Source organism: Geodermatophilus sp. SYSU D01106, from assembly GCF_054049995.1.
In genome coordinates this window covers 113,112-226,288 of sequence record NZ_JBJGYM010000006.1, presented here as the reverse complement: position 1 = coordinate 226,288, position 113,177 = coordinate 113,112, and the positions used below count along the sequence as shown (strand labels likewise).

At 77.0% G+C, this 113,177-nt stretch carries 111 protein-coding genes and 1 pseudogene (1 of these 112 only partly in view); 59 read left to right on the top strand and 53 right to left on the bottom strand.

All coding sequences use genetic code 11. The features are described 5' to 3' along the window. The 3 genes from ACI78R_RS09355 to ACI78R_RS09345 all read right to left on the bottom strand — a co-directional run. Window positions 1-180: the beginning of a DUF3237 domain-containing protein gene (locus ACI78R_RS09355; RefSeq protein ID WP_457040495.1), read on the bottom strand. It extends 282 nt beyond the left edge of the window; only the first 180 of its 462 coding nucleotides appear in the window; its start codon is at window positions 178-180; its stop codon lies off the left edge, out of view. Window positions 181-280: 100 nt separating this feature from the next. Further along, window positions 281-1,654, bottom strand: a complete 1,374-nt coding sequence (locus ACI78R_RS09350) for an FAD-dependent oxidoreductase (RefSeq protein WP_457040494.1) — start codon at window positions 1,652-1,654, stop codon at window positions 281-283. A gap of 16 nt (window positions 1,655-1,670) precedes the next feature. Next, window positions 1,671-2,120, bottom strand: a complete 450-nt coding sequence (locus tag ACI78R_RS09345) for a flavodoxin family protein (RefSeq protein ID WP_073420709.1) — start codon at window positions 2,118-2,120, stop codon at window positions 1,671-1,673. 58 nt (window positions 2,121-2,178) lie between these two features. Between ACI78R_RS09345 and ACI78R_RS09340 the strand changes: the two genes are divergently transcribed. The 5 genes from ACI78R_RS09340 to ACI78R_RS09320 all read left to right on the top strand — a co-directional run bounded on the left by ACI78R_RS09340 (window position 2,179) and on the right by ACI78R_RS09320 (window position 4,264). Beyond that, window positions 2,179-2,526, top strand: coding sequence for a VOC family protein (locus ACI78R_RS09340; protein WP_073420068.1), 348 nt, complete (start codon window positions 2,179-2,181; stop codon window positions 2,524-2,526). 112 nt (window positions 2,527-2,638) lie between these two features. Further along, window positions 2,639-3,208, top strand: a complete 570-nt coding sequence (locus ACI78R_RS09335; protein ID WP_457040493.1) for a hypothetical protein — start codon at window positions 2,639-2,641, stop codon at window positions 3,206-3,208. A 15-nt stretch (window positions 3,209-3,223) separates the two neighbouring features. Continuing rightward, entirely contained in the window at window positions 3,224-3,376 is a 153-nt protein-coding gene (locus ACI78R_RS09330; protein WP_457040492.1) for a hypothetical protein, read from the top strand. A 54-nt stretch (window positions 3,377-3,430) separates the two neighbouring features. Then, on the top strand, window positions 3,431-3,676 hold the full coding sequence (locus ACI78R_RS09325; protein WP_457040491.1) for a hypothetical protein: 246 nt from the start codon (window positions 3,431-3,433) through the stop codon (window positions 3,674-3,676). Window positions 3,677-3,685: 9 nt separating this feature from the next. Next, window positions 3,686-4,264 (top strand): N-acetyltransferase family protein, encoded by a 579-nt coding sequence (locus ACI78R_RS09320; protein WP_457040490.1) that lies wholly within the window; start codon window positions 3,686-3,688, stop codon window positions 4,262-4,264. A 184-nt stretch (window positions 4,265-4,448) separates the two neighbouring features. Here the strand turns inward: ACI78R_RS09320 and ACI78R_RS09315 are convergent, their stop codons facing one another. After that, the gene (locus tag ACI78R_RS09315) at window positions 4,449-5,204 is read right to left on the bottom strand and encodes a helical backbone metal receptor (RefSeq protein ID WP_457040489.1); all 756 of its coding nucleotides are present in this window, start codon (window positions 5,202-5,204) and stop codon (window positions 4,449-4,451) included. 28 nt (window positions 5,205-5,232) lie between these two features. Further along, window positions 5,233-8,469: a fused isobutyryl-CoA mutase/GTPase IcmF gene (gene icmF / locus ACI78R_RS09310; RefSeq protein ID WP_457040488.1), complete on the bottom strand. Its 3,237-nt coding sequence runs from the start codon at window positions 8,467-8,469 to the stop codon at window positions 5,233-5,235. 153 nt (window positions 8,470-8,622) lie between these two features. Here icmF and ACI78R_RS09305 point away from each other — a divergent pair, with 153 nt between their 5' ends. Further along, entirely contained in the window at window positions 8,623-9,402 is a 780-nt protein-coding gene (locus ACI78R_RS09305; RefSeq protein ID WP_073420075.1) for a sporulation protein, read from the top strand. Window positions 9,403-9,416: 14 nt separating this feature from the next. Then, complete coding sequence (locus tag ACI78R_RS09300) at window positions 9,417-10,013, top strand: NUDIX hydrolase (RefSeq protein ID WP_457040487.1); 597 nt, start codon at window positions 9,417-9,419, stop codon at window positions 10,011-10,013. Between the two features lie 19 nt (window positions 10,014-10,032). Here the strand turns inward: ACI78R_RS09300 and ACI78R_RS09295 are convergent, their stop codons facing one another. Genes ACI78R_RS09295 through ACI78R_RS09275 form a run of 5 tightly spaced genes read right to left on the bottom strand, consistent with a single transcriptional unit; the run spans window position 10,033 to window position 13,101 of the window. After that, complete coding sequence (locus ACI78R_RS09295; protein ID WP_457040486.1) at window positions 10,033-10,422, bottom strand: DUF4267 domain-containing protein; 390 nt, start codon at window positions 10,420-10,422, stop codon at window positions 10,033-10,035. After that, on the bottom strand, window positions 10,419-10,976 hold the full coding sequence (locus tag ACI78R_RS09290; protein ID WP_457040485.1) for a hypothetical protein: 558 nt from the start codon (window positions 10,974-10,976) through the stop codon (window positions 10,419-10,421). Before ACI78R_RS09290 ends, ACI78R_RS09295 begins: the two co-directional genes overlap by 4 nt. Next, window positions 10,973-11,599, bottom strand: a complete 627-nt coding sequence (locus tag ACI78R_RS09285) for a class I SAM-dependent methyltransferase (RefSeq protein WP_457040484.1) — start codon at window positions 11,597-11,599, stop codon at window positions 10,973-10,975. Before ACI78R_RS09285 ends, ACI78R_RS09290 begins: the two co-directional genes overlap by 4 nt. Window positions 11,600-11,608: 9 nt before the next feature. After that, a complete protein-coding gene (locus ACI78R_RS09280; protein ID WP_457040483.1) occupies window positions 11,609-12,514 on the bottom strand; it encodes an alpha/beta fold hydrolase in 906 nt (301 codons plus the stop codon). Window positions 12,515-12,543: 29 nt separating this feature from the next. Beyond that, a complete protein-coding gene (locus ACI78R_RS09275; RefSeq protein WP_457040482.1) occupies window positions 12,544-13,101 on the bottom strand; it encodes a TIGR03086 family metal-binding protein in 558 nt (185 codons plus the stop codon). 36 nt (window positions 13,102-13,137) lie between these two features. On the opposite strand from ACI78R_RS09275, the gene ACI78R_RS09270 reads away from it, so the two are divergent. Further along, window positions 13,138-13,983: a helix-turn-helix domain-containing protein gene (locus ACI78R_RS09270; RefSeq protein WP_457040481.1), complete on the top strand. Its 846-nt coding sequence runs from the start codon at window positions 13,138-13,140 to the stop codon at window positions 13,981-13,983. Between the two features lie 15 nt (window positions 13,984-13,998). Here ACI78R_RS09270 and ACI78R_RS09265 read toward each other — a convergent pair whose 3' ends face one another. Beyond that, window positions 13,999-14,412, bottom strand: a complete 414-nt coding sequence (locus tag ACI78R_RS09265; protein WP_457040480.1) for a TIGR03618 family F420-dependent PPOX class oxidoreductase — start codon at window positions 14,410-14,412, stop codon at window positions 13,999-14,001. Window positions 14,413-14,602: 190 nt separating this feature from the next. Between ACI78R_RS09265 and ACI78R_RS09260 the strand changes: the two genes are divergently transcribed. Next, a complete protein-coding gene (locus ACI78R_RS09260) occupies window positions 14,603-15,319 on the top strand; it encodes a GAF and ANTAR domain-containing protein (protein ID WP_457040479.1) in 717 nt (238 codons plus the stop codon). A gap of 63 nt (window positions 15,320-15,382) precedes the next feature. On the opposite strand, the gene ACI78R_RS09255 is transcribed toward ACI78R_RS09260, so the two are convergent. Next, entirely contained in the window at window positions 15,383-16,942 is a 1,560-nt protein-coding gene (locus ACI78R_RS09255) for a phytoene desaturase family protein (RefSeq protein WP_457040478.1), read from the bottom strand. 72 nt (window positions 16,943-17,014) lie between these two features. On the opposite strand from ACI78R_RS09255, the gene ACI78R_RS09250 reads away from it, so the two are divergent. Then, complete coding sequence (locus tag ACI78R_RS09250) at window positions 17,015-18,478, top strand: dihydrolipoyl dehydrogenase family protein (protein WP_457040477.1); 1,464 nt, start codon at window positions 17,015-17,017, stop codon at window positions 18,476-18,478. Here the strand turns inward: ACI78R_RS09250 and ACI78R_RS09245 are convergent. Beyond that, a complete protein-coding gene (locus tag ACI78R_RS09245) occupies window positions 18,460-19,071 on the bottom strand; it encodes a CDP-alcohol phosphatidyltransferase family protein (protein WP_457040476.1) in 612 nt (203 codons plus the stop codon). The two genes, ACI78R_RS09250 and ACI78R_RS09245, sit on opposite strands and share 19 nt — an antisense overlap. A 156-nt stretch (window positions 19,072-19,227) precedes the next feature. On the opposite strand from ACI78R_RS09245, the gene ACI78R_RS09240 reads away from it, so the two are divergent. Genes ACI78R_RS09240 through ACI78R_RS09225 form a run of 4 tightly spaced genes read left to right on the top strand, consistent with a single transcriptional unit; the run spans window position 19,228 to window position 23,162 of the window. Further along, window positions 19,228-20,478 carry an ABC transporter substrate-binding protein gene (locus ACI78R_RS09240; RefSeq protein WP_457040475.1) on the top strand — a complete coding sequence of 417 codons (1,251 nt, stop codon included), beginning with the start codon at window positions 19,228-19,230 and terminating at the stop codon, window positions 20,476-20,478. A gap of 1 nt (window position 20,479) precedes the next feature. Then, complete coding sequence (locus ACI78R_RS09235; protein WP_457040474.1) at window positions 20,480-21,337, top strand: ABC transporter permease subunit; 858 nt, start codon at window positions 20,480-20,482, stop codon at window positions 21,335-21,337. Further along, on the top strand, window positions 21,334-22,128 hold the full coding sequence (locus ACI78R_RS09230) for an ABC transporter permease (protein WP_083628536.1): 795 nt from the start codon (window positions 21,334-21,336) through the stop codon (window positions 22,126-22,128). Before ACI78R_RS09235 ends, ACI78R_RS09230 begins: the two co-directional genes overlap by 4 nt. Continuing rightward, complete coding sequence (locus ACI78R_RS09225) at window positions 22,125-23,162, top strand: ABC transporter ATP-binding protein (protein ID WP_457040473.1); 1,038 nt, start codon at window positions 22,125-22,127, stop codon at window positions 23,160-23,162. The genes ACI78R_RS09230 and ACI78R_RS09225 overlap by 4 nt, the downstream gene beginning before the upstream one ends. Here ACI78R_RS09225 and ACI78R_RS09220 read toward each other — a convergent pair. Then, window positions 23,147-24,583 (bottom strand): radical SAM domain-containing protein, encoded by a 1,437-nt coding sequence (locus ACI78R_RS09220; RefSeq protein ID WP_457040472.1) that lies wholly within the window; start codon window positions 24,581-24,583, stop codon window positions 23,147-23,149. The genes ACI78R_RS09225 and ACI78R_RS09220 overlap by 16 nt on opposite strands. 138 nt (window positions 24,584-24,721) lie before the next feature. On the opposite strand from ACI78R_RS09220, the gene ACI78R_RS09215 reads away from it, so the two are divergent. Beyond that, complete coding sequence (locus ACI78R_RS09215) at window positions 24,722-25,297, top strand: vitamin K epoxide reductase family protein (RefSeq protein WP_217651202.1); 576 nt, start codon at window positions 24,722-24,724, stop codon at window positions 25,295-25,297. Here the strand turns inward: ACI78R_RS09215 and ACI78R_RS09210 are convergent. Genes ACI78R_RS09210 through ACI78R_RS09195 form a run of 4 tightly spaced genes read right to left on the bottom strand, consistent with a single transcriptional unit; the run spans window position 25,294 to window position 29,116 of the window. Next, complete coding sequence (locus ACI78R_RS09210; RefSeq protein WP_457040471.1) at window positions 25,294-26,157, bottom strand: NAD(P)-dependent oxidoreductase; 864 nt, start codon at window positions 26,155-26,157, stop codon at window positions 25,294-25,296. The two genes, ACI78R_RS09215 and ACI78R_RS09210, sit on opposite strands and share 4 nt — an antisense overlap. A 25-nt stretch (window positions 26,158-26,182) precedes the next feature. Then, entirely contained in the window at window positions 26,183-27,715 is a 1,533-nt protein-coding gene (locus ACI78R_RS09205; RefSeq protein ID WP_457040470.1) for an MFS transporter, read from the bottom strand. 49 nt (window positions 27,716-27,764) lie between these two features. Further along, window positions 27,765-28,253 (bottom strand): (2Fe-2S)-binding protein, encoded by a 489-nt coding sequence (locus ACI78R_RS09200; protein ID WP_457040469.1) that lies wholly within the window; start codon window positions 28,251-28,253, stop codon window positions 27,765-27,767. Next, entirely contained in the window at window positions 28,253-29,116 is an 864-nt protein-coding gene (locus ACI78R_RS09195) for an FAD binding domain-containing protein (RefSeq protein ID WP_457040468.1), read from the bottom strand. Before ACI78R_RS09195 ends, ACI78R_RS09200 begins: the two co-directional genes overlap by 1 nt. 64 nt (window positions 29,117-29,180) lie before the next feature. On the opposite strand from ACI78R_RS09195, the gene ACI78R_RS09190 reads away from it, so the two are divergent. Then, on the top strand, window positions 29,181-31,436 hold the full coding sequence (locus tag ACI78R_RS09190; RefSeq protein WP_457040467.1) for a xanthine dehydrogenase family protein molybdopterin-binding subunit: 2,256 nt from the start codon (window positions 29,181-29,183) through the stop codon (window positions 31,434-31,436). A 6-nt stretch (window positions 31,437-31,442) separates the two neighbouring features. On the opposite strand, the gene ACI78R_RS09185 is transcribed toward ACI78R_RS09190, so the two are convergent. Continuing rightward, window positions 31,443-31,850, bottom strand: a complete 408-nt coding sequence (locus ACI78R_RS09185) for a RidA family protein (protein WP_073420097.1) — start codon at window positions 31,848-31,850, stop codon at window positions 31,443-31,445. 59 nt (window positions 31,851-31,909) lie between these two features. Between ACI78R_RS09185 and ACI78R_RS09180 the strand changes: the two genes are divergently transcribed. From ACI78R_RS09180 to ACI78R_RS09165, 4 genes are all read left to right on the top strand, one after another. Further along, window positions 31,910-32,521, top strand: coding sequence for a TetR/AcrR family transcriptional regulator (locus ACI78R_RS09180; RefSeq protein ID WP_457040466.1), 612 nt, complete (start codon window positions 31,910-31,912; stop codon window positions 32,519-32,521). 55 nt (window positions 32,522-32,576) lie between these two features. Beyond that, complete coding sequence (locus ACI78R_RS09175; protein WP_457040465.1) at window positions 32,577-33,518, top strand: helix-turn-helix domain-containing protein; 942 nt, start codon at window positions 32,577-32,579, stop codon at window positions 33,516-33,518. After that, window positions 33,515-34,063, top strand: coding sequence for a dihydrofolate reductase family protein (locus ACI78R_RS09170; RefSeq protein ID WP_457040464.1), 549 nt, complete (start codon window positions 33,515-33,517; stop codon window positions 34,061-34,063). The genes ACI78R_RS09175 and ACI78R_RS09170 overlap by 4 nt, the downstream gene beginning before the upstream one ends. Before the next feature lie 69 nt (window positions 34,064-34,132). Then, on the top strand, window positions 34,133-34,645 hold the full coding sequence (locus tag ACI78R_RS09165; RefSeq protein ID WP_457040463.1) for an ANTAR domain-containing protein: 513 nt from the start codon (window positions 34,133-34,135) through the stop codon (window positions 34,643-34,645). 14 nt (window positions 34,646-34,659) lie between these two features. On the opposite strand, the gene ACI78R_RS09160 is transcribed toward ACI78R_RS09165, so the two are convergent. The 4 genes from ACI78R_RS09160 to ACI78R_RS09145 form a co-directional block, all read right to left on the bottom strand. Then, window positions 34,660-35,259 carry a YceI family protein gene (locus ACI78R_RS09160; RefSeq protein WP_336027159.1) on the bottom strand — a complete coding sequence of 200 codons (600 nt, stop codon included), beginning with the start codon at window positions 35,257-35,259 and terminating at the stop codon, window positions 34,660-34,662. 56 nt (window positions 35,260-35,315) lie between these two features. Next, complete coding sequence (locus ACI78R_RS09155) at window positions 35,316-36,125, bottom strand: acyl-CoA thioesterase (RefSeq protein WP_457040462.1); 810 nt, start codon at window positions 36,123-36,125, stop codon at window positions 35,316-35,318. A 185-nt stretch (window positions 36,126-36,310) separates the two neighbouring features. Continuing rightward, the gene (locus tag ACI78R_RS09150; protein WP_457040461.1) at window positions 36,311-37,453 is read right to left on the bottom strand and encodes a thiolase family protein; all 1,143 of its coding nucleotides are present in this window, start codon (window positions 37,451-37,453) and stop codon (window positions 36,311-36,313) included. Between the two features lie 35 nt (window positions 37,454-37,488). Beyond that, on the bottom strand, window positions 37,489-38,838 hold the full coding sequence (locus tag ACI78R_RS09145) for an MFS transporter (RefSeq protein ID WP_457040460.1): 1,350 nt from the start codon (window positions 38,836-38,838) through the stop codon (window positions 37,489-37,491). Between the two features lie 51 nt (window positions 38,839-38,889). Here ACI78R_RS09145 and ACI78R_RS09140 point away from each other — a divergent pair, with 51 nt between their 5' ends. Beyond that, window positions 38,890-39,990: a LacI family DNA-binding transcriptional regulator gene (locus tag ACI78R_RS09140; protein WP_457040459.1), complete on the top strand. Its 1,101-nt coding sequence runs from the start codon at window positions 38,890-38,892 to the stop codon at window positions 39,988-39,990. Here the strand turns inward: ACI78R_RS09140 and ACI78R_RS09135 are convergent. The 3 genes from ACI78R_RS09135 to ACI78R_RS09125 are packed head-to-tail and all read right to left on the bottom strand — an operon-like array spanning window position 39,987 to window position 42,705. Beyond that, window positions 39,987-40,751 (bottom strand): crotonase/enoyl-CoA hydratase family protein, encoded by a 765-nt coding sequence (locus ACI78R_RS09135; RefSeq protein WP_073420714.1) that lies wholly within the window; start codon window positions 40,749-40,751, stop codon window positions 39,987-39,989. The genes ACI78R_RS09140 and ACI78R_RS09135 overlap by 4 nt on opposite strands. Window positions 40,752-40,798: 47 nt before the next feature. Next, complete coding sequence (locus ACI78R_RS09130; protein ID WP_073420106.1) at window positions 40,799-41,899, bottom strand: CaiB/BaiF CoA transferase family protein; 1,101 nt, start codon at window positions 41,897-41,899, stop codon at window positions 40,799-40,801. Beyond that, window positions 41,896-42,705 (bottom strand): dienelactone hydrolase family protein, encoded by an 810-nt coding sequence (locus ACI78R_RS09125; RefSeq protein ID WP_245794490.1) that lies wholly within the window; start codon window positions 42,703-42,705, stop codon window positions 41,896-41,898. The genes ACI78R_RS09130 and ACI78R_RS09125 overlap by 4 nt, the downstream gene beginning before the upstream one ends. A 160-nt stretch (window positions 42,706-42,865) precedes the next feature. On the opposite strand from ACI78R_RS09125, the gene ACI78R_RS09120 reads away from it, so the two are divergent. From ACI78R_RS09120 to ACI78R_RS09110, 3 genes are all read left to right on the top strand, one after another. Next, entirely contained in the window at window positions 42,866-43,009 is a 144-nt protein-coding gene (locus ACI78R_RS09120; RefSeq protein ID WP_175562841.1) for a hypothetical protein, read from the top strand. Between the two features lie 172 nt (window positions 43,010-43,181). Then, window positions 43,182-44,441 (top strand): pre-mycofactocin synthase MftD, encoded by a 1,260-nt coding sequence (gene mftD, locus ACI78R_RS09115; RefSeq protein WP_457040458.1) that lies wholly within the window; start codon window positions 43,182-43,184, stop codon window positions 44,439-44,441. 85 nt (window positions 44,442-44,526) lie between these two features. Continuing rightward, a complete protein-coding gene (locus ACI78R_RS09110) occupies window positions 44,527-47,838 on the top strand; it encodes a BTAD domain-containing putative transcriptional regulator (RefSeq protein ID WP_457040457.1) in 3,312 nt (1,103 codons plus the stop codon). A 1-nt stretch (window position 47,839) separates the two neighbouring features. Here ACI78R_RS09110 and ACI78R_RS09105 read toward each other — a convergent pair whose 3' ends face one another. After that, window positions 47,840-48,541 (bottom strand): hemerythrin domain-containing protein, encoded by a 702-nt coding sequence (locus tag ACI78R_RS09105; protein WP_457040456.1) that lies wholly within the window; start codon window positions 48,539-48,541, stop codon window positions 47,840-47,842. Between the two features lie 167 nt (window positions 48,542-48,708). Here ACI78R_RS09105 and ACI78R_RS09100 point away from each other — a divergent pair, with 167 nt between their 5' ends. Continuing rightward, window positions 48,709-52,047, top strand: a complete 3,339-nt coding sequence (locus ACI78R_RS09100) for a BTAD domain-containing putative transcriptional regulator (protein ID WP_457040455.1) — start codon at window positions 48,709-48,711, stop codon at window positions 52,045-52,047. Window positions 52,048-52,110: 63 nt separating this feature from the next. Here ACI78R_RS09100 and ACI78R_RS09095 read toward each other — a convergent pair whose 3' ends face one another. Next, complete coding sequence (locus tag ACI78R_RS09095) at window positions 52,111-52,794, bottom strand: hemerythrin domain-containing protein (protein WP_457040454.1); 684 nt, start codon at window positions 52,792-52,794, stop codon at window positions 52,111-52,113. Between the two features lie 121 nt (window positions 52,795-52,915). Between ACI78R_RS09095 and ACI78R_RS09090 the strand changes: the two genes are divergently transcribed. Then, entirely contained in the window at window positions 52,916-53,905 is a 990-nt protein-coding gene (locus ACI78R_RS09090) for an LLM class flavin-dependent oxidoreductase (protein WP_457040453.1), read from the top strand. Between the two features lie 106 nt (window positions 53,906-54,011). Next, on the top strand, window positions 54,012-55,673 hold the full coding sequence (locus ACI78R_RS09085) for a Na+/H+ antiporter (RefSeq protein ID WP_457040452.1): 1,662 nt from the start codon (window positions 54,012-54,014) through the stop codon (window positions 55,671-55,673). Window positions 55,674-55,676: 3 nt separating this feature from the next. On the opposite strand, the gene ACI78R_RS09080 is transcribed toward ACI78R_RS09085, so the two are convergent. Together ACI78R_RS09080 and ACI78R_RS09075 are read right to left on the bottom strand one after the other, a co-directional pair. Continuing rightward, a complete protein-coding gene (locus ACI78R_RS09080) occupies window positions 55,677-56,522 on the bottom strand; it encodes an SDR family NAD(P)-dependent oxidoreductase (RefSeq protein ID WP_457040503.1) in 846 nt (281 codons plus the stop codon). Beyond that, window positions 56,519-57,340, bottom strand: a complete 822-nt coding sequence (locus tag ACI78R_RS09075) for an alpha/beta hydrolase (RefSeq protein ID WP_457040451.1) — start codon at window positions 57,338-57,340, stop codon at window positions 56,519-56,521. Before ACI78R_RS09075 ends, ACI78R_RS09080 begins: the two co-directional genes overlap by 4 nt. 56 nt (window positions 57,341-57,396) lie before the next feature. Here ACI78R_RS09075 and ACI78R_RS09070 point away from each other — a divergent pair, with 56 nt between their 5' ends. Then, on the top strand, window positions 57,397-58,731 hold the full coding sequence (locus ACI78R_RS09070; RefSeq protein ID WP_457040450.1) for a carboxylesterase family protein: 1,335 nt from the start codon (window positions 57,397-57,399) through the stop codon (window positions 58,729-58,731). Window positions 58,732-58,735: 4 nt separating this feature from the next. Here ACI78R_RS09070 and mscL read toward each other — a convergent pair whose 3' ends face one another. From mscL to ACI78R_RS09055, 3 genes are read right to left on the bottom strand one after another with little or no spacing between them, the layout of a single operon-like run. Then, window positions 58,736-59,146, bottom strand: a complete 411-nt coding sequence (gene mscL, locus ACI78R_RS09065) for a large conductance mechanosensitive channel protein MscL (RefSeq protein ID WP_454554813.1) — start codon at window positions 59,144-59,146, stop codon at window positions 58,736-58,738. A gap of 47 nt (window positions 59,147-59,193) precedes the next feature. Further along, the gene (locus ACI78R_RS09060) at window positions 59,194-59,736 is read right to left on the bottom strand and encodes an N-acetyltransferase family protein (protein WP_457040449.1); all 543 of its coding nucleotides are present in this window, start codon (window positions 59,734-59,736) and stop codon (window positions 59,194-59,196) included. A gap of 21 nt (window positions 59,737-59,757) precedes the next feature. Next, window positions 59,758-61,386 (bottom strand): diguanylate cyclase domain-containing protein, encoded by a 1,629-nt coding sequence (locus ACI78R_RS09055; protein WP_457040448.1) that lies wholly within the window; start codon window positions 61,384-61,386, stop codon window positions 59,758-59,760. A 199-nt stretch (window positions 61,387-61,585) separates the two neighbouring features. Here ACI78R_RS09055 and ACI78R_RS09050 point away from each other — a divergent pair, with 199 nt between their 5' ends. The 3 genes from ACI78R_RS09050 to ACI78R_RS09040 are packed head-to-tail and all read left to right on the top strand — an operon-like array spanning window position 61,586 to window position 63,983. Beyond that, window positions 61,586-62,284: a GAF and ANTAR domain-containing protein gene (locus ACI78R_RS09050; protein ID WP_457040447.1), complete on the top strand. Its 699-nt coding sequence runs from the start codon at window positions 61,586-61,588 to the stop codon at window positions 62,282-62,284. Then, window positions 62,281-63,069, top strand: coding sequence for an MEDS domain-containing protein (locus tag ACI78R_RS09045; protein ID WP_457040446.1), 789 nt, complete (start codon window positions 62,281-62,283; stop codon window positions 63,067-63,069). Before ACI78R_RS09050 ends, ACI78R_RS09045 begins: the two co-directional genes overlap by 4 nt. Then, the gene (locus ACI78R_RS09040; protein ID WP_457040445.1) at window positions 63,066-63,983 is read left to right on the top strand and encodes a hypothetical protein; all 918 of its coding nucleotides are present in this window, start codon (window positions 63,066-63,068) and stop codon (window positions 63,981-63,983) included. The genes ACI78R_RS09045 and ACI78R_RS09040 overlap by 4 nt, the downstream gene beginning before the upstream one ends. Window positions 63,984-64,020: 37 nt before the next feature. Here the strand turns inward: ACI78R_RS09040 and ACI78R_RS09035 are convergent, their stop codons facing one another. The 5 genes from ACI78R_RS09035 to ACI78R_RS09015 form a co-directional block, all read right to left on the bottom strand. Continuing rightward, window positions 64,021-64,614: a hypothetical protein gene (locus ACI78R_RS09035; protein WP_457040444.1), complete on the bottom strand. Its 594-nt coding sequence runs from the start codon at window positions 64,612-64,614 to the stop codon at window positions 64,021-64,023. A gap of 31 nt (window positions 64,615-64,645) precedes the next feature. Next, complete coding sequence (locus ACI78R_RS09030) at window positions 64,646-66,067, bottom strand: NADP-dependent succinic semialdehyde dehydrogenase (RefSeq protein WP_457040443.1); 1,422 nt, start codon at window positions 66,065-66,067, stop codon at window positions 64,646-64,648. Between the two features lie 82 nt (window positions 66,068-66,149). Beyond that, window positions 66,150-67,577: a chromate efflux transporter gene (gene chrA / locus ACI78R_RS09025; RefSeq protein ID WP_457040442.1), complete on the bottom strand. Its 1,428-nt coding sequence runs from the start codon at window positions 67,575-67,577 to the stop codon at window positions 66,150-66,152. 17 nt (window positions 67,578-67,594) lie between these two features. Further along, window positions 67,595-68,026 carry a chromate resistance protein ChrB domain-containing protein gene (locus tag ACI78R_RS09020; RefSeq protein ID WP_457040441.1) on the bottom strand — a complete coding sequence of 144 codons (432 nt, stop codon included), beginning with the start codon at window positions 68,024-68,026 and terminating at the stop codon, window positions 67,595-67,597. Beyond that, window positions 68,023-68,520, bottom strand: coding sequence for a Chromate resistance protein ChrB (locus tag ACI78R_RS09015; RefSeq protein WP_457040440.1), 498 nt, complete (start codon window positions 68,518-68,520; stop codon window positions 68,023-68,025). The genes ACI78R_RS09020 and ACI78R_RS09015 overlap by 4 nt, the downstream gene beginning before the upstream one ends. Window positions 68,521-68,621: 101 nt before the next feature. Here ACI78R_RS09015 and ACI78R_RS09010 point away from each other — a divergent pair, with 101 nt between their 5' ends. Then, on the top strand, window positions 68,622-69,188 hold the full coding sequence (locus ACI78R_RS09010) for a dihydrofolate reductase family protein (protein WP_457040439.1): 567 nt from the start codon (window positions 68,622-68,624) through the stop codon (window positions 69,186-69,188). Window positions 69,189-69,191: 3 nt separating this feature from the next. Here ACI78R_RS09010 and ACI78R_RS09005 read toward each other — a convergent pair whose 3' ends face one another. Next, window positions 69,192-70,163 (bottom strand): sulfotransferase, encoded by a 972-nt coding sequence (locus ACI78R_RS09005; RefSeq protein WP_457040438.1) that lies wholly within the window; start codon window positions 70,161-70,163, stop codon window positions 69,192-69,194. Between the two features lie 77 nt (window positions 70,164-70,240). Between ACI78R_RS09005 and ACI78R_RS09000 the strand changes: the two genes are divergently transcribed. From ACI78R_RS09000 to ACI78R_RS08985, 4 genes are all read left to right on the top strand, one after another. Then, complete coding sequence (locus ACI78R_RS09000; RefSeq protein ID WP_457040437.1) at window positions 70,241-71,152, top strand: hypothetical protein; 912 nt, start codon at window positions 70,241-70,243, stop codon at window positions 71,150-71,152. An 87-nt stretch (window positions 71,153-71,239) separates the two neighbouring features. Then, window positions 71,240-71,320, top strand: a complete 81-nt coding sequence (locus ACI78R_RS08995; protein ID WP_425283680.1) for a putative leader peptide — start codon at window positions 71,240-71,242, stop codon at window positions 71,318-71,320. A 74-nt stretch (window positions 71,321-71,394) separates the two neighbouring features. Next, window positions 71,395-71,958, top strand: coding sequence for a cysteine dioxygenase (locus ACI78R_RS08990; RefSeq protein ID WP_457040436.1), 564 nt, complete (start codon window positions 71,395-71,397; stop codon window positions 71,956-71,958). Next, window positions 71,955-72,368 carry a rhodanese-like domain-containing protein gene (locus ACI78R_RS08985; RefSeq protein WP_457040435.1) on the top strand — a complete coding sequence of 138 codons (414 nt, stop codon included), beginning with the start codon at window positions 71,955-71,957 and terminating at the stop codon, window positions 72,366-72,368. Before ACI78R_RS08990 ends, ACI78R_RS08985 begins: the two co-directional genes overlap by 4 nt. Window positions 72,369-72,422: 54 nt before the next feature. On the opposite strand, the gene ACI78R_RS08980 is transcribed toward ACI78R_RS08985, so the two are convergent. Genes ACI78R_RS08980 through ACI78R_RS08970 form a run of 3 tightly spaced genes read right to left on the bottom strand, consistent with a single transcriptional unit; the run spans window position 72,423 to window position 74,721 of the window. Further along, a complete protein-coding gene (locus tag ACI78R_RS08980; RefSeq protein ID WP_175562843.1) occupies window positions 72,423-72,599 on the bottom strand; it encodes a hypothetical protein in 177 nt (58 codons plus the stop codon). A 9-nt stretch (window positions 72,600-72,608) separates the two neighbouring features. Continuing rightward, on the bottom strand, window positions 72,609-73,649 hold the full coding sequence (locus ACI78R_RS08975; RefSeq protein WP_457040434.1) for a glycosyltransferase: 1,041 nt from the start codon (window positions 73,647-73,649) through the stop codon (window positions 72,609-72,611). Window positions 73,650-73,659: 10 nt separating this feature from the next. Then, window positions 73,660-74,721, bottom strand: coding sequence for a glycosyltransferase family 9 protein (locus ACI78R_RS08970; RefSeq protein ID WP_073420130.1), 1,062 nt, complete (start codon window positions 74,719-74,721; stop codon window positions 73,660-73,662). A 77-nt stretch (window positions 74,722-74,798) separates the two neighbouring features. Here ACI78R_RS08970 and ACI78R_RS08965 point away from each other — a divergent pair, with 77 nt between their 5' ends. From ACI78R_RS08965 to ACI78R_RS08955, 3 genes are read left to right on the top strand one after another with little or no spacing between them, the layout of a single operon-like run. Beyond that, window positions 74,799-76,055: a glycosyltransferase gene (locus ACI78R_RS08965; RefSeq protein ID WP_457040433.1), complete on the top strand. Its 1,257-nt coding sequence runs from the start codon at window positions 74,799-74,801 to the stop codon at window positions 76,053-76,055. Window positions 76,056-76,071: 16 nt separating this feature from the next. Beyond that, window positions 76,072-77,856 (top strand): glycosyltransferase, encoded by a 1,785-nt coding sequence (locus ACI78R_RS08960; RefSeq protein WP_457040432.1) that lies wholly within the window; start codon window positions 76,072-76,074, stop codon window positions 77,854-77,856. Between the two features lie 58 nt (window positions 77,857-77,914). Beyond that, complete coding sequence (locus ACI78R_RS08955) at window positions 77,915-78,703, top strand: hypothetical protein (protein WP_457040431.1); 789 nt, start codon at window positions 77,915-77,917, stop codon at window positions 78,701-78,703. Here the strand turns inward: ACI78R_RS08955 and ACI78R_RS08950 are convergent. Both ACI78R_RS08950 and ACI78R_RS08945 read right to left on the bottom strand, forming a co-directional pair. Then, window positions 78,700-79,134: a hypothetical protein gene (locus ACI78R_RS08950; protein ID WP_457040430.1), complete on the bottom strand. Its 435-nt coding sequence runs from the start codon at window positions 79,132-79,134 to the stop codon at window positions 78,700-78,702. The genes ACI78R_RS08955 and ACI78R_RS08950 overlap by 4 nt on opposite strands. A 95-nt stretch (window positions 79,135-79,229) precedes the next feature. Further along, window positions 79,230-80,312 carry a zinc-dependent alcohol dehydrogenase gene (locus tag ACI78R_RS08945; RefSeq protein WP_457040429.1) on the bottom strand — a complete coding sequence of 361 codons (1,083 nt, stop codon included), beginning with the start codon at window positions 80,310-80,312 and terminating at the stop codon, window positions 79,230-79,232. Between the two features lie 145 nt (window positions 80,313-80,457). Between ACI78R_RS08945 and ACI78R_RS08940 the strand changes: the two genes are divergently transcribed. From ACI78R_RS08940 to ACI78R_RS08920, 5 genes are all read left to right on the top strand, one after another. Then, window positions 80,458-80,865 carry a YciI family protein gene (locus ACI78R_RS08940; RefSeq protein WP_073420721.1) on the top strand — a complete coding sequence of 136 codons (408 nt, stop codon included), beginning with the start codon at window positions 80,458-80,460 and terminating at the stop codon, window positions 80,863-80,865. Beyond that, the gene (locus ACI78R_RS08935) at window positions 80,862-82,043 is read left to right on the top strand and encodes an RNA polymerase sigma factor (RefSeq protein ID WP_457040428.1); all 1,182 of its coding nucleotides are present in this window, start codon (window positions 80,862-80,864) and stop codon (window positions 82,041-82,043) included. The genes ACI78R_RS08940 and ACI78R_RS08935 overlap by 4 nt, the downstream gene beginning before the upstream one ends. Before the next feature lie 82 nt (window positions 82,044-82,125). Then, the gene (locus ACI78R_RS08930) at window positions 82,126-82,296 is read left to right on the top strand and encodes a hypothetical protein (protein WP_175562844.1); all 171 of its coding nucleotides are present in this window, start codon (window positions 82,126-82,128) and stop codon (window positions 82,294-82,296) included. 46 nt (window positions 82,297-82,342) lie between these two features. Then, entirely contained in the window at window positions 82,343-83,485 is a 1,143-nt protein-coding gene (locus tag ACI78R_RS08925) for a glutathione-independent formaldehyde dehydrogenase (RefSeq protein WP_457040427.1), read from the top strand. Between the two features lie 83 nt (window positions 83,486-83,568). Next, the gene (locus ACI78R_RS08920; RefSeq protein ID WP_457040426.1) at window positions 83,569-84,783 is read left to right on the top strand and encodes a zinc-dependent alcohol dehydrogenase; all 1,215 of its coding nucleotides are present in this window, start codon (window positions 83,569-83,571) and stop codon (window positions 84,781-84,783) included. A gap of 100 nt (window positions 84,784-84,883) precedes the next feature. Here ACI78R_RS08920 and ACI78R_RS08915 read toward each other — a convergent pair whose 3' ends face one another. Together ACI78R_RS08915 and ACI78R_RS08910 are read right to left on the bottom strand one after the other, a co-directional pair. Next, a complete protein-coding gene (locus ACI78R_RS08915) occupies window positions 84,884-85,399 on the bottom strand; it encodes a DUF421 domain-containing protein (protein ID WP_457040425.1) in 516 nt (171 codons plus the stop codon). A gap of 136 nt (window positions 85,400-85,535) precedes the next feature. Then, the gene (locus ACI78R_RS08910) at window positions 85,536-86,729 is read right to left on the bottom strand and encodes a cation:proton antiporter (RefSeq protein WP_457040424.1); all 1,194 of its coding nucleotides are present in this window, start codon (window positions 86,727-86,729) and stop codon (window positions 85,536-85,538) included. A gap of 151 nt (window positions 86,730-86,880) precedes the next feature. Between ACI78R_RS08910 and ACI78R_RS08905 the strand changes: the two genes are divergently transcribed. From ACI78R_RS08905 to ACI78R_RS08835, 15 genes are all read left to right on the top strand, one after another. Next, window positions 86,881-88,209 (top strand): DUF2254 domain-containing protein, encoded by a 1,329-nt coding sequence (locus tag ACI78R_RS08905; RefSeq protein ID WP_457040423.1) that lies wholly within the window; start codon window positions 86,881-86,883, stop codon window positions 88,207-88,209. 173 nt (window positions 88,210-88,382) lie between these two features. Further along, complete coding sequence (locus ACI78R_RS08900; protein WP_457040422.1) at window positions 88,383-89,912, top strand: BCCT family transporter; 1,530 nt, start codon at window positions 88,383-88,385, stop codon at window positions 89,910-89,912. Next, window positions 89,909-90,115 (top strand): hypothetical protein, encoded by a 207-nt coding sequence (locus tag ACI78R_RS08895; protein ID WP_457040421.1) that lies wholly within the window; start codon window positions 89,909-89,911, stop codon window positions 90,113-90,115. Before ACI78R_RS08900 ends, ACI78R_RS08895 begins: the two co-directional genes overlap by 4 nt. Before the next feature lie 43 nt (window positions 90,116-90,158). Continuing rightward, window positions 90,159-90,824 carry a hypothetical protein gene (locus tag ACI78R_RS08890; protein WP_457040420.1) on the top strand — a complete coding sequence of 222 codons (666 nt, stop codon included), beginning with the start codon at window positions 90,159-90,161 and terminating at the stop codon, window positions 90,822-90,824. A gap of 87 nt (window positions 90,825-90,911) precedes the next feature. Further along, a complete protein-coding gene (locus ACI78R_RS08885) occupies window positions 90,912-91,253 on the top strand; it encodes an NADH-quinone oxidoreductase subunit A (RefSeq protein ID WP_454553586.1) in 342 nt (113 codons plus the stop codon). Beyond that, complete coding sequence (locus ACI78R_RS08880) at window positions 91,244-92,347, top strand: hypothetical protein (protein WP_457040419.1); 1,104 nt, start codon at window positions 91,244-91,246, stop codon at window positions 92,345-92,347. Before ACI78R_RS08885 ends, ACI78R_RS08880 begins: the two co-directional genes overlap by 10 nt. Further along, window positions 92,344-93,288 carry an NADH-quinone oxidoreductase subunit H gene (locus tag ACI78R_RS08875; RefSeq protein ID WP_457040418.1) on the top strand — a complete coding sequence of 315 codons (945 nt, stop codon included), beginning with the start codon at window positions 92,344-92,346 and terminating at the stop codon, window positions 93,286-93,288. Before ACI78R_RS08880 ends, ACI78R_RS08875 begins: the two co-directional genes overlap by 4 nt. A 12-nt stretch (window positions 93,289-93,300) precedes the next feature. Beyond that, on the top strand, window positions 93,301-93,867 hold the full coding sequence (locus ACI78R_RS08870; RefSeq protein ID WP_457040417.1) for an NADH-quinone oxidoreductase subunit J: 567 nt from the start codon (window positions 93,301-93,303) through the stop codon (window positions 93,865-93,867). Next, window positions 93,864-94,166 (top strand): NADH-quinone oxidoreductase subunit NuoK, encoded by a 303-nt coding sequence (locus tag ACI78R_RS08865; protein ID WP_457040416.1) that lies wholly within the window; start codon window positions 93,864-93,866, stop codon window positions 94,164-94,166. The genes ACI78R_RS08870 and ACI78R_RS08865 overlap by 4 nt, the downstream gene beginning before the upstream one ends. A gap of 16 nt (window positions 94,167-94,182) precedes the next feature. Beyond that, the gene (locus tag ACI78R_RS08860) at window positions 94,183-96,111 is read left to right on the top strand and encodes a proton-conducting transporter transmembrane domain-containing protein (protein ID WP_457040415.1); all 1,929 of its coding nucleotides are present in this window, start codon (window positions 94,183-94,185) and stop codon (window positions 96,109-96,111) included. After that, complete coding sequence (locus ACI78R_RS08855) at window positions 96,108-97,598, top strand: complex I subunit 4 family protein (protein ID WP_457040414.1); 1,491 nt, start codon at window positions 96,108-96,110, stop codon at window positions 97,596-97,598. The genes ACI78R_RS08860 and ACI78R_RS08855 overlap by 4 nt, the downstream gene beginning before the upstream one ends. A gap of 2 nt (window positions 97,599-97,600) precedes the next feature. Further along, window positions 97,601-98,995, top strand: a complete 1,395-nt coding sequence (locus tag ACI78R_RS08850; protein WP_457040413.1) for a proton-conducting transporter transmembrane domain-containing protein — start codon at window positions 97,601-97,603, stop codon at window positions 98,993-98,995. Further along, window positions 98,992-100,383, top strand: coding sequence for a phosphatase PAP2 family protein (locus tag ACI78R_RS08845; RefSeq protein WP_457040412.1), 1,392 nt, complete (start codon window positions 98,992-98,994; stop codon window positions 100,381-100,383). Before ACI78R_RS08850 ends, ACI78R_RS08845 begins: the two co-directional genes overlap by 4 nt. 9 nt (window positions 100,384-100,392) lie before the next feature. Then, window positions 100,393-101,049: a hypothetical protein gene (locus tag ACI78R_RS08840; protein WP_457040411.1), complete on the top strand. Its 657-nt coding sequence runs from the start codon at window positions 100,393-100,395 to the stop codon at window positions 101,047-101,049. A gap of 11 nt (window positions 101,050-101,060) precedes the next feature. Next, window positions 101,061-102,086: a hypothetical protein gene (locus ACI78R_RS08835; RefSeq protein ID WP_457040410.1), complete on the top strand. Its 1,026-nt coding sequence runs from the start codon at window positions 101,061-101,063 to the stop codon at window positions 102,084-102,086. Here the strand turns inward: ACI78R_RS08835 and ACI78R_RS08830 are convergent, their stop codons facing one another. The 7 genes and pseudogenes from ACI78R_RS08830 to ctaD all read right to left on the bottom strand — a co-directional run bounded on the left by ACI78R_RS08830 (window position 102,087) and on the right by ctaD (window position 113,086). Then, a complete protein-coding gene (locus ACI78R_RS08830; protein WP_457040409.1) occupies window positions 102,087-102,728 on the bottom strand; it encodes a hypothetical protein in 642 nt (213 codons plus the stop codon). Further along, the gene (locus ACI78R_RS08825; protein ID WP_073420139.1) at window positions 102,725-103,210 is read right to left on the bottom strand and encodes a hypothetical protein; all 486 of its coding nucleotides are present in this window, start codon (window positions 103,208-103,210) and stop codon (window positions 102,725-102,727) included. The genes ACI78R_RS08830 and ACI78R_RS08825 overlap by 4 nt, the downstream gene beginning before the upstream one ends. Next, complete coding sequence (locus tag ACI78R_RS08820; RefSeq protein ID WP_457040408.1) at window positions 103,207-105,576, bottom strand: molybdopterin oxidoreductase family protein; 2,370 nt, start codon at window positions 105,574-105,576, stop codon at window positions 103,207-103,209. Before ACI78R_RS08820 ends, ACI78R_RS08825 begins: the two co-directional genes overlap by 4 nt. 410 nt (window positions 105,577-105,986) lie before the next feature. Beyond that, window positions 105,987-106,994 (bottom strand): NrfD/PsrC family molybdoenzyme membrane anchor subunit, encoded by a 1,008-nt coding sequence (gene nrfD / locus ACI78R_RS08815; RefSeq protein WP_457040407.1) that lies wholly within the window; start codon window positions 106,992-106,994, stop codon window positions 105,987-105,989. Next, complete coding sequence (locus tag ACI78R_RS08810) at window positions 106,991-108,016, bottom strand: 4Fe-4S dicluster domain-containing protein (RefSeq protein WP_457040406.1); 1,026 nt, start codon at window positions 108,014-108,016, stop codon at window positions 106,991-106,993. The genes nrfD and ACI78R_RS08810 overlap by 4 nt, the downstream gene beginning before the upstream one ends. Continuing rightward, window positions 108,013-111,309: pseudogene (gene fdh, locus ACI78R_RS08805) on the bottom strand (formate dehydrogenase). The gene ACI78R_RS08810 and the pseudogene fdh overlap by 4 nt, the downstream one beginning before the upstream one ends. A gap of 28 nt (window positions 111,310-111,337) precedes the next feature. Then, the gene (gene ctaD / locus ACI78R_RS08800; protein ID WP_457040405.1) at window positions 111,338-113,086 is read right to left on the bottom strand and encodes an aa3-type cytochrome oxidase subunit I; all 1,749 of its coding nucleotides are present in this window, start codon (window positions 113,084-113,086) and stop codon (window positions 111,338-111,340) included. Window positions 113,087-113,177 lie beyond the last annotated feature (91 nt).

Genomic DNA, 113,177 nt, shown 5'->3' with positions numbered 1-113,177 from the left:
TCCGTCGTCGCCGACCAGCAGCCAGTCAGCACCCGCGCCGACCAGCCGTCCCTTCAACCGCTCACCGCGGACGTCGCCGCCCGTGACCGTCCCCACCAGGCGGTTCCCGAACGGTCCGGGTCCGATCGTCATGGGCTCCAGGTCCGCGTGGTACTCGAACTCCGGCAGCAGGTGCAGCATGACGTCCCTCCCCCGGGACGGAGGCAGGCCGGGTGCCCGCCCGGGACCCGGACGGTCCGCGCGTCGGACCCCGCGGTCAAGGGAGACGGGCGCGTCCGGGTCAGCCGCGGGTGTCGGCCTCCACCGCCTCGAACGCCTTGCGCGCGGCGATGAGGACCGGGTCCCACACCGGCGCGAACGGCGGCGCGTAGGACAGGTCGAGGGAGAGCACCTCGTCGACGGTCATCTCGTTCCAGATGCAGATGGCCAGGGCGTCGATGCGCTTGGCCGCGCCGTTCTGCCCGACCACCTGGGCGCCGAGCAGCCGCCCGCTGCGCCGCTCGGCGATCATCTTGACCCGGATCGGCGCCGCGTTCGGCATGTACCCGGCGGTGGTGGTCGAGTCGACGGCGGCCGTGACGAACGAGTAGCCGGCCAGCTCGGCCTCCGCCTCGGCCAGCCCGGTGCGGGCGGCCTCGACGGCGCAGATCTTGGTGACCGCCGTCCCGATGACGCCGGGGAACGTGGCGTAGCCGCCGCCGATGTTGATGCCGGCCACCCGGCCCTGCTTGTTGGCGTGTGTGCCCAGCGCGACGACGACCCGCTGCCGCGAGAGCCGGTGCACCGACTCGACGCAGTCGCCGGCCGCCCAGACGCCGGGCACCTGGGTGCGCATGCGCTGGTCGACGGCGATGCCGCCGGAGGTGCCGAGCGGGATGCCCGCCTCCTCCGCCAGCCGCACGTTGGGCCGCACGCCGAGCCCGAGGACGACGAGGTCGGCGGGCAGCTCCCGGCCGCTCGCCGTCACCACCGCCCGCGCCCGCCCGTCGGGGCCGACGTCGATGCCGGAGACGCCGTCGCCGAGGACGAGCTCGATGCCCTCGCCGCGGACGGCGTCGGCGATGAACCGGCCGATGTCGGGGTCGAAGGTGCCCACCGGCTGCGGCGACCGGTCGACCACGGTGACGTCGAGGCCGCGCACCCGGCAGGCCTCGGCGATCTCCAGGCCGATGTAGCCGCCGCCGACGACGACCACCCGCTGCACCCGCCCGCTGTCCAGCTCGGCGCGCAGCGCGACGCCGTCGTCGAGCACCTGGACGCCGTAGACGCCCTTCGCGTCGATGCCCTCGACCGGCGGGCGCATCGGCACGCTGCCGGTGGCGTGGACGAGGTCGTCGTAGGGCTCGGTGCCCTCGGCGCCGCCGTCGAGCTCGCGCCAGTGCACGACGCCCTTGTCGGTGTCGATGCCGACGACCTCGGTGCGCATGCGGACGTCGAGGCCGGCGGCGCGGTGCTGCTCGGGCGTGCGCGCGATCAGCTGCGCCTCGCTGTCGACGGTGCCGGAGATCCAGTACGGGATCCCGCAGGCGGAGTAGGAGGTGGCGCGGCCGCGCTCGAACAGGACGACGTCGAGGTCGGGCCGGCGCTTCTTGGCCTGGGAGGCGGCGCTGCCGCCGGCGGCGTCGCCCCCGATGACGACGAGACGGGTGCTCACCGTCGCAGGCTAGGACTCAGCGGTCCTCCAGGCTCACCGCCACGGTGGCGGCGAGCTCGCGGACCGCCTCCAGGTCGTCCTTCGACGGGGCTCCAGTGAGGCTCAGCGGCGCGGCGACCTGCTTCCACCGCAGCGCGCCGGTGATCGTGGTGATGGCCCTGAGCGCGCCGGCGGTGTCGTCGCCGCCGTGCACCCAGACGCCGAAGGGCAGGCCGACGGTGGCGTCGAGGCACGGGTAGTAGACGGTGTCGAAGAAGTGCTTGAGCGCGCCGCTCATGTAGCCGATGTTGGCCGGGGTGCCGAGCAGCACGCCATCGGCGGCGAGCAGGTCGGCGGGCCCGGCCGACAGCGCGGGGCGCTCGACGAGCTCGGCCTCCTCGACCATCGCCGCGCCCTCCCGGGCCGCCTCCAGCACGGCCTGCAGGTTCGGCGAGGGCGTGTGGTGGACGACGAGCAGCCGCGGCATGCCGCCCATCCTGCGCCACCACCGCCCGACGGGGCCCGCGGTCGCCTAGCGTCCCGGCATGACCGTCGAGCTCTTCGCGGGCGTCCCCGTGAGCGACCTGCCGCGCGCCCTCGACTGGTACGGGCGGCTGTTCGGCGCGGAACCCTCGTTCCTGCCCAACGACGTCGAGGCGGTGTGGGAGGTGGCCGAACACCGCCACGTCTACGTGGAACTGAAGCCCGAGGACGCCGGCCACTCGATGGTCACGCTGTTCGTCGACGACCTCGACGAGCGGGTGGCCGCGATCACCGACCGCGGTCTCGAGCCGGCGCTGCGCGAGACCTACGACAACGGCGTGCGGAAGGTGACCTACCGCGACCCCGACGGCAACGAGGTCGGCCTCGGCGGCGGCCCGGTCGCCGCCTGACGCCCCCTCCGACGCGACGCGCCCGTCGTCGGCCTGTCGTCGTCCCGGTGCCCGCGAGACGGCAGCACGTCGACATGCGGCGCGCACCGCGACGTCCGGCAGGATCGCCGGCATGGCGGTCAACCCCCGCATCGGGCCGATCGAGCGGACCACCGGGCGCACCTGGAGCGAGTGGCTGGCGTTCATGGACGGCATCGGCGCGCCCGGCCTCGACCACGGGGCCATCGCGCTGCGGGTCTACGAGGAGCTCGGCGACGGGTTCGTGCAGCGCGGCTGGTGGACGCAGTCCGTGACCGTCGCCTACGAGCACCACATCGGCCGGCGGGTGCCGGGGCAGCGCTCCGACGGCACCTTCCAGACCAGCGTCAGCCGCGCGACGCCGCTGCCCATGGCCGACCTCATGGAGCGCTGGCGCGCCTTCGCCGACGCCGACGCGGCGGTGCAGGAGATCGTCGCGGGCGGCGACCTCAAGGTCAGCGGCACCGACCGGCGCATCACCTGGCGGACGCGGGCCGTCGACGGCTCGTCGGTCGTCGTCACCAGCGAGCCGAAGAGGAACGGGACGGCGTCGCTCGTGGCCACCCAGATGGGACTGGCGACGCTCGAGGACAACGACGCCGCCCGCGCGCGGTGGACGGCGATCGTCGAGCGCTTCCTGGCGGGCGTCGCGCCGGGACGCTGAGCGGGAGGAGGCGGCATGCACGAGGCGACGCCGGAGCAGCGGCTGCAGCGCCTGCGGGCGCTCACCGGGACCTGGACGACCGAGGGCACCCATCCCCTGCTGCCCGGCGAGGTCGTCCGCGGCCGCGCCGAGTTCGCGTGGCTGGACGGCGGGCACTTCCTCACCTGACGCTCCTCCTCCGAGCACCCGCAGGTCCCCGACGCCCTGGCCGTCATCGGCGTCGTGGACGGGCGGCTGGCCATGCACTACTTCGACGCCCGCGGCGTCCACCGGCGCTACGCCGTCGACGCCGACGAGCACGAGTGGCACCTCCGGCTCGACGACCCCGCCTTCGCGCAGCGGACGACCGGCTCCCTCACCGGCGACGAGCTCACGCTGCGCGGCGCCTACTCCCGCGACGGGGGCGAGTGGGAGGAGGACCTGACACTCACCCTCCGCAGGACCCGGTCACCCGACGCCGGCCGCTAGCGTGGCGCGGTGGGCATCGAGGTGCTGCCGGCGACGGCCGAACGGTTCGACGACGTCGCCACGATGCTGGGGCCGAAGAGCCCGGGCTCCAACGTCTGCTGGTGCCTCAGCCACCGGGTCGACTCGCGCACGAACCGCGAGCTCGTCGGGCCCGCCCGCCGCGAGTACGTCCGCGAGCTGACCACCCGCCCGGTCGCGCCCGGCGTGCTCGCCTACGACGGCGGCGAGGTGGTCGGCTGGGCCGCCGTCGCACCCCGGTCCGAGCTGCCGTTCCAGCGCTCCCGACTCATCCCGCACGTCGACGACCTGCCGGTGTGGTCGCTGTGGTGCGTCCGCGTGCGCCCGGGCCACCGCGGGCAGGGCATCGCCCACGCGCTGCTGCGCGGCGCCGTCGACTACGCGGCATCACAGGGCGCACCCGCGGTCGAGGGCTACCCGGCCGACAGCGGCGATCGGAAGGTCGACACGACGATGGCCTTCGTCGGCACCCGCAGGCTGTTCGAGGCGGCCGGCTTCACGAAGGCCGCCGACACCGACGCCGTCGCCGGCGGCTTCCCCCGGGTGCTCATGCGCCGGCCCCTCGGCTGACGGGCGCCCGTGACCGAACGGACCACCTGGCTGGTCGTCGGCCTGGCGCTCGGCCTCGCGGCCGGCGTCCTCGGCTCCGAGGCGTGGCACTGGCTGGACGAGAACTGAGCGACAGCGTGCGCGGAGGTGCAGCGCAGGCGCCCGGGGCTGCACGTCCGCGCACGCTGTCGGCAGGAACAGTGCGTCAGCGGTCGCCGAGGGCGCCCAGCAGGTCCGCGCGGGCGGTCGCCAGCGACGGCCCGTACCAGGTCAGCGCCCGTCCGGGCACCAGCACCGACCGCACGCCCGGGAACGCCTCCGGCCCGTCGTCGGCGGTGAACACGTAGGGCTCGTCGGGCAGCAGGACGACGTCGGGCCGCGCGGCGAGGACGTCGTCGACCGACACGTGCGGGTAGCGGTCCTCCCCCTCCCCGAACGCGTTGACCAGGCCGAGGCGGGCCAGCACGTCGCCGGTGAAGGTCCGCGGCCCCACGACCATCCACGGGTCGCGCCACACCGGCACCGCGCACCGCAGCGCTGGCGCCGGCACCGGCCGCGCCCACTCGGCCGCGGCGATCGTCAGCCACCCGGGCTCCGGCACCCGGAGTGCCTCGGCGAACAGGCGGCGCATCGACGCCAGTGCCTCGTCCACCGACTCGATCACCGTCACCCACACCGCGATGCCGGCCGCCCGCAGCCGGTCGACGTCGAGGCGCCGGTTCTCCTCCCGGTTGCAGACGACGAGGTCGGGCTCCAGCGCCGCGATCGCCGCCCGGTCGGGGTTCTTGGTGCCCCGCACCCGCGGCACGTCGAGGCCGGCCGGGTGCGTGCACCAGTCGGTGGCGCCGACGAGCCGCTCGGGCACCGTCACCGCGAACGCCTCGGTCAGCGACGGCACCAGCGACACGATCCGGCGCGCCGGCCCCGGGAGCGGGACCGGCTCGCCCAGGTCGTCGCGCACGCCGTCCGCGCGCGAACGGCTGACCAGATCAGACATTGCGCCGGTACTGGCCACCCACCTCGAAGAACGCCTCGCTGATCTGCCCGAGCGAGCACACCCGGACGGCGTCCATCAGCGCGGCGAACACGTTCCCGCCCGACGTCGCCGCCTTCTGCAGCGCGGCCAGCGCGGCCGGCGCCTCGCCGGCGTGACGGGCCTGGAACTCGGCGAGCCGGCGCAGCTGCGACTGCTTCTCGTCCTCGGTGGCCCGGGCGAGCTCCACCGGCTTCGGCGACGCGGAGTCCCGGTGCGGGTCGAGGAAGGTGTTGACGCCGACGATCGGCAGCGAGCCGTCGTGCTTGCGGTGCTCGTAGAGCATCGACTCGTCCTGGATCTTGCCGCGCTGGTAGCCGGTCTCCATGGCGCCCAGCACGCCGCCGCGCTCGGCGATCCGGTCGAACTCCGCGAGCACCGCCTCCTCCACGAGGTCGGTGAGCTCGTCGACGACGGCCGCGCCCTGCAGCGGGTTCTCGTTGCCGGCGAGGCCCCACTCCCGGTCGATGATCATCTGGATCGCCAGCGCCCGGCGCACCGAGTGCTCCGACGGCGTCGTCACGGCCTCGTCGTAGGCGTTGGTGTGCAGCGAGTTGGCGTTGTCGTAGATCGCGCACAGCGCCTGCAGCGTCGTCCGGATGTCGTTGAAGTCCATCTCCTGCGCGTGCAGCGACCGGCCCGAGGTCTGCACGTGGTACTTCAGCTGCTGGGAGCGGGCGTTGGCGCCGTAGCGGTCGCGCATCGCCACCGCCCAGATCCGCCGCGCCACCCGGCCGATCACCGTGTACTCGGCGTCCATGCCGTTGCTGAAGAAGAACGACAGGTTGGGCGCGAAGTCGTCGATCGACATGCCGCGCGCCAGGTACGCCTCGACGTAGGTGAACCCGTTCGCGAGGGTGAAGGCGAGCTGGCTGATGGGGTTCGCCCCGGCCTCGGCGATGTGGTAGCCGGAGATCGAGACCGAGTAGAAGTTCCGCACCCGGTTCTCGATGAACCAGGCCTGGATGTCGGCCATGCAGCGCAGCGCGAACTCGGTGGAGAAGATGCAGGTGTTCTGGCCCTGGTCCTCCTTGAGGATGTCGGCCTGCACCGTGCCGCGGACGTTGGCCAGCACCCACGCGCGGATCTCGTCGGCCTCGGCCGCGTCGGGCTCGCGGCCCTCCTCCTCGCGGAACCGGTCGAGGCGCTGCTCGATCGCGGTGTTGAGGAACATCGCGAGCACCGCCGGCGCCGGCCCGTTGATCGTCATCGACACCGACGTCACGGGCGCGCACAGGTCGAAGCCGTCGTAGAGCACCCGCATGTCGTCGAGCGTCGCGATCGACACGCCGGACGTGCCGACCTTGCCGTAGACGTCGGGGCGCGGGTCGGGGTCGCGGCCGTACAGGGTGACCGAGTCGAACGCCGTCGACAGCCGGGTGGCCTCGTTGCCGGCCGAGAGCACCCGGAAGCGGCGGTTGGTACGGAACGCGTCGCCCTCGCCGGCGAACATCCGCGTCGGGGCCTCGCCGGACCGCTTGAACGGGAAGACGCCGGCCGTGTACGGGAACGCGCCGGGCAGGTTCTCCCGCCGCAGGAAGCGCAGCAGCTCGGCGGAGTCCTGCGTGCGTGGCAGCGCCACCCGCGGCACCTTCGTGCCGCTCAGCGTCTCGCGGGTCAGCGGCGTGCGGATCTCCTTGCCGCGGACGGTGTAGACGTACTCGTCGCCGGAGTACTGCTCCACCCGAGAGGGCCACTCCTCGAGCAGCGTGCGCACCTCGGGCAGCAGCTCCCGGTCGGCGGCCTCGGCGGCCGCCCGGGCGGCGTCCGCGGCCTCACCCTCCAGCACCTCCGCGGCCGTGGTCAGGTGCTGGCGGCGCCGCACGACGGCGGCCTGCTCGTCGGTCACCCGGTGGTGCCCGCGCACCGCCTCGGCCACCTCGGCGAGGTACCGCGCCCGCGACGACGGCACGACGCTCGACAGCCCCGTCGAGGCCCGGACGTCGACCCGCGGCAGCACACCGGCGCCCGCGGGCAAGCCCTTGTCGACCAGCAGGCGCAGCAGCTCCTGGTACAGCGCGGTGACGCCGTCGTCGTCGAAGCGGGCGGCGCTGGTGCCGAACACCGGCATGGACTCCCACGGCTGCCCGAAGGCCTCGCGGTTGCGCACCATCTGCCGGGCGACGTCGCGGCGGGCGTCCTCCGCGCCGCGGCGCTCGAACTTGTTGATCGCGACGACGTCGGCGAGGTCGAGCATGTCGATCTTCTCGAGCTGCGACGCGGCGCCGAACTCCGGCGTCATGACGTAGAGCGAGACGTCGCTGAACGGCACGATCGCGGCGTCGCCCTGCCCGATGCCCGGCGTCTCCACGATCACCAGGTCGAACCCGGCGGCCCTCACCGCGGCGAGCACGTCGTCCAGGTGCCCGGGCACCTGCGCGCCGGCCGTGCGGGTGGCCATCGAGCGGAAGAAGGTGTGCGAGCCCTCGCCGGACTCCAGCGCGTTCATCCGGATCCGGTCGCCGAGCAGCGCGCCGCCGCCGCGCCGCCGGGTGGGGTCGACCGCCACGACCGCGACCCGCAGCTTGTCCTCCTGGTCGCGGCGCAGCCGGCGCAGCAGCTCGTCGGTCAGTGAGGACTTGCCCGAGCCGCCGGTGCCGGTGATGCCGAGGACCGGCACGGTGCGCCCCGCGGCGGCCTCGCGGACGCGGGCGGCCAGTTCGTCGTCGGCGCCGGCCTCCAGCACGGTGATCGCCCGGGCCAGCGCCCGCGGGTCGCCGGTGAGCAGCGCGTCGACGTCGGGCCGCTGCTCGGTGAGGTCGACGTCGCAGGACGCGATCAGCTCGTTGATCATCCCGGGCAGGCCCAGGCGGGCGCCGTCCTCGGGACTGAAGATCCGCACGCCCCGCTCGCGCAGCGCGGCGATCTCGTCGGGCACGATCACGCCCCCGCCGCCGCCGAACACCTGCACGTGGCCCGCGCCGGCCTCGCGCAGCCGGTCGACCAGGTAGCCGAAGTACTCGACGTGCCCGCCCTGGTAGGAGGAGATCGCGACGCCCTGCACGTCCTCCTCCAGCGCGGCCCGGACGACGGCGTCGACCGACCGGTCGTGGCCCAGGTGCACGACCTCCGCGCCCTGGCTCTGCAGCAGCCGGCGCATGACGTTGATCGCCGCGTCGTGCCCGTCGAACAGGCTCGCCGCGGTGACGAACCGGACGGGGTGGACGGGGACGTGCAGCTCCGCGGACGCCATGCCGGGCACGGTAGGCCGGATTTAGTAGGACGTCCAACTACTCGCCGGTAGGGCGCGGGAGCCTCCCCGCGGGCCGCGCGGGAACCCCTCGCCAGCCGCCGGGCGTGGTGTCAGCATCCGCGCCGTCCCCGAACCGAACGGAGCACCTCCCCCATGGCCTTCCGCAACCTGATGGCGAAGCTCGGCGCCGGCAACGCCACCGTCGACACCGTCCTCGACTCCCCCGTCACCCAGCCCGGCGGCACCGTCACCGGCACGGTGCACCTGACCGGTGGCTCCGTCGCCCAGGACATCGCCGAGTGCCGCGTCTCGCTGCAGGCCGCGGTCGAGGTGGAGAGCGGCGACCACGAGTGGCGGGAGAACGTCACCTTCGGCACCGCCGTCGTGGCCGGCGCCGGCCGGATCGAGCCGGGCGCCCGGGCCGCCGTGCCGTTCAGCTTCCCGGTGCCCTGGCAGTGCCCGTTCACCGCCGTCGACGGCTGGACGCTGCGCGGGGTCTCCATCGGCCTGCGCACCCGCGTCGACATCCCCGGCGGCAGCGACCCCGGCGACCTCGACGCGGTCACCGTGCAGCCGCTGCCCGTGCAGCGCACCGTCCTGCAGGCGCTCGGCGGCCTGGGCTTCGGCTTCCGCGGCGCCGACGTCGAGAAGGGCCGCCTGGCCGGCAGCGACCTGCCCTTCTACCAGGAGGTGGAGTTCACCCCGCCGCCCGCGCTGCGCGGCCGCGTCAACGAGCTCGAGGTCACCTTCCTGACCTCGCCGCACGGCGTCGAGGTCGTCCTCGAGGTCGACCGCCGCGGCGGGCTGTTCACCGAGGGCCGCGACGTCGGCGGCCGGCTGCACCTGTCGCATCACGACACCGACGTGTCCGCGGTGGCCGCGCAGCTCGACGCCGCCGTCCGCCAGCTCGGCTCGCGGCGCGGCTGGCTCTGACCCACCCTGACCGGGTGCTGACCCGGGACACGGTGGCCGCGCGGCTGCGGGACTTCCCCCGCCGCGCGGCCGCCCGTCCCGAGCTGCGGCAGGCCGGGGTCGCCGTCTGCGTCACCTGCGACGGCGGCGGCCCCGCCCTGCTGCTCACCCGCCGCGCTCCGGGCCTCCGGGCGCACGCCGGGCAGTGGGCGCTCCCCGGCGGCCGGCTCGACGACGGCGAGACGCCCGTGCAGGGCGCGCTGCGCGAGGTGGCCGAGGAGGTCGGGCTCGAGCGCGGGCCCGGGGACGTGCTCGGCGTCCTCGACGACTACGTGACCCGCTCCGGCTACGTGATGACGCCGGTGGTCGTGTGGGCCGGCGAGACCGGGCCGCTGGTGCCCGCCGAGGCCGAGGTGGCCGCGGCGTACCAGGTGCCGCTGGCCGACCTCGACGTCGACCCGGTGCTGGTGACCATCCCGGAGTCCGACGCCCCGGTGGTCCGGCTGCCGCTGTTCGGCGGCTGGCTGCACGCGCCCACCGCCGCGGTGGTGCTGCAGTTTTGCCGGGCCGCCTGCCGCGGCGAGGTGGAGCGGGTGGCGCACCTCGAGCAGCCGGTGTTCGCCTGGCGGTGAGTCCTCCTGGCGGTGAGCCCTACTCCCGGTGCCAGCGGGCCGCGCCGTAGCCCGACAGCGCCAGCACGATCCCCGACAGCACGGCGCTGCGGGTGCGCACGTCGCCGGTGGCGCGCGAGGTCCACACCGCGGCCGCGTCGAGCGCCGTGAGCAGCAGCGTCACCTCGGTGGTGCGGCGGGCCTGCGGCGCCGGGGTCACGAGCAGCGCGGCGCCCATCGCGATGTTGCGGGCCGCGCCCAGGCGCACCAGCAGCGGCAGCGCGACGTCGCCCTGCGCCGCGTCGGGCCGCACGCCGAGGGAGCCGGCGATCCAGCGCGGCGCGAACAGCGCCGCCGTGCCGATCCACATCGACAACGACCCGACGGTCTTGCGGGTGACGTCCCAGTCCCTGCTGCTCAGGCTGCTCACGAGCCGCCCTTGCCCGCGAACCGCCGGGCCGAACCGGCGGTGAGCACCAGCACGACGGCCAGGAAGGGCAGCGTGACCCAGCTCGCCACGACGTCGCTGACCGTGGCGACGGCGAACGCGGCCGCCGACGGCGCGCCGAGCGGGCCCAGGACGCCGTCGAGCCCGAGGGCGGCGATCGACGCCGGCAGCGTCAGGCACGCCGACACCGCGCCGCCGAGGACGACCCCGGCCAGCACCGCGGCCGGCGAGGCGCGCACCGCCCGCAGCGCGGTCGCCGTCCCCCGCCCGAGGGCGCCGCGCGGGCGCAGCCGGCCGTCGTCGGGCAGCCCGGTGAGCGCGCCGGTGAGCCACAGCTGCGCGAGCAGGCCCGTGCCGAAGCCGACGACGTCGACCAGCAGCGCGTGCGCGACGCTCGGGTCGTCGTGGACGAGCAGCTGCCGCAGCACGTCGGGCACGGTGTTGACCAGCGTGACCGCGAGCGACAGCGCGTAGACGCGGCCGGCGTGCCGGCGCAGGAGGGCCAGGGCGCCCCGGACGGCGTCGCCGGCCCTCACGCCCGGGTCGCCACGGCCTGGATCCACCGGTCGCCGGCAGCGCGGCGCAGCCGGCCCGGCGGCACCTCGAGCCCGTGCGCGGCGAGCTCGGCGACCAGCTGGTCGGTGGAGAACCGGTCGGCGGGGTGGCGGGACACCGCCCGCAGCGCCGGGGCGTCGACGAACCGGGCGGTCATCTCGGTGAGCGCCAGCTGCCCGCCGGGGCGCAGCACCCGCGCGGCCTCGGCGACGGCGGCCCGCCAGTCCACGATGTGGTGCAGGGCGTGGAAGTCGACGACGAGGTCGACGCTCCCGTCGTCGACCGGCAGCGCGGTGGCGTCGCCGACCCGGAAGGTCACCCGGTCGGCGAGGTCGGCGCAGCGCATCCGCGCGCGGCCCACCGACGCGGCGTGCACGTCGAAGGCGGTCACCTCCGTGGCGCCCAGGCGCTCGACGGCGACCCGCGCGCCGAGCCCCCGCCGGCCGGTGCCGATTTCCACCGCGCGGGACCCGCGGGCGCCCAGCCGGCGCAGGATCGCGCCCTCCACCCGCAGGCCGATCTCGTAGCGGACGCGCGAGTCCACCCACAGGCGGTTGGCGTTGACGTAGGTGGGCGGCACCGCACGGCCGCGGAGGTCGGTCATGGCGCGCGGCTACCCACTCACGGGGGCGAGCGCACCGTAGACCTCGCGCGCGTGGTCGAAGACGAGGAAGTGGCCCTCGCCGGCGTACCAGTGGGCGGTGCAGCGCGGCAGCATCGCGGCCAGCACCCGGCCCAGTCCGACCGGGACCTGCCAGTCCTGGGTGCCGTGCCAGAGGTGCACGTGCTGGGTCACCTCGGCGAGCGGGAAGCCCCACGGCCGGAACAGCAGCGCCCGGTCCTCCGCGAGCGCGCCGGCGCCCTGCCGCAGGCCCTCGGTGAAGGTCGCGGCCATCGCCTTCCGGACGGCCGGGCGGCCCAGGACGCGGCGGTCGGCCGGGTTGAGCCGCACCTGCAGGTAGCGCGGCAGCAGGCCGGGGCGGACGGTCAGCGGCGCGAACACCGGCCGCAGCAGCGCCGTCGTCGCCCGGGACGGCCGGTGGACGGCGGCGCGCACGGTCTGCGGCAGCCGGCCCAGCAGCACGTCGGACCAGGCCCACGGGACGTCCGGCGGCGGCGCCCCGCCGAGGACGCCGACCGCCGTCACCCGCTCGGGCATGGCGTGCGCGCAGGCCAGGGCGTAGGCGGCGCCGCCGGAGAGGCTGAGGACGGCGGTGCGCTCGATGCCGAGGGTGTCGAGCAGCTGGGCGACGTCGCCCGGCCAGTCGGTCACCCGCCGGCCCGGCTGCGGGTCGGAGCGGCCGAAGCCGGGCCGGTCGGGGACGACGAACCGGATCCCCCAGCGGCGGTAGGCGCCGGGGTCCTCGACGTGCCGCTCCAGGCGGGAGCTCGGGGAGCCGTGGCAGCCGAGCACCGGCCGCCCGGCCGGGTCGCCCCACTCGGCGTAGGCGAGGGTGCGGCCGTCGCGCAGTTGGAGCCGGCCCTCGCGGGGACCGTCGGCGGAGTCGGGGCTGTGCACGCGCCCCGGCTACCCAGCCGGGACGGCGATCAGGCGCGGCGGCCCAGGAGCGCCAGCACCCGCGTCTGCCGGCCGGCGTCCGCGGGCGCCTCGACCCTCTGGCAGATGCCCTCCATGTACAGGGCGTCGCCCCAGGAGGCCGCCCCGGTCTCGATCCGGTCCAGCTCGGCGCCGGAGAGTGCGGCGTCCTGGCCGGTGGCGGTGGCGAGGTCCCAGCGGTGGACGACGAGGTCCCAGACGTAGAACTGCTCGAGCGTGGCGCCCACCGTCGTCGGGCCGAAGAAGCCGTCGTAGGGGGCGTCGGCGACGTCCGGGTCGCCGACGGCGGCGAGCACGCGGCCGGCGTGGGCGCGCAGGGCGCCGGCCGGGTCGGCGGCGACGTCGGGCGCGGGGCCGAGGTCGATCCCGCGGCCGGTGAGGAACTCGCGCTGGGTGTCGACCAGGTGGGTCACGACGTCGCGGGCGCTCCAGCCCTCGCACGGGGTGGGCGCGTCCCAGCCCGCGGCCGGGACGGCGTCGGCGACGGCGAGCAGCGGCTCGAGGGCGGCGGCGTAGGCGGTGGCGACCGGGGTGGTGAGCGTGTCCATGACGCCAGCCTCGCCGGTGCGGCAGCCTGGGTCTTGATGGAACCCGACACCGCACCCCGCCCGCGCCGGCTGGACGCGATCGAGCGGGCCCACCTGCGCGACCCGCGCGACGTCACCGCCGTCGTCCACCGGTACGAGGCCGACGGGCCGCTCGCCGCGCTCGTGCAGCGGTTCTGGCTCCCGGTGTGGTCGGTGCCGCCGGGTCAGGAGTCGGTGCAGCGGGTGCTGCAGTACCCGTGCTGCCTGCTCGTGGTCGCCCCCGACTACGCGCGCTTCCACGGCGTCGTCCAGGGCCTGTCGACGACGACGCTGGCCGGCGACGGCTGGGCCGCCGGCGTGATGCTCACCCCCGCGGCCGGGGCGCTGGTGGCCGGCGGGCCGGTGTCGGCGTTCACCGACCGGCACGTCGACGCCGGCGAGGTGCTCGGCGACGACGGCGCCCGGCTGGCCGCGGCGGTGCGCGCCGCGATGGCCCGCGACCCGTCCTCGCCGGACGCGCACGCGGCCGCGATGGCCGCCTACACCGACGTCCTGACCCGGTTCCTGCCCGTGGACGACGAGGGGCGGCTGGTCGACCGGGTGGTGGCGCTGGTGGAGTCCCGGCCGGACCTCACCCGCGTCGACCAGCTGTGCGCGGAGACGGGGCTGTCGGAGCGCGCGCTGCAGCGGCTGTGCTCCCGGCGCCTCGGCCTGACGCCGAAGTGGCTGGTGCAGCGCCGCCGGCTGCAGGAGGCCGCCGGGCGGCTGCGCGAGCGGACGACGACGGTGGCCGAGGTGGCCGCCGCGCTCGGGTACGCCGACCAGCCGCACCTGACCCGCGACTTCGCCCGGGTCACCGGCATGACGCCCGGCGAGTTCGCCGCCCGCTACGGCGACCGCTGACCGGGCGCGCGGCGGTCAGCCGGTCGTCGTCTGCCGCTCCGGCTCGATCCAGACGATGACGCGCTCGGTCGTGATGTTCTCGGCCGGGTACGGCCTGCCGTCGTACTTCTGCGACAGCTCGTCGATCTGCGCCCGCGCCTGCGGGCCGGTGGTGGTGTCGACGACCCGGCCGCGCACCTCGGCGTAGCGGTAGGGGTCCTGCTCGTCGCGGATGGCGAGGGTGACCCGCGCGTCGCGCTCCATGTTCTCGAACTTGCGCCGCCCGGTCTCGGTGTTGACGAACAGCCGCTCGCCGTCGGTGCCCACCCAGATGTACTGCGTCTGGATCCGCCCGCTGGGCAGCAGCGTGCTGATCGCCGCGTAGTTGGGGCCCTCCGCCAGCTCGCGGGTGACCGGGTGCAGCTCGGGGCCGTCCTGGGTGTCTGCCACGCGGCGGCCCTACCCCCGACCGCCACCGTGCACGCCCGGACCCGCCGCCGCGCCCCCCGGTCCCGGCGGTATCCTCGCTCCCGCGCGTCACACAGCCGGCGTGCGCGGGGACCTCCCCGCCCCCCGAGGGTCTGCAACAACCGGACCTCGGCACGGACCCGCCGGCTCGTCCGGCACCGCCCTGGTCGGAGTGACTCTCGTGTACCCCGCGGACGACCGCCTCGCGGCCGCCCTGCTCCACCTCGCCCTCGTCCCCGCGGACCGGCCCCTGCCCCTCGTGCTCGAGCAGGTCGCGGGCCTGGCCGCCGACGCGCTCGGCGGCCGGCCCGCCCTGTCGGTCACGGTCCTCGGGGTGGACGGCGGCACCACCGTGGGCACCAGCGCCCAGGTGGCGGCCGAGCTGGACCAGGTCCAGTACCGCGCCGGCTCCGGACCCTGCCTGGAGGCCGTCGCCACCGGCCGGATGCTCGTCGTCGAGGACACCGCGCACGACCCGCGCTGGCCGGAGCTGGCGCGCGCCGCCGCGGCCGCGGGTCTGCGGTCGGTCCTGTCGGTGCCCTTCCCCACCGCCCGGCCGGCGAGCGGGGGACTGAACGTCTACCTCCAGCTCCCGGTCGGGGCCGGCGGGGAGCCGCGGGAGCGCGCGGAGCTGCTGGCCCGCCTCGCCGCCGCCCGGGTCGCCGACAGCCACCTGGTCACGCGCCTGTCGGAGCAGGCCGTCAACCTCCAGCAGGCCCTGGACTCGCGGGCGGTCATCGACCAGGCCAAGGGCATCCTCGTCGAGCGCTTCCGCCTCACCCCCGAACAGGCCTTCGCGGCCCTGGCCCGGGTGTCGAACAGGACCAACACGAAGCTGCGCGAGGTGGCCGAGCGCCTCGTCGACACCGGCGAGTTCCCGGCAGCGTGACCGGCAGCGTGACCGGCAGCGTGACCGGCAGCGTGACCGGCGGTGTGACCGGCGGCCGGCCGCTCAGCGCCGGCCCTGCCTCCGCGCGTCGAGCAGCAGCGCCCGCGCGGCCGCGGCACCCGGGGCGCCGGACACCCCGCCCACCGGCGCCGTCCCCGCGCCGCTGAGGTACAGCCCGGCCAGGGGCGTGCGGTGCCCGGCGAGCTCGCGGGTGGGGCGCAGCGGCCCGAGCTGGTGCGGGGAGACGTCGAGGACCATCGGGTGCGCCCCGGGCCAGCGCAGCTCCGCCGCCATGTCCTCCGGGGTGCGCACGACCCGGCCGACGACCGAGTCGCGGAACCCCGGCGCGCGGGCCTCCACCGTGTCGACCATCCGGTCGGCGAAGGACTCCCGGGCCGCCGCCCACCCGCCGTGCAGCTCCGCCGGGGCGCAGGGGCAGGCGAGGTAGACGGTGTGCCGCCCCGGCGGGGCGAGGCCGGGGTCGAGCGCGCTCGGGGTGAACGCGTAGGTGGGCACCGGGTCCCCGGGCAGCAACCCGGCGCCGGCCCGGGCGAAGCCGCCGGCCAGCGCGCCGAGTCCGTCGACGAACGACTGCAGGCCCGCGTGGTCGCCCGGACGCGCGCCCGGGTAGGCCGGCAGCCGGTCGACGGCGAGCAGCACCAGCGCCTGCACCGCGTTGCCGCGGGAGGCGGCGCGCAGCCGGTCGGGCACCGGCCCGGTCAGCGCCGGGTCGGGCAGCTCCAGCAGCGCCGTCCGCGGGTCGATCGCGGTGACGACCGCGCGGGCGGCGACGCGCGAGCCGTCCTCGAGCCGGACGCCGCGCACCCGGCCGCCGTCGTGCTCGACCGCCGCGACGGCGGCCCCGGTGCGCGCCTCCCCGCCCTCGGCCGCGAGCCGCCGGGCGAGCGCGTCGGTCAGCGCCTGCGAGCCGCCGAGCGGGTGCCACTGCCCGATCCGGTGGTAGAAGGCCTGCCAGAGGGCGAACAGCGCGCTGCCCGGCGCGTCCGGCGCGGCGGAGGCGTGCGCGGCGAAGGCGGCCACCGGGGCGCGCACCCGGTCGGTCGCCAGCCGCTGGCGCAGCAGCGCGCCGTACGGGGAGGCGAGCAGGCCGGCCAGCCCGAGCGGCCCGCCACCGCGGCGCAGCGCCCGCACGGCGGCGCCTGCCAGCCCCGGGAGGTCGCGGGCGGCCGGCCGGCGCAGGCCCGCGGCCATGAGGTCGACCAGCGGGGATGCGTCCCCGATCCAGTCGCCGTAGCGGGCCGCGTCCTCCGGGGCGACCTCGGCGATCGAGGCCACGGTGGCCTCCACGCTGCGGGAGAACCGGACGATCGCGCCGTCGCGCCCGATCGAGACGGCGAACGGGTCCATCTCGACGTACTCCAGGCCCACCTCCCCCAGCCGGAGCTCCTCGACCAGCCCGGTGGCCTGCACGAGGTTGTGCGCGACGGCGTGGGTGTCGAAGCGGTACCCCGGCAGCAGCTCCTCGGTGCGGGTGCCGCCGCCCAGCCGGCCGGACTGCTCGAGCACCAGCACGTCCCGGCCGGCCCGGGCCAGCAGGCACGCGGCGACCAGCCCGTTGTGGCCGCCCCCGACCACGACCACGTCCCGGCTGTTGTCGCGCATGCGTCCTCCCCGTGGCACGTTCGGTCCGATCCTCGCCGCGATCCCCCCGGCGGGCTGACCGGGAGGAGCGCGGTGGCCCGCGAGCACGTCTGGGACCTGGTGGTGGTCGGCGGGGGGACGGCGGGCCTCGTGGGCGCGCGGACGGCGGCCGCGCTGGGCGCCCGGGTGCTGATGGCCGAGCGCGACCGCCCCGGCGGCGACTGCCTGTGGACCGGGTGCGTGCCGAGCAAGGCGCTGCTCGCGGCCGCCGCCCGCGCCGCCGAGGCCCGCACCGCCGGCGAGCTGGGCGTCACCGTCACGGGCGTGACCGTCGACCTCGCCGCCGTCATGCGCCACGTGCGCGGCGCGATCGCCGCGATCGAGCCCGAGGACTCCCCCGCCGCGCTGGAGGCCGCCGGCGTGACGGTGCGCCGGGGCACCGCCCGGCTGACCGGCCCGGGCACCCTCGACCTCGACGGGCGGCCGGTCGCCTTCCGCGCGGCGCTGCTGGCCACCGGCGCGTCCCCCGTGCTCCCGCCCGTGCCCGGGCTGCGCGAGGGCGCCCCGCTGACCAGCGAGACGGTGTGGGACCTCGACGTCCTGCCGCGCCGGCTGGTCGTGCTGGGCGGCGGCGGGATCGGCTGCGAGCTGGGGCAGGCGTTCGCCCGCCTGGGCGCCGCGGTCACCCTCGTCGAGGCGCTGCCGCGCGTGCTGCCCGGCGAGGACCCCGACGCCTCCGCGCTGGTGGCCGCGGCGCTGCGGCGCGACGGCGTCGACGTCCGCACCGGCACGCGCGTGACCGCCGTGTCCGGGGAGCCCGGCGGCGCGGGCGAGGTGACCGTCGAGGGCCCGGGCGGCGCCGCCACGGTCCCCTTCGACCGGCTGCTGGTGGCCGTCGGCCGGCGCCCCGACACCGCGGCGCTCGACCCCGCCGCCGCCGGGGTGGCCCTGGACGACGACGGGTACGTCCGGGTCGACGACGCGCTGCGCACCACCAACCCGCACGTGTGGGCCGCGGGCGACCTCACCGCCGTCTCCCGGTGGACGCACACCGCCGGCGTGCACGGCGCCACCGCCGCGGCCAACGCCGTCCTCGGCCTGCGGCGGACGATCGACCGGCGGGCCGTCCCGCGGGTCACGTTCACCGACCCCGAGGTGGCCGCGGTCGGGGCGCCGACCTGGGCCGGCGACGGCGCACCGCCCCCGCGGACGGTCACCCGCCGCGCCGAGCGGGTCGACCGCGCGGTCGCCGAGGGCCGCACCGACGGGTTCGCCCGGCTGGCGCTGGGCCCGCGCTCGCGGGTGGAGGGCGCCACGGTCGTCGGGCCCCGGGCCGGGGAGGCGCTGGCGGAGCTGACCCTCGCCGTCCGGAAGGGGTTGCGGACCGGCGACCTGGCCGGCACCACGCACCCCTACCCCACGCACGCCGACGGGCCGTGGAACGCCGCCCTCGACGACGTGCGGTCCCGGCTGGCCCGGGCGCGGCCGGTGACCGCCGCGTGGGTGCGCCTGCGGCGGCTGGCCGGTGCGGCGGGAGGTCAGCGCAGCGCGCGGTAGCCCGCGACCATCCGCTGCAGCCCGCTGACGCCGACCACCGCGGCCCAGACCCAGGCGATGGTCCCGGCGGACCCGGGCAGCAGCAGCCACAGCGCGTGCACCAGCACGGTCTCCGTGCCCTCGGCCAGTCCGCCGAGGAAGGACAGCGACCGGCCGTCGTCGAGGCGCCGGCCGGTGCGCTCGGCCAGGGAGGAGAAGGCGAGGAACGTCGCGCCGTTGAGGTAGTAGGCGACCAGCACCGCGACGAAGGGCAGCAGGGAGCCGTCCCACCCGATGCCGACGCCGGCCACCGTGGCGCCGTAGACGAGGAAGTCGGCGGTGATGTCGAGGTAGCCGCCCGCGGCCGACGGCGGCTCGCCGTCCCGCGCCCGCCGGCGGGCGAGGACGCCGTCGAGGCCGTCGGCGACCCGCGACAGCAGCCACAGCGCCAGGGCCGGCAACCACAGCGCGTACGCGGCCGCCACCGCCGAGCCCAGGCCGAGCGTCAGGCCGAGCAGCGTGACCCGGTCCGGCGTGACCGCGGGCCGGTCGACGCGCGCGGCCAGCGCCTCCAGCAGCGGCGCCACCAGCGGGCGGGTGGTCCCGTCGAGCACGCGGTCCTCCTGTTCCGCCCGTCCGGATGGCGCGCCACCCGGTTGCGTGACAACCTCCTGCCGGTCCCCCGCGCACGCTGCCCCCTCCGGCGTCCGGGCGCGACCCGGACCCGCCGTCGTCGAGCCCGGAGCCGTCCGGAGCCAGGAGCCGCCCCCGTGCGCACGCGCCGCCCGATCCTGTCCGCCGCCGTCCTGGGCACCGTCCTGGCCGTGTCGGCCTGCTCCGGGGCGCCCGAGCCGGGCAGCGAGGGCGCGGCGGCCCCCTCGGCGCCCGACCGCAGCTGGGACGAGGTGCTCGCCGAGGCCGACGGGCAGACGGTCGACCTGTGGATGTACGGCGGCGACCAGCAGGGCAACACCTACGTCGACGACGTGCTGGCGCCCGCGGCCGCGGAGCTCGGCGTCACGCTGCGCCGGGTGCCGGTCGCCGACACCGCCGACGCGCTCAACCGGGTGCTGTCGGAGCTGCAGGCCGGCGAGGACGACGGCAGCGTCGACCTGGTGTGGGTCAACGGCGAGAACTTCGCGACCGGGCGGCAGGCCGACGCGTGGCTGTGCGGCTGGACCGCGCAGCTGCCCGCCATGGAGTTCGTCGACCCGGAGGACCCGCTGCTCACCAGCGACTTCGGCACGCCGGTCGACGGCTGCGAGGCGCCGTGGCACAAGGCGCAGTTCGTGCTGGCCTACGACTCCGCCGACGTGACCGACCCGCCGGCGTCGATGACCGAGCTGTTCGACTGGATCGAGGCCAACCCCGGCCGGTTCACCTACCCGGCGCCGCCGGACTTCACCGGCTCGGCCTTCCTGCGGCAGGCGCTCTACGCCGTCGCCGGCGGCCCCGACGAGGTGCCCGCCGAGTTCGACCAGGCCGCCTTCGACGAGGTGGCGCCGCAGCTGTTCGAGCGGCTGTCGGGCCTGGCGCCGTCGCTGTGGCGGGCCGGGGAGACCTACCCCCGCGACCTCGCCGCGCTCGAGGAGCTCTACGCCGGCGACCAGGTCGACATGACCATGACCTACGGCCCGGCCACCCTCGCCCAGCAGGTCGCCTCCGGCGCGCTGCCGGAGTCCACCCGGGTGCTGCCGCTCGACGGCGGCACGCTCGGCAACGCGAGCTTCCTCGCCGTCCCGGCCAACGCCGGCGACCAGGCGGGCGCGCTCGTCGTCGCCGACCTCGCGCTGTCCCCCGAGCAGCAGCTGGCCAAGGCCGACCCGGCCGCCTGGGGCCAGTACCCGGTCGTCGACCTCGACCGGGTGCCGGCCGACGTGCGGTCGGCGTTCGAGGCGCTGCCCTCCTCCCCCGCCGTGCCGCCGTTCGCCGAGCTCTCCCGCGACGCCGACCCCGAGCTCGGCGCCGGCTGGGTGGCCCCGCTGGAGGACGGCTGGCGCACCGACGTCCTCGGCGGCTGACGTGCCGGCGAGGGGCCCCCGTCGCGCGCTGCTCCTGCTGCTGCCGGCCGCGCTCCCCACGGCGGCCGTGCTCGGCGCCGCCCTGACCGTGGCGGTCCTGCAGAGCACCGGCCTGATGCCGGTGGTCGGCGAGCCGGACCCGACGACGGCGACCTACCGCGCGCTGGCCGGCGACCGGGCCCTGCTCGACGGGCTCCGGGTGTCCCTCGGCGTCGCGGCGGCGAGCACCGCGCTGGCCCTCGCCGTCGGCCTGGGCACGGCGCTGCTGGCCCGCACCACCCGGCTCGGCGGGCGGCTGCTGCGCGCGGCGGCCGCGGCGACCGTGCCCGTGCCGCACCTGGTGGGGGCGGCCGCCGTCGGGCTGCTGCTGGCCGACTCCGGGCTGGCCGCGCGGGCGCTGGGCGCGGAGTCGTTCCCCCCGCTGGTCGCCGGGCCGCTGTGGGTCGCGGTGGTCGCCGAGTACGCGTGGAAGGAGTCGGCGTTCGTCGCGCTCGTGGTGCTCGCCGCGCTGGCCGCCGGGGAGCGGGAGCTCGACGAGACCGCCGCGACCCTGGGCGCGGGGCCGTGGCAGCGGCTGCGCCGGGTCGCCCTGCCGATGGCCGCGCCGGCCGCCGTCGCCGCGGGCGGGGTCACCTTCGCCTACGTGCTCGGCTCCTACGACGTCGCCTGGCTGCTGGGCCGCAGCTACCCCGAGCCGCTGCCGGTGCTGGCCTACCGGCTGTGGACCGACGTCGACCTCGCCCGCCGCGAGCAGGCGCTGGCCGTCGCGGTGGTCACGACGGCGCTCGCGCTGGCCTGTCTGCTGGTCACCGCGGCGCTGCTGGCCCGCACCGCGCGCACCGCCCGGGCCGTCCGGTGACCCGCGCGGCCCCGGCGTGGCGGCGCGCCGCCGTCGCCCCGCGGGTGGCCCTGGCCCTCGCCTGGCTGGCCGTGCCGCTCGTGCCGCTGCTGCTCTGGGCGGCCGCCGACCGGTGGCCCTTCCCGGCGGTGCTGCCGACCGACTGGGGCCTCACCGGCTGGCGGCAGGCGGCCGGCCAGGGCGCGGGCGGGGCGCTCGGCCGCTCGGTGCTCCTCGGGCTCGCCGTCGCCGCGCTGGCCACCCCGGCCGGCGCGATGGCCGGGCGGGCACTGGCGCTGCACCGGGTGCCGGCCCGGCGGCTGGTGGAGGCGCTGCTGCTCGCGCCGGTGGCGGTGCCGCCGTTCGCCGTCGTCATGGGGCTGACCACGCTCACCCTGCGCGCCGGCGTGCCCGGCACGGTGGCCCTGGTGCTGGTGCTGTCGGTCTCGGCGCTGCCCTACACGGTGTTCGTCATGCGCTCGGCCTACGCCGGCTACGACGTCGGCTTCGAGGAGGAGGCCCGCACGCTCGGCGCCGGCCCGCGGGCGGTGCTGCTGCGGGTGCACCTGCCGCTCGCGGCGCCCGCCCTGGCCACCGCCGCCTTCCTCGCCTTCCTCGTCGGCTGGAGCGACTACGTGGTCACGCTGGTGGTCGGCGGCGGGCAGCTGGTCACGCTGCCGATGCTCGTCGGGGCGCTGTCGTCGGCCACCGGCAACGACGCCGTCGTCGCCGCGGTGTCGCTCACCGCCGTCGTGCCGCCGCTGCTGCTCCTCGCGGCCACCGCGCTGCTCGCCCGGCGGGGCGCCCGGTGAGCACCGACCTGGTGCTCGACGGCCTGGTCCGCCGGTTCGGCGGCGCCGCGGTGCTCGCCGGCGTCGACCTCACCGTCCCCGCCGGCGGGGTGGTGGCGCTGCTCGGACCGTCGGGCACGGGCAAGAGCACGGTGCTGCGGCTGGTCGCGGGCCTGGACACCCCCGACGCCGGGCGGGTGAGCGCCGGCGGGCGGGACCTGACCGGGCTGGCGCCCGAGCGGCGCGGCACCGCGCTGGTCGGCCAGCGACCGCGGCTGTTCCCGCACCTGTCGGTCCTCGACAACGTCGCGTTCCCGCTGGCCGTGGCCGGGCGGCGGCGCCGGGCGGCGCGGGCGGAGGCCGCCGGGTACCTGGACCTCGTCGGGCTCGCCGACCTGGCCGGACGCCGCCCGGCGACGCTGTCGGGCGGCCAGGAGCAGCGGGTGGCGCTGGCCCGGGCGCTGGCCGCGGCGCCCGCCGTGCTGCTGCTCGACGAGCCGTTCAGCGCGCTCGACCCCGGCGTCCGCGAGGGGATGCACCGGCTGCTCGCCGACCTGCGCGGCGCGGTCTCCCCCACCGTCCTGCTGGTCACCCACGACCGGCAGGAGGCCGCCGCGGTCGCCGACACCGTCGCGGTGCTGCTCGACGGCCGCATCGCCCAGGCCGCGCCCGCGGGCGAGCTGCACACCCGCCCGGCGAGCCTCGCCGTCAGCCGGTTCCTCGGCGGCGTCAACGAGGTGCCCGGCGCGGTGGAGCGCGGCGCGCACGTGTCGGCGCTGGGCCGGCTCGCGCTGCCGTGCACCTCCGCCGACGGCCCCGGCGTCCTGGTGGTGCGGCAGGAGGCGGTCGCGCTGACCGGGCCGGCGGACGGCGACGCCACCGGGACGGTCACCCGGGTGACGCCGCGCGGCGCCCGGTGGCGGGTCGAGGTCACCACGCCCGCCGGGCCGCTGTCCGCAGAGACGGGCCCCGGCCGCACGCCCGCCCCCGGCGACGCCGTCGGGCTGGTGCTGCCGCCCGACCAGCGCTGGGTGGTGCCTCAGGCCACCGGCTGACGCACCTCGACCAGCGGCAGGAGCTTGCGCAGCTCGCGGTTCTCGGCCGGGTCGAGCACCGAGTGCTGGACGCAGGCGGGCACGGTGCGGCCCTGCTCGGGGTGGGCCATGGCGTACACGCAGGCGCCCAGCCGCTCCTGCACCGCGCGGACGGCCGGGTCCTCGGCCACCTCGCCGCGCTCCATGAGCTCCCACGCCGGGGCGACCTCGGCGGCGTCCATGAACGAGTGCATGACCACGGTGAACGGCCGGACCCGGCCGCGGGCGCGGACCAGCGCCCGGACGCCGCCCGAGCGGCGCAGCGCCCGCCGCAGCCAGCCGAGGGCGAGCGGCAGCACCCCGAGGTTGGCGGCGACGGCGCGCAGCAACCGGGGCACGAGCACCAACGGCGGGGTGTTGCTGACCTGCAGGCCGCCGAAGCGGGCGAGGAAGGCGTCGCGGACGGCGAGGTCGCGCGGGTCGGTGTCGTCGAGGACGGGGACGAACCGCTCGCCGACCAGCCAGCCCCACGCCGTGCGGTTGCACCGCGGGTCGCCCATCTGCAGCGCCCGCCACGGCAGCCGGGTGCCCATGCCGCGCTCCACCTCGGCCCACACGTCGTCGGAGGTGTGCTCCCGGAAGCCCTCCTTCCAGCGCCGCTGGTCCCCGACGAAGGCGGCGGGCTGGAAGCTGATCATGTCGTAGCCCAGGGGCGGGGTGGTGCGGGCGACCTCGGCGACCTGCCCGAGGTTGCTCGGCGTCACCGTCATGTTGTGCGCCAGGTAGGAGCGCACGCCGTGCTCGTCGCGCAGCCGCCGGAACATCTCGACGAAGGCCCGGCGGAAGGGCAGGAGGTCGGCCTCGCTGCGCGGCCGCGGCAGCCCACGCCGCCCGCGCATCAGCGAGTCCATGTGCGCGGCGAAGGAGACCCGCCGCAGCCGCGGCCGCCCGTCCGGCCCGAGCACCAGCCGGCGCAGGTAGTCCTCGGAGAAGTCGCCGTGGGTCATGCTCATCGGCTCGCGGCCGTGCCGGCGCATGGCCAGCAGCGTCTCGGCGTGGGCGTCGGGGTCGAGCAGGCTCACCTCGCCGCCGATCAGCTGGGCGTGGCCGTGCGGGCCGCGCAGCTCCTCGAGCAGCGCCATCTGCGCCTCGACCTGGGCGACGGTGTGGCCGCCGTCGACGCGCACCTTGTTCGCGTCGGCCGAGTGGTAGCAGGGCGTGCAGGTGAAGTCGCACTTCGGGAAGACGCCGTGGGTGCCCTCGCAGCCGACGGCGTGGCGGCCGACGAGCTGGGCGGGCGTGCGGGCGGACTCCGGCAGCTCCGCCCAGCGCCGGGCCAGCGCCGCGGCCTTGAGCCGGGGCACCGGCCGGGTCGCCTCCCGGGCGCCGCGGACCCACGCCCGCACCCGTGCCGCCGTCGCCGTGCTGCTGCTGCGGGTCATCCGCGCTCGCCTCCCCGTGGGCCGCGTCCCGGCCCGCGCCCGCGACTATCCCCGGGATCGGGCCGACGTGCAGCGCGCGGCCGGGTTGGCCCCGCCGGTCCGCGGTATCCCGAGAGGGCCCGATCCGAGGAGGACCCCGTGACCCGATCCCCGCTGCGCTCCCGTCCCGCCGGGCCGCCGGCCGCCGCGAGCGGCGGCTCGGGCGGCATCGGCCGCCGCTCCAGCGCCGCCGCCGAGGCCGTCAGCGACGACCTGCGCCGCCGGGACTCCCCGCTGCTGACCCGCCGGCGCCGGGTCGCCGGGCTGGCGCTCGGCGCGATCGCCTCGTTCGTGCCGGTCGCGGCCTACCAGGCGGGCCTCCTGCGGCACCTGCCCGACCCGCCGCTGCCGTTCCTCGACTCCGACCGGGTGGACGCCTCCGGCGAGGCCTACCGGCTGGGCCTGGTGCCCGACTCCGCGCTGGGCATCGCCAGCTACGCCGCCACGCTGGCGCTGGCCACCGCGGGCCGGGACGGCCGCCCGCCGTGGCTGGCGCTGGCCACCGCCGCCAAGGTCGCCGCCGACGCGGCCGGCGCCCTGCTGCTCACCGCCGAGCAGGTCACCCGGCACCGGCGGGTGTGCACCTACTGCACCGCCGCCTCGGCGCTGACGCTGGCGATGGTGCCGCAGGTGCTCCCGGAGGCCCGGGCCGCCTGGCGGGCGCTGCGCGGCTAGCCGGCCTCGAGGCCGCGGACCAGCGCGGCCATGTCCACGGCGCCCGGGTCCTCGAGGCGGCCGGCGGCCGCCTCCATCGTCTCGAGCACCGCGGCGGTGAGCCGGTCGTCGACGCCGGAGTCGCGCAGCGCGGTGCGGATGAGCCGGGCGTCCTTGGCCGCGCCGGTCAGGCCGAAGCTCGGCGGGAAGTCGCCGTCGATCATCAGCCCGCCCTTGAGGTGGGCGTAGGGCGAGTCGACCGGGCCGCCGTCGATGGCGTCGAGGAAACGCCGCGGGTCCAGGCCGAGCGCGCGGGTGAGCGCAACGGCCTGCGCGGTGCCGGCGGTGAGCATGAACAGCCACGAGTTGCAGGCCATCTTGAGCCGGCTGCCCTGCCCGGCCTCGCCGAGCCACAGGGTCCTCGAGCCCAGGGCGTCGAGCACGGGCGCGAGCGGCCCGCGGGCCTCCTCCGGGCCGGAGGCCAGCATCGTGAGCGCGCCCTCCGCCGCCGGTCGCCGGGTGCCGAGCACCGGGCAGTCGACGAGCACGAGGTCCAGCTCGCGGGCGGCCGCGACGGTGCGGTCGGCGCCCTCGACGCCGACCGTGGAGCACTGCAGCCAGGTGGTGCCGGCGGCCGGCGCGGCCTGCCGGACGACGTCGAGCACCGCGTCGGCGTCGAGCAGCATGGTGAGCACGACGTCGGCGCCCTCGGCGGCCTCGCGCGGTGACCCGAGGGCCTCCGCGCCGGTGTCGGTGAGCGCCCGCGCCTTCGCCGCGTCGCGGTTCCACATCCGCACGGGCAGGCCGGCCCGCCGCAACGAGCCCACCATCCCCGCGCCCATCGTGCCGGTGCCGAGCACGGCCACCGTCGGTCCGGTCATGCGGGTCTCCTCGGTCTCGTGCGGGTCAGTGGTGGGCGGCGTGGCCGTGGCTGTGCACGCCGTCGGGGCCGTGCCGCTCGTCGGGCTGCTCCGCGGCAGCGGCGGCGTCCTCCGCCCGCGACCGGCGCAGGTCGACGACGCCGAGCACGAGCGCGGCGCCGGCGCCGAGCACCGACACGGCCAGCCCCGCGGCGGCCGCCGCTGGGTGGTCGCCGGTGGCCGACAGCACCAGGTAGAAGAGACCGGGCAGCGCCGCGGTGCCGATCGCGGCGCCGAAGCGCTGCGCGGTCTGCAGCCCGCCACCCGCCGAGCCGGCCATCGACACCGGCACGTCGCGCAGGGTCATCGTGATGTTGGGCGAGATGACGAACCCGCCACCGATGCCGCCCAGCAGCAGCGCCGGCGCGACCGCCCAGCCGGCCGCCGACGGCGGGACGACCAGCAGCACGACCGCGGCCGCCGCCAGGCCCACCATGACGACGGCCAGCCCGATCACGGTGAGCCGGCGCCCGTACCGCTCGACCAGGCGCCCGGCGACCACGGCCGACGACGCCGAGCCGATGGCGAACGGGGTGACCGCCAGGCCGGACTGCAGCGGCGTGTAGCCCAGGCCGGTCTGGAAGAACAGGGCGAAGACCAGCCAGATGCCGCTGAACCCGACGAAGTACACGGTGCCCAGCGCCGCGCCGATGCCGTAGCCGCGGGTCTGCGTGACCAGCCGCGGGTCGAACACCGGCTGCCCGTCGCGGGCGACCACCCGCCGCTCCCACGCCACGAACAGCGCCAGCAGCAGGGCGCCGACGGGGAACAGCCACCACAGCCGCGACAGCCCGCCGGACTCGGCCTGCACCAGCGGGAACAGCACCGCGAGCGCCCCGGCGCCGAGCAGGGCGACGCCGACGCCGTCGATGTGCCCGCGCCCGCCGCTGCCGCCGCGCGGGAGCAGCCGCAGCGCCAGGGCGAAGGCGACGACGCCGATCGGCACGTTGACGTAGAACAGCCACCGCCAGCCGTCGGGGCCGGACGCGAGGCCGAGGATCGCGCCGCCGGCGATGGGCCCGACGGCGGTCGAGATGCCGACCGTGGCGCCGAACAGGCCGAACGCCCGCCCGCGCTCGGGCCCGCGGAACAGCTGCTGGATGAGCGCGGAGTTCTGCGGCGCGAGGCAGCCCGCGGCCAGGCCCTGCACCAGCCGGGCGGCGATCAGCCAGCCCACCGACGGCGCCGCGCCCGCGGCCGCGCTGGAGAGCACGAACCCGGCGAGGCCGACGAGGAACAGCCGGCGCCGGCCGAGAGCGTCGCCGAGCCGGCCCGCGGGCACGAGCACCAGGCCGAAGGTGAGCGCGTAGCCCGAGACCACCCACTGCACGGTCGCCGGCGTCGCACCGAGGTCGGTCTGCAGCGAGGGCAGGGCCACCGACACGATGCTGACGTCGAGCAGGGTCATGAAGCCGACGACGAGCGTCACCGACAGCGCCGACCAGCGCTTCGGGTCGGGGCGGAACTCGTCGCCGGGGGCGGCGCAGGGGGGCGCGTCGGTCTGGGCTCGGGGTGGCACGGGGGTCCTTCCGGGGTGGTGCGGGTGCGGATGGCGGGATCGGCGGGTGTCAGTCGGCCGCGGGCGGCTCGCCGCGGCCGGCCCGGGCCGCGCGCACGACGGCGCGGCGGATGCCGACGTAGCCGGTGCAGCGGCAGAGGTTCGCGGCCAGCAGCTCGGTCAGCTTCTGCTCGTCCCGGTCCAGGAAGGGGTCGTCGTCGAGGGCCTGCTGCAGCAGCGTGAGGAAGCCCGGCGTGCAGAAGCCGCACTGCAGCCCGTGCTCGGCGGAGAACGCCTCCTGCAGCGGGGAGAGCCGGTCGCCGTCGGCCAGCCCCTCCACGGTGCGCACCTCGGACCCCTCGCACTGCAGCGCGAGCACGAGGCAGGAGCGCACCGCCTCGCCGTCGACCGAGACGGTGCACGAGCCGCACACCCCGTGCTCGCAGGCGAGGTTGGTGCCGGTGAGGCCGAGGCCGTCGCGCAGGACGTCGGCGAGGGAGTCGCGGGCCTCGACGGCGACCCGCCGCGGCTGCCCGTTCACGGTCATCCGCACGTCCATCAGGCCGCCTCCCCCAGCGCCTCGGTGAGCGCCCGCGCGGTGAGCACGCCGAGCGCGTGCCGCCGGTACTCCGCCGAGCAGTGCGGCTCGGACGCCGGGTCGGCCGCGGCGGCCGCGGCGTCGGCGGCCGCGCACACCGCCTCCGGGGACCCGTCGCTGCCCACCAGGGCCGCCTCGGCCTCCGCCGCGCGCACGGGGACGCCGGCGGCGTTGGCCAGCCCGATGCGGGCCCGCGTCACCCGGCCGGCCGCGACGTGCACGGCGCAGCCGGCGGCGGCCAGCGCGAAGCTGCCGGAGGTGCGGCGCAGCTCGGCGAACCCGACGCCGGCACCCGCGCCGAGCAGCGGCAGCGTCACCGCGGTGAGCACCTCGTCCGGGGCGCGCTGCGTGCGGTGCGGCCCGCGGAACCAGTCGGCGGCGGCGACCTCCCGCTCCCCCGCCGGGCCGCGCACGGTCATCCGCGCGTCCAGCGCCCGGGCCAGCGCGCACCACTCGGCGGCCGGGTGCGCCCAGGCCAGCGACCCGGCGAAGGTGCCCCGAGCCCGGATCGGCGGGTGCGCCACGTAGGCGGCCGCGCGGCGCAGCAGCCGCGCGAGCGGGTCGTCGAGCTCCAGCCGCTCGACGGCGGCGTGCCGGACCAGCGCGCCCAGGCGCAGCTCGCCGTCGGCCACGGCCAGGCCGGCGAGGTCCGCCGCGCCCGCGAGGTCGACCAGGACGCCGCGGCGCACGTCGCCGTAGCGCAGCTCCAGCAGCAGGCTCTGCCCGCCGGCGAGCACCGCCGCGTCGTCGCCCGACTCGGCCAGCAGCGCGACCGCCTCGTCGGCGGAGCCGGCCCGGCGGTAGCTGATCGGCGGGAGCTTCACGGCTTCCCCGGCCGGCGATCGGGTAGGTGCACCGGGCAACAGTGCCCACGGAAGGGGTCGGGTCATGCGCCGTCTCGGCGATCCGCTGCCGCGCCGGGAGGACGCCGACCTCCTGACCGGTCGCGCCCGCACCGTCGCCGACCTGACCGCCGCGGACGTCGGCGCCCCGGTCCTGGAGCTCGCGTTCGTCCGGAGCCCGGTGGCGCACGGGCGGCTGCGCGGCGCCGACGTGACCGCCGCGCGGGAGGTGCCCGGCGTCGCCGGCGCCTGGGCCGCCGCCGACCTGCCCGGCCTGCCGCCCACCCCGGTGCCGCCGGCCGGCCGGGGCGCGCTGGCCGGCCGGGACTGGGCCGCGCTGGCCGCCGACCGGGTGCGCTTCGTCGGCCAGCCGGTGGCCGTGGTCGCCGCCGACAGCCGGGCGCACGCCGAGGACGGCGCCCGCCGGGTCGTCCTCGACGTCGAGGAGCTGCCCCCGGTGCTCGGCGTCCGCGCGGCGCTGGCCGACGACGCCCCGCGGCTCTGGGACGGCCGCGACAACGTGGCGCAGGTGCACACCTCCGACGAGACGCCCGACGACCTCGCGGACGCGTTCGCCGGCGCGCCGGTCGTCGTCGAGGGCCGGTTCCGCCAGCCCCGGCTGCTGCCCACCTCGCTGGAGGGCCGCGCGGTGCTGGCCCGCCCCGACGACGGCGGCGGGGGGACCGTGTGGGTGTCCCACCAGGCGCCGCACAGCCTGCGCGGGGCGCTGGCCGAGGCGTTCGCGCTCGACCCGCGGCAGGTGCGGGTGGTCGTGCCGGCCACCGGCGGCGCGTTCGGCGCGAAGAGCCAGGGCTATCCCGAGTACGTCGTCGCGGTGGCGCTCGCCCGGCTGACCGGGCGGCCGGTGCGCTGGTCGGAGGACCGCATCGAGGCGATGACGGCGGCCACCCGCGGGCGCGGCCAGGACCAGGTCACGCGCATGGCCGCCGACGCCGACGGCCGGATCCTCGCCTACTCGCTCGACGTGCTCGCCGACCTCGGCGCCTATCCGCACACCGGTGCCCAGGTGCCGTCCTTCACCGTCGGGATGGCCACCGGCGCGTACCGGACGCCGCGGGTGGGCGCGCGGGCCACCTGCGTGCTCACCACGACGCCGCCCAGCTCCTCCTACCGCGGCGCGGGGCGCCCGGAGGCGGCCTACGCGGTGGAGCGGACGGTGGACCTGCTGGCCCGCCGGCTCGGGATGGACCCCGCCGAGCTCCGCCGGCGCAACCTCCTCCGCCCCGACGAGCTCCCGTACGAGACGCCGACCGGCCGCACGTACGACTCCGGCGACTACGGCGCGGCGCTGGAGAGACTGCTCGCGGAGGTGGGGTACGACGACGTCCGCGCCGAGCAGGCCCGCCGCCGCGCCGACGGCGGGCGGCCGCTGGGCATCGGGCTGGCCACCTACGTCGAGCGGTCCGGGGCGGCGCCGCACACCCCCGAGTACGGCGCGGTCGAGGCCTGCCCGGACGGCACCGTGGTGGCGCGCACCGGCTCGCAGTCGACCGGGCAGGGGCATCTCACGTCGTTCGCGCAGGTGGTCGCGGCGGCGCTGGACGTCGACCTCGACGCCGTCCGGGTCGTGCAGGGCGACACCGCCGAGGTGCCCGACGGGTTCGGCAGCTTCGGCAGCCGGTCGATGCAGGTCGGCGGCGGCGCGCTGTGGCACGCCGCGCAGCGGCTGGTGCAGGAGGCCCGCCGCCGGTTCGCCGTGCACCGCGGCACCGCCGACGACGCCGTCTCCTACGCCGCCGGGGTCCTGTCGGCGCCCGGCGCGCAGCCGATGACGCTGGCCGAGGTCGCGGCGGCCACCGGCCCGCTCACCGGCGAGCAGTCCTTCACCCCGCCGCAGGCCTTCCCCTACGGCGCCTACGCCGCGGTGGTGGAGGTCGACCCCGACCTCGGCGTCGTCGACGTGCAGCGGCTGGTCGCCGTCGACGACTACGGCGTGGTGGTCAACCCGCTGCTCGTCGACGGCCAGGGCTACGGCTCGGTCACCCAGGGGCTCGGGCAGGCGCTCACCGAGGAGGCGGTCACCGCGCCCGACGGCCGCCCGGCGGCCACCTCGCTGCTCGACCACCTGCTGCCCACCGCCGCCGACGTGCCGCCGGTGCAGCTGGAGGAGACCGCGGTGCCCAACCCGAACCAGCCGTTCGGCGCGAAGGGCGCCGGCGAGGCGGGGTGCATCGGGGTGCCGCCGGCGGTGGTCAACGCCGTCTGCGACGCCCTCGACGTCGACTCGGTGGACATGCCACTGACCCCGGAGACCGTCTGGCGGGCGCTCCGGGGCCGGTGACGGCGGTCAGTCGAGGACGGCGGTGGCGTCGACCTCGATGAGCAGGTCCGGCTCGGCCAGCGCGGCCACCGGGATGAGGGTGACCGGCCGGGTCAGGTCGCGGCCGAGCCGGGCCGACGCCCGGGCCACGCCCTCGCCGAGCGCAGCCAGCTTGTCGGGGCTCCAGTCGACGACGTACAGGACGAGCTTGGCGACGTCGTCGACCGTGCCGCCGGCGGCGTCCAGCGCGGTGGCCACGTTGAGGAACGCCTGCTCGGTCTGCGCCGCGAGGTCGCCGGCGCCGACCGGCTCCCCCTCGGCGGTGCGGGCGACCTGGCCGGCCAGGTAGACGGTGCGGCTGCCGGTGGCCACGGCCATCTGCCGGTAGACGCCGGGGACGGGCAGGCCGGGCGGGTCGATCAGCTGGACGGTCACGGTTCCTCCTCGGGAGTGGCGGGGGCCGTAACATAGCAGCGCTATGCTACGGTGCGCCAGTGCCCCGAAGACCCGATCCCGCACTCCGGTCCCTGCTGGTCGAGCGGGCGGCGCGGATGCTCGCCGCCCGGGAGCCGGTGACGCTGCGCGCGCTGGTCGAGGGGACGGGCGCCTCGACCATGGCCGTCTACACGCACTTCGGCGGGATGCCGGGGCTGTGGAGCGCGGTGCGGCAGGAGGGCTTCACCCGGCTCGCCGCCCGGCTGGCCGCCGTCCCCCGAACCGGCGACCCGGTGCACGACGTGGCGGCCCACGGCGTCGCCTACGCCCGCAACGCGCTGGAGGCCCCGGAGCTGTACCGCGCGATGTTCGACGCCCGCGCCGACCTGGCCGACGCCGCGGCCGCCGACGCCACCTTCCAGCGGCTGGTCGACGCCGTCGCCCGCGCCCGCGACGAGGGCCGGCTCGACCCCGGCACCGACCCCCTGGCGCTGGCCACCCGCTCCTGGGCGGCCGGGCACGGGCTGGTCTCCCTCGTGGTGCAGGGCGTGCTGCCGGCCGCGGTCCTCGCACCGCAGGCGTCCGCCACCACCGTCGCGCTGCTGACGGCGGCGGGCGACGACCCGGACCGCTGCCGCGCCTCCGTGGAGCGCGCCTGGGCGGCCGGCTGAGACGGCGCAAGATCGGTCGGGCGCGGGAGGCCCCCGGCTCGCCAGACTCGTCGTCGTGACCCCGCCCGGACGTGACCGCCTGCGCGAACTGCTCGACGCCGTCCTCGACGAGGACAACCGCTCGCTCGCCGACATGGCCGGCGACGCCTACGCCTCCCCGTTCCACTTCAGCCGCCAGGTGTCCGGCGGGGCCGGCGAGTCGCCGGTCGCGCTGCGCCGGCGGGTGGTCCTCGAGCGCGCGGCCTGGCAGCTGCGGCAGGGCGCGAGCGTGACCGACGCCGCCTTCGCCGCCGGCTACGAGTCGGTCGAGGGGTTCAGCCGCGCCTTCGCCCGCGCCTACGGGTCCCCGCCGAGCGCCGTGACCGGGGCCGGGGACGGGGCCGGTGGGGCGGCCGGCGGGCGTGACGCGCACTGGCTGCCGGCGCCCAACGGCCTGCACTTCCACCCGCCGGCGTCGCTGTGGGTGTCCGACGAGCCGGTGCGCCGCGGCGACGAGGTGACCGCGCTGCTGGTGCACCACGGCGTCGAGGACACCCGGGGGCTGCTGGAGCTGGCGAAGGGCCTGCCGGACGAGGAGTACCGGCGGGTGCGCGCGCCCGGGGCCGAGGTGCTGCCCTGGGACGGGCCGGAGGAGACGCTGGCCGCCGTCCTCGACCACGAGGTGTGGACGCTGGAGGTCTGGGTCGCCTCGATCGAGGGCCGCGACACCCCGGCCCGCGGTGGCGACGACGTCGCCACCCTGCTCGACCGGCACGCCGCCGTCGCGCCCCGGTGGCTCGCGGCCGTGCGCGACGTCGCCCGGCGCGGCGCCTGGAACGACCGGCTCGTCGACGCGCTCTGCGACCCGCCGGAGAGCTTCGTGCTCGCCGGCGTCGTGGCGCACGTCCTCACCTACTCCGCGCACCGCCGCCTGCTGGCGCGGACCTGGCTGCGCGCGGCCGGTGTCGCCGTCGACACCGGCGACCCCCTCGACTGGCTGACCCGGAGGAACCGATGACCCGCACCGTCTACTACACCGCCACCACGCTCGACGGCTTCATCGCGAGCGCCGAGCACTCGCTGGACTGGCTCCTGACCCGCGAGGCCGACCACGAGGGCGCCCTGGGCTACAAGGCGTTCGAGAAGACCGTCGGCTCGCTGGTGATGGGCGCCTCGACCTACGAGTGGGTGCAGCGGCAGGGCGAGGACTGGGCCTACGACCAGCCCGCGTGGGTGCTCACCCACCGGCAGCTGACGCCCTACGAGGGCCGCGACATCCGGTTCACCGCCGCCGACACCGACGGGGAGCTGCGGGCGCTGCACGCCGAGATGGTCGCCGCGGCCGGCGACCTCGACGTGTGGATCGTCGGCGGCGGGCCGGTGGCCGCGCGGTTCGCGGAGGCAGGGCTGCTCGACGAGGTGGTCGTGTCGATCGCGCCGGTCACGCTGGGCGCGGGCATGCCGCTGCTGCCGGCGCACGTCGAGCTGGTCACCCGCGAGGTGGCGCAGAACGGCGAGTTCGCCGTCGTCCGCTACGACGTCGTCCGTCCCGGCGGGGACTGAGCAGGGCACGCCGGCGCCGGGCGCGGCAGACTGGGGAGGTCAGCCGGCCCGGATCCGAGGAGGTCGCCGGTGGCCGCCCCGTCCGATCCCCTCGGCGCCCTCACCGCCGGCGAGCCCGACGGCACCCTGCTCAGCGCGGCCGGCCGGTCGGCCGATCCCGCGCGCGACGGCGCCGTCCTGGCCGCCTGGGCCCGCGCCGTGCGCGCCGACGCCGCCGAGGGCCGCGAGCGCGCGCGGGCCTCCCTGCAGCGGATCGCCGAGCGGCACCGCTCGCTGCGCCCGTTGCCCGCCCCTGACGTGCCCCGCATCCCGGCGATGCCGGACGCCGGGACCGCGGTGCTGCGGGCGCGCCTGCGCGACCTGGAGGCGGAGAACGAGGGCCTGCGGGCGGCGCTGGGCTCCAACCGGCGCATCGGCATGGCGATCGGCGTCCTCATGGCCTCCCGTCGGCTGACCGCCGAGCAGGCCTTCGACGCCCTGCGCACCGCCAGCAGCCACGCCAACCGCAAGCTGCGCGACGTCGCCGAGGACGTGCTGTGGACCGGGACGCTGCCCGCCACGGGGCAGCGCCCGCGCCGCTGACCCGCCCGGAGCCGTCAGGCGGAGCGGATCACCGAGACGTCGAACTCGATCTGGATCCGGTCGCTGACCAGCACGCCGCCGGTGTCGAGCGGCGTGTTCCAGGTCAGGCCCCAGTCGCTGCGCTTGATCGCCAGCGCGCCCTCGAAGCCGACCCGGGTGTTGCCGAACGGGTCCTTCGCCGAGCCGGTCAGCGCGAACTCCACCGTGACCGGGCGGGTCACGTCGCGGATGGTCAGGTCACCGGTGACCTCGTAGACCTCGTCGTCGAGCTGCTCGACCTCGGTGGAGGCGAACACGATCTCCGGCCACCGCTCGACGTCGAGGAAGTCCGGCGAGCGCAGGTGCGCGTCGCGGTCGGCCTGGCCGGTGTCGATGCTCGCCGTCCGGATGCGGATGGCCACCGAGCTCGCGCCGGGCTTGGCGACGTCGAGGTGCGCCTCCCCGGCGAAGTCGGTGAACGACCCCCGGACCGTCGTGACCATCGCGTGCCGGGCACGGATGCCGATGCGGGTGTGCGCGACGTCGATGACGTAGTCACCCGAGACGTCGGCCAGCGCGGCCGTGGCCGCGTCGAAGTCGGTGGGGCCACCATCGGGTGCCCGGTGCTTCGCCACGTCAGATCCCTCCCCCTCGCTGGCTGACCATCCTCGCAGGTGTCCCGGCGGAACGGTCAGCGGCCGGGACGGAACGGGTTGCGGCCCGGCCGGAACAGCGTCTCCTGCGTCAGGCTCGCGGCCAGCACCCCGTCGGCGGTGGTCACCGCACCGGTGTACCAGCCGCGGCCGCCGGCCACCGTGTGCGGGACCAGGTCCATGAGCACCCACTCGTCGAGCCGGGCCGGGCGGTGGAACCAGGCGGCGTGGTCCAGCGTCGGCCCGGGCGCCGCCTCGTCCTCCGGCAGCGCCGAGAGGCCCGTGCCGATGTCGGAGAGGTAGAGCAGCGCGCAGGCGTGCAGCAGCGGGTCGTCGGGCAGCGGCACGGTGGCGCGGGCCCAGAAGCGGGTGGGCCACGAGGCGTCCGGATAGGGCTGCGAGGGGCGGCGGCCCTCGAAGGAGAACAGCCGCGGCAGCTGCACCGGCTCGGCGTCGGCGGGGTCCTCGGCGGCGGGCGCGGCGGCCACCTGCAGGTCGGGTCCGGCGGTGGGCGCCTGGAACGACGCCGACATCGACAGCACCACCTCGCCGCCCTGCACGGCCACGACGCGGCGGGCGGAGAACGAGCCGCCGTCGCGGTCGCGGTCGACGTGGAAGACCGCCGGCCGCGCGGCGTCGCCGCTGCGCAGGAAGTAGCCGTGGAGCGAGTGCGGCAGCCGGTCGGGGGCCACCGTGCGGCCGGCGGCGAGCAGCGCCTGCGCCGCGACCTGGCCGCCGTACAGCGGGAAGGGGTCGGCGAACAGCAGGGTGCTGCGGTAGAGGTCGCGGTCCAGCTCCTCGAGCGTCAGCACGTCGAGCAGCGTGGGGTCCCCGGCGTCGGCGCTCACGGCCGCCGAACGTAACCGGGCCCGGGGCCGCCGCTGCAGGCGACCCCGGGCCCGGGCTCGTGCGGGGGCGGCTCCTGGGGTCGATCCCGCGCTCCCGGGGTCCTGCAGGGCCCCCGGAGACCGGGGAACACCCCAGGAGCGGAGCCAGGGCCGCCTCCCGCGCGCGGGAGGCGGACCCGGCGGGGTCAGAGCAGCTCGAGGATGGTGGCGTTGGCCTGGCCGCCGCCCTCGCACATCGTCTGCAGGCCGTAGCGGATGCCGTTGTCGCGCATGTGGTGCACGAGCGTCGTCATGATCCGCGCGCCCGAGCCGCCGAGCGGGTGGCCGAGGGCGATGGCGCCGCCGTTGGGGTTGAGCGCCTTGGTGTCGGCGCCCATCTCCGCGAGCCAGGCCAGCGGCACCGGCGCGAACGCCTCGTTCACCTCGAACGCGCCGATCTCGTCGATCGACAGCCCCGACTTCTCCAGCGCCTTCTGGGTCGCCGGGATCGGCGCGGTCAGCATGATCACCGGGTCGGCCCCGGCCAGGACGGCGGTGTGCACGCGGGCGATCGGGCGCAGGCCGAGCTCGGCGGCCTTCTCCGACGTGGTCATGAGGAGCGCGGCCGACCCGTCGGAGATCTGCGAGGAGTTGCCGGCGGTGATGACGCCGTCCTCGCTGAAGGCCAGCTTGAGCGAGCCGAGCTTCTCCACCGTGGACTCTCGGATGCCCTCGTCCTGGCTCACGACCGTGCCGTCGGGCGTGGTGACCGGGGCGATCTGGGCGTCGAAGCGGCCCTCGGCGCGGGCGGCGGCGGCCTTCTCGTGGCTGGCAACGGAGAACTCGTCGCACTGCTGCCGCGACAGGCCCCAGCGCCGCGCGATCTCCTCCGCGCCCAGGCCCTGGTTGATCTTCACCCCGCCGTAGCGCTCGGCGAACCGGCTGCCGAACGGGTTGGCGTCCTGCCGGGCGCTGCCCATCGGCACCCGCGACATCGACTCGACCCCGCCGGCCACGACGACGTCGTACTGGCCCGAGACCAGGCCCGCGGCGGCGAAGTGCACCGACTGCTGCGAGGAGCCGCACTGCCGGTCGACGGTCACGCCCGTCACGGTCTCCGGCCAGCCCGCGGCGAGCACGGCGGTGCGGGCGATGTCGAAGGTCTGCTCGCCCACCTGGGAGACGCAGCCCCAGATCACGTCGTCGACCTGCGCCGGGTCCAGGCCCGCCCGCTCGACCAGCGACGTCAGCACGTGCGCCGACAGGTCGACCGGGTGCACCCCGGACAGGCCGCCGTTGCGCTTGCCCACCGGCGCGCGCACCGCCTCCACGATCACCGCGTCACGCATCGTTGCTCCCCTCGACTGGTGTGGTGCCCGGCACACTAACCCCGGTCCGCGGCGGCCCGGCCGCGGGACCGGAGCAGCGCCGCGGCCACGGCCAGGGCGACCGCGGCGGCGGTGAGCCAGCCCGCCGCCGCGCCGGCCGCACCGGCGACGAGCAGCACGACGGCGACGCCCAGCGCGGTGCCGAGCTGGGCGGCGGTGTTGACCACCCCGGCCGCGGTGCCCTGCAGCTCCGACGGGACGGAGGTGCCCAGCGACGTGGCCGCCACCGACGACAGCCCGATGCCCAGCCCCGCGACGGCGGCCGCCACCGGCACCGCCCACGGCGAGAGCAGCGCCCCGAGCAGCCCGGCGTCGCCGACGGCGATGACGGCGAGGCCCGCCGCGGCGGCCGTGCGGGGCTCGGTGCGGCGCAGCACCCGGGCGGCCAGGGCGGCGCCCGCGACCACGCACAGGCTGAACGGGACGAGTGCCAGCCCGGCCGCCGTCGGCCCGAACCCGGCCTCGTCCTGCAGGTGCAGCGTCGCGAGGGTGACCGCCGACGACGTGGCGGCCGTGTTGGCCGCCGAGGCGAGCGCGCCGGCCCGCAGGCCCGGGTGCCGGAGCGCCGCCGGGGGCAGCAGCGGGTCCGCGGCGCGGCGCTCGACCGCGGGCAGCGCCGCGGCCAGGGCGGCGCCGGCCGCCACGAGCAGTCCGCCGGCCGCCCGGTGCCCGCCGTGCTCGAGCAGCGCGGCCCCGCCGACGACGGCGGCCACCGACGCCGCGAGCACCGCCGCGCCGGCGACGTCGAGCCGCCCGGCGGCCTGCCGCGGCGCCGCGGGCGCGGTGGCGCGCACCGCGGCGAGCAGGGCCACCGCGAGCGGCACCGACAGCCAGAACAGCGTCCGCCAGCCGGCGAGGTCGGTGAGCACCCCGCCGAGGACCAGCCCGGCCGCGCCCGCGGCGGCACCGGCGGCGCTCCACGCGGCCAGCGCGCGGCGTCGCGGCTCCCCGTCCGGGGCGGCGGCGGTGAGCAGCCGCAGCGCCGGCGGCACCGACAGCGCGGCCGCGGCGCCGAGGACGCCGCGGGCGGCGACGAGCACCCCCACCGACGGGGCGGTCGCCGCCGCCAGCGAGGCCAGCCCGAACAGCACCAGCCCGGCCTGCAGCACGCGCACGGCGCCGTACCGGTCGCCGAGGCGGGCGCCGAGGACGAGCAGCGCGCCGAAGAGGACGGAGTAGACGGTGACGACGGGCGTGGCCGCCGACGGCGGGGCGCCGAGGTCGGCGAGCACCGCCGGTAGCGCGGCCACCACCAGCGTGGTGCCGAGGACGTCGGTGAACTGGACCGCGCAGAGCACGGCCACCGCGCCGCGCGCGGCCCGCGGAGGGGCGGCTCCCGGGGGCATGCGGGCACCCCTACCCGTCTTCTTCATCGATGAAGCGCGCAGGATGGGACCGTGCCCGCCGACCGCCCGAGGACGCTGCGCGACGTCGCCGCCGAGCTCGGGGTGTCGGCGAAGACGGTCTCCAACGCCTTCTCCCGGCCCGACCAGCTCTCCCCGCAGCTGCGCGAGCGGGTGCTGGACACCGCCCGCCGGCTCGGCTACCCGGGCCCGAACCCGCTGGCGGCCGGGCTGCGCCGCGGGCGGGTCGGCGCGATCGGCGTCGCCTACGACAACGGCCTGTCCTACGCCTTCGACGACCCGGTTGCGCTCGCCCTGCTGGCCGGCGCGTCCGCGGTGGCCGAGCCCGCCGGCGCGGGGCTGCTGCTGGTGCCGGGGTCCACCGACGCCCGCCGCCGGCTCGCCGCCGTGCACGGCGCCGTCGTCGACGGGCTGGTCGTCTGCTCCCTGGGCGACGACGACCCGCTGCTCGCCGCGGCCGCCGCCCGCGGGCTGCCGCTGGCCGTGGTCGACCAGCCCCGGCCCGCCCGGCTGGCGGAGCTCGGGGCGCCCGGGACGCCGTGGGTGGGCGTCGACGACCGGGCCGCCGCGGCCGGGGTCGCGGAGCACCTGCTCGCCCTCGGGCACCGGCGGATCGCCGTCGTCTCCTTCGGCATGCACGCCGAGCCGATCGAGCGCGGCCTGGCCGGCGCAGGCGTGCAGGACGCGGCCACCTACGCCGTCACCCGCGACCGGCTGGCCGGCTACCGCGACGCCGTCGAGCGGGCCGGGCTGGACTGGTCGGCGGTGCCGGTGTGGCACGGCGAGGACAGCACCCCCGACGTCGGCGCCGCCGGCGCGGAGGCGGTGCTCGGCCTCTCCCCCGCGCCGACGGCGCTGCTGTGCCTGAGCGACCGGCTCGCCGAGGGCGCACTCGCGGTGGCCGCCCGCCGCGGGCTGCGCGTCCCGGAGGACCTGTCGGTCGCCGGGTTCGACGACGCCGCCCCGGCCGCGGGCCTCGGCCTGACGACCGTGCGCCAGCCGGTCCGGGAGAAGGGCCGGGCGGCGGCGGCCGCGCTGCTCGACGCGATCGCCGGCCGCCCGGCGCCGCCCCCGCTCACGCTCCCCACCGAGCTCGTCGTCCGGGCGACGACGGGCCTGCCGCCGGAGGACTAGCGGCCGCGCCAGACCGGGGCGCGGCGCTCGGCGAAGGCGGTCGCGCCCTCGCGCGCGTCCTCGGAGGAGAACACCGGCTCGATGAGCTCCTGCTGCCGGGCCCAGCCCTCCTCGGCGGTCCAGTCGGCGGTCGAGCGGGCGATCTGCTTGGTCGCCGCCACCGCGAGCGGGCCGTTGGCGGCGATCACGCCGGCCAGTTCGACGGCGGCCTCCAGCGCGCCGCCGTCGTCGACGACCCGGTTGACCAGCCCGACGGCGGCCGCGCGCTCCGCGTCGACCGGCTGCCCGGTCAGCAGCATCTCCATCGCGATCGCCTGCGGGATCCGCCGCGGCAGGAACAGCGCGGCGCCGGCGGCGGCCACCAGCGAGCGGCTCACCTCCGGCACACCGAAGCGGGCCCCCCGGCCGGCGACGACGAGGTCGCAGGCGAGCACCAGCTCGAAACCGCCGGCCAGCGCCCAGCCCTCGACGGCGGCCAGGAGCGGCTTGCGCGGCGGGGTCTGGGTGATGCCGCACAGCCCGCGGCCCTCGATGGCCGGCCGCTCGCCGCGCAGGAACGCCTTGAGGTCCATGCCGGCGGAGAAGGTGCCGCCCGCGCCGGTGAGGACGCCGGCCCGCAGCTCGTCGGAGGCGTCGAGCTCGTCGACGGCGGCGGCGACGCCCCGCGCCACGGCGGCGTCGAGGGCGTTCTTCGCCTCGGGCCGGTTGATCGTGATGACCTGCACGGCGCCGCGGCGCTCGACCAGGACCGGTTCGGACACGGGCGTGCCCCCTCCTCCGCGGCGGACCGCGGGCTCGTGCGGCCCCGTCAGCGGGGCCGCGACCACTCCGCCACGACGGCGGCGGCGTCGGCCGGGCCGTCGGCGACCGGCGCGGCGGGACCGGGCGGCGTGCGCGAGAAGCGCGGGGCGGGCGCCGCCTGCACCACCCCGCCGACCTCGGTGAACGTGCCGCGGGCGGCCAGGTGCGGGTGCGCCGGCGCCTCGCCCGGCTCGAGCACCGGGGTGACGCAGGCGTCGGTGCCCTCGAACACCCGCTCCCAGTGCTCCCGCGGTTCCGCCGCGAAGGCGCGGGTGAACTCCTCGCGCAGCCGCTGCCAGCCGCCGGGATCCATCTGCGCCGGCAGGCCCGCGTCCGCGAGGCCGAGGCCCGCGAGCAGCTGGGCGTAGAACTGCGGCTCCAGCGCCCCGACCGCGACGAACCGGCCGTCGGCGCAGGGGTAGACGTCGTAGAAGGGCGCGCCGCCGTCGAGCAGGTTGGTGCCGGGCCGGTCGGACCACACGCCCATGCCGCGCATCGACCACATGAGCTGCGAGACCAGCGCGACGCCGTCGACCATCGCGGCGTCGACCACCTGCCCGCAGCCCGACACGGTCCGCTCGTGCAGCGCCGACAGGATGCCGACCAGCAGCAGCATCGAGCCGCCGGCGTAGTCGGCGACGAGGTTCAGCGGCGCCCGCGGCGTCTCGCCCGGGTGACCGAGGGCCGCCAGCGTGCCGGTGAGCGACAGGTAGTTGACGTCGTGCCCGGCCCGCTGCGCCCACGGCCCGTCCTGACCCCAGCCGGTCATCCGCGCGTAGACCAGCCCGGGGTTGCGCTCGTGGCAGGCGTCGGGGCCGAGGCCGAGGCGCTCGGCGACGCCGGGCCGGAAGACGTCGACGAGCACGTCGGCGTGCGCGGCGAGGGAGAGCACGAGCTCGCGGCCCTCGTCGGTCTTGACGTCGGCGGCGACCGGGCGCCGGCCGCGCATCACGACGTCGCGGCCGCCCTCGGACATCCGCAGACCGCCGGCGGGCCGCTCCACCCGGACGACGTCGGCGCCGAGGTCGGCGAGCACCATCGCCGCGTGCGGGCCGGGGCCGATGCCGCCGAGCTCGACCACGCGCAGGCCCGCGAGCGGGCCGGTCACGCCGCGCTCCGCAGGTGCCGATCGAGGAAGCGCAGGATGCGGCCCCAGGCGTCCTCGGCCGAGGGCTGGTGGTAGCCGACGCCGACGACCTTCTCCAGCGCGGTGAACGGCCCCGCGTTGTGGTGGTTCAGGAAGGAGTGCCCGGCGCCGGGGTACTCGTGCACGTCGTGCGGGACACCGGCATCGGTGAGGATCCGCTCCAGCCGGGCGGCGGTGCCCCGCAGCGCGACGTCGCGCCGGCCGTAGCTGGCGACGACCGGGCAGGCGCCGGCGAGCACCCGCTCGGCGTCCTTCGGCAGGAAGCCGTAGTTGGGCGCGGCGACGTCGAAGCCGCGGGTGGCGCCCATGAGCGCGAAGCCGCCGCCCATGCAGAAACCGAGCACCCCGATCCGGCCGGTGCAGTCGTCGCGGTCGGCGAGGAAGCGGCGGGCGGCCTCGAGGTCGCCGAACGCCGGGCCCTGCCCGCTGTTCAGCGCGCGGAACGTCGAGCGCAGGCAGCGGCGCTTCCCGCCGGCGCTGAACAGGTCGGGGGCGACCGCGAGGTAGCCCGCGGCGGCGAGCCGGTCCGCGTGCTGGCGGACGTCGTCGGTGAGCCCGAAGACCTCGTGCACGACCACGACGCCCGGCCAGGGCCCCTCCCCCACCGGCGGGACGGCGAGGTGCGCGGACAGCTGCGGCGTGCTGACGCCGCCGGGGACGACGGTGCTGGGCAGGACGGCCTCCCGGGTCGCGGACGGTGCGGCGCGGCCGACGCTAGCGCCGCGGTGTGACCGCCGTCCCACCGGGCCGGGTGACGCGCGGATCACGCCCGGGGGGCTGGCGCGGACGGTCCTCAAGGAGGACAGTTGGAGATGCAGACCCAGCAGGTCGGAGCCGGTTTTCTGTGACCGGGACGACACCGCGGGGCCCGCCGGCAACGGCCGGGAGCGACCGTCGCCGTCGACCGTCGCACGAGGAGGACCCGTCATGACCCGCCTGCGCTCCGCCCTGGACTCCGCCCGCGCCACCCGCGCCCGTCGCCGTGACGACCGCGAGATCGCCCGCGCCCTGGCCTCCGCCCCGACGCTGGAGTCGGCGCACGAGATCGCCGCGCTGGCCGCGCGCCGCTGAGCCCCCGCCACTGAGCACGGCCGGCCCCGCGCCGGCCGCTCCCCACGACCCCTCGGCCCTCCGGCCGGGGGGTCGCGTCGTCCTGGGGTGTGGCCTGCGCGACATCCGCGGCGCTAGGGTGGCACTCAGTGCCACCGGCGGTGGGTCAGGGGCCGAGCGGACGGAGACGACAGTGGCGAACGCGTGGTTCGAGACCGTGGCCGAGGCCCAGCGGCGGGCGAAGCGCAGGCTGCCCAAGGGCGTCTACGGCGCCCTGGTCGCCGGCTCCGAGAAGGGCCTGACCGTCGACGACAACCTGCGGGCCTTCGACGAGCTCGGCTTCGCCCCGCACACCGCGGGCCTCGCCAACGCCCGGCAGATGACCACCACCGTCATGGGCCAGGAGGTCTCCATGCCGGTGCTGATCAGCCCCACCGGCGTGCAGGCGGTGCACCCCGACGGCGAGGTCGCCGTCGCCCGCGCCGCCGCTACCCGCGGCGTGGCCATGGGCCTGTCGTCGATGGCCAGCAAGCCGATGGAGGAGGTCATCGCCGCCAACCCGAAGACCTTCTTCCAGCTCTACTGGGTCGGCGACCGCGACACCATGGCCGCCAAGGTCGAGCGCGCCCGCCGCGCCGGCGCCGCCGGGCTGATCGCCACCCTCGACTGGTCCTTCGCCTACGGCCGGGACTGGGGCTCCCCCTTCATCCCCGAGAAGATCGACCTCGAGGCCGTCCGCCGCTACGCCCCGCAGGTGGCGCTCCGGCCGCGCTGGCTGCTGCAGTTCGCCCGCACGATGAAGCTGCCCGACCTCAGCGTGCCGAACATGGTCGGCGACCCCTCGGAGACCCCGCCGACCTTCTTCGGCGCCTACGGCGCGTGGATGCAGTCGCCCATGCCCACGTGGGAGGACGTCGCCTGGCTGCGCGAGCTGTGGGGCACGGACAAGCCGTTCATGCTCAAGGGCGTCATGCGCGTCGACGACGCCAAGCGGGCCGTGGACGCCGGCGTCACCGCCATCTCGGTGTCCAACCACGGCGGCAACAACCTCGACGGCACCCCGGCCTCCATCCGCGCCCTCCCGGCGATCGCCGAGGCCGTCGGCGACCAGGTCGAGGTCCTGCTCGACGGCGGCATCCGCCGCGGCTCCGACGTCGCCAAGTCCCTGGCCCTGGGCGCCAAGGCCGTGATGATCGGCCGCGCCTACCTGTGGGGCCTCGCGGCCAACGGGCAGGCCGGCGTCGAGAACGTCCTCGACCTGCTCCGCGACGGCCTCGGCTCGGCGCTCACCGGCCTGGCCCGCGAGTCCGCCGCCGACCTGTCCCGCGACGACGTCGTCGTCCCGCCCGGCTTCGAGCGGCGCCTCGGCGTCCCCGGCGACGACGCACCGGTCGCGACCGCCCCGGCGGCGCCGAAGGCCTCCACGCGACCGCGCCGCCCGAAGAGCGCCTGAGCCCGGGTCCGGGGCCGCTGCCGCGTCGCGCGGCCCCGGATCCGACCTGGTCGGGGCCTGTCCGGCCGCCTACGCTGCGCCCGTCATGAGCGGTGAGACGGGGCGGGTCCGGTTCCGGGTCCTCGGCTCCGTCGGCGCCGACCGCGACGGCGCCCCGCTGGACCTCGGCGGCCGCCGGCAGCGCTCCGTCGTCGCCCGGCTGCTGGTCGCGGGCGGGCGGATGGTGCCCGCCGAACTGCTGGTCGCCGACCTCTGGCAGGGCGCCTCCCCCGCCGACGCGACGGGCGCGCTGCAGGCGCACGTCAGTCACCTGCGCCGGGTCCTCGAGCCGGGCCGGGCGCCCCGCACCCCCGCGCGGCTGCTGGTCACGGTGCCGCCGGGCTACGCGATCCGGGCCGAGGGCGACGCGACCGACGTCGGCGAGGCCACCCGGCTGCTCGACGAGGGCGACCGCCTCCTGGAGGCCGACCCCGCCGCCGCCAGGCAGCGCTACACCGCGGCCATCGACCTGTGGCGCGGGCCGGCCTACGCCGAGTACGCCGACGAGCCGTGGGCCGCGCCCGAGGCCGCCCGGCTGGACGAGCTGCGGCTGACCGCCGTCGAGCGCCGCGCGGCCGCCGCCCTCGCCGCCCCCGGCGGCCGGGACCCGCTGCCCCAGCTGCGCGCGCACGTCGCCGAGCACCCGCTGCGCGAGGAGGGCTGGCGACTGCTCGCGCTCGGCCTCTACCGCGCCGGACGGCAGGGCGAGGCGCTCGCCGCGCTGCGGGACGTGCGCGCCCGGCTCGCCGAGGAGCTCGGCGTCGACCCCGGGCCGGCGCTGCGGGCGCTGGAGGACGACGTCCTGGCGCAGGCGCCGCACCTGCTGCCCGTCCGCGCGCCCGCCCCCGCCGCCGGCCGCCCGGCGCCCGTGGCCGCCGCGGGACCTCCGCGCCCGGTGGGCCGCGACGCCGAGCTCGCCGCCCTGGAGGCCGCCGCGGACCGGGCGGCCGGGGGCCGGCTGGAGGTGGCGCTGCTCGCCGGGGAGGCCGGCAGCGGCAAGACGACGGTGCTGGACTCGCTGCGCGCCACCCTCGCCGCCCGCGGCTGGACGACGCTCGCCGTGTCCTGCCCCGAGACCGACGGCGCCCCGCCCGGCTGGCCGTGGGCCGAGGCCCTGCGCGCGCTGGCTGCGACCTGCCCGCCGGAGGACCCCGTCCCGCTGGCGGCGCTGCTCACGGACGACGCGCCGGCCCCGGCCGGCGGCGACCCCGCCGGCGACCGGTTCCGGCTGCACCGCACCGCCGCCGCCTGGCTCGCGCGGGCAGCCGCCACCGCGCCCCTGCTGGTCACCGTCGACGACCTGCACCGCGCCGACCGGGAGACCACCGCCCTGCTGCTCGACGTGCTGCCCGCCCTGGCCGGCTCGCCGGTGCTGCTGGTCGCCGGGCACCGCCCCGAGGAGAGCGCCGCGCTGGCCGACGTCCTCGCCGCGCTCGCCCGCCGCTCGCCGGAGACGCTGCGGCTGCGCGGCCTGGACCGCGACGCCGTCGACGCCCTCGTGGCCCGCTGGTCGATCACGCCCGTCGACGGCCGCACGCGCGCCGCGATCGCCGAGCGCGCCGACGGCAACCCGTTCCACGTCCGCGAGCTGGTCCGGCTGGTGGGCGGCGGCGCCGAGGTGGCCGCGGTGCCTGGCACCGTGCGCGACGTCGTCCGCCACCGGCTCGCCGCGCTGCCCGCCCGCACCGGCACGCTGCTGCGGCTGGCCGCGGTGATCGGCCGCGACGTCGACGCGGAGGTCCTCCTGGCCGCGGCCGGGGAGGACGACGAGGAGGCGCTGGTCGAGGCGCTGGAGGCGGCGCTGGTCAGCGGCCTGCTCGTGGAGCCCGGACCCGGCCGGCTGCGCTTCGTGCACGCGCTCGTGCGCGACACCCTCTACGAGGACCTCTCCTCCCTGCGCCGCACCCGGCTGCACGGCCGGGTCGCCGCCGTCCTCGAGCAGCTCCGGCCCGACGACGTGACGGCGCTCGCCCACCACGCGGCCGCGGCCGGGCCCGGGTCGGCCGCGGCGGCGGCCCGATGGTCGGAGGCGGCGGCGGAGCTGGCGCAGCGGCGGTTCGCGCACGCCGACGCCGCGGTCATGTGGGGCCGGGCGGCGGACGCCACGGCCACCGCCCGGCCCGGCGACGGCGCGGAGCTCGCCCGTCTGCTGGCCGCGCAGGCCGCGGCCACCGCGCTGGCCGGCGCCGTCGGGCCGGCGCGTTCCCTGCGGGCACGGGCGCTGGCGGCGCTGCCCGACGACGCGCCCGCCCCGCTGACCGCCGCGGTCCTGCTGTCCTCCGACGTCCCCACCTTCTGGAACCCGCGGGTCGACCCCGTCGACGACCGGTTCCTCGCGCGCACCGAGGCGCTGGCCGCCTCCCTCTCCGACGACGACCCGCTGCGGCCCCGCCTGCTGGCGCTGCTGGCCACCGAGCTGGAGGAGCGCCTCGACGAGCGCGCCGCGCCGGTGTCGCGCGCGGCCCTGGAGGCGGCCCGCCGCGCCGGGGACCCGGTGGCGCGGGCGCACGCGCTGGCCGCCCGCGCCGTGCACACCCACCGTGACTCCGCGCCCGACGAGCGCGCCGCGCTGGGCACCGAACTGCTCGACCTGGCCCGCGGACACGGCCTCGGCGTCTTCGAGGCGGTGGCCCGGCTGGTGCTGCTGCAGGACGCGTGCGCCCGCTTCGACCTCGCCGCGGCCGACGAGCAGGCCGCCGCGGCCGAGGAGCTGGCCGGCCGGCACGGGCTGCGGCTGCTGCGCGGGATCGCGCGCGCCTACGGGGGGATGCGGCTGGCCTGCGCGGGCCGCGGCGCCGACGCCGACCGGGTCTACGGCGACGCCGTCGAGGAGCTGCTGGACGCCGGCTGGTACCGCGACGTCGCGGAGTCGGTGCGGGTGATCGGCCGGCTCTGCCTGCACGCCTCCGGCGCCGGCGCGGGCGTGCCGCCGGTGGGCCGCGCCGACGTCGAGCGGGTGCTGTCGGCCGCCCCCGACGACCTGCGGGAGAGCGTGGCGCTGGCGCTGGTGCTCGCCGGCGACGCCGAGGGCGCCCGCGCGCTGGGCCCGGCGCTCCCGCGCTACGGCCGCGACCCCTACACCCAGGTGTTCCTCTACTTCCGGGGCGTGGTGGGACTGGCGCTGGGCGACCCGGCGCGCACCGCGGAGGCGGAGGCCGGGCTCGCGCCGTGGGCCGCGGGGGTGTGCGCGGCGGAGTCGGCGTCGGTGGCGCTGGGCCCGACGGCGACGCTGCTGGCGCGGCTGGCCGCCGCGCGCGGCGACGTGGCCGCGGCGGCGGCCCACCAGCGGGTGGCCGTGGCGGTGGCCACGGCGTGGGGCAACCCCGGCTGGCTGGCCGCCGCGCGCGCCGCGGTCTGACTCAGGCGCCGCGGACCAGGTCGCGGCGGCGCAGCCAGCCCGGCTGGACCACGCGCAGCAGCAGGCGCAGCGGTGCCGGCGCCCCGGCGAACAGCTGCGCGCGCTCCTCGCGCGTGCGGCAGGAGTCGACGACCCACGGCAGCACGAACACCATGTGCCGCGGGCTCGTCCCCTTCCGGAAGCGCGTCTCCACCCGGGCGAAGTCACCGGCGGAGACGAAGCGACGCATCACCGGGAACACCTCGCGCTCCTCTTCCCCGATGTGCTCGTCGAGCTCGTCGGCGAGCTCGGTGAGGACGGCGGCCAGCGGCGCGGCCGAGGCAGGACCGTCCTCCGCGAATCGGGCCAGCGCCGACCGCGCCCGGTCGAGGACGCCCTGCAGCGCGGTGTGGTCGTCGGAGAGCGGGCCGAGGTCGACGGCGTCGCCGGCCGACGCCACGATCACCGGCCACAGGACGTCGTCCTCGCGGGAGTGGTGCACGTGCACCTCGTGCAGCACCGCCTCCCCGAACCGGACGACGGCGCGCTGCCGGTCCGGCGGGCACGGGTCCCCGGCGGCGATCGCGGTGGCGGCGTCGGCGAGCAGCCGGCAGCCCGAGCGCAGGGCGCGGTGGACGAGGGAGAAGCCGAACAGGTCGGGCTCGGGGTCGCCGGGACGGCGCGGGGTGACGGGGAAGGGCAGGGCGGGGCTGGTCGAGGTCATGCCGGGACGGTCGCGCCGGCCGGTTGGCGGCGACTTGTGAGCCGCATGGCACGCCGCGTGACCGGCCCGTGACCCGCGGGTGTGCGCCTCGTCGCAGCGGGCTGACCGGCGGCCTGACGGCGGCCTATGCTTCCGCCGCCATGGACGACGCGGGTGCCGGAACTGTCGTGTTCCGCGTACTGGGTGAGGTGTCGGCGACCCGCGACGGCGCTCCCCTCGACCTCGGCGGCCGGCGCCAGCGCTCCGTCGTCGCCCGGCTCCTCGTCGCCGGCGGCCACGTCGTGCCGGCCGAGGTGCTGGTCGCCGACCTCTGGCGCGGTGCCTCACCGGCCGACGCGCTCGGCACCCTGCAGGCCCACGTGAGCCACCTGCGCCGGGTGCTCGAGCCCGGCCGCGCCCCGCGGACGCCGGCGCGGCTGCTGGTCACCGTCCCGCCCGGCTACGCGCTGCGCCCGGCCGCCGGGGACGTCGACGCGCGGCTGGCCGGGCAGCTCGTCGACGAGGGCGACCGGCTGGCGCCCACCGACCCGGCGGCCGCGCGGCAGCGCTACACCGCCGCCATCGACCTGTGGCGCGGGCCGGCCTACGCCGAGTACGCCGACGAGCCGTGGGCCGCGCCCGAGGCCAGCCGGCTGGACGAGCTGCGGCTGACCGCCGTCGAGCGGCGCGCCGCCGTGGCCCTCGAGGACCCGCGCGGCCGCGACCCGCTGCCCCAGCTGCGCGCGCACGTCGCGGAGCACCCGCTGCGCGAGGAGGGCTGGCGGCTGCTCGCGCTCGGGCTCTACCGCGCCGGACGGCAGGGCGAGGCGCTCGCGGCCCTGCGCGAGGTGCGCGCCCGCCTGTCCGAGGAGCTCGGCGTCGACCCCGGCCCCGAGCTGCGGGCGCTGGAGGAGGCGGTGCTCGCGCAGGCGCCGTCGCTGCTGCCGGTGCGCACCCCCGCGCCGGTCGTCGGCTCCCCGGCGCCCGCCGCACCTCCCCCTCCTCTCCCGGCGTCGCCCGCTCCGGAGGCGCCCCGGCCGGTCGGCCGCGAGGCCGAGCTCCGCGCGCTGCAGGCCGCGGCCCGCCGGGCCGCCGGCGGCCGCGTCGAGCTGGTGCTCCTCGCCGGGGAGGCCGGCAGCGGCAAGACGACCGTCCTCGACCACCTGCGCGCCGAGGCCGCCGGCCGCGGCTGGACGACCCTGGCGGTGTCCTGCCCGGAGACCGACGGCGCTCCCCCGGCCTGGCCCTGGTCGGCGGCGCTGCGCCCGCTGGCCGCGGCCTCCCCGCCTCCCGACCCCGCCGCCCTGGCGACGCTGCTCACCGACGACGCCCCGTCGGGCGCGGGCGATCCGCTCGGCAGCCGCTTCCGGCTGCACCGCGCCGTCGCGGGCTGGCTGGCGCGGGTGGCCTCGCGCGCGCCGCTGGTCGTGACGGTCGACGACCTGCACCGCGCCGACCGCGAGACCACCGCGCTGCTGCTGGACCTGCTGCCGGCGCTCGCCGGGTCGCCGGTGCTGGTCGTGGCGGGCTACCGGCCGGAGGAGAGCGCGGGGCTCGCGGACGTGCTGGCCGCGCTGGCCCGCCGCTCGCCCACCCGCCTGGCGCTGCGCGGGCTGGACGCCGCCGCCGTCGACGAGCTGGTCGGTGACTGGGCGCTCACCCCCGTCGACCGGCGCACCCGCGCCGCCATCGCCGCCCGCGCCGACGGCAACCCCTTCTACGTCCGCGAGCTGCTGCGGCTGGTCGACTCCGGCGCCGACGTCGACGCCGTGCCCGGCACCGTGCGCGACGTCGTCCGCCACCGGCTCGCGGGCCTGCCCGCCCGCACCGGCACCCTGCTGCGACTGGCCGCCGTCATCGGCCGCGACGTCGACGCCGACCTCCTGCTGGCGGCCGCGGCGCCGGCCGAGGGACCGGGGAGCCTGCCCGGCGGCGCCGACGACGACGCCCTGGTGGAGGCGCTGGAGACCGCGCTGGTCAGCGGCCTGCTCGTGGAGCCCGGACCGGGGCGGCTGCGCTTCGTCCACGCGCTCGTGCGCGACACCCTCTACGAGGACCTCTCCTCCCTGCGCCGCACCCGGCTGCACGGGCGGGTCGCCGCGGTCCTCGAGCGGCTGCGCCCCGACGACGTGACCGCGCTCGCCCACCACGCGGCGGCGGCCGGGCCCGGCGCGGCGGCCTCGGCGGCGCGCTGGGCGCGGGCGGCGGCGGAGCTCGCGCAGCGGCGGTTCGCCTACGCCGACGCCGCCGTCATGTGGGGCCGGGCCGCCGAGGCCCTGCGCACCGCGCGGCCCGACGACCCGGGAGAGCTGGCCTGGCTGCTGGGCGCCCAGGCGCACGCGTCCGCGCTGGCCGGCGCCGTCGGGGAGGCCCGCGCCCTGCGCAGCCGCGCCCTGGAGGTCCTGCCCGAGGACGCCCCGCCGACGCTGACCGCGAGCGTGCTGCTGTCCTCGGACGTGCCGACCTTCTGGAACGCCTGGGTCGACCCCGTCGACGACCGGTTCGTCGCGCGGACCGAGCGCACCGTCGCGGGGCTGCCGCACGGCGACGCCCAGCGGTCGCGCCTGCTCGCGATGCTGGCCACCGAGCTCGAGGAACGCCACGATGAGCGGGCGGTGACCGCCTCGGCGGGGGCGGTGGCCGAGGCCCGGCTCAGCGGCGACCCGCACGCGCTGGCCCACGCGCTGGCCGCGCGGCACTTCCACGCCATGCGCGACGTCGACCGCACCGAGGCGCTGGCGCTGGGCACCGAGCTGCTCGAGCTGGCGCAGCGCGAGGGCTGGGGCGTGTTCGCCGCCGTCGCCCGGCTCATGCTGCTGCAGGACACCTGCGCCGTGCTCGACCTCGACGCCGCCGACGGGCACGCCGCGGAGGCCGAGCGGCTCGCCGCCGCCCACGGGCTGCCGCTGCTGCACGGCATCGCACGGTGCTACGCCGGGCTGCGCGCCGCCGTCGCGGGCCGGGTCGCCGAGGCGGAGGCGGTGTACGACGCCGCCGAGCAGGCCCTCCTCGCGGCCGGCTACTACCCCGCGGTGGCCCGCGCGCTGCGCCTCAACACCCAGCTGTGCCTGCAGCTGGGGTCGCCGGAGGCGCGGCCGGTCAGCCCCGAGGAGTTCGCCGCGCTCGTGCCCGTCTCGCCCGAGATCGCGGGCGAGACCTGGGCCCTGACCCTGGTGCTGGCCGGCCGGGTGGACGAGGCGCGGGCCTCCTGCCCGCGCCGGGAGCGCACGACCCGCGACCTGTTCACGCCCTTCTTCGCCTTCGTGCGCGGTGAGGTCGGCCTCGCCCTGGGCGACGCGGAGCGCATGGCCGAGGCCGAGGCCGAGCTGACTCCCTACCGCGACACCGTGTGCGGGGTGGAGACGGCGCTGCTCGCGCTCGGCCCGACCGCCACGCTGCTGGCGCGGCTGGCCGCCGCCCGCGGCGACGACGCCGCGGCACGCGCCCACCGGGACGTCGCCGTCGCGGTGGCCGGGCGCACCGGCCACCCCGGCTGGATCGCCGCGGCCCGCGCCGCCCCCGGGTAGACGCGCCGGGACCGGCTGCCGCGCGCGAGGCCGCCACGGGGGCCTTTGTCGCGCTATTGGCCCTCAGGTCCCCAGGAGCGCGGTGCGGCGGCGCCAGCCGGGGCCGGTCAGCCGGCCGAGCAGCCGCAGCGGCACGGGGGTGACGGCGCGCAGGCCGGCCCGCTCGGCGTCGTCGCGGCAGGCGCCGGCGAGCCACGGCAGGACGGCGGCCGCGTGCCGCAGGCCCGGGCCGCGCACGCAGACCGCCTCGTAGCGGGCGAGGTCGCGCGCCGAGACACACCGGCGCAGCAGCGGGAACACCTCCCGCTCCTCCTCGGCGACGTGCTCGTCGAGGGCGACGGCCAGCTCGCCGAGGACGGCGGCCGCCTGCCCGGACCTGCCCGCGGCCGACGCCGCGAGCGCCGAGCCGGCCCGGTCCAGCAGCTCCCGCAGCACCGTGTGGTCCTCCACCAGCGGCTCCAGGTCGGCGGCGTGCGCCCCGGCGCAGGCGGCGAGGACCGGCCAGAGGACGGCGTCCTCCCGCTCGGTGTGCGCCCGCACCTCGCGCAGCACCACCCGGCCGACGGCGGCGAGCGCGCGCCGACGAGGCGGCGGGAGCGGCTCCTCCTCCGCCGGGGCGGCGCCGGCGAGGAGCCGGACGCCGTCGCACAGCGCCCGGTGTGCCAGCGCCAGGCGCGCCACGTCGGCCTCGGGATCGCCGGGCCGGCGGGGCGTGACGGGGAACGGCAGGGGTGCCAGCGCACTCACGACGGACACCGTCCCCGGCACCGGTTGCCGGTGACTTGCGTCCCGCCAAGCGGCGGAAGCACCCGGGTCCCCGCCGCGTTGGCAGCCAGCAGGAAGACGTCGTCGCCCCTGGAGGAACCCCGTGCGCATCCCGCTGTCCGTGCTCGACCTCGCCCCCGTCGCCCGTGGGGAGACCGTCGGGGACAGCATCGCCGCGAGCGTGGCCCTGGCGCAGCGCGCGGAGCAGGCCGGCTACCGCCGGGTCTGGTACGCCGAGCACCACAACATGCCGACCATCGCCTCGTCGGCCACCAGCGTCCTCATCGCGCACGTCGCCGCGCACACCAGCACCATCCGGCTCGGCGCCGGCGGCGTCATGCTGCCCAACCACTCCCCGCTGACCATCGCCGAGCAGTTCGGCACGCTGGCCTCGGTGCACCCCGGCCGCATCGACCTCGGCCTGGGCCGCGCGCCCGGCTCGGACCAGAACACGATGTACGCGCTGCGCCGCGACCACGCCTCCGCCGACCGCTTCCCGCAGGACGTGCTGGAGCTGCAGGGCTACCTCACCGGCAACTCCCGGGTGCCCGGCGTGCAGGCCGTCCCCGGCCGCGGCACCGACGTCCCGCTGTACGTGCTCGGCTCGTCGATGTTCGGCGCCGGCCTCGCCGCCGCGCTCGGCCTGCCCTACGCCTTCGCCTCGCACTTCGCCCCGCAGGTGCTCGAGCCCGCCGTCGCCGCCTACCGCCGCGACTTCAAACCCTCCGAGCAGCTCGACGCCCCGTACGTCATCGCCGGCGTCAACGTGCTCGCCGCCGACAGCACCGAGGAGGCGCGCGAGATGCTCGCCGCCACCCGCCGCCGGCTCGCCGTCGGCCTGTTCGGCCAGGGCCGGGACCTCGACGACGACGCCGCCGACCTGCTGCTCTCCTCCGGCGCGGGCCGGCACGTGGACTCGATGCTCACCCACACCGCGGCCGGCACGCCCGACGAGGTGCGCGAGCAGCTGACCGCCTTCGCCCGGCTGGCCGACGCCGACGAACTGATCACCGCCCACCAGGCGCCCACGACCGAGGGCCGGCTGCGCTCGGTCACCCTGGCCGCCGAGGCGATGGAGTCCGTCGCCGCCTGACCCGATGGGCCGATAGCGCGACAAAGGCCCATCCCGGGTCGCGCGCGGAGGGCGGGACCGGGGCGTCGGAGGGCACCGGTACGGGACGGTCCGCGAGGATGACTCGGTGCACGCCGAGACCGTCCTCCTGCTCGTCCTCGCCGCGGTGGCGGTCATCGTCGCGGCCCGGTGGCTGGCCGGGCGCACCGGCCTGCCCGCCGCCGCGCTGCTGACCGTCACCGGGCTGGTCTACGCGCTGCTGCCGGGGCCCAACCTCGAGCTCGACCCCGAGATCGTGCTCACCGTCCTGCTCCCGCCGCTGCTCTACAGCGCCGCGCTGGACTCCTCGCTCATCGCGATCCGGGCGAACATGCGCACGGTCGTGGGGCTCTCGGTGCTGCTCGTCGTGGTCACCGCGCTGGTGATCGGGGTGGGCTTCGCGCTGTGGGTGCCCGGCGCCACGCTGGCCGCCGGCATCGCGCTCGGCGCCGCCGTCGCGCCGCCCGACCCGGTGGCCGCGCTCGCCGTCGGCCGGCGGGTGGGGCTGCCGCCGCGGCTGGTCACCCTCATCCAGGGCGAGGGCCTGCTCAACGACGCCACCGCGCTGACCCTGCTCAGCGTCGCGATCGCCGCCGCCGTCGGCGACGGGTTCTCCACCTGGTCGGCGCTGGGCTCGTTCGCCATGTCGGCCGCCGGCGGGGTGGCCGCCGGCCTCGTCGTCGCCTACGGCGTGCGGCCGCTGCGCCGGCTGCGGCGCGACCCGCTGTCGTCCAACGCGGTGTCGCTGGCCACCCCGTTCGTCGCCTACCTGCTCGCCGAGTCGGTGCACGTGTCCGGTGTGCTCGCCGTCGTCGTCGCCGGGCTGGTCATCTCCCACAACGCGCCCTACTGGCAGTCCGGCGCCACCCGGCTGCAGACCGACGCGGTGTGGAAGCTCGTCGACTTCCTGCTCGAGGGCGTCGTCTTCCTGCTCATCGGCCAGCAGCTGCCCGCCGTCATCCGGGGGCTCGGCCAGTACGCGCCGTCCACCGTCGTCGTCGCGTCGCTGATCACCGTCGGGGCGGTGCTGCTGGTCCGGCCGCTGTGGCTGTGGCTCACCGAGCACGCCCCGCAGGCCCTGCACATGCGGCTGGGCGGCTCGCCGGTCGAGGCCGAGACCACCCCGCCGGGCGGCCGGTCGCCGATGGCGCCGCGGCTGTCGGGCCGGGAGATCACCGTCCTGAGCTGGGCGGGCACCCGCGGCGTCATCAGCCTGGCCGCCGTCTTCACCATCCCGCTCACCACCGACTCCGGCGCCCCGTTCCCCGACCGCGACCTGCTGCTGTTCTGCGCCTTCCTCGCCGTGCTCGTCACCCTCGTCGGGCAGGGCGCCACCTTCGCGCCGCTGGTGCGCCGGCTGGGGCTGCGGGCCGACGCCGCCGACGCCGCCCGGCTGCGCAACCAGGCGCGGGTGGCCGCCGTCGAGGCGGGGCTGACCCGGCTCGACGAGATGCAGGCCGAGCAGCACGACCACGTCGACGACGCCGCCATCGAGACCATCCGGGCCGCGCTGCGCACCCGGCGCGACCGCTACGAGCGGCGCCTGGAGGTGCTCACCGACGCCGAGGGCGACATCCCGATGTCGCCGCAGTACGAGGCGGCGCTGCGGGTGCGGCGGGCGGTCATCGACGCCGAGCGGGAGGAGCTGCTGCGCTGGCGCGACGCCGGCCGGCTGCCCGACGAGGGGCTGCGCACGCTCGAGCGCGAGCTCGACCACCAGGAGCACCTGCTGCCCTCCCGGCCCGCCTGAGGGTCAGAACCGGTCGGCCCCCGCCAGGCCCACCCGGTCGGCGCTGGCCTCCCACAGCGCGACGGCGAGGTCGTCGTCGAAGGCCTGCGGGCTGTCCCGCACGGCGACGCCGCGCTCGTGGTACTCCCCGGGCTCCCAGTCGACGCCGGGCGTGCCGGTCGCCAGCCGGGCCAGCTCGGCGCCCCCGGCCGACGGGCGGCCCATGACCAGCCAGCGCAGCGGCGTCCGGTAGGCCACCCGCATCCGGCTGGTCGAGCCGCGGGTGAGCCGGGTGGCGAGCACCCCGGGGTGGAAGGCCACCGCGGACACGCCGGCCGGGCCGAGCCGCCGCTGCAGCTCCCGGGTGGTGAGGATCTGCGCGAGCTTGCTGTCGCCGTACGCCTTGTCGGCGGAGTGCCGGCGGGCGTTGTCGAGGTCGGCGAGGTCGAGCACGCCGTACATGCGGGCCGCGGCACTGGAGGTGGCGACGACGGTGGCCCGACCGGCGACCAGCGGCCCCCGCAGCAGCGCGGTGAGCAGGAACGGCGCGAGGTGGTTGACCTGCAGCGTCGTCTCGTTGCCGTCGACGGTCGTGCGGGGCCGACCGAAGACGCCGCCGGCGTTGTTGGCCAGCACCTCGATGCGGGGGTGCCGGTCGGCCAGGCGGGCGGCGAGCGCCCGGACGTCGTCGAGGCGGGCGAAGTCGGCCACCTCGGGCTCCCCGCCGACCTCGGCGGCCACCGCCCGGGTGCGCTCGGGGTCGCGGCCGACGACGACCACCCGCCACCCGTCGGCGGCCAGCAGCCGGGCCGCCGCCGCCCCGATGCCGCTGGAGGCGCCGGTGACGACGGCGGTGCGGGCGCCGCTCAGCGGTGCGCGTCGAGCCAGGCGACGACGTCGGCGAGGACCTCGTCCTTCTCCGGCTCGTTGTGCGGCTCGTGGTACAGCCCGTCGTAGACCCGCACCGTGAGGTCGGGCGAGCCGGCGTGCTCGCGCACGACCTCGCTGGCCGACGGCGGCATGAGCCGGTCCTCGCCGCCGTGGATCACGAGCAGCGGCAGCCGCAGCCCGCGCAGCCGCTCCGGCATCCCCGCCGCGCCGAGCATGATCGACGAGCCGGTGCGGGCGACCATCTTCCCGGTGTGGTTGAGCGGGTCGGCCCGGTATGCGGCCACCACCTCGGGGTCGCGGCTGACGGTCTCGGGGTCGAGGGTGAGCACGCCCAGGCCGGGGGCCAGCCGGGACAGCAGCGGGGCGACGGCGCGCTGCACCGGGGTGGCGGTGCTCGTGTCGAGGGCGGGTGCGGAGATGACGCCGCCGGCGACCGGCCCGTGCGGCTCCCCGGTCAGGTACTGCAGCGCCACGAGGCCGCCGAGGCTGTGGCCGTAGACGAACACGGGGACGCCGGGGTGCCGGTCGCCCGCGGCGCGGACGGTCTGCGCGACCCCCTCGACGGCGGCGTCGAGGCCCCGGATGTCGCCGCGCCGGCCGGGCGAGCGGCCGTGGCCGGGGTGGTCGGGGGCGTAGGAGGCGTAGCCGGCGGCCCCGAGCCGCTCGGCGACGTGCGCGTAGCGGCCGCCGTGCTCGTGGGCGCCGTGCACCAGCACGACGACGCCGACCGGGTCGGGCACCGACCAACCCTGCCAGTACTGCCCCGTGGGCAGCGTCCCCTGACCGTGTCTCGTCACGCGCGCACGGTAGCCCCCGGCCCGGGCGCCGCCCCCGCCGCGGATACCGTCCGCCGGTGACGAGCACCCGCCCCGCGCCGCGGTTCGACGCGCCCGCGGGCACCGTCCTCGGCCGGTGGGACGACGGCGTCGTGCGGGCCACCGGCATCCGCTACGCCCGCGCGGAGCGGTTCCGCCCGCCGGTGCCCGAGCCGCCCGCGGACGGCGTGGTCGACGCGACGGCGTGGTCGCCGGCCTGCCCGCAGCCGCCGGCACCGGAGCTCGAGCTGATGGTCACCGACCCGATGGGCGAGCTGGTCGCCGACGAGGACTGCCTGCGCCTGTCGGTGACGGTGCCGGAGGGCTGCGTCCCCGGGAGCGGGTCGCACACCGATCGCCTGCCGGTCATGGTGTGGGTGCACGGCGGCTCCTACGTCAGCGGCGCCGGCGACGCGCCCGCCTACGACCCCGCCGTCCTCGTCCGTGAGCAGCGGGTCGTCGTCGTGTCGGTCACCTACCGCCTCGGGCTGCTCGGCTTCCTCGGGGACGGCGCCGGGCGGCCGGCCAACCTCGGCCTGCTCGACCTGGTCGCCGCGCTGCGCTGGGTGCGGGCGAACGTCGCGGCCTTCGGCGGCGACCCGGACGCGGTCACGCTGTTCGGCGAGTCCGCGGGCGGCGACGCGATCGCCCACCTCATGGCCGCCGACGGCGCCCGCGGGCTGTTCCGCCGCGCCGTGGTCTCCAGCGCGCCGCTCGGGCTGTCCCGCGGTCGCGCCCGCATGAGCGCCGCGATGGCCGCGGCGGCCCGGACCCTGGACGCCGCCGCACCGGTGGCCGACGTCGTCGGCGCGCAGGCGCGGGTGGCGGCCCGGGCGCGGCGGTACGGCCTCGCCGGCGCCATGCCGTTCGGCACCCAGTACGGGTTCGCGCCGCTGCCGGCCGAGGACGCGCTCGCGGCCGCGTGGGCGGAGCGGGCGCCGGAGGTCGACCTGCTGGTCGGCACGAACAGCCGCGAGGTGGCCCTGTTCGTGGCGCTGCTGCCGCCCGCGGCCCGGCTGGCCCGCCTGCCGGGCACCCGGCGGGCCGTCGAGGCACTGGTGCGCGGGCTGAGCAGGCGGATCTACGCACGCGACGCCGTCGGCCTCGCGCGACGGCACCGGGCCGCGGGCGGCCGCGCCGCCTCCTACGTGCTGTCCTTCGGCGCGGGCGCGCTCACCGGCGCCCACGCCGTCGACCTGCCGCTGCTCTTCCCGCACCGGCGCAGCTGGGAGCACTCGCCGCTGCTCGCCGGCATCCCGTGGGACGACGTCGTCGCCGCCGGCCGCGAGGTGCGCCGCGTGTGGGCGCACTTCGCGCGCACCGGCGCGGTCTCGGCCGACCTGCCGCCGTTCCTCACCGTCGACCGCGGCTGAGCGGTCAGGGGACGACCGGCTCCACGTCGCGGGTGCAGAACATGCACACCGACGCGTCGACCGGGATGAAGCTCTTGCAGTGGTCGCACTCCCGGTTCCCCTGGGCGCCCGCGGTCTCCCGGCCGGTCGCCCGCCGGATGGCCTGCACCAGGAACATGATCGTCAGGGCCAGGAGCAGGAACGACACCAGCGCGGTGAGGAACGAGCCGTAGCGGATCTCCGCGCCGTTGACGGTGAGGCTCAGCGCGGTGAAGTCCGGCTGCCCGAAGACCGCCGCCACCAGCGGCAGGATCACGTCGCCGACCAGCGACTCGACCACCGTGGCGAAGGCCGCCCCGATCGCCAGGCCCACGGCCAGGTCCACGAGGCTGCCCGAGAAGGCGAAGTTCTTGAAGTTGGTCAGCAGCGTGCGCACGGTCCCTCCCCGTCCGGTCCGACGACGGCGAGGCTAGGGGCGGGCGCTCAGGTCGGCTCGTCGGACGGCGGGTCGCCGGCCGGCCCGGGGCCGAGGTCGCGCTGGAGCCAGGCGACGTCGTGCCAGGCGCCGTCCTTCCAGCCCACCCGCCGGTACAGGCCGGCGTCGGTGAACCCGAGCGCCCGGTGCAGGCCGAGGCTCGCCTCGTTGGGCAGCGTCACCCCGGCCAGCACCCGCCGGTACCCCCGCCCGGCCAGCCGGTCCAGCAGCGCGGTGTAGAGCGCCCGGCCCGCGCCGGTGCGCCGCCGGCCGGGCTCCAGGTAGACGCTCACCGTGCAGGCGAAGCGGTAGGCATCGCGCGCCATGAACGGGCCGCCGTACGCGTAGCCGCGCACGCCGCTCCCGTCGTCGAGGTCGCCGTCGTCGAGGACCAGCCAGGCGTGCCGCTCCTGGGCGGCGGCGATCCGGCGGGCCATCTCCTCCGCCGTCGGCGGATCCGTCTCGAAGGAGACGGCGGTGCCGGTGACGTAGGGGGCGTAGACGTCGCGGCAGGCGGCCGCGTCGGCCGGGGTCGCGTCGCGCACGGTCACCCGGGCGACGCTAGCGGCCGCTCAGACCGGGACCGGCTCCTCCCGCCACAGCACCGGCTCGCCGCGGCGGCCCTGCTTGGACACGTACATGGCCTGGTCGGCCCGCTTGGTCAGCGCCGCCGGGTCGGTGCCCGGGCCCGCCCACGCGATGCCGAGGCTGGCCTGCAGCGGCACGGTGCCGGCGGTGATCTCGGCGGGGACGGCGAGCGCGGCGCGGATGCGGGCGCCGAGCGCGGCCGCCGCCTCCGGGCCGTCGACGCCGCGGCTCACCACGAGGAACTCGTCGCCGCCGATGCGCCCCACGATGTCGTCGCGGCGCAGCACGCCGGCCAGCCGGGTGGCCGTGGTGACCAGCAGCTCGTCGCCCGCGTCGTGGCCGAGGGTGTCGTTGACCGGCTTGAACTCGTCGAGGTCGACGAAGACCACCGCGGTGCTGTCGGCGGCCAGCGCCGCCTCGAGCACCGCCATCGTCGAGGCGCGGTTGTGGCAGCCGGTGAGCGGGTCGAAGGTGGCCTTCGCGGTCAGCTCCTCGCGCATGCGGGCGCTGTCGGTGACGTCGGAGACGCAGACCAGCGCGCCGGGCGCGCCCTCGCGGTCGCCGAGCGCGACCAGGCTCACCGCGCACACCCGCGCCTCGCCGGCGGGCGTGCGGACGGCGAGCTCCAGGGAGCCGTCCTCGCCGTCGGTCAGCGCGCGGGTCAGCGCGGCGTCGAGCAGCGCGAGGCCGGTCTCGTCGAGGACGGCGGCGACGTCGTCCCAGCCGCGGACCGCGGGCAGCCCCAGCACGACGGGCAGGCGGGAGTTGCTGTGCACGACCTCCCGGTCGACGGTCAGCTGCACGATGCCCTGCGGCAGCGACTCGGTGAGCCGGCGCAGCAGCCGCTCCTGCTGCCGCAGCGCCTCGTGGGCGGCCATCTCGTCGGAGACGTCGCTCATCTGCGTGACGACGGTGGCGTCGGCCGGGTCGTCGGCCGGGACGTACTGGTTCTCCAGCTCCAGCCACGCCCACGTGCCGTCGGCCCGGCGGTGCCGCAGCCGCACCCGCTGCGCGTCCTGGCGGGACAGCAGCTCCAGCCAGTTGGCGATCGCGCGCTCCTGGTCGTCGGGGTGGACGAACTCCGAGGAGCGCTGGCCGACCATCTGCGCCGGGGTCCAGCCGAGCATGCGGGTGGTGCGCTCGTCGATCTCGGTGATCACCGCCAGCGCGGTCTTGCGCACGGTCGCGGTGCGCGGCCGGCGGGACACCTCGAGCCCGGCCAGCGGGGCGGCGGCGTCGCCCCCGCCCTCACCGACGAGCACGTCGAGGGCGCCGACGAACACGCCGTGGGCCTCGCGGACGTCGACGAAGGACAGCGACAGCGGCACCTCCGGCTCGCGGCGGCCGTGCACCGTGGCCAGCCCCACGCCGTTGAGGCGGGCGCGCTCCCACGCGCCGATGACCGTCATGGCCTCGGCCGGGACGATCGCGTCGAGGATGGTGGCGCGGTCGGCCGGCGGGGCCATCACACGGCCGGGCGGGACGCCGACCGAGGCCGGCATGGGGACCAGGACGCCGTCGGAGGCGATCGCGGCGAGCACGGCGTCGGGCAGCCGGACCAGGGAGGCCAGCACGTCCTCGCGCTCGGCCTGCGTTCTCGGGATGGCGGACACACCCGTGCGGTCGGCAGGTCCGGGCCCGGACTTGAGCGCCGGGGGTGCGGCCGGCTCACTCCACCGGGTCACCCGTGGGCGTGTCGCCCGGGAGGGTGGCACCATCGGCGGCACCGAGAGCTCGGCGCCTCGAACCACGGGGCGCCGCGTCCTCCCCCACGCCGGGACCGCCCCGGCTGGAGGTGCCGCCGTGCTCCCCGTGACGACCGTCCCCCGTCCCCGCACCGACCTCGGCGGCTGGCTGCTGCCGGCCACCCGGCGCTGGCACGCCGCCGAGGACCCCGACGCCGCCGTCCGGGCGGTGCTCGACGACCTCGCGACGGTGCTGCCGGTCTCCGCCTCGGCGTCGGTCACCCTGCTCGGCACCGGGCGCCGGCCCGGTGCCCCGGCCGGCACGCGCCCGGCCACGGACCTCGACGCGGTCCAGGTGCGCCGCACGGAGGGCCCGCTCGCCGCCGCCCTGGCCGGCACCCCCTCCGGCAGCGCGGACCTGCTCCGTGACGCGCGCTGGCCGGCCCTCGCCGTGGTCGCCGGCGGGCTCGGCGTGCGGGCGGCCACCTGCCTGCCGCTGGAGACCGGGCGCGGGGTGCTGGGCGCGCTGTCGGTCTACGCCACCGGAAGCGGCCCGTGCGCCGACCGGGCCCTGCTCACCGCCGCCGCCGGGCACGCCGCGCTGGCGATCGACGCCGTGCGCCGGACGGCCCACCTCGCCGTCGCCCTGGAGAGCCGCGACGTCATCGGCCAGGCCAAGGGCGTGCTCATGGAGCGCCACCGGGTCACCGCGGACACCGCCTTCGGCATCCTGGTGCGCGCGTCGCAGGACACGCACCGCAAGGTGCGCGAGGTGGCCGAGCTCGTGACCGAGACAGGGGTCGCGCCGGGGCCGGTGGTGCCGTGACCGGAGGACGGCACGACTGGGTCGTGCTCGACAGCGAGGAGGCGCACGCGCAGGTGGTGGGCGACTTCGTGGCCGACGGCGTGCGCCGCGGCGAGGTCGTGCTGCTCGCCGGACTGGGCGCGCGCGCGGAGCGGCTGTGGTCGCGGCTGCGCCGCGCCGGCGTGGTCGGGGAGGGCTGGACGCCCTCGGCCACCACGCCGGTGCGGGTCGTGCCCCCCGACCCGCAGCGGCTGCCCGGCGAGGTGGCGCGGGCGGTCGCCGAGGGCTGGCCGGGCATCCGGGTCTCCGGCGCGCTCACCGGCCCCGGCGTCGCCCCGTTCGAGGTGGTCGTGGCGGAGCTGCACCCGCCGGTGCCGCTGACCGTGCTGTGCCCCTACTTCCGCCGGCTGCTCGGGCCGGGCGACCGCGAACTGCTGGAGCCGATGCACGACACCGAGGTCGACGCGACCGCGGAGTACGACGACGGCGTCTTCCGGCTCGTCCGCGACGGCGACGTGCTGCACCTGGCCGGCGAGCTCGACTCCGGCAACGCCGACGCGCTGCGGGCCGTGCTGCGCTCGAGCCTGCGGTCCGACGGCGCGCCCGCCACCTGGGACGTCACGGACCTGCGTTTCCTCGACGTGGGGTCGGCCGACGCCCTGGTCGCCGCGGCGGCCGGACCGCCCGGGCTGACGCTGCGCGGCGCGTCGCGGCTGACCAGGCGTCTGGTCGGCCTGGTCGCCGACCGGTATCCCGGCCGCGCGGTGGCGCTCGCCGAGCCCGACGGGGACACCGCCTCCCCGTGAGCGGGTCGCCCGCGTCGCCGGTGCACCGGTGCGCCCTGCACGCCGGGACCGGGGAGGCCGCGGCGCTCGCCGCCGCGCTCGCCCGGCGCGCGCTGGACGCCGGGTGCCCGGTGGTGGCGCACGTCGACGACGACCTCCGGCGGGCGCTCACCGGGCGGCTCCCGTGCGGGGCCGTGGCGTTCGCGCCCCACGGGGCCCTGGCCGGGGCCACCCCGGAGGACCTCGTGGCCGACTGGACCCGGCACCTGGCGTCGACCTCCGCCGCGCGGGTCGCGGTGCTCTGCCAGCAGCCCTTCGGCCTGCTGCCCGACGTCGAGCGGTGGCGGGCCGCGGAGTTCGCCACCACGGCCGCGCTCGCCGGGCGGCCGGTCGAGCTGACCTGCCTGGTCGACACCGCGGCGGTGCCGCCCGCCGACGTCGCGATGGCCCGCGCGACCCACCCGGTGCTGTGGTGCGACGGCGCCGACCTGCCGAACCCGGACCTGGAGCCGCCGCCCGGCGAGGACCGGGGTGGTCGGTGCGGCGACACGCTGGCCGAGGGCGTCCTCGACCCGTGGGCGGCCGCGGGCAACCGGGCCTGGTGGGCGGAGGTGCTCGGCGCCGCCGGGCTGGCCGGCGGCGCCCGCGACGAGCTGGTGCTCGTGCTGCACGAGGCGGTCGGCACCGCCGCGGCGCTCACCGGCCGGCCGGCCGCCGTGCCGGTGCGGGTGGCCCGCGACGGCGCGGCGCTGCGCTGCGAGGTCGCCGTCGGCGCCCCGTGCCCGTCGCTCCGCCCGTCGGCGGTGCCCGACGACCGCCGGCTGCTCATGCTGTGGCTGGCGGAGAAGGTCTCCCCCGCCGTCACCCTCGCCCTGCAGCCGGCGCCCGGCGGCTGCCGGATCGTGGTCCGCGCCGAGCCCCTCGACGGCGGCTGACCGGCCGGGCCCCCGGTGGGGACCCGGCCGCGTGCCGTCAGGAGGGCAGCAGCTTCCCGAGCAGCCCCTTGACCGTGGACGCCGGCCGGTAGGCCTGGACCAGCCAGGCGTTGCAGACGACCACCCCGCCGGCGAGCAGCGGGACCGCGGCCTGGGTGAACCGCTGCCGCGCCTGCCACGTGCGGATCTCCGCCGGCGTGCCGGACGAGGGCAGGGTGGCGTCCTTGACGTCGAGGCCGCCGTCGGCGCCCGCCTGCTGCTCGGCCAGCTTCCCGATCTTGGCGCCCGAGTAGGCGGCGAAGGCGGTGGCCCCCGCGCCGGCCACGGTGAGCGCCGCCTTGACCGCGCCGACCCGCCCGTAGCCCTCCTGCAGGGCCAGCCGCCCCTTGTTCGAGTTGGTCAGCTGCAGGCCGGTGACCAGGGTGGCCGCGATCCCGCCCCACTGGGCGGGCGCGAACCGGCTCCAGGCGGAGCTGGCGACCCGCACCTTGTCGATGCCGGTGGTCAGCTCCTGGCCGGACTTGTTCACGCCGGCGATCCCCATCACGGAGCCGCCGAACCACAGGGCGGTGCCGAGGTCGTGCACGGCCTGGGCGAGGAAGTGGTTGTCCGAGCTGCTCGTCGTCGTCATGGTCCCGCCCGGTACCCGCGGGGACCGGGTGTCACTCCGAGGCGGTCGCCGTGTCGCCCTCGGACTGCTCGCTGCTGGGCGGGCCGACCCACACCGTCTTGGCGTTCGTGAACTCGTACATGCCGAGCTCGGTGAGCTCGCGGCCGTAGCCGCTCTGCTTGACGCCGCCGAAGGGCAGCTCGGGGTAGCTGGTGACCATCCCGTTCACGAACGCCATGCCGCTCTCCACGTCGCGGACGAAGGTGGCCCGCTCGTCCTCGTCCTCGCTCCAGAGGTTCGCGCCGAGGCCGTAGGGGTGGCTGTTGGCGATCTCCAGCGCCTCCTCGAGGCTCTGCACCGTCCAGAGCGCGGCGACGGGGCCGAAGACCTCCTCGTCGAAGAGGTCCATCTCCGGCGTGATGTCCGTCAGCAGGGTCGGCTCGTAGTACCAGCCCGGCCGGTCGGGACGCGTGCCGCCGACGACGACGGTGGCGCCCTTGTCGACGGCGTCCTGCACGTAGCGCTCGACGTCCTCCCGGCCGGACTCGGTCGCGAGCGGGCCCACCTTCGTCGCGTCGTCCATCGGGTCGCCGACGACGAGCGCGGACAGCTTCTCCGCGAACAGCCGGGTGAACTCCTCGGCGACGTCGGCGTGCACGAAGAACCGCTTGGCGGCGATGCAGCTCTGGCCGTTGTTCTGGCAGCGCGCGGTGACCGCCACCTCGGCGGCGCGGTCGAGGTCGGCCGAGGGCATGACGATGAACGGGTCGGACCCGCCGAGCTCGAGCACGGTCTTCTTGAGCACGTCGCCGGCGATGGCGGCCACCGACTGCCCGGCCGGCGCGCTGCCGGTGAGCGTGGCGGCGGCGACCCGGTCGTCGCGCAGCACCCGCTCGATGGTCGAGGAGCCGATGAGCAGGGTCTGGAAGACGTCGGCCGGGAAGCCCGCCCTGCGGAACAGCTCCTCCATGTAGAGCGCGGTCTGCGGCACGTTGCTGGCGTGCTTGAGCAGGCCGACGTTGCCGGCCATGAGCGCCGGGGCGGCGAAGCGCATCGCCTGCCAGAGCGGGAAGTTCCACGGCATGATCGCCAGCACGACGCCGATCGGCTGGTGCACGACGAACGCCCGCTCCGCGCCGACCGCGCCCGCGTCGGCGGGCCTCGGCTCGAGCATCGCGGGGCCGTGCTCGGCGTAGTACCGCAGCGCCTTCACGCACTTGCCGGTCTCGGCCTTGGCCGCGGCCAGCGTCTTGCCCATCTCGGTGACCATGAGCTCGGCGACGGCGTCGGTGTCGGCCTCGAGGACGTCGGCGGCGGCGCGCAGCCAGCCCACCCGCTGCTCGGGGGTGGTCAGCCGGTAGGAGCGGTGGGCGGCCGCGGCCCGGCCGAGCTTCTCCTCGAGGGCCTCCTCCGACAGCGGCTCGTACGTCTTCACCGTCTCGCCGGTGGCCGGGTTGATCGTCGCGATGGCCATGTCGGGTCCCTCCCGTCGTCGGCGCGCGCGGGCTGCGCGCCTCTCCGGGAGGAGGCCCTACCCGGACCGGCCGTGCTCACGCTCAGCCGAGGGGCAGCCCCGCCAGGCCCGCCGCCAGCCCCAGGACGGCGCAGACGCCGAGCGTGCGCAGCACCGACCAGCGCACGCGGAACAGCAGGACCGCGGCGACGAGCGCGACCACCAGCGGCACCCAGCGCAGGGTGGCCGGGTCGGGCAGCTCCAGCGCCAGCGGCCCGGCGGTCACGGTCTCGGAGAACAGCGTGTGGACGGCGAAGTACAGCCCCAGGTTCGCGATGACGCCGACGACGGCGGCGGTGATCCCGGTCAGCGCCGCCGACAGCGACCGGTTGCCGCGCAGCCGCTCCATGTAGGGGGCGCCGAGCAGCACGAACAGGAAGCTCGGCACGAACGTCACCCAGGTGACCAGCAGCGAGGCGAGGACCGCGGCCACCCACGGGTCGAGCGCGCCGGGGGCGCGGTACGCGCCGAGGAACGCGACGAACTGCACGACCATGATCAGCGGACCGGGTGTCGTCTCGGCCAGCGCGAGGCCGCGGACCATCTCCCGCGGCTGCAGCCAGCCGTAGACGTCGACGGCCTGCTGGGCGACGTAGGCCAGCACCGCGTAGGCGCCGCCGAAGGTGACCACCGCCGCGCCGGAGAAGAAGAGCCCCTGCTCGGTGAGGACGCTCCCCGTCCCGGTGAGCAGCGCGACCGCCGCCACCGGCAGACCCCACACGACCAGGCCGGCGACGAGCACCCGCAGGGTGCGGCGGGTCGTGGGCGCCTCGTGGTGCAGCACGTCGTCGGAGATCACCGGCGGCGGGCCGCCGTCGGGCCCGTCGGCCGCCTTCCGCTGCGGCAGCGCCGAGGGCCGCCACCGGCCCAGGGCCCAGCCGGCGACGCCGGCGAGCGCGACGACGAGCGGGAACGGCACGCCGAACAGGGCGAGCGCGAGGAAGGCGGCCACCGCGATCGCGACCAGGGCGCGGCTGTCCAGCGCCTTCTTCCCGACCCGGATGACGGCCTGCACGACGATGGCCAGCACGGCCGCCGCCAGCCCGGTGAACAGCGCGGTGATCGCCGTGGTGTCACCGAAGGCGACGTAGACCGCGGAGAGCACCAGCAGCGCGACGACGCCGGGGAGCACGAACAGGCCGCCGGCGACCAGCCCGCCGCGGGTGCCGTGCAGCAGCCAGCCGACGTAGGTGGCCAGCTGCTGGGCCTCCGGGCCGGGCAGCAGGGTGCAGTAGTTGAGCGCGTGGAGGAACCGGCGCTGGCCGATCCACCGCTTCTCGTCGACCAGGGTCCGCTGCATGACCGCGATCTGGCCGGCCGGGCCGCCGAAGGTCTGCAGCGAGATGAGGAACCAGGCACGGACGGCGGTGCGGAACGGGACGCCGCGCTGCTCCGGGGCGGCGGCGGACACCGGATGGGTCGCGGGGTGGGTCGCGGGGTGGGTCGCGGGGTGGGTCGCGGGGTCGGTCACGCGGGTCTCCGTCGGGGTCAGGCCGGTTCGCGGCCGAGCAGCAGGCGGCGGCGGATGAACTCGTAGAGGCCGTCGAGGAGCGGGCCGGACACCGCAACCGTGCGCTCGTCGTCGCCGGTCATCGACAGGCCGCGCAGCAGGACGTCGAGGCCGGGCGCCTCGGGGGCGTCGAAGCGGCCGTCATCGAGGTCGGCCTCGTGCACGATCTCGCCGATCCGCTCGAGCACGGGGTCGTCGAGGCCGTGGACGCGCAGGATCGTCTCGAACGAGCAGTCGCCGCCCACGTGACCGAGCGCGACGCCGCGCATGTCGAAGGGCGTGGCGTCGGCGGGGACGTCGGCCGGGTCGGTGACGAAGACGAACTCCGCGGCCGGGTCGACGAAGCGGCGGATGAGCCAGGCGCAGGCGGCCCGGTCGACGTGGATGCCCGCGCGCGTCGCCCACCTCACGACCGGCTCCCCCGCCCGGCCGCCACCGGGTCGCCGGCGGCCTCGGCCAGCGCGCGCAGCGCCGCCGCGGCGGCCTCCCGCTCGGGCGGCGGGAAGAAGTCGCGCCGGCCGACGGCGCGCCACTCGGCCCGCAGCCGGCGCAGCGCGCGGGCCCGCTCGGCGGCCGGGGCGGTGCGCGCGGTGGCGCACTCCCCGGTCAGCGCCCGGTACTCCTCCGCCCGCGCCGCGGCCATCCCGGCCGCGAGCTCCCGCTCCTGCGCCGCGGTGCCGGGCCGCGCCGTCCAGATGCCGGCGGTGCCGCCGGCCGCGAGGACGTCGTCGGCCAGCCACTCGAGCGACTCGCGGGTGCGCGCGTCGGCGGGCAGGGCCACGACGCCGTCGCCGAGCTGGGCGACGCCGAGGCGGCGCAGCCGGCGCCACAGCGTCGTCCGCGGACCCGACGGCTCCCGCGGGAGGCGGTAGGCGAGCAGCACCCACTCCCCGACGGCGGCCATGCGGTGATGCAACCACGGTTGCACCGCACGTGTCCAGCCGCGTCAGGCCCGTCGCGCCGGGAGCACCGATGACTCCGCGGCGCGGGAGCGGTCGGTACCGCATGACCCTCGTCATCGGCGACGTCACCGTCTCCCTCGACGGCCTCGTGACCGGCCCCGACGGCGTCGAGGCGCTCCACGCCTGGGCGCTCGCGAGCACCGACCCGGTCGACCGCGGGGTGCTGCGCCGGCACGCCGCGGCCTCGGGCGCGGTGGTCATGGGCCGGCGCACCTTCGACGACGTCGAGCGGGGGTGGACCGACGGGATGGGCTACGGCGCCGCCGAGGACGCCCGGCCGCCGTTCTTCGTCGTCACCACCGACCCCCCGGCGGCCCACCGGCTGCAGGACAGCCACTCCTTCACGTTCGTGACCGGCGGCCCCGCGGCGGCGCTCGAGCGGGCCCGGGCGGCCGCCGGCGACCGCGACGTCTTCGTGATGGGCGGCGGCGCGCTCGTCGGCTCCTGCCTGCGCGACGGGCTGCTCGACGAGCTGCGCCTGCACGTGGCGGACGAGGTGCTCGGCGCGGGGACGCCGCTGTTCGCCGGCGTCGGCCGGCACCGGCTCACCCGCACCGCCGTCGAGGTGTCCCCGGTGTGCACCCACCTCACCTACCGGGTCATGCGCTGAGCCTCACGCCGGGCGGCGGGAGCGGAAGTCGCCGCGGCCGGTGTCGCGGCGCCAGTCGTCGAACGACTCGCCGGTGACCTCCTCGAGCAGCGCGATGTCGGGCAGCAGCGGCGCGAGCACCGCGCGGCGCACCTCCACCGGCATCGGCGGGCGCGGCGCCCGGCCGGCGTGCAGCGCCGCCAGCAGCGGCCGGGAGGCCTGCCGCCACACCCGCGGCGGCGCGTACGCGCCCAGCGCCGCGCCGGCCCGCGCCAGCCGGGACAGCACCCGGTGGCGCGGGGTGTCGGCGACGTAGGGCTTCACGTTCTCCGGCGGCACGGCGTGCGCCACGCCGCGCTCGACGCCGAGGTGGTCGCTGACCCGGTCCAGGGTCTCGTCGGGGCCCTCGACGAGCTGCCGGTAGCGCAGCACCAGCACCTGCTCGCGGGGCAGCACGGTGAAGAGGTCGCGCAGCTGCTCGCCGTAGCGGCCGAGGCCCCGGTAGTGCCAGAACGGCGCCCACCCGGCCGCCACCCGCTGCTCCTCCCGCTCCACCGCCCGCGTGAAGTCGGCCTCGGGCTCCAGGCCGTCGGCGCGCAGGTGCACCCAGTTCGACCACGCCCGGTCCACCGGGTCGCGCACGACCACCACGACCCGGACGTCCGGCACGTCGGCGGCGAGCCGGCGCTGCGCGGCCCGGTCGTGCAGGTAGAACGGCGTGCTCTCGCCGCGGACCGTGCCGGCGGGCGCGCCGTCGAACAGCGCCAGGTACTGCTCCCGCCGCCAGATCCACTCCCGGGCGCTGTGCGCGTCCCCGGGCCCGCGCTGGCGCGCGCGGGGCGGCGGGCGCCCGTCGGTCAGGTAGTACTTGGGCTCCTTCACCGGGGACAGGTACAGCCCCGGGTGCGTGGCCAGGGCGGCGTGCAGCGCCGTCGTCCCGGCCTTGGGCGCGCCGGCGATGACGAACTGCGGCAGCCGGTCGGCGTCGGTGCTCATCGGTCCCCTCCCTGCCCGCGGTGGACCGCGGTGTACACACGGGGAGGCCCGCCCCCTCCCCCGAACGGAGCCGCCGCGTGACCGCGTCCGCGCCCCGCCCGCCCGCACCGGGCCCCTTCTGGTCGGACGCGGCGGTCGTCGTCGAGCCGGAGGACCCGCGCCCCGGCTCGTGGGCCGGCGGCCCGTCCGCGCAGCTCGTCGACGGCACCTGGTGGCTGGCGTACCGGCTGCGCCGCCCGGTCGGCGAGGGGCGCGGCTTCGGCAACGTGGTGGCCCGCTCCGACGACGGCGTGCACTTCGCGCCGGTGGTCGCCGTCGGCAAGGACCGCTTCGGCGCCGAGTCGCTGGAGCGCCCCGCGCTCGTGCACACCCCCGACGGCCGCTGGCGGCTCTACGTCAGCTGCGCGACGCCCGGCACGAAGCACTGGCGGGTCGACCTGCTCGAGGCGGCCACCGTCGAGGACCTGGCCACGGCCGAGGCGCGCACCGTGCTCCCCGGCAGCGCCACCGAGGCGCCGAAGGACCCGGTCGTGCGCTGGGACGGCACGCAGTGGCACCTGTGGGCGTCGGTGCACCCGCTCGACGACCCCGACGCCACCGACCGGATGACCACCGAGCACGCCACGAGCCCCGACGGCGTCACCTGGACCTGGCGGGGCACCGCGCTCGCCGGCACGCCCGGCACCTGGGACGCCCGCGGCACCCGGTTCAGCACCGTGGTCCTCGACGGCTCGCGGACCTGGGCGCTCTACGACGGCCGGGCCACCGCGGAGGAGAACTGGGAGGAGCGCACCGGCCTCGCCGTGCACGACGGCGAGCTCGGCTTCCGCGCCGCCGGGGACGGGCCGTACCTGGCGAGCCCGCACGCCCCGCACGGGCTGCGGTACGCCGACGTCGTCGCGGTGCCCGGCGGCGGCGCCCGCTGGTTCTACGAGGCCACCCGGCCCGACGGCGCGCACGAGCTGCGCACGGTGCTGCTGCCCGCCTGAACCGGCGCCGGGGTCCGCTCGCACGCGGCAATCCCTACCAGACCGGTCGACTTGACACACAATGCGGATCCGGGGTCGGATGGACCCGTGGCACCCGCCCTGACGCTCACCCGCCGGTCCGCCGTGGACCTGCTGCGGGTCGCCAGCGCGCTGTGTCCGGCCGCCTGAGCACCCAGCCGCCCGCTCCTCCCCCGCGCCGCCTCACCGGGTCCCGGCGCGCCCCCCCGCTCAGGAGAACTCCCGTGACCGCCCTGCTGCCCCCGGCCGCCCGCACCGCCGCCCGCACCACCGCCCGCACCACCGTCGCCCGCACCACCTCGGCCGCCGCCGTCGCCGCCGCGCTGCTGGCCGCTGCCGACGCCTGGCTCCCCCGCGTCGAGTACCGCCCGTCCAGCCGCTGGACCGGGCTGCTCCCGACCGACGAGGCCGCCGCGCTCGTCGACCCGTCCCTGCACGACGACCTCGCCGCCGCCCAGGTGTGGCTGCTCACGTGGCTGCCCGGCCAGGGGACGCCGCTGCACGACCACGGCGGGTCGGCCGGGGCGTTCGCCGTCGTCGGCGGGGTGCTCACCGAGGAGGTCGTCGGCGGGCCGGTCGGCGCCGTCCGGCAGGCCGCCACGGAGCTGTGGGCCGGGCGGGTGCGCCCGTTCGGCCCCCACCACGTGCACCGGGTGACCAACCGGGGGACGCTGCCCGCCGTGAGCGTGCACGCCTACACCCCGCGCCTGTCCTCGATGAGCACCTACGCGCTCGAGGGAGGTGTGCTGCTGCGCACCGGCACCGAGCGCGCCGGCGTCGACTGGTGAGCGGCACCCGCCCGCCGGGCGCCAAGAGCGTCGACCAGCTGCTCGAGGAGGCCCGTTCGCGGATCACCCGGGTGACGCCCGCGGAGGCCGCCGAGCGGGTCGCCGCCGGGGCGGTGCTCGTCGACATCCGGCCGCAGTCGCAGCGGGACGCCGAGGGCGAGGTGCCCGGCGCCCTGGTCGTCGAGCGCAACCACCTGGAGTGGCGGTTCGACCCGGAGAGCGACGCGCGGGTGCCGCAGGCCACCGGCTACGACGTCGACGTCGTCGTGCTGTGCCAGGAGGGCTACACCTCGAGCCTCGCCGCCGACGCGCTGCGCACGCTGGGCCTGTCGAAGGCCAGCGACGTCATCGGCGGGCACCGCGCCTGGGTGGAAGACGGACTGCCCTCCACCGGCGGGTCCGCCGGCTGAGCCCGGTCCGGGGACGGCGGCGCGTTGACGGAGCCGCCGTCGTCCCCGGGCCGTTCAGCTCTTGCTCTTGCCCTGCGCGGACGAGTGCTCGTGCCGGTCGTCGCCCTTCCGGACGTGGTTCGTCTGCTTGGAGGCGCCGGTGGTCACGCCCGCCTCGCTGGGCGACAGGCCCTCCTTCTTCGCCTGACGTGCGGCGGCTCGCTGGGCGTCGGCGTCGTTGTTCTTGCTCATGGCCGCGGGTTACCCGGCCGCGCCGCCCGCCACGCCGGAGAGGACGGCGTAGGTCCGCCGGGCCATGAGCCCGGCGCCGAGGTCGCGCACCGCCCGCGCCCGGGCCCGGGCGCCGAGGTCGGCCCGCCGCGCCGGGTCGGCGAGCAGCCCGCCGATCGCCCCGGCCAGCGCCCCGGCGTCGTCCACCGGCACCACGACCACGTCCTCCCCCGCCACCCGCCGGACCTCCCCGACGTCGGTGCTGACGCACGGCAGCCCCTCGGCCATCGCCTCGACGAGCACCAGCGGCCCGGCCTCCACGCGCGAGGAGACGACGAACAGGTCGAGGTCCGCGAGGAAGGCGCGCGGGTCGTCGACCCAGCCGGGGAAGGTGACCGGCAGTCCGGCGGCGGCCGCGCGCAGCGCCTCGCCGTCGCGCCCGGCGCCGCCGATGACCGCCTCGTACGGGACGTCGAGCCGGCGCAGCGCGTCGAGCAGCACGTCGAAGCCCTTCTGCGCGGTCAGCCGCCCGAAGGCGCCGATCCGCGGCACGGGCCGGCCGGCCGGGCCCGCGGGGTCGGCGGGCAGGTCGGCGCCGTTGGGGACCACGTGCGCCCGCGCGGGGTCGACGCCGAGGTCGCCGACGAGCTGCGCGCGCCCCTCCGTCGACGGGCTGATCACGCCCGCCATCCGCCGGTACAGCCCGCGCAGCGCCGCCCGCTCCTCCCCCGCCCGCGTGTCGCCGACGAGGTGCAGCACGCCGACGGTGGGCGCGACGTCCTGCGCGGCGGATACGGCGGCGGCGTTGGACGCGGGGTCGACGAGGTTGACCACCACGACGTCGGGGCGCTGGGCGGCCAGCGCCGCCCGCACGGCCGGGGCGTCGTCGGCGTGCCGGCTCAGCGGGACGACGGCGCGCTCGACGGGGAACGCGGCGAACCCCTCGGCCACCGGCTCCGAGACGACCAGGGCCGCCGTGGCGCCGTGCTCGCCCGCCCGGCGCAGGTGGTGGGTCAGCCACACCTCCGCGCCGCCCCACCCGCTGGAGTCGGCGACGAACGAGACCCTCACGACGCCGCCCTCACGATGCGGCCAGCTCCCGCGCCGCGCCGGCCACCGCGGCGGGCGGAACGGTGAGCGCGCAGCGGAACTCGATGGGGCAGGCCAGGTGCGGGCAGGGCGCGCAGGCGACCGTCGGGGTGAGCGCGCGGTGCCGCGGCCCGGGGTGCGCCCAGCGCACCGGGTCTCCCGGCAGGAAGACGGTCACGCTGCGGGCGCCGACGGCGGCGGCCAGGTGCGCGGAGCCCGTGTCGTTGCCCACGAGGACGGCGCTGTCGCGCAGCAGCGCGGCCAGCCCGCCGAGGCTCGTGGCGCCGGTGAGGTCGACCGCGGGCGCGCGCATGGCGGCGACCACGCGGGCGGAGATGTCCCGCTCCCCCGGCACGCCGGTGACGACGACGGCCAGCCCGTCGGCGGCCAGCGCGTCGCCGACGGCGGCGTAGCGGTCGACCGGCCAGCGGCGGGTGGGCGCGGAGGCACCGGGGTGCAGGACGGCGTAGCGGCCGGGCTCCAGGCCGTGCGCGGCGAGCGTGGCGGCGTGCTCGGCCTCGTCGCCGGCGGTGAGCGGGAAGCCCATGACCGCCTCGCCGCCGGGCGGCAGGCCGAGGTGCTCGAGCAGCGCGACGTGCCGCTGCGCCTCGTGCAGGTGCAGCGGATAGCGCAGGTGCAGCGCCTCGCTCCCGGCCGGCGGGTCCCAGCCGGTGGGCGCGAAGCCGCCGGTGAGCCGGGCCCCGAGCGCGGCGGTGACCCGGTTGGCGGCGGGGCGGTCGCCGTAGGCCTGCAGCGCGAGGTCGAACCGGCGCTCCCGGGCGGCTGCGGTGAACGGCGCCCAGCCGGCCTCGTCGACCGGCCCGTCGGGGATGCCGGGCGCCCCGGGGAATGCCAGCAGCTCGTCGACGGTGCCGCCGAGCCGCTGCACCACGGGCGCCATCCGGCCGAAGGTCACCAGGGTGACCTCGACGTCGGGGCGCGCGGCACGCAGCCGGCGCAGCGCCGGGACGGTGCACAGCAGGTCGCCGAGGCCCACCCGCAGCCGGACCAGCGCGAGGCGGCGGACGGCGGGGTCGGCGAGCGGGGCGGTCACCCGCGCCCCCTTCCCGTGTGTGCCGTGCCCTAACCCGTGGTGCACTACGGGTCCCCCCAGAGACGGAGGTCCCCTGCGTGTCCCGCCCTGCCGCCGGTCCCCTGCACGTGCTGCGCCTGTGCAGCGTCTTCGAACCGCCGGCCGCCCGGGCCGCCACGGCACCCGGGGCGCTCCCCGGTGAGCTCGACGCCCGCGCGGCGCGGTTCGACCCCATCGGCGGCATGCAGAACCACACGGCGACGCTCACCCGCTGCCTCGACGCCCAGGGACTGCGCCAGACCGTGGTCACCTCCCGGCTCGCCGGCCCGCGAGGGGTCACCCCGCTGGGCGACGGCGCCCGCGTGCACCGCACCGGTCTGCGGGTGACGTGGCTGCGGCAGCTGTGGGCGCTGTCGGGCCTGGGCACCGTGCTGCGCGCGGGCCGCCGGGCGCCCGTCGACGTCGTGCACGCCCACCAGGGCGAGGACCTCGCCACCCTGCCACTGGCCCGGCTCGCGGCCCGGGTGCACGGGGTGCCGCTGGTGGTGACCCTGCACTGCAGCGTCGGGCACACGCTCACCGGCCGGGGCCCGCGGGTGCGGCTGCTGCGGGCGGTGGGCGGCTGGATCGAGCGCAGCACCCTGCGGCGCGCCGACGCCGTCGTCGTGCTCACCGGGCGCACCGCGGCGGCCGTGCGCGCGGACGGCGTCCCGGCCGACCGCCTGTCCACCATCCCCTCGGGCTTCGACCCGGCGCTGTTCACCGGCCGCGACGGCGACGTCTTCCCCGGCACCCCGCGGCCGCGCATCGGCTACGTCGGGCGCCTGGCGCCGCAGAAGGACCCCGCCACGCTGGTGCGCGCGTTCGGGCGCATGCGGGAGGAGGCGTCGCTGGTGGTCGTCGGCGACGGACCCGACCGGGCGCTGGTGCACCGGCTGGCCGCCGAGAGCCCCGCGGCCGGGCGGATCACGCTGGCCGGCTTCGTCGAGCACGCGCGGGTGCCCGCGGTGCTCGCCTCCCTCGACCTGCTCGTGCTGCCCTCGGCCTACGAGGAGATGGGCTCGGTGCTCACCGAGGCGATGGCCGCGGGCCTGCCGGTGGTGGCCAGCGACGTCGGCGGCATCCCCGAGGTGGTCCGGGACGGGCAGACCGGCCTGTTGGTGACGCCGGGCGACCCGGACGCGCTCGCCGCGGCGCTGGACCGGGTGGTGGCCGAGCCGGCCCTGCGCACGCGCCTGGCCGCCGGCGCCCGGGCCCGGTCCGCCGACTACGGCTGGCCGGCGCTGGCCGCGCGGGTGGCCTCCGTCTACGACCGCACGCTGGGCGTGGCGCCCGACCTCGAGCCCGCTGCGTGACCCCGCGGGTCGCTGCGTGACCCCGCGGATCGCGGTGCTCGTGCCGGTGCACGAGCAGGCCGCGTACCTGCCCCGGGCGCTGGAGTCGCTGCTCGCGCAGGAGGTGACCGGCTGGGAGGCGGTCGTCGTCGACGACGGGTCGCGCGAGCCGGTGACGGTCCCCGCCGACCCGCGGCTGCGGCTGGTGCGCACCGGGGACAACCGGGGGCTCGGCGCAGCGCTCAACCGGGCGCTCGACGAGACCACCGCGCCGATCGTCGCGTACCTGCCCGCCGACGACGTCTGGTCACCGGACCACCTCGCCGCCCTGCTCGACGTCCTGTCCGACCCCGCGGTGGTGCTCGCCCGCGCCGAGCTGGGTGAGCCGGCCGGCACCCCGTACGCGCAACTGGTGCAGGTGGCGCACCGGCGCACCAGCGACCGCTGGACCGAGCGCGCCGAGCTGGAGACCGACGACCTCGACCGGCTGATGTGGTCGCGGGTGGCCGCGCGCGGCGCCACGGCCGGCACCGGCCGGGTCACCTGCGCGTGGACCCGGCACCCCGGGCAGCGGTCGCGGGCGATCCGGGCGTCGTCCGACGGCGGCCTCAACGTGTTCCGCAGCCGCTACCGGGTGGCGCACCCGCTGCGCTTCGCCTCCACCGACGGCACCCACGTCGACGAGGTCGCCCGCTACGCGCGGTTCCGCGAGCGCTCGTACGGGCCGGCCGCCGACGGGCTGTCGGTGCTGCTCGCCGGCGAGCTCGCGTTCAACCCCGAGCGGGTGCTGGCGCTCGCCGAGCGCGGCCACCGGCTCTCCGGGCTGTGGACGACCGACGGCCTCGGCGACTCGACCGTCGGCCCGCTGCCGTTCGGGCACGTCGCCGACCTCGACCGCGACCGCTGGGAGGACGCCGTCCGGGAGCTCGACCCCGACGTCGTGTGGGCGCAGCTCAACTGGCGGGCGGTGCCGCTGGCGCACCGGCTGCGGGCGGCGTTCCCCTCCCTGCCGTTCGTGTGGACGTTCAAGGAGGCGCCGCAGCGCAGCCTGGTCCGCGGCGAGTGGCCGCTGCTCGCCGACCTGGTGTGCGGCGCGGACGCGGTGCTGCTGGCCACCGAGGAGGAGCGCGACTGGTTCGCCGTGGCGCTGGCCGGCCGGGTCGACCCCGCGCGGCTCGGGGTCCTCGACGGCGACCTGCCCAAGCGCGACTGGCTGGACGCGCCACTCTCGCCCCGGTTGTCGGACGCCGACGGGCAGCCGCACACCGCCGTCGCGGGCCGGCCCTCCGGCCTCGACCTCGAGTGGGTGCTGGCTCTGGCCGACCGCGGCGTGCACGTGCACCTCTACGGGCAGGTGCGGGCGCCGGGCGCGACCGGGTCGTGGACCGGCTGGCTCGACGAGGCGCTGGCCCGCGCGCCCGGGTTCGTGCACGTGCACCCGGCCGTGGGGCCGGAGGACTGGGTGCGCGAGCTGTCCCGCCACGACGCCGGGTGGCTGCACCGCTTCGACTCGGCCAACGGCGGCGACCTGCGGCGGGCGAGCTGGGACGACCTCAACTCCCCCGCCCGGCTGCCGGTGTACCTGGCCGCGGGGCTGCCGCTGCTGCAGCAGGCCAACCCGGGCTCGACGGTGTCGGTGGAGCGAGTGCTCCGGGAGGACGGGACCGGCCTGTTCTACCGCGACGCCGACGACGTGGCGGCCGCGCTGCACGAGGAGGTGGCCGGCCGGGCCGGGCACCGCGCGGCGCTGGCGGCCCGGGAGCGGCACGTCTTCGACGCCCACGCCGACCGCCTCGTCTCCCTCTTCCGCTCCCTCCTCTGAGGGCCTTCGTCGCGCTGTCGCCCACCGGACTGTCGGTGGGCGCTCCTACCGTGCGGGCATGGGCGAGCTGCGGTGGGCGGTGACCGACGGACCCGACGGGACGGCGGCGGTCGCGCTGCCCGACGACGCGGCCGCGGCGCGGCTGCTCGCCGAGCAGGCGCCCGGCGGGTTCTGGTGCGCGCGGGAGGCCGGCGGCTGCGGCGGGCGGCTCGCGGTCGACGCCGACGGCGCCCGGCCCGCCTTCGTGCACGCTGGCACCGCCCGCTGCGCCCTCGTCCGGCGGGAGGACGCGGCCGACCGCGGCTACGAGCCGCTGCGCTACCGGCGCCCGCTCGTGGCCTGGCTCGCCGGCCAGGGCCTTCCCCCGCGGGTGTCCACCCTGCCCGGGCGCACCGGCCTGCACGTGGCGCTGCCCGGCGCGGTGCTGGAGGTGCAGCTCGCGCCGGTGTCCGACCTGGCGTGGCGGGCGCGCGACGACCGGCTGCACCGGGAGGCCCGCTCGGTCACCTGGCTCCACGGCCCCGGCGCCGACGTCGCCGCCGCCACCGAGGCCGGCGTGCGCGGCGCGGCCCTCGTCCTGCGCCGGCAGAACCGGGGGCTGCTGATCGGCGTCCGGGACGCGGGGGGCGGCGTCCGGTGGGTCCGGGCGTCCGCCTGCCGGGTGGGACCCGACGGCGTCGAGGCGCCCGGGCTGGCCGAGGCGCGCGCCGCGCACGGGCGGCGGGCGGCGGCGCGGGAGGACGCGGCGCGCCGGGCGGCCCGGCGGGCCGCGCGCTGGTCGTCGCGCACCGGCGCGGTGCCGTGGGACGTACGCACCGGCACGCTGCCGTTCCCGGCCGCGGGCTAGGAGGGGACGCCGGTCCGGTCGTCGGCGCCGGCCGGGGACGACGGCCCGGGTGGCTCCGGCCGAGGCTCCGGGTCCGGCTCAGCTGACACGGCGGTCCGGCTGCGCCCGGGCAGGTGCACGTGCGGCAGGTGGACGCGCGGCAGGTGCAGCGCGGGCACGTGCGGGTGCGGCAGACGCGCCACGAGCCCGCCCGGCAGGTGCACGTGCGGGAGGTGCAGGTGCGGCCGCCCGGCAGGCTCCCCGTCCCCGTGCTCCTGCCAGTGCGCGAGCGTCGTCATCCACCCGTGGCGGATGGCCCGCTGGTGCGCCCGGACAGCGGCCTGCGGTGCCCGGTGGTCCCGTTCCCACCTCGCCGTGTTGCTCCGTGCCATGGCGGTGACCGCCCCGGTCACCACGACGAAACCGACGACGCTGACGACGACCCAGACCATGGCGGCCTCCCCTGGCCACCCCGCGCAGCCCGGTGCCCCGGCGTCCGCGGAGGTGTCCGGAGGATCCCTCCGATCCCGTTCCGCCACAAGTCGGTTCAGAACCGCAGCACCGCCTGCAGCGGCGGGGCCGGCAGCCGCCGCCCGGCGAGGTCGGCGAGCAGCGCCGGCCCCTCGTCGAAGGGGACGACGTCGGTGACCAGGTGCCGCCGGACGTCGTCGCCGCGCTCGCGCAGTAGCTCGAGGGTGACCGCGGCCAGCGCGGCCCGCGGCCACGCCGGCGCCATCCCGCGCGGCACCCGGCTGATCTGCGCGCACACCACCGACAGGCCGTCGTGGTGGAACTCCTCGCCGAGGCGTACTGCGCCGGCCCCGCCCTGGTAGAAGCCGAGGTCGACCACCACGCCCTGCGGGCGCAGCGCCTTGAGGCCGGTCGCGAGCGCGGTGTCGTGGCCGCGGCACTGCAGCACCAGGTCGGCGCCGGCGTCGCCCGGACCGTGCCGCCACCGCTGCTTGACCTCCGTCCACGCGTCGCCGTCGACGGTGGCCAGCCCCAGCGCCTCGGCGACCGCGCGCCGCTGCGGGGAGGGCTCGGCGACGACGACGTCGGCCGCGCCGTGCTGCACCGCCAGCAGCGCCGACAGCAGCCCGATGACGCCGGCGCCGGTGACCAGGACGTGCCGGCCGCGGACGCCGTCGCCCACGCCCCCGCCCGGCCCGGCGAGCTGCGCGGTGGCGTGCAGCAGCCCGTTGACGCAGATCGGGCCCATCTGGGCGAGGTAGACGCCGAGCAGCGGGTCGAGGTCGTCGGGGACGGGCAGCACCGGGACGGCGGACGGGTCGGCGCAGCGGCCGGTGCGGTGCCCGTAGGCCATGGCCACCCGGCTGCCCTCCACCAGGTCGGGCGTCCGGCTCTCGGTGACGACGCCGACCTCCATGTAGCCCAGCCGCAGCACCGGGTAGCCGGCGACCGGGCCGGCACCGAACGCGCGCAGGTCGGGGTCCCAGCCGACGGCGTGCTGCGGGTCGGTGCCGCGCACCAGCGCCACCTCGGTGCCGGCGCTGACCCCGCTGTACTCGGTGCGCACCCACGCCTGCCCGGGCCCGGGGTCGGGCTCCTCGTCCTCCAGGACCGCCGGCTCGCCGGGGGCCACGACGCCGATCGTGCGCACGGTCCTCACGCTGCGCACCGTGCCGTCGGCGTCCCGCCGCCGCAATCCGGGGCCCGCACGGAGATCCCTCCCGGCAGGATGTCGAGAACGCGGGTGCGGCTCCGTCCCCGGGGTGTCCGCGACCGAGACGGTCGCCCGATCCGAGGAGGACCCCATGGCCAAGTACCTGCTGCTCAAGCACTACCGCGGCGCGCCGGCGGCGGTGAACGACGTCCCGATGGACCGGTGGACGCCGGAGGAGGTCGACGCGCACATCCGCTACATGACCGACTTCGCCGACCGGCTGCGCGGGACCGGGGAGTTCGTCGCCGAGGCGGCGCTGGCGCCCGACGGGCTCTGGATCCGCTCCGACGGCGAGGGCCGCCCGCCGGTCACCGACGGCCCGTTCGCCGAGACGAAGGACCTGATCGCCGGCTGGATGATCATCGACGTCGACGGCCGCGAGCGCGCGATCGAGCTGGCCGGGGAGCTGTCGGCGGCGCCCGGGAAGGGCGGCGAGCCGATCCACGAGTGGCTCGAGGTCCGGCCCCTCTACGGCGAGCCGCCCCTCGTCACCGAGTGAGCGCGCCCCTGGACGACGCCGTGGACGACGCCGTGGACGAGGCCCTCGTGCGGGGCCTCGTCCCGGGGGTGATCGGCGTCCTCGTCCGCCGCGGGGCCGACTTCGCGGCGGCCGAGGACGCCGTCCAGGACGCGCTGCTGGAGGCGCTGCGGACCTGGCCCGCCGACCCGCCGCGGGACCCGCGCGGCTGGCTGGTCACCGTGGCCTGGCGCCGGTTCCTCGACGCCACCCGCGCCGACGCCGCCCGGCGCCGGCGGGAGGACCGCGTGGACGAGGAGCCGGAGCCGGGCCCGGTGCCGGCCGCCGACGACACGCTGCAGCTGTACTTCCTGTGCGCCCACCCGTCGCTGACGCCGTCGTCGGCCGTCGCGCTCACGCTGCGTGCCGTCGGCGGGCTCACCACCCGCCAGATCGCCCGCGCCTACCTCGTCCCCGAGGCGACGATGGCGCAGCGGATCAGCCGCGCCAAGCGCACCGTCGCGGGCGTCCGGCTCGACCGGCCCGGCGACGTCGGCACCGTGCTGCGCGTCCTCTACCTCGTCTTCAACGAGGGCTACTCGGGCGACGTCGACCTGGTCGCCGAGGCGATCCGGCTCACCCGGCAGCTCGCCGCCGCCGTCGACGACCCCGAGGTGGCCGGCCTGCTGGCGCTCATGCTGCTGCACTCGGCCCGGCGCGCCGCCCGGACCGCTCCCGACGGCCGCCTGGTGCCGCTGGCCGAGCAGGACCGCAGCCGCTGGGACACCGCGGCGATCACCGAGGGCGTCGCGGTGCTGCAGGCGGCCCTCGCCCGCGACCGGCTGGGCGAGTACCAGGCGCAGGCCGCGATCGCCGCCCTGCACGCGGATGCCCGGTCGGCGGAGGAGACCGACTGGGTGCAGGTGGTCGAGTGGTACGACGAGCTGCTCCGGCTCACCGGCAGCCCGGTGGTGCGGCTCAACCGGGCCGTGGCCGTCGGCGAGGCCGACGGTCCCCGCGCGGGCCTCGCGGAGCTGGCGGGGCTCGACCCCACCCTCCCGCGGTACACCGCCGCGGCCGCCCACCTGCACGAGCGCGACGGCGACCTCGCGACCGCCGCGCGCCTCTACGCGCAGGCCGCCCGCGAGGCGACCGACACCGCCGAGCGCGACCACCTGGTGCGGCAGGCCGCCCGGCTGAACACGCTGTTACGAGCCTGACGTGTTCACGTCACGCCCCGTCGGGTAGGGCACCACCGGGTCCAACCAGCGGCCTGCCTCGCTCTCGAGGAGAGGAGCAGTCATGACCTGGATCTGGATCGTCGTCGCCGTGGTCGCCATCGCCGCGGTCTACGGCGTGTGGATCGGCAACACCGTCCGGTGGACGAAGCGGAACGGGAACCTCGCCCGCCGCAGCCCGGGGATCTTCGGGCGCAGCTCCGAGGTCGACGAGTCCAACCGCACGCGCCGGTGACCCGGCGCGCGCTGCCCGCACCGTCCGAACTGGAGGCACCCCCCGCATGAAGGCCGTCGTCTACCGGGGCCCGCGCTCCGTCGCCGTCGAGGAGGTGCCGGACCCGCGGGTCCAGGCGCCCACCGACGCGCTCATCCGCATCACCACCACCAACATCTGCGGGTCCGACCTGCACATGTACGAGGGACGCACGAACGTCGAGGAGGGCAAGGTCCTCGGCCACGAGAACACCGGGATCGTCGAGGAGGTCGGGCCCGGCGTCGACCGGATCCGCGTCGGCGACCGGGTGTCGGTCCCCTTCAACATCGCCTGTGGCACCTGCCGCAACTGCCAGACCGGCTGGACGTCGTTCTGCCTGCGCGCCAACCCGACCGAGGGCATGGACGGCGCCGCCTACGGCTACGCCAACATGGGCCCCTACGACGGCGGGCAGGCCGAGTACCTGCGGGTGCCGTGGGCCGACGTCAACCTGTTGCGGCTGCCCGAGGGCACCGAGCACGAGAACGACTTCACGATGCTGTCCGACGTCTTCCCCACCGGCTGGCACGGCGTCGAGCTGTCCGGCTTCCAGGTGGGCGACCGGGTGGCCGTGTTCGGCGGTGGGCCCGTGGGCCTCATGGCCGCGCACAGCGCGGTGATCCGCGGGGCGTCGCAGGTGTTCCTCGTCGACAAGGAGCCCGACCGGCTGCGGCTGGCGGCGTCCATCGGCGCCACCGCGGTCGACTTCTCCGCCGGCGACCCGGTGCAGCAGCTGCTCGAGGCCACCGGCGGGCGCGGCGTCGACCGCGGCGTCGAGGCCGTCGGCTACCAGGCGCACGACCCCTCCGGCGAGGAGCACCCCGAGCTGGTGCTCGACAACCTGGTGCAGGCCGTCCGCGCCACCGGCGGGATCGGCGTCGTCGGCGTCTACAACCCCTCCGACCCCGGCGCCTCCACCGACCTGGCCAAGGAGGGGCGCATCCCCTTCCAGTACGGCCAGTTCTTCACCAAGGGCCAGTCGATGGGCACCGGCCAGGCGCCGGTCAAGCGCTACAACCGGCAGCTGCGCGACCTGATCGTCGCCGGGCGGGCGCGCCCGTCGTTCATCGTCAGCCACGAGCTGCCGCTGGACCAGGCACCCGAGGGCTACGCCCGCTTCGACGCGCGCGAGGACGGCTGGACCAAGGTCCTGCTGCACCCCGCCGCCTGACGAAGGACCCCCTGCCCCCCACGGCTCGCACGCTCGCCGCGGGCCCCTGCACGGGGGCCAGAAGACTCTCCAGGAGGAACACCGTGAAGGCAGTCGTGTGGCACGGCGTCGGGGACATCCGCCTCGACGAGGTGCCCGACCCCACCATCCAGGACCCGACGGACGCGATCGTCGAGATCACCGCCAGCGCCATCTGCGGCACCGACCTGCACTTCGTGCGCGGGACGATGTCGGGGATGGTCGAGGGCACGGTCCTCGGCCACGAGGCCGTCGGCGTCGTCCGCGAGACCGGCCCCGGCGTGCGCAACCTGCGCCCGGGTGACCGCGTCGTCATCCCCTCGACCATCGGCTGCGGGTACTGCTCGTACTGCCGCGCCGGCTACTACGCGCAGTGCGACAACGCCAACCCCAACGGCCCGTCGGCGGGCACCTGCTTCTTCGGCGGACCGCAGACCACCGGCCCGGTCGACGGCCTGCAGGCCCAGTACGCCCGCGTGCCGTTCGCCAACGTCGGCCCGGTCTGGCTGCCCGAGGAGGTGGGCGACGACGCGGCGATCATGCTGTCCGACATCTACCCCACCGCCTGGTTCGGCGCCCGGCTGGCCGAGGTGGGCGACGGCGACACCGTGCTCGTGCTCGGCGCCGGCCCGGTCGGGCAGTTCGCCGTGACCAGCGCCTTCCAGCAGGGCGCCGGGCGGGTGCTGCTGGTCGACGGCGTCGCGAGCCGGCTGGAGCAGGCGCGTGGCCGCGGCGCGGAGGTCATCGACTTCAACGCCGAGGACCCGGTCGCCGTCGTGCAGGAACTCACCGGCGGCACCGGCGTCGACCGCGTGATCGACGCCGTCGGCGTGGACGCGCAGCGGCCGAAGCGCGGGCCGGCGGCGGAGGCCGCGCAGGAGCAGGCGGAGCAGTTCGAGCAGGAGCGCTCCCAGGTGGCGCCGGACCAGGACCCGCGCGGGGAGACGTACGTGCCCGGCGACGCGCCGAGCCAGTCGCTGCAGTGGGCGGTCGAGGCGGTGGCCAAGGCCGGGACGATCGGCGTGATCGGCGTCTACCCGCCGGACATGACCTCGTTCCCGACCGGCGCGGCCATGAACAAGAACCTGACCGTGAAGATGGGCAACTGCAACCACCGGCGGTACGTGCCGGAGCTGCTGACGCTCGTGCGCACCGGCGCGATCGACCCGTCGACCGTGCTCACCCAGGTCGGCGACATGCCGTCGGTGCTCGACGCCTACGAGACGTTCGACCGGCGCGAGAGCGGCTGGACGAAGGTCGCGCTGGACCCGAGCGCCTAGGTACAGAGCGCTGGACCCGAGCGCCTAGACACAGAGCGCTGCACCGGACTGAGCGGCGCCCGACCGGCGCGCGCCATCCCCCGTGGATGGCGCGCGCCGGTCAGGTGGTCTCGCCGGTGACGCCCTCCAACGCCGAGCGGTCGCCCGCCTGCGCGGCGGGGACGACGCTGAGCGTCCCGTCGGTCTCCAGCACCACGGCCGCGACGGCGGACAGGTCACCCTGCCCGGTGGCCCGCACGGCCTGGCGCACCTCGTCGATCGTCACCCGCTGCCGCGACAGCGCGTCCCCGAGCACGCGGCCGTCGCGCAGCAGCAGCGTGGGCTCGGCGGTGACGACCGCCCGCACCCCGGGTCGCCAGGTCGTCACCCGGGCCACGACCCACTGCAGGAGGGCCAGCAGCGCCAGCGCGAGCGCGCCCTCCGTCCAGGAGACGTCCGAGCTGAGCAGGATGGTGGCCAGCGTCGAGCCGAGCGCGACGGTGACCACCAGGTCGAACGCGTTGAGCTTGGCCAGCGTGCGCTTACCGGAGAACCGGAGCACCACGACGACGGTGACGTAGGCGGCTGCCCCGACGGCGGCCACCCGGCCGAGGTCGGACCACGAGTCGAACCACATGCCCCCGGGACTACCCGGCGGCGAGGCGGCGACGACGGCCGGGCTGGAGCCGCAGCACCCGCCAGGGTCCCGTGCCGGCGAGCACGTCGCGGGTCCGCCGACCGGCACGGCGACGGCGTCCGCTCCCGTCCGAGCGTCACCTCCCGCGTTCCTGACCCGCGGGCAGGCCCGCCTCCCGCTCGACGTCGAAGGCACGGGCCACGGGGACGTCGGTGCTGCTGTGCGCCACGATCGAGAAGGCGACCGAGACGGCGATCAGCGCGAACGCCGCACCGGCCTCCGGGTCGCCCGAGCCCAGCACCAGCAGGCCGTAGACCACCGACGCGAACCCCTTCGGCCCGAACCAGGCCGCCGTCCACAGCTCGCGCCGCGGGAGGCGCAGGCCGGCCTGCGAGGCAGCGAAGGACAGCGGCCGCACCGCCAGCAGCGCGAGCAGGGCGACGGCGTAGCCGCCCCAGCCGAGGTCGCCGAACAGCTGGGGGGTCAGCAGCGTGCCGAACAGCAGCAGCGCCGCGAACTTCGCCAGCTCCGCCAGCTGCTCGCCCAGCTCGCCGAACGACTCCCGGGCGCGCGGCGCGACCGTCGCCACGGTGGCGCCGCCCAGGAAGGCCGCGAGGTAGGGGTTGGCGCCGGTGAGCTCGCAGACGGCGTAGGTGAGGACGCCGACGGCGAGGGGGCCGAGCGGCTGCAGCTGCGGCGTGGCGCCCAGCAGCGGCAGCCGGACGAGCGCGGCGGCGAGCAGCGGCAGGGCCACGCCGACGACGACGCCGAGCGCCAGCTCCCCGAGGATCTCCAGCGGGTGCGCCTCGGTGCCCGACAGCGACGCGAGCAGCACCAGGACCACCGGCAGGGCCAGCCCGTCGTTGAGCCCGCTCTCGACGTTGAGCAGCCGGCGCAGCCGCTCCGGCACCTCGGCGCGGCCGACGATGGCGCTGGCGAAGACCGGGTCGGTGGGCGACAGCACCGCCCCGACGAGGAAGGCCGCCGGCCAGGACAGGTCGGTGAGCAGCCCGGTCAGGACGCCGATCCCGACGATGGTCAGCGGCATCCCCAGGAGCAGCGCCCGCACCGGCGCCCGGCCGGCGTGGGCGAGGTCGCGCAGGCCCAGCCGGGAGCCGTCGGTGAACAGCACCGTGACCAGGGCGACGTCGGCCAGCTCCCCCACCAGCGGGGACCCGGCGTCGACGTCCACCCAGCCGAGCAGTCCCGGCCCCACCAGCGCCCCGGCGACGAGGAAGACCAACGTCGTCGACAGCACGGTCCGCGCGGCCAGGCCGGAGACCAGCACCGACACCAGCAGCGCGACGGCGAACACCGCGACCAGCACCACGGGCGGCTCCTCTCTCCGGACGGCGGCCGCTGGTCCGGTGCCCGGCCGCGCCCCGCGCTACCCCCGTCGCCGCGCGCGGGCGCCGCCGGGAGGACAGGGTGGGGCCGTGGCCGGACGCAGCGGACCGCCCCGCCCACGGGGACGGAGGGGGGTGCGCGCCCGGCTGCGCGGCGCCCTCTGGCCGATCCCGGCGGTCGGTGTCCTGCTCGCCGTGGGCGCGGGCATCGGCCTGCCCGCCCTCGACGGGCTCCTGGAGCGACGGGACTCCGGCCACCCGCTGTCCTTCGTCTTCGGTGGCGGACCGGCGGCTGCCCGCGACGTGCTGGCGGCCATGGCCGGTTCGCTCATCTCGGTGACCGGACTGGTGTTCTCCCTGACCGTCGTGGCGCTGCAGCTGGGCAGCAGCCAGTACTCGCCGCGGCTGCTGCAGACGTTCGTCACCGACCGCGCCGTGCAGCTCACGCTGGCCTCGCTGACGGCGACCTTCGTCTACGCCCTGACGGTGCTGCGGACGGTGCGCACGGAGGACGCCACCGCGGGGGAGACGGCCTTCGTCCCGCGCCTGTCGGTGACGGTGGCCTACGCGCTGAGCCTCGCGAGCGTCGTCGCCCTGCTGCTCTTCCTCGGTCACCTCGCCCGGATGCTCCGGGTCGAGACCATGCTCCGCGACGTCCACGAGGAGGGCACCGCGACGCTGGAGCGGGAGCTCTCCGGCGGGGACGGGTGGAGCCCGGCGGACACTCCCCTGCCCGCCGGCCCGGGCCGCGTGCTGCCGTCGTCGTCGAGCGGCTTCGTCGTCGGCGTCGACGAGGCGGGTCTGGTCGAGGCCGCCCGGCGGCACGGCGCGGTGGTGCTCCTGCTCCCGCGGGTCGGCGACGCCGTCGTCGAGGGGACACCGCTGGCGCACGCCTGGCCTGCCGGCCGGAGCGGGGACACCGACGGCGAGCTGGCGGCCGACGTCGTCCGTGCGGTGGACCTGGGCTTCGAGCGCTCCCCGGACCGCGACGTCGCCTACGGACTGCGCAAGGTCGTCGACGTCGCCCTCCGTGCGCTCTCCCCCGGCATCAACGACCCCACGACCGCCGTGCACGCCCTCTCGCACGCCTCCGCCCTGCTCGGCGACCTCGCGGTCCGCTCCCCGGCGGACCGCCACCTCACCGACGGGGCCGGCGTGCTGCGGGCCGTGGTGCCGCAGTGGTCGCCGGCCGCGCTGCTCGACCTGGTGGTGGAGGAACCCCTGGCCGTCGCCTCCGGGCAGCCCGCGGTGCTGCGCCGGATGGCCGCCCTGCTGCGCGAGGTGGCCTTCCGGACGCCCGGCGGCGGGCTCGACCGGCGACTGCGCGCACACCTCACCGACGTCGTGGAGCTGGCCGCGGACAGCACCCGGGTGAGCAGCGAGGAGCGGGCGGCGTGGGCCGCACGGCTCGAGGAGGCCCTGGCCGGGGTGTGGCCGGCGGAGGTGCTGACCGAGCGGGTCTGAGCTGCGGGCGACCGTGGCCACGCTCGCCCTGCCGGCGGGGACAGGACCGGGGACCGTGGGTCTCCTCACGATGGCAGGGAGCCGGGTGCTGGCTACCGTCGAGTGGTTGGCCTGGACACCCATCCGGTCGACCGATCGTCCACCGTCCCCGACCTGCACCGGGAGTCCGATCCGTGCGGAGAGTCTCCGTCGTCTTCTGGGCCGCGCTGGCCGTCGTCCTGCCGTTCGTGGCGTGGGGAGCCCTGGCTCCCGCGTCCCTGGCCGCCGCTGCGGAGGCCACCCGCGCGTTCGTCGTCGACCGGTTCGGCTGGTTCTACCTGCTGACCGCCAGCGGTCTGCTGGTCGCCGTGGTGGCCTTGGCGGCCTCCCGCTCCGGCCGGGTCCGGCTGGGCGGTGACGACGAGCGGCCGGAGTACTCCACCGGGGCCTGGTTCGCGATGCTCTTCAGCGCCGGCATGGGCATCGGCCTGGTGTTCTGGGGCGTCGCGGAGCCGGTGTCGCACTTCCTGGCGCCGCCGACGGCCGACCCGGGCACCACCCAGGCCGCCCGGGACGCGCTGCGCTACTCGTTCTTCCACTGGGGGCTGCACCCCTGGGCGGTGTACGCGGTGCTGGCCATGGCGCTGGCCTACGCGCGCTTCCGCCGCGGCTGGAAGGCCACGATCAGCGGCGCCCTGCGGCCGCTGCTCGGGAACCGGGTCGACGGCTGGCTCGGCACCGTCGTCGACGTGGTCGCCGTCGTGGCGACCGTCTTCGGCGTGGCCACCTCGCTGGGGCTCGGCGCCGCCCAGGTCAACGGCGGGTTGGCCGCGCTGGTGGACGGGATCGACGTCGACGCCGGGACACAGCTGACGGTGGTCGCCGTCGTCACCGTGCTCTTCCTGGTCTCGGCGATGTCCGGCCTGGACCGGGGCATCAAGTGGCTGTCGTCGGCCAACGTGGTGCTGGCGACCGGCCTGCTGCTGTTCGTGCTGCTCACCGCGCCCACCGGCCGGCTGGTCGGCGCCTTCACCACGACCCTGGGCAGCTACGTCACCGAGCTGCCGACGATGAGCCTGCAGACCGGGCCGTTCGACACCGCCCGCTCGGAGTGGATCAACGGCTGGACGGTCTTCTACTGGGCCTGGTGGATCTCCTGGTCGCCCTTCGTGGCCACGTTCATCGCGCGGATCTCCCGCGGCCGCACGATCCGCGAGTTCGTGGTGGGCGTGCTGGCCGTGCCGACGCTGCTCAGCGGCCTGTGGTTCTCCGTCTTCGGGACCGCCGGGATCCTCGCCGAGCAGGACGGGGCCGGGTTGTCCGGGCAGAGCACCGAGTCGCAGCTGTTCGCGCTGCTGGACACGCTGCCCTGGGGCGTGGTGGCCGGCATCGGCGCGATGGTCCTGATCGTCACCTTCTTCGTCACCAGCGCCGACTCCGCGACGTTCGTCCTCGGGTCGCTCAGCACCCGTGAGGGCCGCGACCCGGCGCGCGGCGTCACCGTGGTCTGGGGGCTGGTGATCGCCGCGTCGGCCGCGGTGCTCCTGGTCAGCGGCGGCCTCGGCGGCGTGCAGACCGCCTCGATCGTGGCGGCCTTCCCCTTCGCCGTCGTCCTGCTGTTGATCCTGGCCTCGCTGGTGAAGGCGCTGCGCGAGGAGCGACCACCGGCCCCCGTCGGGCCGGCCGCCGGCGGTGCCGTGCCCGAGGAGGCCGGGAGCCGGTGAGCGGCCGGCTGCTGGCGTACGTCTGCTACGGGCTCGGCAGCTGCGTGTTCCTGGTGTCGAGCCTGCTCGAGGGCCAGCCGCTGGTCCTGGCGGGGAGCGCGGCCTTCCTCGCCGGGACGATCGTCCTGGCGGTGCAGGAGGTGCGCCGTGCGCGGACGGGCCGCCCGGCCGGTGTCCGGGACCGGCAGGTGCGCGGGACCTGACACGGCCCGCCGGGGCCGGGCGGTCCCCCACCGGCTCATCGGCGTGCTCGCGAGCACGATGACCGACTTCCTGAGGGACGACCCGGCCTTCGCCCGGCTGGCCGCGCAGGCCGGCTTCGCGGAGCTCGGGTCGGTGCCGGGCCACGTCTCGGCGCTCTACACGCTGCTCGCGCTCGCCCTCGGGGCCTTCGCCGCGAGCCGGGTGGCGGCCGGAGCGGCGGACGAGGCGGCCGGCCGGCTGACGCTGCTGTTCGCGCTCCCGGTGGGCCGGGTGCGGTGGCTGGTGACCGAGGTGGCGACGACGCTCGCGGCGACGCTCGCGCTGGCCGCCGTCGCCGGTGTCGCGTCCTGGGCGGGCGCCGCCCGGGTCGGCGCGGGCCTCGGCCTCGGCGAGGCGCTGGCCGGCGCGCTGTCGGTCGTCCCGGTGGCGGTGCTGTGCCTCGGGGCGGCGACGGCCGAGCTGGGCCTGGCCCCGGCCGCGACGCTCGCGGTGGAGGTCGCGCCCGCGGTCGGCGGCTACCTGCTGCTCGTCCTCGCCGACACGCTCGGCTGGCCGTCCGGGGTGCGCGCGCTCTCCCCGTTCGCCCACCTCGCCGCCGTGCCCGCCGAACCGTGGGACGTCGCCGGTGCGGCCGGGACGGTCACGGTCGGGGTGGTGCTGGCGGTGGCGGGGTGCCTGGCCCTCCGACGGCGCGACCTGCGGCACTGACGACCGGCCGACCCGGATCGTCATGGTTCCGCTCCGGTTCGCCGGGTAGCCGCTCCCGACGGTGTCCCACGGTCCGGAGGTGGTCGGGTGCTGGCCGCGTCCCTGGTGCTCCTCGCCGGCCTGGCGGGGGTCGGTGCCGTGTACGCCCTGCACCGGGCCTCCGCCGTGGCCCCGACGGCGGTGCCCACGGGGCCCTGGCTGTCCGGGTGGGCGCCGGCCGAGCACGCGCTGTCCCGCTTCCCGGCCCGCTGGTACCCGATGAGCCTGCTGTTCCTCGCCTTCGACGTCGAGATGCTGTTCATGTACCCGTGGGCGACCGTCGTCGCGTCGGTCGGCGTGTCCGCGGTGGTCGAGATGGGCGTGTTCCTCGGCCTGCTGATGGCCGGCGTGGTCTGGGCCTGGCGCGAGGGTGCGCTGCGGTGGCCCTGAGCCGGCGGCTGGCCGCGGCCGCCGGCCGCCGGGTCGCGGTGCTCGTCGTCGAGGTGCCCGGGTGGGGGCTGACCCGGTGCGCGGTGGAGGCGGCGGTGCGGCGGCGGGGCTGGCGGCAGGCGGGGTCCCCGGCCGACGCCGACCTGCTGGCGGTCTGCGGCTCCCCGGGCGACCGGCTGGCGTCCGCGGTCGACGGCGCCTGGGCGCGGATGCCCGGCCCGCGCACCCGGCTGGAGGTGACCGCTCCCGGCGACGTGGACGCCACGCTCGACCGCGGGCTGGCCGCGCTGCTCGACGGTGGCCGGCAGGGCGCCGACGCCCGCGGCCGGCCGCCCGAGGCGGAGCTCGGCCCGCCCGCCCTCCCGGACGACGACACGGACGACGACACGGGCGACAGCGGCTCGGGCGGCGACGACGACATGTCGGGCACGGACGACATGGACATGGACATGGGCGGGATGGACATGCCGATGCCGGGCGGGGTCCCGCTGGCCGGCGGCGACCCCGACGGGCCGGGAGCGGACGGGCCCGGTGCCGACGAGCTCGACCTCGACGTCCTGCACGTGCCGCTCGGCCCGGTGCTGCCGGCCTGGCCGGCGGGGCTGGTGCTGCACTGCACGCTGGCCGGCGAGGTGGTCCGCGCCGCGTGGGCCGAGGTGCTCCCCGCGGGCGCCGAGCCCGACCCCGCCGGCGACCTGGTCCCCGGATCGCCGCCGGACCGGCTCGACCGGGCCGCCGCCGTGCTCGCCCTGGCCGGGATGACGGATGCGGCGGCCGGAGCGGCCCGGCTGCGCGACGACCTCCTCGCCGGCGCCGACCCGGACGACCTGCGCCCGGGGATGGACCGCCTGCAGCGCCGGTCCCGGGGACGGCTGCTGCGCTGGGCGCTGCGCGACGCACCCGGGGTGCACGCGCGCCTGCTGTCCGACCTCGCCGCGGCGCGGTCCCCGGCTCCGGTCGTGGCCACGCCCCTCGACCATGTCGGCGCGCTCGTCGCCGGGCACGACCTCGGCGCCGCCCGGCTCCTCGTCGCCGCGGCCGGCATCGCGCCGGCGCTGGTCCTGCGCAGCGGCGCGGACCGGGGCGCCCCGTGACCGTCACCGAGGCCGCGGCCGGGTGGGCGCCGGTCGCCGCCGTCCTCGTCGTCGCGCTCGTCCTCGCGCTCGCCTGCGCCGCCGCCGCCCTCGACGGCGCCCTCGCCGCGCGGGCCGAGGGGCGGCCGGCCGCCGCGGGCCTGGCGGTGCCCTGGCAGGAGACCGCGCGCCTCCTGCGTCAGCGGCGCAGCGCCACGCTGGCCGCCGACCGCCCGCTGGCGGCGGTGGGGCGCGCCGGGCTGCTGGTCGTCGCGCTGCTCATGGCGGTCGTCGTCCCGCTGGGTTCGTGGACGGCGGCCGACCTGCCGGTGGGCGTCGCCTGGGTCAACGCCGCGGACGTCCTGGTGTGGGCGTTCGTGTGGCTGGCCGGGTGGGGACCCAACAGCGCCTACTCCCTCACCGGGGGTTACCGCTTCCTGGCGCTGGCGCTGTCCTACGAGCTGCCGCTGATGTTCGCGCTCACCGCTCCCGCGGTGGCCGCCGGCAGCCTGCGAATGGGTGACCTCGTGGCCGCGCAGGAGGACCTGTGGTTCGGGATCTGGATGCCGGTCGCCCTCGTCGTCCACTGCGCCTCGGTGGCCGCCTTCTCCGTGTGGGGGCCGTTCGGCAGCCCGGCCGGGCCCGACCTCGCCGGCGGGGTGCTCACCGAGGCCTCCGGCGCCGACCGGCTGGTGCTGCAGGCCGGCCGGTGGGCGTTGCTGGTCGCCGGCTCCGCGGTGGCGGCCACCGTCTTCCTCGGCGGCGGCAACGGCCCGCTGCTGCCCGCGGAGCTGTGGACGCTCCTGAAGACCGCCGCGGTGCTGGCGGTGCTCGTGGCGCTCCGGCGCCGGCTGCCGGCGGTCCGGCCGCAGCGGCTTCCGCCGGTGGCCTGGCTGATCGTCCTCCCGCTCACGCTCGTGCAGTTGCTGGTCGTCGCCGTCGTGACCGTGGCGCGGGGCTGAGAGGGGACCGGGGTGCTCGACGACGTCGTGTTCTGGGGACTGGCGGCCGTGTCCGTGGCCGCCGGGGTGGCGGTGTTCCGGGTGGACTCGATGGCCCGGGCCACCTACGCCCTGGCGGCCTCGTTCGTCGCCGTCGGCCTGGCGCTCCTGCTGCTGGACCTGCCCTACCTGGGCGTGGTGACCGTCCTGATGATGGTCATGGAGATGGCCGTCATGGGCGTCTACATGGTCATGTTCATGGGGATGAACCCCGCGCTCATGCCGATGAGCATGGTGCACGGCAAGCGCCCGGCCCTCGCCGTCGCGGTCGTCACCTTCTGCGTCCTGGCCGCCGGCGTGCTGCTGGTCCCCTGGCCCGCCCGCCGCGGCACGCCCGCCGCCGACACCACCCGCTCGCTCGGCGAGGCCGTGATGGGTCAGCACATGCTGGTGATGACGGCCGTGAGCGCGGTCCTGTTCGCCACGATCGTCGCGGCGGTGGTCCTGGTCTCCCGGCGCGACCGGGACCGGCCGCCCGCCGCCGGGCTCGCGGCGCACCCGGGACGGCGCGCCGGGGACCGGCCGGAGGCCCGCCGGTGACCCTCGAGACGGTGCTGCTCGTGGCGGCGGCGCTGTTCAGCGTCGGCCTGTACGGCGCGATCTCCCAGCAGGTCGTCGTCATGGTGATGATGGGCCTGGAGCTCATGCTCAACGCGGTCGTCCTCGCGGCCGGGGCCCTCTGGTGGTTCCTCTCCCCCACGCCCGACGGCCAGGTCCTGCTGCTGGTCGTCCTCACCGCCATGACGGTGGAGATGGCGATGGGGTTCGCCGTCGCCTCGCTGGTGCACCGCGCCCGCTCCGACGACATGACCGACTCGGCCACGGACCTGTCCGGATGAGCAGGGGACCCCTCCGGTGACGGCGGCCCTCCCGTGGCTCCTCGTGGGCCTGCCCGCGGTCGTCGGCACCGTCCTGTGCCTGGCCGCGACGGCCCGCGCCGGCGGCCGGACCGCCCCGGGGATCGCGGTCGCCACCGCCGCGGCCGGGCTGGGCCTGGCCGTCGCCGCGGCGCTCGCCGGGCCCGCCGTCACCGCGCCGTTCCTCCCCGGGCTGCCGCTGGGGCTGGCCGTCGACCCGCTGGCCGGTGCGGTGCTGCCCGCGGTCTCGGCCGTCACCCTGCTGGTCCTGGTGTTCTCCGCCGTCGACGTCCGGGAGGGCCGGGCACGCTTCGCCGGGCTCGTGCTGCTGTTCGCGGCGGCGGTCACGGTCACCGTGCTGGCCACCACCCTGCCCACGCTCCTGCTGGCGTGGGAGGTCATGGGCGCCACGTCCTACGCGCTGATCGGGCACTCCTGGCGGGACCCGGCCAAGGGCACGGCCGGGGCCACCGCCTTCCTCACCACCCGCACCGCCGACCTCGGCCTGTACCTGGCCGCGGGTGCGGCGCTGGCCGGCGGGGGGTCGCTGGCGCTGGCCGACCTGCCCGCCGCCGCGGAGCCGTGGCGGTCCGTCGTCGCGGCGGGTGTGCTCACCGCTGCGCTCGGCAAGGCGGCGCAGGTGCCGTTCTCGGCGTGGCTGTCGCGGGCGATGGAGGGTCCGAGCGCGGTGAGCGCACTGCTGCACTCGGCGGCGATGGTCGCGATGGGGGGCTACCTGCTGCTGCGCACCGAGCCGCTGCTGGCGGCCACGTCGTGGGCCGGTCCGGTCACCGCCTGGGCCGGGGTGCTCACCGCGGTGCTGCTGGGCGCGGTGGCCCTGGCCCAGCGCGATCTCAAGCAGCTGCTGGCCGCCTCCACCGCCGCGCAGCTGGGCTTCGTGGTCCTCGCCGCCGGGGTGGGCACGGTCGCCGGAGGGACGGCGCACCTGGTCGCGCACGCCGCCACCAAGGCCGGGTTGTTCCTCGCCGCCGGCGCCTGGCTGTCGGCGCTGGGCACCCGGCGGCTGGCCGCGCTGCGCGGCGCGGCGCGGCGGTACCGGGTGGTCGGCGTCGCGGCCGCGGTCGGGCTGCTCGCGCTGGCCGGCGTGCCGCCGCTGTCGCTCTGGGCCACGAAGGACGACGTCCTGGCCCGGGCCCTCGAGGTCTCCCCCGCGCTGTACGCGGCCGGCCTGGCCGCCTCCGCGCTGGCCGCCGGCTACGCCGGGAAGGCGCTGTGGGTCCTGTGGGACCGGCTCCCGGCCGACGCCGCGGCCGGCTACGACGACGAGGAGCGCGGCACGCGGCGGGTGAGGGCGGTGCAGGCGGGTCCGGTGGTCGTGCTGGCGGCCGGCGCGGCGGTGCTGGGCGTGCTCGTGGCCGCTCCCGCCGGCCCGGCGCTGCGGGCCGCCCTCGGCGAGACCGGGGCGCCCCGGCCGGGCGCCGCCGAGCTGCTGGTGTCGGGCCTGCTCGCGGTCGCCGTCGTCCTCGCCGTCCGGCGGGTGCGGCTGCCCGCGCCGGGCTGGGCCGCCGGCTGGCTCGGCCTGCCGTGGGCCACCGGACGGCTCGTCGCCTCGCCCGTCCTCCGGCTGGCCGGGCTGGCCGCGCGCCTCGACGACCGGGTCCTCGACCGCGGGGTGCGCGCGCTCGCCCGCGGCGTGGCGGGGCCGCTGGCCGCGGGTACCGGCCGCGCCGAGCGCGGGCTGGACCGGGCCGTCGGCGTCACGGCGTCCGGCGCACGGACCGCCGCCCGCGGGGCGGCGCTCGCCGACGACGTCGGCTTCGCCGGCGCCGCCGAGGGCGTCGCCGGCGGGGCCCGCCTGCTCGGCGGTCTCGCCCGGCGCAGCCAGACCGGTCAGCTCTGGCAGTACTACGTCCTCGCCGGGGCGGCGCTCGGCGCCGCGCTGGTCCTCCTCCTCGTCGCGGGGTGACCGTGCTCGACCTCGTCGTCCTCCTCCCGCTCGCCGGTGCGCTGGCACTGGCGCTCCTGCCCGTGCCGGACGGCCTCGCCCGGTGGGCCTGGGTCGTCCTCACCGCCGCGGACCTGGCGCTGGTCGCCGTGCTCGTGGCCCGCTACGAGACGCCGCCGGACGGAGGGCTGGCCTTCGAGACCCGGCTGCGGTGGATCCCCTCGGCCGGCAGCAGCTACCACGTCGGCGTCGACGGGCTGTCGCTGCCACTGGTGGCGCTGACCGCCGTCGTGTTCTCGGCCTGCGCGGTGTACGCGCTGCGCGAGGAGCACCGGCCCCGCACCCAGGCGGCGCTGTTCCTCTTCCTGCAGTGCACGTGCCTCGGCCTGTTCGCCGCGCAGGACCTGATCCTGTTCTTCCTCTTCTTCGACCTGTCCATCGTCGGCATGTACTTCGTCATCGCCGGATGGGGCCACGGCGGGCGCGGCCGCTCGGCGCTGGTGTTCTTCCTCTACACGTTCCTCGGCAGCCTGGCGCTGTTGCTCGGCTTCATCGGCCTCTACCTGGGCGCCGAGCCGCACACGTTCGACATCCCCGAGCTGCGGGCCGCCGCCCCGCTGGCCGACAGCCCGGTCGCCGGGGGGCTGGTGCTGGGCGCCGTGCTCCTCGGACTCGCGGTGAAGACGCCGACCGTGCCGTTCCACACCTGGCTGCCGCCGGCGCACACCGACGCGCCGGCGATCGGCTCGGCGGTGCTGGCCGGGGTGCTGCTCAAGATGGGCACCTACGGCTTCGTGCGGGTGGCGGTGCCGCTGCTGCCGGAGGCCTGGCAGGACTGGGCGTGGGTGCTGGTCACCGTCGGCGTGGTGTCGGCGCTCTGGGGCGCGCTGGTGGCGCTGGCCCAGACCGACCTCAAGCGGATGATCGCCTACACGTCGGTCAACCACATGGGGTACGTGGTGCTGGCCGTGGGCGCAGCCGGCGTCGTCTCCGGGGACACCGCGGCCCGCGAGCTGGCCGTCACCGGGGCGGTCACCCAGATGGTCAGCCACGGCCTGGTCACCGGGGCGCTGTTCCTCCTCGCCGGCGTGCTGCACGACCGCCGCGGCAGCTACGCGATGGCCGACTACGGCGGCCTGGCGGGGCCGGCGCCGCGCCTGGCGACGCTGTTCGCCGTCGGGGCCTTCGCCTCCCTGGGCCTGCCGGCGTTCAGCGGCTTCGTCGCCGAGTTCCAGGTCTTCACCGGCAGCATCGGCGCCACGCCCTTCGCGGCCGCCGCGCTGCCGGGCATCCTGCTCACCGCCGCGCTGTTCCTGCGCGCCCTGCAGCAGGTGTTCACCGGCCCGGCCGGGGAGCGCTCCGCGGGCTTCGCCGACCTGCGGCCCAGGGAGACGGCCGCCGCCGGCGGCCTGCTCCTGCTGTCGCTGCTCCTCGGGCTGGTGCCCTGGCCGCTGCTGGACCTCATCGCCCCCGCCTCGGCCGACCTGGTCGGCCTGGTGGGCCGGTAGCCGTGCGCGAGGACCCGCTCGCCCTGCTGCCGGAGATCTGCCTGCTGGTCGCGGCGGTGACCGGGCTGCTCGCCGGGTCGTTCCTGCCGCGGGCGCGCTGGCTCCCGCGCGCGGTCACCGGCGCGGGCCTGGCCGCGGCCGGGGTCGCCGCGGCGCTCGCGCTGGCCGGCCCGTCCCGGGTGGTGTGGTCGGCGACCTTCGCCGTCGACGCCGCCACCGGCATCGCCCGGCTCACCGTGGTGGCGGCGACGCTGATGGTCGTCGTGCTCGCGGCCGGGGAGCCGTCGGTCCGCCCACGGGAGAGCGAGACGCACGCGCTGCTGCTGCTCTCCGCGCTCGGCGCGCTGGTGCTCGCGGGGGCGAGCGACCTGCTGGTCGTGGCCGTCGCCTTCCTGCTCACCAGCATCCCGCTGTACGGGCTGATCGGGATGACGCGGTCGCCCGCCGCGGCCGAGGCCGTGCTCAAGGCCTACCTGCTCGGGGCGCTGTTCAACGTCCTCCTCCTGCTCGGGGCCGTCGTCCTCGTGGGCGTCGGTGGCAGCTCCACCTACGCCGACCTGGCGGGCGGCCTGGCCGGCGCGCCGGCCGCCGCCGTCGCGCTGGGCCTGCTCGGGGTGCTCGCCGGCCTGCTGTTCGAGGCCGGCGGCGTGCCGGCGCACTTCTGGGTGCCGGACGCCGCCCAGGGCGCCGGCGTGGCGGTGGCGGCGTTCCTGACGACGGTGCCCAAGGTCGGTGCCCTGGTGGCCGGCTACCGGCTGGTGTCGGTGCTGCCCGACACCGTGGGCTGGCCGCTGCTGGTCGCCGTGCTGGCCGCGGCGACGATGACGCTGGGCAACCTCGCCGCGTTCGCCCAGGACGACGCCCGGCGGCTGCTCGGCTGGTCGACGGTCAGCCAGGTCGGGTACCTGCTCATGCCCCTCGCGGTCGCCGGCGCGGCACCGGGGGCGCTGCCGGCCCTGCTGGTCTACCTCGCCGGGTACGCGGTCACGAACGTCGCGGCCTTCGCGGTGGTGGCGGCCGCTCCGGACCGCCGGACGCTCGCCGACGCCCGGGGCCTCGCCACGGTCTCGCCCTGGCTGGCCGGCGCGCTGCTCGTGGCGCTGCTGGGTCTCGTCGGCACGCCGCCGACGGCGGTGTTCGCCGGCAAGCTCACCGTGTTCACCGCGACCTGGGACGGCGGGGCGGGCTGGCTGGTCGCCGTCGCGGCCGCGAACACCGTGGCCAGCCTCTTCTACTACCTGCGGTGGATCGCCCCGGCCTTCCGATCGGGTGGGCCGGGCGGCCGGCTCCGGCGGACGGGGGTGGCCGTCGCCGTCGCGGGGGCCGCGGCCGTGCTGGTCCTGGGCGCGGGCGCCGGGCTGCTGCTGCCGCTGGCCGAGGGGACGCCTGCCCGGTGACCGCGGGTGACCGGCGGTTCGGAGCGCGTGCCGCCCTGGGCCTGGCCGGGCTCCTCGTCGGCAGCGTGCCGTTCCTCGTGCTCCTCCTGCTCCTCTCGCGGGACTGGGCGCCTCTGGCCGCGGTCGACCAGGGCGTGGCCGACGGGCTCAACCGGGTGGTCCGCGACTCCCCCGCCCTCCTGCGCGTGCTGCGCGCGGTCACCGACCTGGGCGGCACGGGCACCGCCGTCCTGCTGCTGACCCTGGCCACGGTCGTCCTGCTGGTCCGCCACCGGCGCCGGACGGCGCTGTTCACCGCGACGACGGGGCTCGGCCTGGCCGTCCTCGTCCCGGTCACCAAGCTGCTCGTCGACCGGGCGCGCCCGGTGGTCGACGTCCCGGTCGTGCCCACCCCGTCGAACGCGAGCTTCCCCAGCGGGCACGCCGCGACCGCGGCGGTCACCTACGGCGTCCTGCTGCTGCTCGCCCTGCCCGCCGTCCGCCGCCGGCTGCGGGCACGGCTGGTCGCCGCGACGGTGCTGGTGGTCGCCGCGGTCGGCGTGACCCGGTTGGCGCTGGGCGTCCACTTCGTCTCCGACGTGCTGGCCGGCTGGGCCCTGGGCACGGGCTGGCTGGCGGTCACCACGGCTGCGTTCCGGCTGTGGCAGCACGAGCGCGGCGTGGCGCCCGCCGAGCCGCTGGACCCGCTGGACGTGCCGCCCGCGGCAGCGAGCGCGCGGGACCGCTGGCTGCCCGACGGCGCTGCCACCGCCGTCCGGCTGGCCGCCGCGGCCGCCGTCATCTGGGCCGTCCTGACCGGCCTGGGGCTGCTCGTCACCGGCGCGCTCGGCGGCACCGGGCTCGGGCGGGCCGACCGGGCGGCGGTGCTCGAGGTCTCCGAGTGGCGCACGGGCGTCCGGACGGACGTCGCCGAGGCGGTCAGCGCGCTGTCGGGGACCCGCGGGGTGGTGGCGGTCGCGCTGGTCACCGCCGTGCTGGCCGTGGCGGTCACGCGGCGCCGCCGGCCGGCGTTGTTCGTGGTCCTCGCCGTCGCCGGGGAGGTGGTGCTCTACGGGGCCGTGACCGCGGTGGTGGACCGGGCCCGGCCGGCGGTCGCGGACCTGACCGAGGGGCTGCCCACCGGGGCGAGCTGGCCGTCGGGGCACGTCGCCGCCGCCGTCGCGGTGTACGGCGCGGCCGCGGCGCTGGTCGCGACGGCCGGCGGCTGGTACAGGGCGGTGCTCGCCGCCCCGGTCGTCGTCGCGCTGGCCGTCGGGCTGTCCCGGGTCTACCTGGCCGCGCACCACCCCACGGACGTCCTCGCGGGCCTGCTGCTCGGCGCCTCCTGGCTGGCGGCCTGCGCGGTACTGCTCCGGCCGCAGGGTGGTGCCCGCCCCCGGACCGGGTAGGGGGTGCGGATGGCGGGGAGCGAGGTCCGGGACCCGGCCGGGGAGGAGGGCCTCGCCCGGAGGCTCGACCGGCCGATGGGGGTCCTCGGCCTGGTCTTCGTGCTCGTCGTCCTCGCCCAGTCACTGGCGCGCGAGCCGTGGCTGGTCACCACGCTGACCGTGTTCGGGTGGCTGTTCTGGGCGGTCTTCGTCGCGGAGTTCGTGTTCCGCGCCGTGCGGGCACGGGACCAGCGGGCCTTCTGGCGGCGCAACTGGTGGCAGGTGCTCTTCCTCGCCCTCCCCTTCCTGCGGTTCGCCCGGGCGCTGACGCTGCTGCGCGCGGCGCGGGTCGGCGGGGTGGTGTCGGCCGCGGTGCGCGGCTCGCGGTCGGCCGGGCGGCTGCTCACCGGCCGCATCGGCTGGCTCGCCGCCGTCACCGGGGTGGTGGTGCTCGCGGCGAGCCAGCTGCTGTTCGTCCTGGGCGCCTACGGCTCCTACGGCGAGGCGCTGCACGACACCGCGCTGGCCACGGTCACCGGGGCCGAGCTGTCGGCCGGGGGTGGCTTCGCCCGCGCTCTCGAGGTGGTGCTGGCGGTGTACTCGGTGGCCGTGTTCGCCACGCTGGCCGGCGCCCTGGGCGCCTACTTCCTCGACGGGCGCTCCCGGGACGGCTCGGCCGTCCCCTAGCGTGCCCCCGCGTGGACACGTGCGCGCCAGTCCTGACCGGGGCCGCCACCTGGCGGGACCCGGCATGGCTCGACCCCGCCCTCGCCTGGGCGCGCGAACGCCTCGCGGGGCTCGGGCGCACCGTCACCGACGCGCCGGAGCAGGTGCACGTGCGGGCCTGGTCGACGGCGGTCCGCATCCCCACCGACGGCGGCGTCGTCTGGCTCAAGTCGGTCGGCGCGGGGTCGGCGCAGGAGCCACCGCTGGCCGCGGCCCTGGGCGGCTGGGCCCCCGGCAGGGTTCTGGTGCCGCTGGCCGTCGACGCCGGCCGCCGCCTGCTGCTCCTGCCCGACGGCGGGACGACGCTGCGGGCCAGCGGCCGCGGTGGCGACCTCGGCGCCTGGGAGGCGCTGCTGGCCGACCACGCCCGCCTGCAGGTGGAGGTCGCGGCGCACGCGGACGAGATGGTGGCGCTCGACGTCCCCGACCTCCGCCCGGAGCGGCTGCCGGACCTCGCCGCCGCCCTGCTCGCCGACGACGACGCGCTGCTCACCGGCACCCCCGACGGCCTGGACCCCGCGCTGCGCGACCGGCTGCGTACCGGGGCGGACGCGTACGCCGGGCTGTGCCGGGCGCTGGCCGCCGGGCCGGTGCCGGCGTCGGTGCAGCATGACGACCTGCACGACGGCAACGTCTTCGTCACCGGCGACGGGTTCCGCTTCTTCGACTGGGGCGACGCCTCGGTGGCGCACCCGTTCCTCACCCTGCTCGTGCCGCTGCGCGGAGCCGCCGCCGCGCTCGACCTGCCGTCCGGCTCCCCGGTGCTGCTGCGGCTGCGCGACGCCTACCTGGAGCCGTGGCGGGAGTTCGCCGAGGCGGCGGCGCTCCGCGAGCTGGCCGGCCTGGCGCTGCGGGTCGCCCCGCTCGCGCGGGCGCTGACCTGGCACCGGATCCTGCGCGCCGTCCACCCCGACGAGGCCGCACCGTGGCAGGCGAGCGTGCCGGGCTGGGTGGCCGAGTCGGTCGCCCCCGGCCCGCTGGACGGCGCCGCGGCCTGATCAGAGCTGCGGCCGCACCCCGGGCTCCCCCGCCACCCCGGACGGCTCGACGGCGGCCCGCGCCGGGCCCCGGCGGCCGAGCGGCAGCACGGTGCGGCCGTGCGACCCCTCGAGCTCGAGCGCCAGCGCGGCGTAGACCGCCAGGCCCCCGAGCGCGAGCCCGACCCAGCCGGCCGCCGACTGCCACGACGGCGAGCCGGTCAGCTCGTAGGCCCCGGTGACGGCGAACCGGACGCCGGCCAGGCCCATGACCGCGGCCGGGACCAGCTTGGCGCTCGCCGAGACCGCGGAGACCGCCATGGCGACGGCCGAGGTCAGCAGCAGGACGCCGAGCCCGGCGCTGACCGCGCCGGGCGGCGAGGTGTACGTGGTCAGCCCGACGACGCCCCAGGTCCCGGACAGGACACCCATGCCGGTGGCGGCCACGGGGTCGCGGGCGAGGAAGCCGACCACCGACGCCAGCAGCTGCAGCGGCACGGTGGCCGCCAGCGCGGTGAGGGCGGCGACCCGGCCCTCGGGGGGCGGCACCCAGCCGAGCTGCACGGCGGCGAAGGCCGTCGTCGCCAGCGCCAGGGCGAGGAAGCCGAGCGGGAGCGGGGTGGCGACGGGCCGGAGGACGACGCGCGTGCCGGCCTCGCTCACCCCGTCACCAGGACCTGCGTCGCGGACTCCTTGATGCGGCTGTTGGCCCAGCGGGCCTGGCGGAGGGTCTCCGGGTGGCACCGCCGCGCGAGGGCGAGCAGCTCGGTGTCCTCGAGGCCCTGCGCCGCCTGGGCGACCATCTCCCAGTCGACGGACACGCCGACGGCCGCGAGGTGGAGGCTGCGCAGGTCGCGCAGCAGGAGCAGGGCCGGGGCCGAGCGCCGGCCGAGGCGGTCGCTGACCGCCTCGTACAGCCGCGCGACCAGCCGTGGCTCGCCGGCGGGCTCGGGGTCGAGGTCGACGCCGTAGCGCGGGCCGAAGGGCGCGAGCCGGCGCACGTGGTCCTGCGACCAGCGGGCCAGGTCGCGGCCGAGGTGGAACAGCTCGTGGTCGGCCTCGTGCCGCTCGGCGACGGCCAGCAGCTGGTGCGCGAGGTGGTTCTCCGAGCGGTGCAGCTCCTCCAGTGCCAGGCCGAGGTTCACCGCGGACCTCCCGCGGCCGGCAGGGTCTCCTGCACCTCGGCGGCGGGTCCGCCGCGGGTCGGCGGGACGCCGCCGCGGGCGGGCGCGGAGGCGGTGGTGGTGGGTGCCGCGGACCGGCCGCGCCGCGACCAGCGCACCCGGCGCACCCGGGCGGCCGCCGTCTTGAAGATCGGCTGCTTGGAGGCGGCGTCCCAGTCGGTCGGCGTGAGCTCGTTGGCCGCCCGCCCCCGGCGGCCGGGCGCGTCCCAGTAGCCGTAGTGGAAGGGCAGGAAGACGACGCCGTCGCGGATGCCGCTGATCCGCAGCCGGGCCCGCACCCGCCCGCGCGGCGTCGTGACCTCGAGCAGGTCGCCCTCCCGCGCCCGCAGCCGGTCGGCGTCGCCGGGGGACATCTCCACCCACACCTCCCGGGCGGCGGCCTGCAACTGGGGCGCGCGGCCGGTCTTGGTGCGGGTGTGGAACTGGTAGAGCGTGCGGCCGGTGATGAGCGCGAACGGGTACTCGGCGCTGGGCTCCTCGTGCGGCGGGAGGTACTCGGCGGCCTTGATGACCGCCTTGCCCGAGGGGTTCATCGACCGGTACTCGTCGGGCTCGAGCGGGGCGCCGGTGATCAGGTCGCGGCCGTAGCTCTCGCAGTACTCCGGGTCGGCGAAGAACCGCCCGTCCGCGTAGAGCCGCTCGGTGCCCTCGGGCGCCTCGTCGGTGCAGGGCCACTGGATGCCGCTGCCGCCGCGCAGCTTGTCGTAGGTGATGCCGGTGTAGTCGCAGGGCCGGCCGCGGCTGCACTCCTTCCACGCCTCGAAGGCGCCCTCGTAGTCGGACCACTTCACCAGCGGGGCGCCGTCCTTGTCCTTCAGGCCGAGCCGGTTCGCGAAGTCGATGAGGATGTCCATGTCCGGCCGCGCCTCGCCGGGCGGGTCGACGGCCTTCTCCGTCAGGTGCACGGTGCGGTCGGCGTTGGTGAAGGTGCCGGTCTTCTCCCCCCACGTGGCGGCGGGGAGGACGACGTCGGCCAGCTGCGCGGTCTCGGTCAGGAAGATGTCCTGCACGACCAGGAACAGCCGCTCCTGGGACAGGATCGACCGGATGCGGGCCAGCTCGGGCAGGGACACCGCCGGGTTGGTGCAGATGACCCAGAACATCCGGATCGACCCCTCCTCGAGGTACCGGAGCTGTTGCATGACGTGGGTCGGCGGGGCGTAGTGCGGGATGTGCGCCGGGTCGACGTTCCAGATGCGGGCCAGGTCCTCGACGTGAGCGTCGTTGGACCAGTTCCGGAACGCCGGGAGGTCGCCGTCGGCGCCGGCCTCGCGGGTGTTCTCCGCGGTCGGCTGGCCGTTCATCTGCAGGATCCCGCAGCCGGGGCGGCCGAGCATGCCGCGCACCAGGTGCACGTTGTTGACCTGGACGGCGGCCGCGGTGGCCTGGTGGGACTGGTAGAAGCCCTGCAGCACCGTCGACAGCAGCCGCTCGGCGGTGCCGATGACGCGGGCGGCCTCGCGGATCCGGTCGGCGGGGACGTCGCAGATGCCGGCGACCACGTCGGGCGGGTACTCCGCGACGCGCTCGGCCAGCTCGTCGAACCCCACCACGTGGGCGTCGAGGTACTCCCGGTCGATCCACCCGTTGCGGACGATCTCGTGCAGCAGGCCGTTCATCAGGGCGACGTTGGTCCCCGGCCGGGGGGCGAGGTGGACGGTCGCCGCCCGCGCCACCGGCGTCTCGCGTGGGTCGACGCAGACGACCCGCGGCGGGTTCGGGCCGGCCAGCCGGTCCAGCACCCGCGTCCAGGTGACCACCTGGGTCTCGGCCATGTTGTGCCCGTAGAGGCAGATGACGTCGGCGGAGTCGATGTCGGCGTAGGAGCCGGGCTGGCCGTCGCTGGCGAAGGACTCCTTGAGCGCAGCGGCCGCCGTCGCGGTGCACAGCCGCGTGTTGCCGTCGACGTGGATGGTCCCGATGCCGCCGTGCGCGATCAGGCCGAGCGTGTAGTAGTCCTCGAGGAACAGCTGGCCGGTGTTGTAGAAGCCGATCGACCCCGGCCCCCGCTCGTCGAGCAGCTCCCGGGTGCGCCGGACGACGAGGTCCATGGCGGTGTCCCAGTCGGTCTCGACGAGCCGGCCGTCCCGGCGCACCAACGGGCGGGTCAGGCGCTCACGCGAGCCGTTCGCCTGCCAGCCGTAGAGGTCCTTGGGGTCGAGGCGGCCGCGGTTGACCCGGTCGACTGCCCGGCCCCGGACCCCGACGATGCGGCCGTCCTTGACCGCGACGTCCATCGCGTCGCCGTTGCTGTGCAGGATCGACGCCGCCTGCACCCACCGGTCGACGTCGTCCTCGCCGACCCCGTCGGCGAGGTGCTGGTCCACCCGCGTCGGCCACTCCTCCCCCGGCCCGTACGGGGTCCGCGTTCCCCATGGTTCGGCGATCCGGTCGATGCCTGGCATGTCCGTCCCCTCGTGCGACAGGTGGCACGGCGCCCGTTCGGGGCCCGCTCGGAGCCTTCACCGCCCGGCGCCGCCGGCAAACCGGCTCCGGGGATCGAGATCGTGAGCCGACCCGAACCCCGCGTGCTCCCCCCTGCACCGCCGGATACCGGCGGCGCAGCGGCGGGATGCCGGGCCGCGACGAGGCCGGAGCACGACGAGGGCGTCCACGGCTGCTGAGGCGCGGTGCCGTTCCGGGGTCCGGGGTCCGGGGTCCGGGGTCCGGGGTCCGGGGTCCGGGGTCCGGGGTCCGGGGCATGCGTAGCCGCTCTCCCGCGCCGGGCCCTACCTCCTCACCGCGCGGCTGCCTCGCGGGCCCGGATCCGCTCGCGCTGCGGCTCGACCGTGTAGCGGGGGTCCTTCGCGCTGGCCACCCCGGCGTCGAACACGCCGAACCGGGTGAGTGCCGACCCGGCGGCGAGCAGCGTCCCGCTGAGCACCGACAGCGCCCGCGACCGTCGGGTGAACGGAGCGAGCAGCCCGCCGGCCGCGGTGCACGCGCGGGCGAGGCGGAGCAGGGTGCCGGCACGTCCGGTGCGGTAGGGCTCCGACAGCAGGCCGTGCCCGGACTCGACCCGGTGCATCGTCCCGAGCTCGACCGCCGCGCCCACCGCCGCGACGGTGCGCGCGGGGCCGGCTTCGCCCAGCGGGGCGAAGGCCAGGCAGATCCCCCCGCCGGCCGCCGCGGCGGACCCGGCGAACACGTACGGCAGCTCGGTGTGCGCCTCGTGCCACGACGGGGTGGACGTGTTGGCGAGGAGCACCGCGGTGTAGGTGGTCATCGGACCGCCGAAGACCGCGGCCAGGGCGCTGGACACCCGCAGCAGCCGCGGGAACCACCCGAGCAGCTCCGCCCCGGCGGTGGCGGTGGTCAGCGCGCTGAAGGGCGCCAGGATGTACGAGCCGACCGACAGCGGCGACGTCGGCTTGAACACCCGGAGCATGTGCAGGAAGCGCGCGGGTCGGCCGAGGTCGTGGATCAGCCACCCCACCGAGGCCAGGGCAGCGCCCGCGGCCGTCCGGTGGGCGACGGCGCGCAGGCCCGGCCGGCCGGTCACGTCGGCCAGCACCCCGATCAGCGACGACGTCCCCGCGGCACCGCCCAGGAAGAGGTACAGCGGGACGTCGGGCTGCTTCCACACCGGCGCCTTGACCACCGGGCGGCCGTAGTAGGAGGTGAACTCGGCCTCCTCCACCCCCGAGAGCTCACCGCCGCCCCTCCTCCAGCGCCGCTCGCGCCGCTGCGCGGGGGCGCCGTCGGCCCGCCGCCAGCCGGCTCCCGGCTGCCCGCCGGCGGTCACCCGCGCCGCCGGAGGAACGCCGAGGCGACCAGGCCCACGAGGCCGAGCGCCCCGGCGGCCGCGTGCCGCCACATGGCCGGGAGGTCGCGGGTGGTGACCACCGGGTCCGGCGGCAGGCCGTAGACCTCCGGCTCGTCGAGCAGCAGGAAGAACGCGCCCGCGCCGCCGACGCCGTCGTCCTCGTCCCGGCCGTAGAGCCGGGCGCCCTCGACACCCTTCTCCTGCAGCGCGGCCAGCCGGGCGTCGGCGCGGGCCTGCAACTCGTCGAGGTCGCCGAACTGGATCGACTGCGTCGGGCAGGCGGTGGCGCAGGCCGGCTGCAGCCCGTCGATGGTGCGGTCGTAGCAGAGGGTGCACTTGAAGACCCGGCCGTCGTCCTCGCGCTGGTCGATCACGCCGTACGGGCAGGCCGGCACGCAGTAGCCGCAGCCGTTGCAGATGTCCTCCTGCACCACGACCGTGCCGAACTCGGTGCGGAACAGCGACCCGGTCGGGCAGACGTCGAGGCAGCCGGCGTGCGTGCAGTGCTTGCACACGTCGGAGCTCATCAGCCACCGGATCTCCCGATCGCCGGACGCCGTCCGCTGCGGGTCGGTCTGCTCGGCCGTGGTCGCCGACGCCGGCACCTCCGGGGCGGTGACCGGCGGGTCGGTCAGCGGCCGCACCCCCGGTGGCCCGAGGGAGGGCATCGGCAGGTCGACCGGGCGGCTCTGCTCGACGAAGGCGACGTGCCGCCAGCTGTTGGCGCCGAGCATCCCGGTGTTGTCGTAGGACTCCCCCGTCAGTCCGAGGGCGTCGACCCGGCCGTGGGCGTCGTCCATCGGGAGGGTGTTCCACTCCTTGCACGCCACCTCGCAGGCCTTGCAGCCGATGCAGATCGAGGTGTCGGTGAAGAAGCCCAGCCGGGTGGGGTGGTCCCCGGCGTAGCCGCTGTCGCCGGTGACGTCCGGCACCGGCCCGTAGAGGGTGTGGCGCGGGTCGTCCCCGGACAGGGCCCGCCCGACGGAGCTGACGGTGGTCACGTGTTCCTCATCTCGATCGGGGCGCGCCCGTTCGGGCCGAGCCGGCCGCTCCCGGCTCCGGATCGCTGCCGGTAGCCCTCGACGTACTCGACGAGTGCCGGGCCGCGGGGACGCCGCCCCGGCCGGATGTCGCAGGTGGCCACCTTGGACTCCTGGATGTGCACGTTCGGGTCGAGCACCGCGCCGAGCAGCTCGTTGGCGGGGTCGCCGGTGACCAGGCCGTTGGGGCCCCAGTGGTAGGGCAGCCCGACGGTGTGCACCTCCCGGCCGGCCACCCGCATCGGGCGCATCCGCTCGGTCACGACCACCTTCGCCTCGATGGCGTTGCGCGCGCTGACCAGCGTCGCCCAGCCCAGGTGCTCCAGGCCCCGCTCCTCCGCGAGCTGGGGGCTCACCTCGACGAACGGCTCGGGCTGCAGCTCCGACAGGTACGGCAGCGTGCGGCTCATCGCCCCGGCGGTGTGGTGCTCGGTCAGCCGGTAGGTGGTGACGACGAAGGGGAACTCCTCCGACAGGGCCGGGTTGGGCCTGTTCCAGGCACCGCGCACCTCGTGCCGCGCCGGGTTGGCCTGCACCGGGTACAGCGCGTTGGGCACCGGGGACTCGGCCGGCTCGTAGTGCGTCGGCATCGGCCCGTCGGCCAGCCCCGACGGTACGAACAGCCAGGCCTTCCCGTCGTTCTGCATGATGAACGGGTCGGCGCCGCCGATGCCGTCCTCGGCCGTCGCGCCCTCCGGCGGCACGTAGTCCGGGGGCTTGTGGGACTCGAAGTCCGCGACGTCGGGACCGGTCCACCGGCCGGCCTCGGCGTCCCAGTACACGTACCTCTTCCGCTCGCTCCACGGCCGGCCCTCGGGGTCGGCCGAGGCCCGGTTGTACAGGGTGCGGCGGTTCATGGGCCACGCCCAGCCCCACTCGAGGGCCACCAGGTCCTGCTCCCGGCCCGGCTTGCGCCGGGCGGCCTGGTTGACCTCGTCGGCGTACACGCCGGAGTAGATCCAGCAGCCGCAGCGGGTGCTGCCGTCGTCGCGGAGGTCGGTGTAGCCGGAGACGGCGCGGTCGTCGGGCCCGGTGCCGCTGATCTCCCGCAGGACGGCGTCGGCGCTGGGCTCCTCGTGCTCGCCCTCGGTCGGGTAGTCCCACGTGAGGTCCAGCAGCGGGCGGTCGCGCGGGTCGGTCGAGCCGGCCAGCTCCTCCCGGATCCGCCGGCCGAGGTGGAAGTAGAACCACAGGTCGCTGCGGCAGTCGCCCGGCGGCTCCACCGCCTTGTGCCGCCACTGCAGCAGCCGCTGGGTGTTGGTGAAGCTGCCCTCCTTCTCCACGTGCGTGGCGGCGGGCATGAAGAAGACCTCGGTCGGGATGCTCTCCGTGGAGAGCTCCCCGGTCTCCAGCTCCGGGCCGTTCTGCCAGAAGGTGGCCGTCTCGATCATCTGCAGGTCGCGGACGACGAGCCACTCGAGGTTGGCCAGGCCCAGCCGCGCCATCTTCGCGTTGGCGTGCCCGACGGTCGGGTTCTCGCCGACGACGAAGTAGCCCGGGACGTTGCCCTGGATCTGCTCGGCCATCGTCTGGTACGAGCTGTGGTCGCCGGTCAGCTTGGGCAGGTAGCCGAAGGCGAAGTCGTTCTCCGCGGTCGCGGCGTCACCCCACCAGGACTTGAGCAGGCTCACCGTGTAGCTGCGCATGTTGCCCCAGAACCCGACCGAGCCGGCCGCCTCACCGACGAAGTCGTCGAGGCTGTCGTGCTGGCGGGCGTGGGGCATCGGGATGTAGCCGGGCAGGATGTTGAACAGCGTCGGGATGTCGGTCGAGCCCTGGATCGACGCGTGCCCGCGCAGCGCCAGGATGCCGCCGCCCGGGCGGCCCATGTTGCCCAGCAGCGCCTGGAGCACACCGGCGGTGCGGATGTACTGCACCCCGACCGTGTGATGGGTCCAGCCCACCGAGTAGACGATGGCGCTGGTCCGCTCCCGGCCGGAGTTGGCGGTGAGCGCCTCGGCCACCTGCAGGAAGGTCTCCGGCTCGATGCCGCAGATCTCCGACACCTTCTCCGGCGTGTAGCGGGAGTAGTGCCGCTTGAGCACCTGGTAGACGCACCGGGGGTGCTGCAGCGTCTCGTCACGCTCCGGCTTGCCGCCGATCGTCGTCCCGCCACTGCCGGCCTCCTCCGACCGGCTCACCTCGTGGTCCTCGCCGCTGTGCGGATGGGCGTTCTCGTCGGACCCGCCCGAGCCCGAGGCCCCCGGCTGGGGTGCCTGCCGCTGGCCGGACGCCGCCGTCATCGCCGCGCCCTCGTACTGCCAGCTGGTCTCGTCGTACTCGCGGGTCTCGGGGTCCCACCCGGAGAAGAAGCCGTCGAGGTCCTCGGTGTCGCGGAAGTCCTCCCGCAGGATCGCCGCGGCGTTCGTGTAGGCGACGACGTACTCGCGGAAGTCCCGCTCGTTCTCGAGCACGAAGTTGATCAGCCCGCCGAGGAAGGCGATGTCGGTGCCGGCGCGGATCTGCGCGTGGACGTCGGCCAGCGCGCTCGTGCGGGTGAACCGGGGGTCGACGTGGATGACCGTCGCCCCGCGGGCCTTGGCCTCCATCACCCACTGGAAGCCCACGGGGTGGGCCTCGGCCATGTTCGAGCCCTCGATGAGGATGCAGTCGGCGTTGACCAGGTCCTGCTGGAACATCGTGGCGCCGCCACGACCGAACGTGGTCCCCAGACTGGAGACCGTGGAGGAGTGCTATATGCGCGCCTGGTTCTCGACCTGGACCGCGCCCATGGCCGTGTAGAGCTTCTTCATGAGGTAGTTCTCCTCGTTGTCGAGGGTCGCCCCTCCGAGGCTCGCCATCCCCATGGTCCGGTTGACCCGCTTGCCGTCGACCTCGTCCTGCCAGGTCTCGCGGCGGGTCCGGATGACGCGTTCGGCGATCATCTCCATCGCCGTGTCGAGGTCGAGGTCCTCCCACTCGGTGCCGTACGGCCGGCGGTAGCGGACCGTCGTGACCCGGGTCGGGCTGGTCACCAGCGACCGGCTGGCCGCGCCCTTGGGACACAGCCGGCCGCGGCTGATCGGCGAATCGGGATCACCCTCGATCTGGGTGACCCGCTCGTCCTGCACGAACACCCGCTGGCCGCAGCCCACCGCGCAGTACGGGCAGATGCTCTGCACGACGCGGTCCGCGGTGGCCGTGCGCGGGGTGAGCTCCTCGGTGCCGCGGCTGCGCGCGGACTCCCCCCGCCCGGTGGGGTCGGGTCCGGTGAGCTGGCGGAACACCGGCCAGCTGTCGAGCCAGGTCCTCATGCGAGGTCCTCTCGGTCGGAGGTGGTCATCAGCGGGGGTCCGGGTCGGCCGCGGTCTCCTTGGGTCCCGACGACCGCTCCTCCAGGGACGCCTGGCGCTTGCGGCCGAACACCGTGGCGTAGGCCTCGTCGTGGAGCTTGTCCCGCAGGTGCGGGTAGTGGGCGTCGAAGGCCGGGCGGTTGGACCGGATCCTCGGGATCGCGGTGAAGTTGTGCCGCGGCGGCGGCGAGGACGTGGCCCACTCCAGCGAGTTGCCGTGTCCCCAGGGGTCGTCCCGGAACGCGGGCGCCCCGTGCCGCCACGACCGCGCCAGGTTGAACAGGAAGGGGATCGTCGCGGCGCCCAGGACGAACGAGCCGATCGTCGAGATGACGTGCAGCGTCGTGAACCCGTCGGTGGGCAGGTAGTCGACGTACCGGCGCGGCATGCCCTGGGTGCCCAGCCAGTGCTGCACGAGGAAGGTCGTGTGGAAGCCGACGAAGGTCAGCCAGAAGTGCAGCTTGCCCAGCCGCTCGTCCATCATCCGGCCGGTGATCTTCGGGAACCAGAAGTAGATGCCGGCGAACGCGGCGAAGACGATCGTCCCGAACAGCACGTAGTGGAAGTGCGCGACGACGAAGTAGCTGTCGTTGACGTGCCAGTCCACCGGCGGGCTGCCGAGCAGGACCCCGGTCAGGCCACCGAGCAGGAAGGTCACCAGGAAACCGACCGACCAGAGCATCGGCGTCTCGAAGGTCAGCTGGCCCCGCCACATGGTGCCGATCCAGTTGAAGAACTTGATGCCGGTGGGCACGGCGATCAGGTAGGTGAGCAGGGAGAAGAAGGGCAGCAGGACCGCGCCCGTGGCGAACATGTGGTGCGCCCACACCGTCACCGACAGGAACGAGATGGCGATCGTGGCGCCGACCATCCCCTTGTAGCCGAACAACGGCTTGCGGGCGAACACCGGGATGATCTCGGTGACGATCCCGAAGAACGGCAGCGCGACGATGTAGACCTCGGGGTGGCCGAAGAACCAGAAGAGGTGCTGCCACAGCATCGGGCCGCCGTTCTCGTCGGAGTAGACGAGCGAGCCGAGGTTCCGGTCGGCCTCCAGGGCGAGCAGCGCGGCGGTGAGGACCGGGAAGGCGAAGAGCACCAGCAGGCTGGTCAGCGCGATGTTCCAGGTGAAGATCGGCATCCGGAACATCGTCATGCCGGGCGCACGGAGGCACACGACCGTGGTGATCATGTTGACCGCGGCAAGGATCGTGCCGAGCCCGGACACCACCAGGCCCATCGCCCACAGGTCACCGCCGGGCCCGGGTGAGTGCGCCGACGTCGACAGCGGGGTGTAGGCGTACCAGCCGAAGTCGGCCGCACCGCCGGGCGTGAGGAAGCCGGCCATGACGATCAGCCCGCCGAAGAGGAACAGCCAGTACGAGAAGGCGTTCAGCCGTGGGAACGCGACGTCGGGAGCGCCGATCTGCAGCGGCAGGACGACGTTGGCGAAGCCGAAGGCCAGCGGGGTGGCGAACAGCAGCAGCATCACCGTGCCGTGCATGGTGACCAGCTGGTTGTACTGCTCCGGGGACAGGATCTGCAGACCCGGCTGCCCGAGCTCGGCACGCATGAGCATCGCCATGAACCCGGCGGCGAGGAAGAACGCCAGCGTGGTGGCCAGGTACATCTGGCCGATCTGCTTGTGGTCGGTCGTCCCCAGCAGCCGGACGATCCGCCCACCGCGCCGCGGCGGCTCCATCGTCCCCGACCGCAGCACGACCGGCTGCGGCGCCATCGCCGTCACGCTGCTGTCTTCTCCCGACTGCAGCGCGCGGCCGGGCGGCGCGCTGCTCGGAGGTCCCGCGGCACGCCGGGTCTGGGCGTCG

Bases quoted from the DNA above. Each gene is read 5' to 3' on its own strand.
- ACI78R_RS09345 (WP_073420709.1), bottom strand. From the start codon at position 2,120: ATGCCGCGGCTGCTCGTCGTCCACCACACGCCCTCGCCGAACCTGCAG.
- ACI78R_RS09340 (WP_073420068.1), top strand. From the start codon at position 2,179: ATGACCGTCGAGCTCTTCGCGGGCGTCCCCGTGAGCGACCTGCCGCGC.
- ACI78R_RS09335 (WP_457040493.1), top strand. From the start codon at position 2,639: ATGGCGGTCAACCCCCGCATCGGGCCGATCGAGCGGACCACCGGGCGC.
- ACI78R_RS09330 (WP_457040492.1), top strand. From the start codon at position 3,224: ATGCACGAGGCGACGCCGGAGCAGCGGCTGCAGCGCCTGCGGGCGCTC.
- icmF (WP_457040488.1), bottom strand. From the start codon at position 8,469: ATGGCGTCCGCGGAGCTGCACGTCCCCGTCCACCCCGTCCGGTTCGTC.
- ACI78R_RS09305 (WP_073420075.1), top strand. From the start codon at position 8,623: ATGGCCTTCCGCAACCTGATGGCGAAGCTCGGCGCCGGCAACGCCACC.
- ACI78R_RS09285 (WP_457040484.1), bottom strand. From the start codon at position 11,599: ATGACCGACCTCCGCGGCCGTGCGGTGCCGCCCACCTACGTCAACGCC.
- ACI78R_RS09275 (WP_457040482.1), bottom strand. From the start codon at position 13,101: ATGGACACGCTCACCACCCCGGTCGCCACCGCCTACGCCGCCGCCCTC.
- ACI78R_RS09270 (WP_457040481.1), top strand. From the start codon at position 13,138: ATGGAACCCGACACCGCACCCCGCCCGCGCCGGCTGGACGCGATCGAG.
- ACI78R_RS09255 (WP_457040478.1), bottom strand. From the start codon at position 16,942: ATGCGCGACAACAGCCGGGACGTGGTCGTGGTCGGGGGCGGCCACAAC.
- ACI78R_RS09220 (WP_457040472.1), bottom strand. From the start codon at position 24,583: ATGACCCGCAGCAGCAGCACGGCGACGGCGGCACGGGTGCGGGCGTGG.
- ACI78R_RS09210 (WP_457040471.1), bottom strand. From the start codon at position 26,157: ATGACCGGACCGACGGTGGCCGTGCTCGGCACCGGCACGATGGGCGCG.
- ACI78R_RS09200 (WP_457040469.1), bottom strand. From the start codon at position 28,253: ATGGACGTGCGGATGACCGTGAACGGGCAGCCGCGGCGGGTCGCCGTC.
- ACI78R_RS09190 (WP_457040467.1), top strand. From the start codon at position 29,181: ATGCGCCGTCTCGGCGATCCGCTGCCGCGCCGGGAGGACGCCGACCTC.
- ACI78R_RS09170 (WP_457040464.1), top strand. From the start codon at position 33,515: ATGACCCGCACCGTCTACTACACCGCCACCACGCTCGACGGCTTCATC.
- ACI78R_RS09150 (WP_457040461.1), bottom strand. From the start codon at position 37,453: ATGCGTGACGCGGTGATCGTGGAGGCGGTGCGCGCGCCGGTGGGCAAG.
- ACI78R_RS09145 (WP_457040460.1), bottom strand. From the start codon at position 38,838: ATGCCCCCGGGAGCCGCCCCTCCGCGGGCCGCGCGCGGCGCGGTGGCC.
- ACI78R_RS09120 (WP_175562841.1), top strand. From the start codon at position 42,866: ATGACCCGCCTGCGCTCCGCCCTGGACTCCGCCCGCGCCACCCGCGCC.
- ACI78R_RS09110 (WP_457040457.1), top strand. From the start codon at position 44,527: ATGAGCGGTGAGACGGGGCGGGTCCGGTTCCGGGTCCTCGGCTCCGTC.
- ACI78R_RS09105 (WP_457040456.1), bottom strand. From the start codon at position 48,541: ATGACCTCGACCAGCCCCGCCCTGCCCTTCCCCGTCACCCCGCGCCGT.
- ACI78R_RS09035 (WP_457040444.1), bottom strand. From the start codon at position 64,614: ATGACGACGACGAGCAGCTCGGACAACCACTTCCTCGCCCAGGCCGTG.
- ACI78R_RS09030 (WP_457040443.1), bottom strand. From the start codon at position 66,067: ATGGCCATCGCGACGATCAACCCGGCCACCGGCGAGACGGTGAAGACG.
- ACI78R_RS09015 (WP_457040440.1), bottom strand. From the start codon at position 68,520: ATGGCCGCCGTCGGGGAGTGGGTGCTGCTCGCCTACCGCCTCCCGCGG.
- ACI78R_RS09010 (WP_457040439.1), top strand. From the start codon at position 68,622: ATGACCCTCGTCATCGGCGACGTCACCGTCTCCCTCGACGGCCTCGTG.
- ACI78R_RS09005 (WP_457040438.1), bottom strand. From the start codon at position 70,163: ATGAGCACCGACGCCGACCGGCTGCCGCAGTTCGTCATCGCCGGCGCG.
- ACI78R_RS08980 (WP_175562843.1), bottom strand. From the start codon at position 72,599: ATGAGCAAGAACAACGACGCCGACGCCCAGCGAGCCGCCGCACGTCAG.
- ACI78R_RS08955 (WP_457040431.1), top strand. From the start codon at position 77,915: ATGGGCGAGCTGCGGTGGGCGGTGACCGACGGACCCGACGGGACGGCG.
- ACI78R_RS08950 (WP_457040430.1), bottom strand. From the start codon at position 79,134: ATGGTCTGGGTCGTCGTCAGCGTCGTCGGTTTCGTCGTGGTGACCGGG.
- ACI78R_RS08940 (WP_073420721.1), top strand. From the start codon at position 80,458: ATGGCCAAGTACCTGCTGCTCAAGCACTACCGCGGCGCGCCGGCGGCG.
- ACI78R_RS08930 (WP_175562844.1), top strand. From the start codon at position 82,126: ATGACCTGGATCTGGATCGTCGTCGCCGTGGTCGCCATCGCCGCGGTC.
- ACI78R_RS08925 (WP_457040427.1), top strand. From the start codon at position 82,343: ATGAAGGCCGTCGTCTACCGGGGCCCGCGCTCCGTCGCCGTCGAGGAG.
- ACI78R_RS08915 (WP_457040425.1), bottom strand. From the start codon at position 85,399: ATGTGGTTCGACTCGTGGTCCGACCTCGGCCGGGTGGCCGCCGTCGGG.
- ACI78R_RS08840 (WP_457040411.1), top strand. From the start codon at position 100,393: ATGGCGGGGAGCGAGGTCCGGGACCCGGCCGGGGAGGAGGGCCTCGCC.
- ctaD (WP_457040405.1), bottom strand. From the start codon at position 113,086: ATGGCGCCGCAGCCGGTCGTGCTGCGGTCGGGGACGATGGAGCCGCCG.